Below are 111,849 nucleotides of genomic sequence, written 5' to 3' on the forward strand. Positions count from 1 at the left end.
GACCTGCTGGCCCGGGTGCCGCTGCCGGTCGGCGTGGGGCTGCTCGCCGAGCCCGCCTACCGCACCGTCGACGTCCCCGGCCCGGACGAGGCGTACGGAACGATCCTGCGCGACGGTCTGCGCCAGCACCTGCGTCCCGGCGACACCCCGGTGCTGGCGGCGGCGCTGGCCGCAACGCCGCTGGTGACACCGGATCCGCTGACCTGGTGGCGCGCGTACGTCGGCCTGCTGGTGCCGGCGGTGCTGCGCAGTTGGCTCAGTCACGGCGTCGTGCACGAGGCGCACCTGCAGAACGTGGTCGTCGTGCTCGACCGGGATCGCCGTCCGGTACGCATGCTGCTGCGCGACCTGGAGGGGGTGAAGCTGGACGCCGACCGTTGGGGCAGCTGGCCGGACGGCGTCCCGGCGCAGGTCCGCTACGGTCCCCGGGCCGCCCACCGCCGGATCGTCTACTGCCTGTTCGTCAACCATCTCGGTGGGATCAGCGGGGCCCTCGCCGACGCCCGGCCGGGAGTCGAACGGCGGCTGTGGCAGGAGCTGCGCGCCGTCGTCGAGGCGGTGGCCGCCGACCTCGGTGAGCCGGCGGAGCTGCGCGCGCTGCTGACCGGGGAACCGCTGCTGGCCAAGGCGAACCTGCTGGTCCGGTGGCGGCGTGACGCCGACCGCGCCGCACCGTTCGTGCCGGTGCCGAACCCGATGGGTGGACCACGATGACCCGACCGGTCTACGTTCACGACCTCGACGCGCTGGCCGGGCACGCCAGAGCCGTCCGGGCGGCACTGCCCCAGCCGGTTGAGCTGCTCTACGCGGTCAAGGCCAACCCGGATCCCGGTGTGCTGCGAACCCTCGCCCCGATCGTCGACGGGTTCGAGGCCGCCAGCCGGGGTGAGCTGCGCAGGCTGGCCGAGGTGCTGCCGGGACGGGCGCCGGCCGCGTACGCCGGGCCGGGCAAGACGGACGCGGACCTCGCCGCCGCTCTCGCCGCCGGGGTGCACCGCATCCACGTCGAGTCACCCAGCGAGTTGGCGCGACTCGGCGCGCTGGCCACTGCGGCGGGCCGGTCGGCCCAGGTGCTGCTGCGGGTGAACCTGCCGGTCGACGCGCCGGGCGCGAGCCTTGTCATGGGCGGTGGACCCAGCCCGTTCGGCATGGACCCGGCCGACGCGATCGCGTGCGCCCGCCGCCCGCCGGCCGGCATCGACGTACGCGGAATCCACGCCCACCTGGCCAGCGGACTGGACGCACCGCTCGCCGCGACGGTCGCCGCCGCCGTTGTCGGCTGGGCTGCGGCCGAGGTCGACGCGGCCGAGGTCGACGTCGGCGGTGGCATGACCGTCGACTACACCGACCCGGACGCGCGGTTCGACTGGGAGGGCTACGGCCAGGCCCTGGCGGACGTCCTCGGCAGGCACCCGGGCGTGCGGCTGCGCATCGAGCCGGGCCGGTCGGTCACCGCCTACTGCGGGGCGTACCTCACCGAGGTCGTCGACGTGAAGCGCTCCTACGGCGAGTGGTTCGTGGTGGTGGCCGGTGGGACGCACCACCTGCGGACTCCGGCGGCGAAGGGCCACGCGCAGCCGTTCACGGTGCATCCGCGACCGGGTGACGGCGGCCCCCGCACCGACGGCGGGTCGGTCACCGTGGTCGGGCAACTCTGCACCCCGAAGGACGTGCTGTCCCGGTCGGCCACCGCGGGGCCGATCGCCGTGGGCGACGTGCTGGCCTTCGCCATGGCCGGGGCGTACGCCTGGAACATCAGCCACCGTGACTTCCTGCTGCACGAGCCTCCACATTTCCGCACCGGTGACCTGCACGAAGTGGTCGCCGAGTGGGCGGCCCGGCCGCTCGGGACGTGAGCCCGAGAGCCTCGATCGGCTCAGCGTGTTATCGATAACATGCTATCTTTCATCCGGGAGTGAAGGGCACACTCCCGGTCACCCGAGCCAGCCGGCGAAGATCTGCCGAGGGGCACGCCCCCTCCGCCGCCTTCCCGGTCGGTGACCAGTCCGGGCCCCCGTCAATGCCAGGCGACCATGGTTGGTCGTCGAACGGCAAGGAGCCCAAGCAATGCTCAAACGTAGATTCTTCCTCCCATCCATCGCGGCTGCGGCGCTTCTCCTCGCGGCCACCACCGGCGGCGCGTTGAGCGGCGGCTTCGGTGCGACGGCGGTGGCCGCCACCAACGGCACCCTCGCGGCGACCGCCGGCTGCGGCAAGGCCCCCACACTCGCCAGCGGAACGCGGACGATTCAGAGCAGCGGCCAGAGTCGTACGTACAACCTGCGGATCCCGGACGGGTACGACCGGAACCGTCAGTACCGGCTGATCTTCGGCTTCCACTGGTTGAACGGCTCGGCCAACAACGTCACCTCGGCCGGCTACTACGGGCTCCAGCCGCTGTCGAACAACAGCGCGATCTTCGTCGCTCCACAGGGTCTCAACGCCGGCTGGGCCAACACCAACGGGCGCGACCTGACCCTCTTCGACGACATCTCCCGGCAGATCGAGAATGATCTCTGCGTGGACACCACCCAGCGCTTCGCCCTGGGCTGGAGCTACGGCGGGGCGATGAGTTACGCGGTGGCCTGTGCCCGGCCCACTGTCATCCGTGCGGTCACCGTCATATCCGGCGCCAACCTCAGCGGATGCAACGGGGGCACCCAGCCGGTCGCCTACTTCGGCATCCACGGCATCTACGACAGCGTGCTGAACATCTCCCAGGGTCGGCAGCTGCGCGACACGTTCGTGCGCAACAACGGCTGCACCGCGCAGAGCCCGCGCGAGCCGAGCCGGGGCAGCCTGACCCACATCACCACCGCCTACTCGGGTTGCCGGGCCGGCTACCCGGTGCAGTGGGCGGCCTTCGACGGGGACCACACCCCAAGCCCGGTGGACGGGTCGGGCAGCCCCAACGACTCGCGGACCTGGACCTCGGGTGAGATCTGGAGGTTCTTCAGCCAGTTCGAGTCGACCACGCCGCCGACGACCCCGCCGCCGACCGACCCGCCGCCCACCGATCCGCCGACCACCCCGCCGCCGACCGGGGAGCCCGGCGCCTGCGCTGCCACCTACCGGACGCTCAACACCTGGCCCGGCGGGTTCCAGGCTGAGGTGACAGTTGCCAACAACTCCACCGCGCCCCTGAACGGCTGGACGGTGGGCCTGACCCTGGCCAGTGGTCAGGCCATCAGCAGTCTCTGGAGCGGCACCAACACCGGCACCACCGGCAGCGTCACCGTCAGGAACGCCGCGTACAACGGCACAGTTGGCCCGAACGCGTCCACCACCTTCGGGTTCACCGCCACTGGCAACGGTGCCACCGCACCCAGCAACGTCACCTGCACCAGCCCCTGAGTTCCACAGCAGGAGGGCCCGGAGCCATTGGCTCCGGGCCCGCGGGTGACATCCGCTGGCGCCGGTTGCCGCCGGCGGTACCGGGCCACGCTGCGCTCAGGTCTCGCTCTCCAGCAGGTCGCGAAGGGTGTCGAGGGCGGCGATCTCCTCCTCGAACGTCTTGCCGACGACCGGGCCGAGGAAGCGCGACAGCCCGCTCGGCTGCCACGCCAGCTTCAGCGTGAGTCGCGTCCCACCGCCGTCGGCCGGGGTGAGCGTGTATTCGCCCTGGGTGCGTACCACGTTGCCGGTTGCCTGGAACGCCAGACGTCGACCCGGCTCGAACCCGGTCACCTCGTAATCGGCCGGGATGCGGCTCCCACCGGGGCCCTTGAGTCCCTGTTTGTAGCGAGCGCCGACCCCCTCGCCGGAGACGCGCGCGACGTCGAGCACGTTGGGACGCCAGCGCGCGTCGTTCTCGCCACGGGCGAGAAAGGCGAAGACGACCTCAGGGGTCCGTCCGATCTGCACAGTCTTCTCTGCCGAGGGCACAAGAAACCTTTCTCAGGGGTCAGGGAACGATCTTCATCTGTGCCATCATCCCACTCGCCGAATGGTCGATCATGTGGCAATGGTAGACATATCGGCCAAGGTACGGCCCAAATGTCGCCTGGAGCCGGACCGTCTCGCCCGGTCCCACCGCGATGGTGTCCTTCACCCCGGCCTCGCCCGGCGCCGGCGGCTGACCGTTGCGGGTCAGCACCCGGAACTGAACCAGGTGGGGGTGGAAGTTGTGCGGGATGCCGAAGAGCGTGTCGCCGTTCGTCACGGTCCACACCTCGGTCGTGTTGCGTTTGATCTCGGTATCAACCCGTTCGGCGTCGAACTGCTGCCCGTTGATGAGGAACTGGCCGGTCGACGGGTTGAAGTTGAGCGTGAACGCCCGCTCCTTCGTGGCCTCCGGCAGCGCGGGGATGGTGCTCAGCCGGTCGGGCACCCGGCTGGTGTCGGCGGCGGCCCGGTTGACGTCGAAGCGCAGCACCGGCCCGGCCACCGCGTCGTCGAGGAAGACCTGGCTGCCGACCGGGAACGCGCCGAAGTCGACGACGATCTCGACCCGCTCGCCGGGCGTCAGGCTCCACGAGCGGATCGGCGTCGGCCCGGCGAGCAGCCCACCGTCACTCGCGATCTGGGCGACCTCGGTGTCGTTGCCGAGCCGCAGGGTGAACGTGCGGAGGTTGGACGCGTTGACGAAGCGCAGCCGGTACTTGCGGGCGGCCACCGGGAAGTAGGGCTGCGGCTTGCCGTTGACGAGGATCGTGTTGCGGAACTGGAAGTCGTCGTGTTCGAAGACCAGGCTCGCGTCGTCGGCGAACCGCGCGTCGCGCAACATGATCGGAATGTCGTGGTTGCCGGTGGGCAACCGAAGTTCGGCCTGGGCCGGGTCGTCGATCAGGAAGAAGCCGGCGAGCCCGCGGAACACGTGCTCGGCCTCCATGTGATGGGCGTGGTCGTGGTACCAGAGCGTGGCTGCCCGTTGTTTGTTGGGGTAGTTGTAGATCCGGCTCTTCCCCGGGTCCAGCACATCGGTGGGGAACCCGTCGCTGCTCGACGGTGTGTGGCCTCCGTGCACGTGCACCGCGGTCGGCATGTCGAGGTGGTTGCTGTGGGCGATGACCGCGAGCCGGCCCGTCTTGACCCGGAACGTCGGGCCGGGAAAGAGCCCGTCATAGGTCAACACTTCGGTACGCGTCCCGGGCAGGATCTCCGCTTGAGCCTTACGGGTGGAAACGAGGTAGAAGTCGGTGTTGGCTACCGAGGCGATGGGCTGCTGCACTGGCGGTATCGGCATCCGGACAGCGAACGGGGCGGTGACGGCCGCGACGTGTGCAGTCTTACCGTGGCCGGTGTGGGTGCCGTGGGCCGGTGTCGCGGACGGGGTGGAACCGCGCGCCGCTGCCGCCGCGGTGGCCGTGACCAGCGCGGCTGCTCCCGCGGTGGCACCGGCCTTCATGACGTTGCGTCTGCTCACCATTGGTCGCTCCACTCCTGGTGGTCGAGGTCTCGGGTGAACTGTCGGGGAGGTCCCTCGACGCGCCGTCGAAAACTGGTCGCGGCCAAATATGGATTTCACCTTAAGTTTTGGTGTGACTACCAAAAGCTAAGCTTCGATGCTTCCAACGACGCGCGGTGAGACCGTAGACTCGTGCGAGTAGTCGGCCGTGACAACTCATAAGAGGCCGATCCGATCTGAGTGCTTTGTCGCCCACGCATGGGGGGTCGGCGACACGGCGGGCAGCCGGCGCTGGGGAGAGCCGCGCGAGCCCGCACCTGGGGAGCAATAGGGCACACACCGGGGGATCCGCAATGGTTGTTGGAAACAATGCGCTGCGGAGGACCGCTGCCGAGGTTCTCGAACGCAGGCATCAACCGATTCTTGCCGCCTACCGTCAGCGTCTCGCCGCTGTGAGTGACGACTTCGAAGGGGCCGCTGGCCTGATCGACAGCTACGCGGCGCAGGCCGACGTTCTGCTCCGGGAGACGACGGCCGAGATTCGCCGTGAGACCACCGACCCGCTGTCGACACCGCCGCCGACAGTGTCCACCGAGGACGTCGAGCTTCACCCAAGCGAGTGCTTTCGCGCGGTCGTCGCGCTTGCCGACATCGTGTTGGCCGACGCGCTGGAGCAGTTGACTGGCCAGCCCGACCAGGGCGCGATACTGGCGCTGGTCGCCGACGCGCTCACCCGTACGACACTGACCCGGCTGGCCGACGCGAGTTCGCGCTATGCCGCCGGCCTGATGAACGAGGTCCACCAGGCGCAGATCGCCGAGCGTTCGTTGATCGCGCGCGAGCTGCACGACCGGCTGGGCCACAGCCTCAGTGCGGCGTACCGCAACCTGGAGGCCCACGAACTCGCCCAGGAACGACGCCACGACGACGTGGACCGTCGGGTGGTCATCGCCCGGGAGTCGCTCCACGACGCGGTCGGCTATCTGCGTGTACTCATCGCCGACCTTCGGCTCTCTCAGCCGCTCGGGTCACTCGACGAGGCGCTGGCCAACTTCCTGTCGACCGTCGAAACGGGCGAGACACGTCTGCACACCGAGATCAACGGCGACGAGTCGTGGGTGCCTCCCGAGGTGCTCGACGAGGTGTTCCTGGTCGTCCGCGAAGCGTTGCGCAACGCGGTGGCGCACTCCGGCGCTCGGGTGATCCATTCGGTAATCGACATCACCCCGCACGAGCTGCGGGCGACCGTGGCGGACGACGGGGTGGGCTTCGACGTCGCGGCGGCTCGCGACGGCTCCGGCCTGCGCGCGATGGCTGAGCGCGCGGCGGTCGTCGGCGGTCGCCTCGCGGTGCGCGCGGTGAGCCACCAGGGCGCTTCGGTCGAGCTCGTCGTGCCGCTGCTGTCCGTCGAGGCGGGGGTCGGCCGGTGACCGTCACGATGATCGAGCCGACCCGCATCGTGCTGGTCGACGACCACGTCGTGGTGCGCGACGGCCTCCGGGAGATCCTCGACGCCCAGCGCGACCTCGTGGTCGTCGGCGAGGCCGGTGACAGCGGCGCAGCGATCAACGAGATCCGAATCCGTCAGCCCGACATCGTGCTGCTCGACGTGCAGATCCCCGGCGACGGGGTGACCACCACGGTCCGCCGGATCCGTGACGTCGCGCCGGCGAGCCGGGTCATCATCCTCAGCATGTTCGACGGCCCGACGCTGTTGCGCGAGTTGTTGACCCTGGGCATCTGCGGCTACCTGCTGAAGAACTCGACGCGCCAGGAGTTGGTGGCGGCGATCCGTGGCGCCTGCGCCGATGACGCGCCGGTGATGCTGGCGGTGTCGCGGGAGAGCCTGACCCAGGTGCAAGGGCCGGTGCACAGCACGCTGTCGGACCGTGAGCGCGAGGTCCTGCAGTTGGTCGGTCAGGCGATGAGCAACGCCCAGATCGCCGGCCGGCTCTGCCTGTCGGAGGCGACGGTCAAGCGCCACCTGCGCAACATCTTCGCCAAACTTGGCGCGGTGTCCCGGATCGACGCGGTCAACAGGGCCATCGCGGCCTCGCTGATCGTCCTGCCGAGGCTCTGCGATCCGACGTTTCACGGATAGCAGGCCGCTCAAGGATTGCTCTGGGTAACTTGCCCGCAAACGGGCACTCGTGTTGGACTAATGCCGTGAATAGCACTCGCCTGTTCGTACTCGGAGCGCTCGCGCGCGGGGGCCCCATGCATGGGCACCAGATCCGCCGGGCGGCCCAGGTCGACCGTACCGAGCTGTGGAGCGACGTCAAGCCGGGGTCGCTCTACGGCGCGCTGCACCGAATGCAGGTCGAGGGCGTCATCGAGGCGGTCCGGACCGAGCAGGAGGGCAACCGGCCCGCCCGCACGATCTACGCGCTCACCTCGGCCGGCGCGGCGGAGCTGATCGACCACCGCGACGAGGCGCTGCGCGACACCAAGCTCCGTCACGACCCGGTCGACCTGGCCCTGCAGAACGTGATCGACCTCGGAGAGGACGCGCTGCGCACGATCATCGTGGCGCGGCGGAAGGCCCTCGCCGAGCAGCTCGACTCGTGGCTCGCGCTCCGAGAGCTGGCGGCGCCGCACATCCGCGGTCTGGAGTGGACGACCTTCCGTCATACCGAGCTCCGGCTCCGTACCGAGCTCGCCTGGCACGACGAGCTGCTCGACCAGTTGCCCAAGCTGATGGCCAACCAACCGACCTCGATGACTACCTCGTGACGGTGCCAGCCCCGGCCGCGGTGGCACCTCCGGGGCCGGGGCTGGCGGCATGTCACTGAGCGGGCTCGGGCTGAGTGGTCACGTTCCAATCGGGCTTGCTCGCCTCGGCCCAGGGCTCTTCGGGCCGGCGGGGCAGCAGGTAGACGAGAAGGAACGTGAGGATCACACCGACCAGGACGACGCCGACGGTCCACTGGACCGCCCGGTTGAAGTTGGTCTCCAGCGCCGACGTGGCCGCGCTGTCGAAGGCCGCGCCGACCGGACCCGGCGCCGAGTCGGCGCAGCCGGGCGGCGTGGCCGTCGGATCTGACGCACGCGACTGGCGGATGAAACAGTCGGCGAAGGTGGTCGTCGCCGCGCTCGCCTCGGCCGGCGGCAGGCCCGCCGCCACGAGCGATGCCTGGAGCTCCGGGCTCGCCTTCTCGGCGGCCGTCCCCGAGTAGGAGCCGAGCGTTCCGAAGAGGACCACGCCGGCCACCGCGACACCGATCGCCTGGCCGAGACGCTGGGCGGTGCCGAGCACACCGCTGGCCGCGCCAGCGTCCTGCCAGGGCACGCCGGCCAGCACGATCTCGACGCTCGGCGCGATCACCAGGCCCGAGCCGAAGCCGGCGAAGAGCAGGGCCGGCAGTAGCTCCAGGCCGGAGCCCCACCAGTGGATCGTGGCGATGATGCCCACCATGCCGACGATCACGATGCCCGCGCCGAGCATCAGGACGCCACGACCGAGCGCCCGGGCGACGTTGTCGGAGATGGCCGCGCCGACCAGTGTGCCGAACGAGAACGGCAGCAGGATCAGGCCCGTCGTCAGGGCGGACTTCTCCAGGCCGATCTGCAGGTGCAGCGAGAGCGCGAAGAGCAGGCCGATGAAGCCCGCGAAGTAGCAGAGGCTGATGCCGACGCCGGCGGAGAACGAGCGGTGCGCGAAGAGGCGCATGCTCACCAGCGGGACCTGGGCGCGTCGGGCACGGCGCAACTCCCACACCGCGAAGACGGCCAGCGCGGGCAGCGCCGCTGCCATCGAGACGAACGTCCATGCCGGCCAACCCAGGCGCTGGCCCTCGACCAGGGGGACGGCCAGCAGCAGAACGGCGACCGAGACGAGCAGCATGCCGATCACGTCGAGACCACCGCGGCGGCCCCGCGACTCGGGCACCAGGATCAGCGCGGCGATGAACGTGGCCAGGCCGATCGGCACGTTGAGCAGGAACACCGGCCGCCAGTCCCAGCCGTTGAGGTCCCACGCGATCAGCAGGCCGCCGAGGAGGGGGCCGCTGGCCGTCGCGATGCCGCCGATCGCGCCGTAGATCCCGTACGCCTTGCCGGTCTCCTTCGCCGGGAACGTGGTCTGGATCAGCGCCAGCACCGGCGGGTTGAGGATGCCGGCCATCATGCCCTGCACCACCTGGAACGCGATCAGTTGACCGGGTGTGGCAGCGAGCGCCGACGCCGCCGACGCGAGCGTGAACCCCGCGACGCCGGTGAGGAACAGTTTGCGGTGGCCGAAGCGGTCGCCGATCCGGCCGGCGGGGATGAGCAAGAGGCCGTAGCCGAGCGCGTAGCCGGCGATGACCCACTCCATGGCCGTGTAGGTCGACCGGAGGTCGCGCTGGATCGGCGCGATGGCGACATTGACGATCGTCGTTGCCAGCAGAATCATGAATGCCCCGGCCAGGATGACGGCCAGGATCAGCCATCGGCGCGGATTGGGTGGGGCGGCGCTGCGTTCGTCGGTCCAGCTCTCCGTCATCGCGTTCCTCCTGAAGTCGGACGGGGTCGACAGCGGACCCACCCTTCGACTACACGCGTTCGCGTACGATTAGTCAAGTACGGCTATTTGCGTATGACCAGTACGGCACATGAGGAGGGCCCGGGTCAGGAGCTGACCCGGGCCCGATGGCGCAGAGGTGGTTACGACCAGTCGGAGGAACCCGAACCCCACTCGGACGAACCGGAGCCCCACGCGGACGTCGCCGGCCACGCCAGGTCGAAGGGGAAGTCGTTGGCGCGAAGCTCCAAGGTGCTCTCCAGCACGGCGTCGGTCAGCCGGTCGACGTCGGCGTCGCTGTGAGCGCCGCCGGCGAAGAGCATCGGCATGCCGAGCGTGTAGATGCCGCGCTTGCGCAGCAGCAGCGTGAGGATGAACGTCGCCGGGTTGAGTGCCCGCGAGTAGACCCGGTAGTCGGTGTAGGAGTCTTCCGGAAGGAACTGGAAGCACCCGATGTAGTCGCCGAACCCCACCATGCGCAGCGGGATCCCCTCGGCCGCCCGGAACGCGGCCAGCCGCGCCTGGACCCGGTCGACCTTGGCCCGCAGGTCGGTGTAGTAGGCGGGCCCCTTGTCGCGAAGCAACTGGAGCGTGGCCAGCGACGCCGCCACCGACAGGTAGTTGCCGGTGTGGCTGCCCTGCAGGCCGGTCTTCTGGCCGAAGTCGGTCCAGGACTGCCCACTGGTCTGCGAGATGTCGAGGATGTCGGCCCGACCGCCGATCGCCGACAGCGGCAGCCCGAGCCCGCTGATCACCTTGCCGTAGGTGACGAGGTCGGTCGGGATGTCGAACTTCTGCGCGGCGCCGCCGAGCCCCGAACGGAAGCCCGTCAGCACCTCGTCGAGGATGAACGGCACCCCGAGCCGCTGGGCGGCCACCGCCACCTCGCGGATCATCGGGATCGTCGTCTCCTCGAACGGGAACGACGAGGCGGCCGGCTCGGCCAGGATGCACGCCAACTCGCCCGCGTGGCGCTCGATCAACTCGACCGCGAGCGCTGTGTCGTTGGGCAGGATCAGCAGGTCACGCGGCTCGGCCGGGGTGACGCCGGCGAACGCCGAGACCAGCGGAATGCCGTCCTTGCCGATCTCCGGGAACGGCACCGCGGGATGCCCGTGATACCAGGGGGCGGTGTTGTGGACGGCCAGGTCGTGGGACCCGTGCAGGGTGCCCTCGAACTTGGCGACCATCCGCCGCCCGGTGTGGGCACGGCAGAGCCGGATCGCCGACTGGGTGGCGCCCGTACCCGAGTGTTGGAAGGCGAACTTCTCGTTGTGCGGGAGGAGTTCCCGCAGCAGCGTCGCCAGCTCCAGCTCCAACGCGTTGGTGTAGCCGTTGCCGGTGCCCTTGCCGAGGTGCTCGCGGACGAAGTCGACGACCGGCGCCGGGTTGTGCCCGTGCAGCGCCTGAGCGCCGTATCCCATGTGGCAGTCGAGGTAGTCGTTGCCGTCGATGTCGGTCAAGGTCGATCCGCTGGCGGTGGCCGCGATCACCGGAAACGGCGGTGCCTGGAACGGCCAGAACACGTGCGCGGCGGCGTCGACCGCCCTCAGTTGCTCGACGTGCGCGGCCGAGGCACCCTGGCGCGCGCCGATCTCGCCGAACAGCTCGTAGACCCACTTCTGCTGCATGAGGTCCTGAATGACCTCGATCGCTCCGCGCTCCTGGTGGCTGGCGCCCATCGTGTCCCCTTCGCATGGCGGCCGTGACAGGCGCAGCCTGCGCCCGCCCACTCGAACCCGGCTGGAGAACCGGTCGATCGACGCGGCTTCGAGCAGGTCTCGAGCGCCGTCGTCGAAGCTCGCCGCCATGACGGAAAATCGGGTCAATCTCTACTCGCTGACCGACACGATCACGCCGTGGGCAGTGCGGGCCGCGGCGACGCTCGGCCTCGCCGACCTGATCGCCGCGGGCACCACCACGCTCGACGAGCTCGCCGCGGCGACGAAGGCCAATCCCGACGCGCTGCACCGGCTGCTGCGCTACCTCGCGGTCCGCGGCGTCTTCAAGGAGACCGAGCCGCGGGTGTACGCCCTGACGGAAGCCGCCGAGTTCCTCAAGACCGACCACCCCGCCGCCCAACGTCCCTGGCTCGACGTCGAATCGATGGCCGGCCGGATCGAGGGCACGTTCAGCTCGCTGACCCACTCGATCCGCACCGGCGACGCGGCGTACCCAGTGCGTTACGGCATCGAGTTCTGGGACGACCTGGCCACCAACCCCGACCGGGCCACCTCGTTCGGCGCGCTGATGGCCACCCACGCGAGCTACTTCGACCAGGTCGTCCAGGGTTACGACTGGAGCACCGTCAACCACGTCATCGACGTCGGCGGCGGCACCGGCGCCCTGCTCACCGAGATCCTCAAGGCCCAGCCGCACCTGCGCGGCACAGTGGTCGACCTGCCGGGTGTCGTCGAGCAGGGCCGGGCCCGGTTCGAGGCGGCGGGCATCGCCGACCGCGCCGAGGTCGTCAGCGGGAGCATCTTCGACCCGCTCCCGACCGGCGCCGACGTCTACATCCTGTCGAACGTCCTGCACGACTGGAACGACAGCGCCGCCGAGAAGATCCTCCAGCGGGCGGCGGACGCGATCGGCACGACCGGAAAGGTGCTGATCGTCCAGATCCTCGTGAAGGACGAGAACGACAACTTCCCCGACGACCCGGCTCGGCTGATGTTCATCACCCAGATGGACCTGCGCCTCCTCTCGCTCATGGCGGGCAAGGCGAGGACCTGGCGCGAGTACGCCGAACTGGGCGAGAAGGCCGGGCTCCAGGTGGACGGCAGCACGGTGATCCCCACCGGGCAGACCCTGCTCTCGCTCCGCCGCGGCTGAGCCGACGGGCCCCTTGCTGACGGTTTCCGGTTGGGAAGGGGCCCTCGCTAACGGACCGTGCGCGCGTCGTACCGTTGCGGACATGAACCCGGCCGTCAGACGAACCGCGATCGATGCCCTCGTCGCGGTCGTCGTCGCGGCCGTCGTGGCGGTGGCGATCCGGGTCGCCGACGAGCCCGGCGCCCGGCCGCCGGACGCGCGCGCCTACGCGATCGGCGCGGTGATCGGGCTGCTGCTGGTCTTCCGGCGCCGCTGGCCGCTGCTGGTGCTGGTCGGCTCGGTCACCGCGCTGATGATCTACTACGCGCTCGAGTACCCGGGCATCCCGCCCGCACTCCCGCTGGCCGCCGCCCTCTTCTCCGTGGCGGCCGCCGGCCGGTTCACCTGGGCGCTCGTCGTCGCCGGGTTCTTCGTCGTCCTTGAGCTGATCATGCGGTACACGCTGCTCGGCGAGGGTTTCTTTCCCGCCCTCTCGGCCACCCTCGAAGAGGGCTCGCTGCTCGCGGCCGTGGTGCTGCTCGCCGAGACGATCCGCACCCGCCGGGACCGGCTGGCCGAGGCGCAGCAGCGTCTCGCCGTGATGCGCCAGGAGCGTCAACACGAGGTCGCCCAGGAGCGGCTCCGCATCGCCCGCGAGGTCCACGACGTACTCGGTCACACGATCGCCGCGATCAGTGTGCAGGCGAGCCTCGCCGACGACATCTTCGACAGCAAGCCGGCCGAGGCGCGGGCCGCGCTGCGGAGCATCCGGGGCGCGGCACGCGACGCCATGCACGAGGTGCGCTCGGCGATCGGCATGCTCCGCGACGCCGGGGAGGTGCCCGATCTGGCGCGAGTCTTCGCGGTCGCCGAACAGGCCGGCGTGAAGGTGCGGTCGGGAATCGCCGGCACCCCGCGCCCGATCCCGCCGGAGGTGGCGCTCTCGGTCTACCGGATCGTGCAGGAGTCGATCACCAACACTGTCAAACACGCCGGAGCGACGACCGTCGACGTCACCATCGCCTACGCGGGTGACGCCGTCACTGTGGAGATCGTCGACGACGGGGTCGGGCCCGGGGCGAGCCGGCGGGGGCACGGGGTGGCCGGCATGCGGGAACGGGCCACGGCGGCCGGCGGGTCGCTCGAGGCCGGGCCCCGGCCGCAGGGCGGTGGGTTCCGAGTGGCCGCGCGGCTGCCGGTCGAGGTGGAGGAGACAGCGTGACGATCCGGATGGTGCTGGCGGACGACCAGACACTCGTGCGGGCCGGCTTCCGGGGCCTGCTCGACCACAGCGACGACCTGGAGGTGGTCGGCGAGGCATCCAACGGCGCCCAGGCTGTCGAGATGGTCGCCGCGACCCGGCCGGACATCGTGTTGATGGACGTGCGAATGCCGGTGCTCGACGGCGTGCGGGCGACGGCCGCGATCGTCGAGCGGTTCCCGGCCGTGCGGGTCATCGTCCTGACCACCTTCGAGCTCGACGAGTACGTCTTCGAGGCGCTGCGCGCCGGCGCGAGCGGGTTCCTGCTCAAGGACATCGAGCCTGACGAGCTGCGTCAGGCAGTGCGGGTGGTGGCCGGCGGCGACATGTTGATCTCGCCGCGGGTGACGAGTCGGCTGGTGAGCGCGTTCGTCAGCAAGGTCGCGCCGACGCCGGTCGACGGCGGCCGGCTGGCGGTGTTGACCGACCGCGAGCGCGAGGTGATGAGCCTGGTGGCCAACGGGCTGACGAACGAGGACATCGGGCGCAGGCTGTCGATGAGCCCGGCCACGGCCCGTACCCACGTCCATCGAGCCATGGTCAAGCTCCGCGTCCGTGACCGCGCGCAACTCGTCGTTCTCGCCTACCAGACGGGGCTCGTCGCGCCCGGCAGCTGACTACGGCAGTTGTTTCGCGGGCGGTGCCGGCTACGGCGATCGCCGTACGCACCGGCCGTTCCTCAACGGATGCCGGGTGGTGCGCATCCTCCGTATGTTGGCGTCATGTTTGAGGTCGGAGAGAACGCCGACGGGATCCTGGCCGGGGTCCTGTTCCTGATCTGGCTGTCCGCGGCGATCCTCGCCACGCGGCTGGCCTGGCGCCCGACGCCCGAGGCGCTGCGCAAGAGCGCCCGTCGGCTGCTGCGTCTGCTCGTCGCCGCGCTTGTGGTGCTGGTCGTCAAGTGCGTCGCGATCGGGCTGATGCTCGCCGTCGACTGGATCTTTGCCGACAACCGCGTGATCGTGCAGATGCCGCTCCTGCTGTTGCCGATGCTGGCCGTCGCCATCTGGACCGTGCCGGGCCTGCGCGCCCTGGCCAACCGCGACGACGCACCGGTCGACGTCGAGACGCGCGCCGCCGCCGCCGATCCCCGATTCGTCGTGCCGGTCCAGGTGACGGCCGTGGCGACGGTCATTGGCGTCTACTTCGCGTACGTGTCCCGTCCGGTCCCGTCCTACCTCGACGACATCGCGACCCACGCCGCGCCGATCCTGCTGTCGGTGTTGGTGCTGTGGTTCTGGCAGGGGCGTCGCCTGCGGGTCGTCACCGCTACCGACTTCGCACGCCGTGGCCGGCGTGCCAGCGCCCTGCGCGCCACAGCGCAGGCTGCCGTCGTGGTGCTGGTCGTCGCCGCCGGCATCACCTACGTGGCGCAGAGCAGCAGGCTGCCCGACCGGATGAGCATGGCGTCCCACGACAACGTCGACTACGGCGGCGGCCCCTCGATCGGTCACGGTGGTCATGGCGGGACCTCGGTCGACGAGCTGCGCGGGCCGCGGACCGGCAAGCCCAACAAGGCATTCACCCTGACCGCGAAGAACGCCACGGTACGCCTCTCGTCCGGTGCCGAGATCAAGGCACTGACGTACAACGGACAGTCGCCCGGGCCGGAGCTGCGGGTCCGTGAGGGCGACCTCGTCGAGGTGACGCTGCACAACGAGATCCCCGACGAGAACGTGACCATCCACTGGCACGGCCTCGACGTCCCCAACGGTGAGGACGGCGTGGCCGGCGCGACGCAGAACGCTGTGGAGCCGGGCGGCACCTTCACCTACCGGTTCATCGCCGAGCAGGTCGGCACCTTCTGGTACCACACCCACCAGAACCCGCTGGAGGCGATCCGGCGGGGCCTGTTCGGCGCGCTGATCGTCGAGCCGCGCGACGGCCCCCCACCCGGCGAGCGGGACTTCGTCGTGCAGGCCCACGAGTGGCGTACGCCCGACGACAACATCGTCTCGTTCGGCACCAGTGACACCTTGCAGCGCCAGGAGGTGGCCCCGGGCACGCCGGTGCGGCTGCGTCTGATCAACACCGACAACAACCCGTCCACCGACAGTCGTCCGCGGTCCCTGACGGTCAACGGCACGCCGGTACGGGTGGCGGCGATCGACGGGGTCGACGTCAACGGTCCGACCCCGCTGACCGACCCGCGGTTCGGGTTGGCGACCGGTGGACGCTACGACGTGACGTTCACGATGCCGGCGGGCCCGGTGCGCCTGACCGACCTCGCCAACCGCGACGCCGGGCTGGTCCTGGCGCCACCGGGTGACACCTCGACGCCGAAGATCGTCGACGACGGGGACCAGTTCGACCCGCTGTCGTACGGCTCTGGCGGCTCCCGGCCCTTCGACGCGGGCTCGTCGTACGACCGCTCGTTCACCCAGCTCCTCGACGACCGGCTGTCGTTTTACAACGGGGGCCTCCACCTGGTGCCGATCATCAACGGGCACAGCTTTCCCAACACGCCGACGCTCATGGTCCGGATGGACGACGTGGTCAAGGTGCGGATCGTCAACCGCAGCCACCAGAACCACCCGATGCATCTGCACGGCCATCACGCGTTGGTGCTGTCCCGCAACGGGGTCCGCGCGACCGGGTCACCGTGGTGGATCGACAGCCTCGACGTGATCCCCGGTGAGATCTACGAAATCGGCTTCAAGGCGGACAATCCGGGGCTCTGGATGGACCACTGTCACAACCTCGACCACGCGGCCAACGGCATGGTGATGCACCTCGCCTACGAGGGCGTGACATCCCCCTATGAGCTGGGGCGGGGCACTCCCAACCAGCCGGAGTAGGCGGACCTGTCGAGCCTTCCTCCACCGGGCCTCGAGGCGACGGCGGCAGCGTCGTTCGCATCCGAACCCCGCATGCTGAGGAGAACCCATGCTCGACGCGATGCGACGAACGTTGTCGCTGGCTGTGCCGCTGGTACTGGTGGCCGGCATTGCCGCGCCCGCCACAGCGGCCACCTCGACCACTGGGCGACTGACCGTCGTCGCCCGCAACCTCGACAACCCTCGCGGTGTCGCCATCGACCGGGCCGGCATCGTCTACGTCGCCGAGGCCGGGCTCGGCGGCGACGACGTGTGCATCCCCGGCACGTTCGGCACCAACCTCTGCTATGGCTCGACCGGTGCGATCACGGCGGTCCGTCACGGCTGGCAGAAGCGAGTCGTGACGGGCCTGCCGTCGCTGCGTAGCACCGGCGGCGGCTTCTCCGTCTACGGTGCCCACGACCTGGCCTTCGATCGGCAGGGCAAGCTCCTGGTGGCGATGGGCTACAGCACCGACCCGGTCTCGCGCGACCTGCTCGGTGCGGCCGGGGCCACGATGGGAACCATCCTCCGGGTCGAGGGGAAGCGCCGCTGGTCTGTCGTCGGCGACCTCTCCGCCTTCGAGGGGCAGAACAACCCCGACGGGGTGATTCCGGAGAGCCAGCCGTACGCCGTCGTCGCCGACGGGCGTGACGTCTACGCGCTCGACGCGGCCGCCAACGACCTGCTGAAGATCGACCGTCGTGGCGTGGTCACTGCCGAACACGTGTGGCCGCAGGAGCAGGTTCCCGCGCCGCCGGAGTGGGGTCTGCCGCCCGGCTCGACGACGCCGATCCAGTTCGTGCCGGTCACCATCACCCGTGGGCCGGACGGCGCCTTCTACATCGGACAGCTGACCGGGCACCCCTTCCCGAACGGCGGCGCCCGGGTGTGGCGGCTCGTGCCCGGACAGGAGCCGACGATCTTCGCGACCGGCTTCACCAACATCATCGACATCGCGTTCGACAAGCGGGGTCGACTGGTCGTGCTGGAGATCGCGAAGAACGGGCTCAGCTCCGGGGATTCCACCGGCGCGTTGATCCGGGTGGAGCGCGACGGTAGCCGCCGGGAGTTGGCGAGTACCGGACTGGACTCCCCGATGTCGTTCGCCATCGCTTCCGACGGCAGCTTCTACATCGCCAACAAGGGCCTCGGCATCGGCGAGTTGGTCCGTCTGTCCATACGAGACTGACGGAATCGCGCGGCAATCGTGGCGTTCTTCGTGTCGGGAGGACGCCACGATAGCTGTGGTGTCACACGTCCGCGATACGGTGCCAATCGTGTGCACGCTGGCGGCGGGGATGGGGTCTGGGGGTTAGGTTGACGCGGTCCGACGGCGGGTCTCCCGCCGGCGCCACCACCATCCTCATAGTCGACGACCACGCTCTCGTCCGCGAGGGGCTGCGCTGGGTGCTCGAGGTGCACGCCGACCTCGACGTGGTCGACGAGGCGGGCGACTCGGCCACCGCGGTCGCCAAGGCGGCGTCGGAACGCCCCGACGTGGTGCTGCTCGACGTCGAGATTCCCGGCGACGACCCGGTGGTCACGGTGCGCCGCATCCGTGAGGTGTCGCCCGACAGCGCGGTCGTCATCCTCAGCATGTACGACAGCCCTGACCTGCTGCGCCGTCTGATCGCCGCCGGGGTTCGCGCCTACCTGCTCAAGAGCGTGGGCCGTGAGGAGCTGGTCGCCGCGATCCGCAAGGCCCGGGACGGCAGCGGCTCGGTGCTGCTCTCCGTCTCCGGTCAGAGCCTCGTGCAGGTGCAGAACGCGGAGTCCGCCATTCTGTCCCCCGTCGAGCTGGAGATCCTGCAACTCGCGGCCGAGGCGATGACCAACGCCCAGATCGCACGGCGACTCGACCTGACCGAGGCCACTGTGAAGAGCCACCTGCGTCGCATCTTCGCGAAGCTCGGCGCGGTCTCCCGCATCGACGCGGTCAACAAGGCGGTGGCAGCGTCACTGGTGACGCTGCCACACGACCGGTTGGTGCCACGCCCGCGCCGCCCGCCGTTCTAGGGCCTGTTTCATAAGAACTGGCTCGACCGCCCTTATGAAACAGGCCCTGGCGACCGGCGACGTTCCTCAACAAGCGGCCTTGAGGTCGGCGGCGCGGTCCGTGCGCTCCCAGGTCAGGTCCGGGAGTTCACGGCCGAAGTGGCCGTAGGCGGCCGTCTGCTGGTAGATCGGACGCAGGAGGTCCAGGTCGCGGATGATCGCCGCCGGACGCAGGTCGAAGACCTCACCGATAGCCTTCTCGATGCGGTCGAGCGGCACCGTCTCCGTGCCGAACGTCTCCACGAACAGGCTCACCGGGTGGGCCTTCCCGATCGCATAGGCCACCTGCGTCTCGCACCGTTCGGCAAGGCCCGCGGCGACCACGTTCTTCGCCACCCACCGCATCGCGTACGCCGCCGAGCGGTCGACCTTCGACGGGTCCTTGCCCGAGAACGCGCCACCACCGTGTCGGGCGTACCCGCCGTAGGTGTCGACGATGATCTTCCGCCCGGTCAGGCCGGCGTCGCCCATCGGGCCACCGATCTCGAACCGACCGGTCGGGTTGACCAGCAGCCGGTAACCCTCGGTGTCGAGGTCGAGCGCCTCCAGCTCCGGCGTGATCACGTGGTTCCGGATGTCGGGGGCGAGCAGTTCGTCGAGGGAGATGTGGGCGGCGTGCTGCGTGGAGACCACGACGGTGTCGAGCCGGACCGGGCGTAGGCCGTCGTACTCGACGGTGACCTGGGTCTTGCCGTCCGGCCGCAGGTAGGGCACCGTGCCGTCCTTGCGGACGGCGGCCAGACGACGGGCCAGCCGGTGGGCCAGCGCGATCGGCAGCGGCATCAGCTCCGGCGTCTCCGAGCAGGCGAAGCCGAACATCATGCCCTGGTCACCGGCGCCCTGGGCGTCGAGCCCACCGCCGGACGAACCGTCGCGCAGCTCGATCGCCGTGTCGACGCCCTGCGCGATGTCGGGCGACTGGGCACCGATCGAGATGCTGACGCCGCAGGAGGCGCCGTCGAAGCCCTTCTTCGACGAGTCGTACCCGATGCCCAGGACCGTTTCCCGCACGATGCGCGGGATGTCGGCGTAGGCCTGCGTGGTGACCTCGCCCGCGACGTGGACCTGGCCGGTGGTGATCAGGCTTTCGACGGCGACCCGGCTGTGCGGGTCCTGCGCCAGTAGCGCGTCGAGGATCCCGTCGCTGATCTGGTCGGCGATCTTGTCGGGATGACCTTCGGTGACCGACTCGGAGGTGAAGAGGCGGCGCGACATGTGTGACTCCTAACCCGAGGGGCGTGGGGGCCCGGCGAGTCTTCCCGCCCCTGGTGGAGGTTGCCTGGAGGAAGCATCGAGCGATCAAAGGGGTATCCGCCGTACAACTTTCGACACGCATCGATCCTCGGAAGAACCCGCGATGTCGCTACCTGCGGTCGTTCCGACACCCTCCGCCCATCCATAGCTTGAGAGCGTCTCGACGAGTGCTATGGGGAATGGGGGGACCACTGTGGTCAGGTACGAGATCCTCGGGTCGCTGGAAGTGATCCACGAGGGCCGGATCTGCACGCCGACGCCGCCGAAGGTGCGGACCGTGTTGGCGCTGCTGGTGATGCGGGCCAATCGGGTCGTTCTGGTCGACTCGATAATCCGTGAGCTGTGGGGTGACGATCCGGCGCGCAGCGCCGTCACCACAGTGCAGACCTACATCTACCACCTGCGCAAGCTCTTCGCGAAGGAGGGCATAGAGACCCCGGACCGGACGGTGCTGGAGAGCCGTGCCCGCGGCTACCTGCTCAGGGTGGAGCCGGGCCAGCTCGACGCCGAGGTGTTCGAGACGATGCTCGACCAGGGCCGTTCGCACATCGAGTCGGACCGGCCCGAGGAGGGCGCCGAGGTGCTGCGGCGGGCGCTGGCCATGTGGACGGGGCCGGTGGGCGCCAACGTGACGTTCGGGCCGGCGTTGGAGGCGCACGCGATCCACCTCCAGGAGCAGTGGATCCGGGCGTTGGAGCTGCGCATCCAGGCCGACATCACGCTCGGCCGCCACCGCGAGTTGATCGGCGAGCTGCGCTATCTCGTGGGCACGTACCCGCTCAACGAGTGGTTCCACCGCCAGCTCATCGTGGCGCTCAACCGCTCCGGGCGCCGTGGTGAGGCGTTGCAGGCGTACCACCACCTGCGCCGGGTGCTCAGTGAGGAGTTGGGCCTGGACCCTTCGCCTGACCTCCAGCGGCTCCAGCGGGAGGTGTTGGCCGCCGGCGGGCCACTGCGCCCGGGGCTCGCCAGGGCCTCGTGACAGGCCCTCGACCGACGCTCCAGCGCCGTTCGACCGGCCGTCCCTAGCTTTCACACGGACATCGCGGCCAGGAGGTCTTCCATGACGAGCACATCCGACCGTCGGGTGGTCATCACCGGGATTGGCGTCATCGCCCCCGGTGGACTGGGCACCAAGGCGTTCTGGGAACTGTTGACCGCTGGCCGCACGGCCACCCGTACCCTGTCGTTCTTCGACGCCACCCCCTTCCGGTCGCGGGTGGCCGCGGAGGCCGACTTCGACCCGGTCGCCGAGGGACTGTCGCCGCAGGAGGTCCGCCGGATGGACCGGGCGGCCCAGATGGCGGTGGTCTGCACCCGGGAGGCGCTGGCCGACAGCGGCTTCGAGGTCGCCGACCCGACCCGGGTCGGCGTGAGCGTCGGCACGGCGGTCGGGGCCACGATGAGCCTCGAAGAGGAGTACGTCGTGGTCAGCGACGGCGGCCGGAAATGGCTGACCGACCACCGGTACGCCACCCCGCACCTCTACGACTATCTGGTACCGAGCTCGTTCGCCCGCGAGGTGGCGTGGTCGGTCGGGGCGGAGGGTCCGGCGACTGTGGTCTCGACCGGCTGCACGTCGGGCCTCGACTCGGTCGGCCACGCCCGGGAGCTGATCCGGGAGGGCTCGGCCGACGTGATGATCGCCGGCGCGACCGACGCCCCGATCTCGCCGATCACCGTGGCCTGCTTCGACGCGATCAAGGCGACCACGGCCCGCAACGACGACCCGACGCACGCCTCGCGGCCGTTCGACAACAGTCGCGACGGGTTCGTTCTCGGCGAGGGTTCGGCGATGTTCGTCCTCGAAGAGCTCGAGCACGCCCGCCGGCGAGGTGCGCAGATCTACGCCGAGCTGGTCGGGTTCGCCTCGCGCTCCAACGCGTTCCACATGACCGGCCTGCGGCCCGACGGGCGGGAGATGGCCGAGGCGATCCGGGTGGCGCTCGCCGACGCCCGGCTGCCCGGCGACGCCGTCGACTACATCAACGCGCACGGTTCGGGTACGAAGCAGAACGACAGGCACGAGACTGCGGCGTTCAAGCGGAGCCTCGGTGACCACGCGTACCGCACCCCGGTCAGCTCGATCAAGTCGATGATCGGCCACTCGCTCGGCGCCATCGGCTCGATCGAGATCGCGGCTTCGGCTCTGGCGATCAAGCACGGGGCGGTGCCGCCGACGGCCAACCTGCACGAACGCGACCCGGAGTGCGACCTCGACTACGTGCCGCTCACCGCCCGTGAGCAGCAGACCGACGTGGTGTTGAGCGTGGGCAGCGGGTTCGGCGGCTTCCAGAGCGCGATGCTCCTGGCGCGTGTGGCATGACCACTGTCGTCACCGGGGTCGGGGTGGCCGCGCCCAACGGGTTGGGCCGCGACGCCTTCTGGGCGGCCACCGTCGCCGGGGTGGGTGGCATCGGGCCGATCAGCCGTTTCGACCCCTCGGGTTATCCCGCCCAGTTGGCCGGCGAGGTGCCCGGGTACGAGGCGGCCGATCACATCCCGAGCCGGCTGATGGCGCAGACGGACCACATGACCCGGCTGTCGTTGACGGCGGCGCAGTGGGCGCTGGCCGACGCGTCGGTCGACCCGTCGGCGCTGCCCGAGTTCGGCATGGGTGTCGTCACGGCCAGCGCGTCGGGCGGCTTCGAGTTCGGCCATCGTGAGCTGGAGAAGCTCTGGAGCAAGGGCTCCGAGCACGTCAGCGCCTACCAGTCGTTCGCCTGGTTCTACGCTGTCAACACCGGCCAGATCTCCATCCGCCACGGGATGCGTGGGCCGACCGGCGTGCTCGTCACCGAGCAGGCGGGCGGGCTCGACGCGGTGGCGCAGGCCCGGCGCCAGGTGCGCAAGGGCGTGCAGCTCGTGATGACCGGCGGCGTCGACGCGTCGCTCTGTCCGTGGGGCTGGACCGCCCAGCTCGCCAACGGTCTCCTCAGTACGGGGCGTGATCCGGCCACGGCTTACCTGCCGTTCGACGCCAACGCGTCGGGTTACGTGCCGGGCGAGGGCGGGGCGATCCTCGTGTTGGAGGACGAACACGCCGCTGCCCGGCGCGGGGCCGCCGTCTACGGGGTGATCGCCGGTTACGGCGCCACGTTCGACCCCCGGCCCGGCTCCGGCCGTCCGCCGGGTCTGCGTCGGGCGGCCGAGATGGCAGTGTCCGACGCCGGTCTCACACCGGCCGACATCGACGTCGTCTTCGCCGACGGCGCCGGTGTCGCGGAGCTCGACCGCGTCGAGGCCGAGGCGATCACCGCGGTCTTCGGCCCACGTGGGGTGCCGGTGACCGCGCCCAAGACGATGACCGGCCGGCTCTACTCGGGCGGGGCGGCGCTCGACCTCGTCTCCGCGCTGCTGTCGATCCGGCACTGTGTCATCCCGCCCACCACAAACATCCGCCAGCCGGCCGAGGGCCTGCACCTCGACCTGGTGCGCGACGTCGCGCGGGAGACACCCGTACGCGCGGCGCTCGTCCTCGCCAGGGGCTACGGCGGGTTCAACGCGGCCATGGTCGTGACCGACGAAAGGAATGGACGATGACCGACGCCAGCCTCGCCGCCGTCGCGAACTTCGACGAGCAGCAGGCACTCGACCTGCGTGAACGGCAGATCGCGGTGCTGGGAAGCGCCAAACAGATCGCCAACGTGATCTACGTGGTCACCGAACTCGGCGTCGCCGACCTGCTCGTCGACGGACCGGTGCCGGTCGCCCAACTGGCGGCGGCGACCGAGTCGCACGAGGACGCGCTGCGGCGGATCCTGCGCGCGGCCTGCGCGGTCGGCATCTTCGACGAGCAGGAGGACGGGTCGTTCGCGCTGACCCCGCTCGGCGAAGGGCTGACGTCGGCCCGGATCGGCGGGCTGCGGCCGATGGTGCAGTTCAGCGGCGCCGACTTCAACCGCCTCCCGTACGCGGAGATCCTGCACAGCGTCCGCACCGGCGAGCCGGCCTTCAACAAGGTCTTCGGCATGGGCTTCTACGACTACCTCCAGGCCCACCCGGAGGCCAACCGGTTCTTCGAGGGCTTCATGGCCCACTGGAGCCGGCGGCTCGCCGACCGGTTCGCGGCGGAGTTGGCGCCCGAGCGGTTCGGCCGGATCGCCGACATCGGCGGCAGCAACGGCTACTTCCTGGCAAAGATGCTCCAGCGTCATCCCGAGGGCACCGGTGTCCTCTTCGACCTGCCCGAGGTCGTGGCCGATGCCGAACCGCTGCTCAAGGAGCACGGTGTCACCGAGCGGGTCGAGGTGCGGGGCGGCGACTTCTTCACCGACGAACTGCCGGCCGGCGCGGATGCGTACATCCTGAAGTCGATCGTCCACAACTGGCCGGACGACACCTGCGTCACGCTGCTACGTCGGATCCGCGCGGCGATCGGCGACGCCGACTCCCGCCTCATCGCGATCGACCAGATCGTGCCGCCGCGCAACCAGTGGGACCACGCCAAGATCATCGACATCGACATGCTGGTGCTTTTCGGCGGCAAGGAGCGCGACCTCCGCGAATGGCAGGCGCTGTTCACCGCGTCCGGTTTCGAGCTGGTCAACACCCCCGCATCCCGCGGCTGGGCCCTGCTCGAAGCGCGTCCGATCTAGGAAAGGAAGCCCGCAATGGCACACATCGGCATCGACCAGCCGGTCGTGACGATGGTCAACGTCTTCACCGTCGAGCCGGCCAACCAGCAGAAGCTCGTCGACATCCTGATCGAGGCGACCGACGCGGTGATGTCCAAGGTCGACGGGTTCGTGTCGGCGAACATCCACGCCAGCCTCGACGGGACCCGGGTCGTCAACTACGCGCAGTGGAAGAGCGAAGAGCACTTCACGGCGATGCTCCAGAACCCCGAGGTCCACCCCCACTTCGGCGAGGTACGCGCGATCGCCACGCCGGAACGCCACCTCTACAAAGTCGTCTACACGGAGGACGCTCATGTCTGACGGAAGCACCGACGTCCTGATCGTCGGCGGCGGCCCGGTCGGTTTGTCGACCGCGCTCTTCCTGGCCCGCAAGGGGATCCGGCCGATCCTTGTCGAACGTCGGCCTCGGCTGTCGACGATCCCCCGCGCGACCGGCCTGCACGCCCGCACTGTGGAGATCTTCCGCACCGTCGGCCTGGAGCCGGCCGTGCAGCAGGCCGGCATGAAGATCGTCGGGCCGGGCGCCGAACTCGACCTCGTCCGCGCCGGCCGCGCCACGCCACTGGTCATGCTCGGCGCCCAGTCCCTGGCCGACCTCCACAAGTCGTTCGTCATGGAGGCGCACGACGTCGACTACGACAAGTTCACGCCGAGCTGGCCGATCTGGTGCGGCCAGGACCACTACGAGCCGCTGCTCTACGACGCCGCCGTCGAGGCGGGCGCGGAGATCCGCTTCCAGAACGAGCTGATCGGGCTGACCCAGGACCCTGACGGGGTGACCGCGACAGTCAACGACAACGGTACGACGCGCACGATCCGGGCGCGCTACGTCGTCGCTGCCGACGGCGTGAAGAGCCCGGTCCGCGAACTGCTCCAGATCGGAAACCGCAGCAACGGTGTCGCCGGGAACTTCGTCAGCATCATCTTCCGCGCCAAGGTCGACCTGCCCGAGTCGGCACCACGCTTCACGCTGATCTACCTGATGAACCAGCTGGCCCAGGGTTTGCTGCTCTTCATCGAGCCGGGGCGGTGGATGTTCGGCGTCAACTACTACCCCGAGCGGGGACAGTCGCCGGCCGACTTCACCCCGGAACGGTGCGTCGAGCTGGCCCGGATCGCGGCCGGTGACCCCGAGCTGGAGGTCGAGGTCGAGTCGGCCCAGCCCTGGGACGCGCGGCACATGGTCGCCGACGCGTACCAGGCGGGGCGGGTCTTCCTCGCCGGCGACGCCTGCCACGCCCACCCGCCGGCCGGCGGCTTCGGTGTCAACGCCGGCATCCAGGACGCGCACAACCTGGCGTGGAAGCTCGCCGACGTCCTTCAGGGGCGAGCCGACGAGAGCCTGCTCGACTCCTACGAAGCCGAGCGTCGTCCGGTCGGCGCGGCGACCGCCGACCAGGCGTGGATGCTCTTCCGCACCCGGGGTCAGCTCGCCGACGAGGACAAGGCCGCCTACCGGGACTTCGTCATCGTGACGATGGGCTACCGGTACACCTCCAACGCGATCGTCGGCGCGCCCGCCGACACCGAGCTGCTGCCCCGCGAGCTGACCTTCACCGGCCAACCCGGATCGCGTGCCCCGCACGGCTGGGTCGACCACGACGGCGCTCGGGTCTCCACGATCGACGTGCTGACCGAGGGCTGGACGTTGGCCACTGCTCCGGGCGACGACGCCTGGCTCGCGGCGGCCGAGGCGGTCTCGGCGGAGACCGGGCTTCCGATCAAGGCGCTGACCGCCGGCCCCGACGGTGACCTCGCCGACGACGGCTCGTGGCTCGCGAGCTGTGGGGTCGGCCCCGGCGGGGCGCTGTTGGTACGCCCCGATGGCATCGTCGCCTGGCGCAGCGCCGGCCCGGTCGACGACCGGGCGCAGACCCTTGCCGCCGCCCTGGCCACGATCCTGCGGGGAGCGTGAGCACATGTCCTACCGCGCCCTCATGGTCATGCGGATGGCCCCCGGTCACGCCGACGCGGTCGCCGAGCTCTTCGCCGAGCACGACAAGGGCGACATGCCGTACGTCGTCGGCATCTCGCGGCGCACGCTCTTCCAGTACCAGGACCTCTACATGCACCTGCTCGAGGCCGACACCGACGTCTTCGACAAGCTCCTCGCGGCCCGAGCCCGAGCGGACTTCCAGGAGGTCAACCGCCGACTCTCGGCCTACCTGCAGCGCTACGCGCCGGACAGCATGACCGAGTTGCAGGACTCGAAGGCCACGCCCTTCTACACCTGGAGCCCCGAGACAGGGAGCATCACGTGACGCTGACCCGCCGCGACATCAACGACATGATGCAGGCATACAAGAAGACGAGCCTGCTGCGTACCGCTGTCGAGCTGGGTGTGTTCGACGCGCTCGCCGCGGGCCCGGCCACGGCCAGCGGGCTCGCTCCGAAGCTCGGCATCCACCCGCGGGGCGCGCGCATCCTGCTCGACGCGCTCACCGCGATCCGTCTCACCGACCGGACCGGCGAGCACTTCTCGCTCACCCCGGCGGCCGCCGACCACCTGGTCAGCACCCGTCCGGACTACCTGGGCGGCATGGTCAAGGTGATGTCGAGCGACTGGGAGTGGGACGCGTTGCGCGACCTCAGCGCCGCCGTACGGGCCGGCGGCACAGTGCTCGACGTGCACGCCGAGACCCCGGAGTACACCTACTGGGAGGACTTCGCCGCGTACGCGACGAAGGTCGCCCAGCCGACCGCCGAGGTGATGGCCGAGGCGCTCGCGCCGTGGACGAAGGAGCGCGCCGAACTCGACATCCTCGACGTCGCCTGCGGCCACGGCGTCTACGGCTACACCCTCGCGCAGCACAACCCACAGGCGGCGGTGACCTCGCTGGACTGGCCCAACGTGCTCGCCGTGACGGAGAAGCACGCCGAGCGGCTCGGTGTGCGCGACAGGGCGTCGTTCCTGCCGGGTGACATGTTCACCACCGATCTCGGCGGCCCGTACGACGTCGTGCTGCTCACCAACGTCACCCACCACTTCTCCGAGGAGCGGGTGCACGAACTGGTGAACCGCCTCGGTTCCGTGGTCAAGCCGGGTGGCCGGCTGGTCATCGTCGGGTTCACCACTGGCGACGAGTCGCCGGCACTGGACCCGGCGCCGTACCTCTTCTCGGTGTTGATGTTGGTCTGGACCTTCGAGGGGGAGTCGCACTCCGTCGCCGCCTACAACCGGGCGCTCGCCGCGGCGGGCTTCGGCCCGGCCACCGTCCACCCGACGGACCTGCCGTTCCGAGTGCTCGTCGCAGAGAAGGGATGATCATGCATCGGCAACCGATCGTGAAGGTCGCCGCCACCGACGTGCCCGGCATCAACCGGATCGGCGGCGAGGTGCGGATCCTGCTCAGCCCGAAGACCGTCGACGCGACGGAGGGCTTCATGGGCACGGTCCGCCTGGAGCCGGGCGAGTTCCTGGCGGAGCAGTACAACCCGTACTCGGACAAGTTCTGTTATCTGGTGCGCGGCGAGGTCGTGATCCGCGTCGACGGCGCGGAGGTCAAGCTCGCGCCCGACGAGGCTCTCATGGTCCGTCGCGGCCAGCGGCACCGCATCGTCAACGCCGGTGGCGAGACCGCGCTGATCGTGTTCCAGATCAGCCCGCTCGCGCCGCGCCCCGAGCTGGGCCACGTCGACACCGAGGAGGTCCCGCACCCCGAGTCGCCGGTGCCACAGGTCGGCGGCGTGCGCGACGGGTGGCAGCGACCGACGGGAGGAAACTCATGAGCCAGCTGACCCTCGACGACCTGCGTCGGATCCTGGAGACCAGTTCCGGCGTGGTCGAGCAGACCGACTGGGCCGATCCGGCGACGCTCGACGCGCCGTTCGACGACCTCGGCTACGACTCGCTCGCGCTGCTGGAGCTGGCGGCGCGGGTGCAGCAGGAGTACGAGGTCCGCATCCCCGACGACGCCGTGTCGATCATGAAGACGCCGCGGCTCGCCGTCGACTACATCAACCAACGACTCGCGGATCGGTGACCCCATGGCCGGACACACGGACAACGCGGTCGTCATCAACGCACCGTTCGACCTCGTCTGGGACCTGACCAACGACATCCCCAACTGGCCCTCCCTGTTCAGCGAGTACGCCAGCACCGAAGTGCTCTCGACGTCCGCCGACGGGGCCGTCGTCTTCCGGCTGACCATGCACCCCGACCCGGCCGGCCGGGTCTGGAGCTGGGTCTCCGAGCGGGTGCCCGACCGCAGCGACCGGGTGGTCCGGGCACGGCGGCTGGAGACGGGCGCCTTCAAGTACATGAACCTGTTCTGGGAATACACCGAGATCCCGGACGGCGGCGTGCGGATGCGGTGGGTACAGGACTTCGAGATGCGGCCGGGCGGGCACGCCGACGACGAGGGCATGACCGCCCACCTCAACCGGACCACACGTGAGCAGCAGGCACGCATCCGGGAGATCGTGGAGAAGGCCGCGGCCGAACGCGGGCAGTCATGACCGCCACCGTCAACACGCCCGTCGGCAAGAGCTGGCTGATCTGCCCGGGCTGCCGGGCGTTGCTCTACCAGCGCCGGGTCGAGCGCAACCTGGGCGTCTGCCCGGAGTGCGACCACCACGACCAGGTCACCGCGCACCAGCGGATCGAGCAGCTCTTCGATCTCGACTCGGTCGAGGAGCTGCCACCGGTCGGCGCCTTCGGTGATCCGCTCGGGTTCGTCGACACCCTGCCCTACCCGCAACGGATCGAGGCCGCCCGCCGGCGCACCGGGCTCGACGAGGCGGTCGTCTGCGTCAGGGGCACTGTCGAGGGGCAGCCGTTGATAGCGGCGGTCATGGACTTCCGGTTCCTCGGCGGCAGCCTCGGCTCCGGCGTCGGTGAGCGGATCACCCGGACGGCCGAGTTGGCGCTCGAAACCCGTACGCCGCTGCTGATCGTCAGCGCCTCCGGCGGCGCCCGGATGCAGGAGGGCGTGCTGTCGCTCATGCAGATGGCCAAGACGAGCGCGGCGCTCGGAGCCCTCGACGAGGCCGGGGTACTGACGATCTCGCTGGTCAGCGACCCGACCTACGGTGGCGTCGCGGCGTCGTTCGCGACGCTCTGCGACGTCATTCTCGCCGAGCCGGGAGCGCGCCTCGGCTTCGCCGGGCCGAGGGTCATCCAGCAGACGCTACGTCAGCCACTGCCGGCCGGCTTCCAGACCGCCGAGTACCTCTTCGCCCGCGGCATGCTCGACGACCTGGTGCCCCGCTCGAACCTGCGGCCGACCATCGGCCGGCTGCTGGCCTTCGCGGGGGCCGACCGGTCCGCGCCGGATCCTCACCCGGTACGGGCGACCGCGCCTTCCGAGTCGGCGGACCCGTGGGCGGTCGTGGCGCTGTCCCGCGATCTCGGTCGACCGTCCACACTCGACTACATCGGCCACTTCGTGGACGGTTTCGTGGAGCTGCACGGCGACCGCCTGGCGAGTGACTGCCCGGCGATCGTCGGCGGCGTCGGCCTGATCGACGGCCGACCCACAGTGGTGATCGGCCACCAGAAGGGCCACACGGTCGCCGAGGTGGCCAGCCGCAACTTCGGCATGGCCACACCGGCCGGCTATCGCAAGGCGGCCCGGCTGATGCGCCTGGCCGAGAAGCTGGGCACGCCGATCGTGACGCTGATCGACACGCCCGGCGCCTACCACGGCATCTCGGCGGAGGAGAACGGGCAGGCCCTCGCCATCGCCGACAGCATCCGGCTGATGGCCGGGCTGACGGTTCCGGTCGTCGCGATCGTGACCGGCGAGGGCGGCAGCGGAGGTGCCCTCGCCCTCGGCGTCGGCAACCGGGTGCTGATGCTCGCCAACGCGACGTACTCGGTGATCAGCCCGGAAGGCTGCGCGGCGATCCTCTGGAACGACTCCGGTCGGGCCGACGAGGCCGCCGCGCAGCTCAAGCTCCAGGCCGGCGACCTGCTGGCGCTCGGCATCGTCGACGGGGTGGTTCCCGAACCACCCGGCGGGGCACCGGCCGATCCCGGGGCGACCGCCTCGGCCGTGCACCGGGCGGTTGTCGACGCGTTCGCGGAGTTGGCCGGTCTCAGCCGCGAGGAGGTGCGGGCCCAGCGCCGGGCCCGCTTCCGACAGATCGGAGGTTTGACGAATGCCGGAGGGTAACGCCGACCCGCTGGATGCCGCGGTCCGCAGTCTCGCGCGGCTGATCGGGTCGACGCCAGGTCCGGTCCGCCGTGCGCGGCTCCAGCACGGCGACCTGGTGGTCGAGGTGGAGTGGCCGGACGGCGCACCCGGGGTGGCGGCGGTCCCGGCGGTCCCGCCGGTGGAGGCCGACGCCGGTCTGCACTACGTGTGCGCACCGATGGTCGCGACGCTCTACCTCGCGCCGTCGCCAGGCGCTGACCCGTTCGTCAGTGAGGGCGACCAGGTCGTGCCCGGCCAGCAGGTCGCGATCCTCGAAGCGATGAAGATGATGATCCCGGTCGAAGCCGACCGCGCGGGCGAGGTCGTGAAGGTGCTGGTGCCCAACGCGACCCCGGTCGAGTACGGCGAACGGTTGATCGCCTTAGCTGTGTCGGAGGGCTGACCCAGTGTTCGAGTCGGTGCTGATCGCCAACCGGGGCGAGATCGCGGTCCGGATCGCCCGGACCTGCCGGGAGATGGGGCTGCGTACCGTGGCGGTCTACTCGACCGTCGACCGGGACTCGGCGGTGGTGCGGCTGGCCGACGAAGCCGTCCAGATCGGGCCCGGTCCCAGCCGGCGCAGCTACCTGAGCGCCCCGGCCATCATCGAGGCGGCCCGCCGCACGGGAGCCGACGCCATCCACCCGGGCTACGGATTCCTCTCCGAGGACCCGGACTTCGCCGAGATCTGCGAGGCCGACGGGATCACGTTCATCGGGCCGCCGCCCGCCGTGATGGCCGCGCTGGGCGACAAGGCCCGGACGCGGGGCATCATGGCGGGCCTCGGCCTACCCGTGCTCCCCGGCACTACCGACGCCGTCGAGTCGGCGGCCCACGCCCGCGCGGTCGCCGACGAGATCGGCTTCCCGCTGATCATCAAGGCGGTCGCCGGTGGCGGCGGTCGGGGCGTACGGGTGGTCCGCGACCCGGCCTCGTTCCTGGGCGAGTTCGCGTCCGCGCGGGCCGAGGCACAGCTGCTCTTCGGCGACAACCGGGTCTACATCGAGCGCTACCTGGAGTCGGCCCGCCACGTCGAGGTGCAGGTGCTCACCGACCGCTACGGCAACGGAATCCACCTCGGCGAGCGCGACTGTTCGGTGCAGCGGCGTCACCAGAAGCTGATCGAGGAGTCGCCCGCGCCCGGGTTGCCGCAACACATGGTCGACCGGATGACCGCCGCCGCGGTCACCGGCGCGCTCGGTGTCGGCTACGTGGGCGCGGGCACCTTCGAGTTCCTGGTCGGCGGTGGGGACGACTTCCACCTCATGGAGGTCAACTGCAGGCTCCAGGTCGAACACCCGGTCTCCGAGCTGGTGACCGGCGTCGACCTGGTGCGGCAACAGATCCTCGTCGCGGCCGGCGAGCGGCTGGCGCTGACCCAGGCCGACGTGACGCCGCGCGGTACCGCGATCGAGTGTCGCCTCAACGTCGAGGATCCGGCGCGCGGCTTCGTACCGACGCCGGGTGAGCTGACCCGCTTCGACCTGCCCGCCGGCCCGTTCGTCCGGGTCGACACGCACGGGTACGCCGGCTACCGGGTCCCGGCCGACTACGACTCCCTCCTCGCGAAGGTGGTCGTCTGGGCGCCGGACCGCACCCAGGCCCTGGCCCGGATGGCCCGGGCGCTCGACGAGTGCGCCATCGAAGGGCCTGGTGTGGCGACCACCCGGGACTTCCTCCGATCGACGCTCGACCACCCGCTGTTCCGCGCCGCGAAACACGACACCTCGCTTGTCGACACCATGCTCACCGGCCTCCAGCCGGACACCACCGAAGCTCCAGGGCGCCACTAACCGAAGGGTTCACACTGCTGCCGGTTCGCGGGTTTGCGGCCCGTGCGTCCACGCGGGCGCCCGCGGACGGAAGGTGGCCGACATGGCAATTGACAACGCTTCTCGAGGTGTCAGCCGACGGCGATTATTGGCCGGAGTCGGCGCGGGGGCGCTCGTGGCCGGCACCGGGGGAGTCCTGCTCGACGCGACGCCGGCGGCGGCCGCGTTCTCCAACCGGTTCGGCCGAATGTTCCCGTCGCTGCCGGCATTCGGGTCCGCGACGACCCAGATGCGGAACGCGCTGATCGACCTGTCGCGCGTCGGCGGCCCGATGGACGCCCGCGACCCGCTCAGCGTCGGCGCGGAGGCGCTCGCCGACCAGCAGCAGCACAGCATCAACAACCCCGACAACTTCTCGATCCCGCAGGGCATGACGTACTTCGGGCAGTTCGTCGACCACGACCTGGCCTTCGAGACGACGGCGCCGCTGGGCACGCCGGTCGACCCGACCACTGTGCCGAACCCCCGGACGCCGGCCCTCGACCTCGACTCGCTCTACGGTGGTGGGCCGACCGGAAACCCGGAGTTGTACAACTCCGCCGATCCCGCCAAACTCAAGATCGAGTCGGGCGGGCGCTTCGAGGACCTGCCGCGTAACTCCAGTGGCAGGGCGATCGTCTTCGACGTCCGCAACGACGAGAACCTGCCGATCGCGCAGATCACGGCCGCGTTCATCCTCTTCCACAACCGGGTGGTCGACCTGGTGCGCGCACAGGGCACCCCGGCGGCGCAGGTCTTCGGCGCCGCCCGGCAACTCGTCACCTGGCACTACCAGTGGATCGTGCTCAACGAGTTCCTCCCGCTGATCGCCGGCCCGGGCACTGTCTTCACAGTGCTCAACGGCGGTCGCCGCTTCTACAAGCCGGAGCCGAACGCGACGTTCATCCCGGTCGAGTTCACCGCGGCGGCGTTCCGCTTCGGCCACAGCCAGCCACGACCGGCCTACCTGGTCAACCGGACCGGCAACGGTGGCGACGAGTTCTACGCCATGCTCTTCGACCCGGCGCTGAGCGGCGCCGACCCGGCCGACCTGCGCGGTGGGAAGCGGGCCGCCCGCCGCTACCTCGACCACCAGTTCTGGTTCCAGTTCTTCGACGGCCAGGTGCGCTGGAGCAAGTGGGTCGACGTCCGCAACTCGACGCCTTTGTTCGGCTTCCCGCTGCCACCGCCGCCGTCCGGCTCCCCGTCGGCCAACCTGCTCGGACGTGACCTGCTCCGTCAGCTCACCTTCGGCATCCCGTCGGGCCAGCGGATCGCCGCACACATCGGGGCACCGGCACTCGGCAGCTTCAACTTCCCGGAGCTCAGTGGGTACGGCCTCGGCCTGGACTCCAACACCCCGCTCTTCTACTACCTCCTCAAGGAGGCACAGCTCCAGGCCGGCGGCGGTTCACTGGGCGCGGTAGGTGGGCGAATCGTGGCGGAGGTGCTCATCGGCATCGCCCAGCTCGACCCGGCCAGCTACCTGAAGGTGCAGCCCAACTGGCGTCCGACCCTGCCGGCCCGCTTCTCGGGCCAGTTCACGATGGCCGACCTGCTCACGTACGCCCGGGTCGACCCGGCCAGTCGCAACTCCTGACGGCGCGTGCTCCGCACCCGGGCCCGGGGCGGCCCGGTGTGTGGAGCACGGGCGCGGTTGAACGGGACTCCAACGGTCCTCGACACTGGTGCGGGAGGGTGCGGACATGACTGGCGACTTCAGCGATTTCAAGGTGGCGGATCTTTCGTTGGCGGCCTTCGGGCGTAAGGAGATCGAACTGGCCGAGCATGAGATGCCGGGTCTGATGTCGATCCGGAGGGAGTTCGCCTCGCGGCAGCCGTTGAAGGGTGCGCGGATCACCGGCTCGCTGCACATGACGATCCAGACGGCGGTGTTGATCGAGACGCTGGTGGCGCTCGGCGCGCAGGTCCGGTGGGCGTCCTGCAACATTTTCTCCACCCAGGACCACGCGGCGGCGGCGATCGTGGTCGGCCCGACCGGCACCCCGGACGCCCCGGCGGGTGTGCCGGTCTACGCCTGGAAGGGCGAGTCCCTCGACGAGTACTGGTGGTGCACCCAGCAGGTGCTGCTCTGGCCGGACGGGCAGGGCCCGAACATGATCCTCGACGATGGTGGTGACGCCACACTGCTGGTGCACAAGGGCGCCGAGTTCGAGGCCATCGGGGCGGTCCCGTCGCCGGAGAGCGCCGACTCGGAGGAGTACGAGGTCATCCTCGGTGTGTTGACGCGGTCGCTGCGGGAGGACAACCGCCGCTGGACGCGGGTCGCCGCCGGGATCAAGGGGGTGACCGAGGAGACCACGACCGGCGTGCACCGGCTGTACGAGATGCAGCAGGCGGGAAACCTGCTGTTCCCGGCGATCAATGTGAACGACTCGGTGACCAAGAGCAAGTTCGACAACAAGTACGGCTGCCGGCACTCGTTGATCGACGGGATCAACCGGGCCACCGATGTGCTGATCGGTGGCAAGGTCGCCGTGGTGTTCGGCTACGGCGACGTCGGTAAGGGCTGTGCCGAGAGTCTGCGTGGTCAGGGAGCGCGGGTCATCGTGACCGAGGTGGACCCGATCTGTGCCCTGCAGGCGGCGATGGACGGCTACCAGGTCGCGACCATCGACGACGTGGTCGAGACCGCCGACATCTTCGTGACCGCGACGGGCTGCTTCAGCGTCATCACCAACGAGCACATGGCGCGGATGAAGCACCAGGCGATCGTGGGGAACATCGGCCACTTCGACAATGAGATCGACATGGCCGGTCTCGCGAAGCGCGGGGACGTCGAGCGGGTCACTGTGAAGCCGCAGGTGGACGAGTGGCGGTTCGCGGACGGCCACTCGATCATCGTGTTGTCGGAGGGTCGGCTGTTGAACCTTGGCAACGCCACCGGGCATCCGAGCTTCGTGATGTCGAACAGCTTCGCCAACCAGACCATCGCGCAGATCGAGCTGTTCACCAGCACCGACCAGTACCCGATCGGTGTCCACACCCTTCCGAAGCACCTGGACGAGAAGGTGGCCCGACTCCACCTCTCCGCGCTGGGTGTCCGCCTCACCGAACTGACCAAGGAACAAGCCAACTACCTCGGCGTCCCGGTCGAGGGGCCGTACAAGCCCGACCACTACCGCTACTGAGAGGGCCCGCCCCGCATGATCGCCGTATCCGGCTCGATCGCGACCGACCATCTGATGCGCTTCCCGGGGCGGTTCGCCGAGCAGCTCATCGCCGGCAGCCTCGACACCGTCTCGCTCTCGTTCCTCGTCGACGACCTGGTCGTCCGTCGCGGCGGGGTCGCTGCCAACATCGCCTTCGGGCTCGCTCAACTCGGGCACCGGTCGGTGCTGCTCGGTGCGGTCGGCGGCGACTTCGGCGACTACCGCAGCTGGCTGGAGCGGCACGGGGTCGACTGCTCGGAGGTGCAGGTCAGCTCCGTCGCACACACCGCCCGGTTCATCTGCACCACCGACACCGACCTCTGCCAGATCGCGTCGTTCTATCCCGGCGCGATGGGTGAGCCCGACCGGATCAGCCTCGACGGTGTCGCCGCGCGGGCCGGCGGGCTCGGGCTCGTCATCGTCGCCGCGGAGAACCCGGAAACGATGCTCGCCCGCGCCGCCGCCTGCCGCCGGCTGGGCCTGCCCTTCGCGGCCGACCCGTCACAGCAGCTGGCCCGGATGCCGTCGGCCGACATCGAGGCGATGATCAACGGCGCTCGCTACCTGTTGACGAACGAGTACGAGGCGGCGCTGCTGGAGTCGAAGACCGGGCTGAGCGAGGACGACATCCTGCGCCGCGTGGGCGTGCGGGTCGTGACCCTCGGCGCCAACGGGGTACGCGTCACCGGGCAGGAGGGTGACTTCCTGGTCCCGGCGGCGCGGGTGGGCCGCATCGTCGACCCGACCGGCGTCGGCGACGGCTTCCGGGCCGGCTTCTTCGCCGCGCTCGCCGCCGACCTGCCCATCGAGCGCGCGGCACAGGTGGGCTGCGTACTGGCGGCGCACGTGCTGGAGGTCGAGGGCCCGCAGGAATACACGGTCGACGCCGACGCTTTCGAGCGCCGCATCGCCGACTCCTACGGCCCGGACGTCGCTGTCGACGTGCGGGCGCTGGGGCTGGCTCGGGTCTGACCGGGCCAGCCGGCCGAGGCGGACGCGGCGCGCGAGGTTCGGTGCCGCGTCGGAACGAGCCGGAGCGGACTCTCCGGGATGATCGGATAGCCTGCACGTGTGCGTACACCGCTTCCGGCTCCGAGTTCCACTCGCCGGGGACTGTTCGCGGCGGCGACGCTGGCACTGCTCGGGGCGGGGGCGTGCGCCGACGCCGAGCCGAAGTCCGAACAGCAGCGAGGGCCCGATCCTGAGCTTCTGATCGACGAGCTGACCGCGGGCCTCTCCCGGGACAATCCCTACCGTGACCCGGACGCGGGGGAGCGGGCGGCGGCCCAGCGGGCAGCGCGATCGCTGGTCACCGAGCCGGACGCCGGCGCCGACCTGGATCGGGTCTTCGACGACCTCGGCTTCCGGGCTTACCACGGGGCGGACCCGGTCACCGGCCGGCCGTTCAGCCTCTACCTCGCCGACGGGTCCGACGACCGTTCCTGGGGTGCCGTGTTGGTGGACCGGAGCACGACCCCGCGCACGGTGATCGAGGTGCCGCACCCCGGCTTCGACATCAACACGGAGAAGCTGGGGCTGGTGTTGTACCGCAAGGCACCGGCCAGCGTGCTGCTGGTCGCTGGGGCCCACCGGCAGGCCGCCGACGGCGACGCGGACGTTGCCCACAATGACCGGTCGCTGTTCCACGCCCTGGCGACCGAGTTCGCCGACAACGGCCTCGACCAGATTCAACTGCACGGCTTCGCCGACCGGAACCTGCCCACGTCCGACGCGGTGGTGTCGACCGGTTCGGCTCCGGTGACCCCGGTGGCCCGCCGGATCGCGGACGGCCTCTCCGGGGCCGGGCTGAACACCTGCCGGGCATGGGTGAAGAAGTGCGGCCAACTTGAGGGCAAGACCAACGAGCAGGGCCGGGCGGCGGCGGCACTGGACGCCGTCTTCATTCACCTGGAGCTGAGCTGGTCGGTCCGGCGGGACACCGAGGCCCGTAGCCGCGTCGCGACGGTGCTCGCGGAGCAGCTCACCGTGACCTGACCCGACGGTCGGTTGCTGTCGAGGTCAGATCCGGCGGGCCGTCCGCCAGCGCAGTGCCCAGTAGCCGGTGCCGTCCAGGATGGACTCGCCACCCAGGTCACCCATCGTGGGGCCGTTGGCGGTGGTGCGGCTGGAGATGAACCGGTGGTGTCCCCGGTCGTCAACGCCGAGGTACATGCCGGAATGCTCGATGTTCGCGCCCTGCACCGGCCCGGCGTTGAAGAAGAGAAGGTCGCCGGGGAGCAGCCGATCCAACTCCCGGGCCCGCTTGCCGGTGTTCGGCATGAGCAGGGCCCCTGGCCCCACCGAGGCCATCGCGGTCGCCCGCCGCGGCAGACCGGGGCCGGCGTTGTTGGTACCGAGCAGCGGATAGCCCATCCGGTAGCCGTAGACCATGCGCAGGAAGCCAGAGCAGTCCAGGCTGCGGATGTGCGACGGTGCCGGCTTCTCCTTCTTGTCGGGGAACTCCCACGGCACCCCGAGGTAGTCGTAGAAGTCGGAGTTCTCCGCGCGACCGTCCGGGTCGATGTCGGAGAGCGGCCCGAAGGCGGCGTCGCCGGAGTACTGCCGGCCCTTCGAATCCTTCTTCGGTACGGCGACGTAGGTGTATTCCCGGGCCACCGCCAGCACGTCCGGGGAGCGGTCCGTGCGAGCTTTCCGGAACCAGTCGGTAAACCACTTCTCTTTCTCGGCGCCCGCCCGCCACTCTCGGGGGGCGAGTCGTACCCAGAGATCGGCGGGCACCTTGGCCTTCGTGAACCGTGCCTCGGCGAACGTTCGCTGCGGGCCGCTGATGTGCACGGTGCGAGCACCGTCGGTCATGATCGCGACGGTCTTCCCCTTGGCGTCGAGCATCTGCGTCCGGTCCGGCGCGGTCAGCCGTCGGTAGCTGTAGCCGGCGCCGCTGGGCGGGGCGGCCTGCGCGGCCTGCGCGCCGAGGCTCAGCTCGATCGGATCCGCCGCGGTGTGCCGGACGACGACATAGGTGAAGGTGCTGCCAGCTGTCAGCAACGCGAAGGCGGCGACGGTCATCAGCACGGCGCGGCCCCGGGAGTAAGTCCGGTAGTTCATGCCTGTCCCTTGTCGGTGTCCGGTTTCAGGTGACCGGCACGAAGCCGGCCACGACGCCGCTGAACGCCACGCCGTAGGTGATGGCGGTGACCATGACGGTGGCCAGCACGGTTGCTTTCGGTGGCTGCCGCACGAGCTGGTAGGCGATCAGCCCTGGCGCCACGAAGCCCAGGGTCTGATGCGCGAAGAGCAGCGGCAGGTCGCGTTGGACGATCACGAACAGCGTCATCTGGAGGAGGACGCTGAGCAGGACGATCGCGGCGAAGAGGCGCTTGCCGTAGAGGATCACCATGCGCTGCATCACCCGGGTGAGAACGTACGTGACGACCGTCATCACCACGATCACCGCGGCTTGGAGCGGGTCCTCGATCAGCGCGAGCGCGATCCAGCCCGGCGTGATCATCCCGCCGGGCGAGAGGTTGGTGGTCAGATAGCAGAGCAGCGCGAAGACCAGGCCGATGCCGAGGCAGGCGGTGGCGAGCTGCGCGCTGAGTTCTCCTCCGAATGTCACCGGTAGGTCCTTCCGAGAAACACGGTCTCGCCGTCCACGTCCGAAGTGCGCGCGGTCGGCGGACGGAGCATCGATTCGGCGCTGGTGTGGTCGTTCGGTTCCCAGCTCGGCAGCGCGGCCAGCTCGTGCAGCAGCACCTCACCCTGCCCGTGGATGTTCCCGACGGCGACGATGGAGGCGTCTTCCGCGGTCACCGCCATGACCTCGCTGATCAGCCGCTCCGACGGGAGTTTGCCGCCCAGGTCGACCACCCGGCTCTGCAAATCGGCGGGCACGTTGACCCGGGCGCTGCGGGTCATCTCTCCGATCAGGACGATGCGTTGCGGCTGGACCCGGCCGGCGAGCGTACCCATCTGACCGTTCCGCTCCACCCGGTCCGGTCGGCAGTTGATCACCATGGTCAACGGCTGGCTGATCAGCCGTTGCTTCTCGAGTTGCTCGATGTTCATGAACGTCGACTCCGGGTCGTTGGCGGCGAAGATGTTGGCGAACCTGACCCGCTTGTTGCCGTAGAGGACCCGGGCCACCGAGAGCACACCCGGATCGGGTGGTGCCGACCACATGCCGGCGAGGGCGCTTCGCCGGTCGACGCCGAGCTGTTCGGCAACGGCGAGCGCGATGGCCACGTTCTCCTTGAAGGTGATCCAGCCGAACCCCGACATCTCCTGATCGGTCACCGACTCGGGGTCGACAGCGATCAGCTGGCAGTTCCGGTTGGCTGCCTCCTTCTCCAGGATCGCCAGCCGGTCCTTTTCCGCGGTGATGCAGATGCCGTCCTCGGGCATCGACCGGCTCAGCGACCGAGCCACGTCGTCGAGAGTCGGCCCCATCTCCGCGAGGTGGTCCTCGCGAACGTTGCAGAGCACCCCGATGGTGGACCGGATGAGCTTGCTCTGGTTGATCTCCTGCAACGCCGGCATGACCGCCATGCACTCGATGACCAGCGCATCCGGGTGATAGACAGCCGCCCGTCGAACGATGCCGATCTGCTCGACCACATTGGCGATCCCGAACTTGCGGTGTACCGGCTCCTCGCTGGCATCCGGGAAGATGAACCGGGCGGCGGTACCGGTGGTCTTGGCCACCACGACCTTGTCGCCGCCGCGCAGCGCGCCCGCGCAGAGCCGTGTGATCGAACTCTTGCCACGGATGCCGTTGACCAGCACGCGGTGCGGGATGGTGTTGAGGTTGCGGTTGTGGTTCCGCTGTTCGATCACGCCGGCCACCAGGAGCGCGAGGCAGCAGAGGGCGTAGACGGTGTACAGGTAGAACATGCTCAGCCCCTCGTCGCCCGGTTGCGCGTGCCGGCCGCGTGCCGGACGCGGGCGAGGACGCTGGTCCGGTCGGCTCCCGCGCCACGCAGCCGCAGCGCACCACCGAACCGGGCGGACCCGGTGTGCCGGACCTGGCGACAGATTTCCAGGCACATCGCGATCGCGCCGATGTCGTCGTGGCGCTGTGGCGGAACGGGCAGTTCCACAGTCCCGTCGCTCATCCGCTCAGCGAAGGCACTCAACCTCCGCAACGGCCGGACGAAGATGTAGAGCTGCCACACGTGGGTGAGCAGGGCGATGCCGACCACTGCGCCAGCCAGCAGCAAGGTCCAGCGCCGCTCCACCATCGTCGGTAGGCGCAGCCCGGCGACGTCCTGCTCCAGCACGACCGCCCACTCGAGGTGGGCGACGGTCGTCGGCGCGGTCAGACCGGAGGCGGCGATCATCGCCGGGGCGCCGTCCTCGGTGATCGACCGGCCAACCGTGCTGCCCGGCAGCACCTCGACCGCAATGCTGCGGGCCAACTCGCCCTGCAGCGGCTGGAATGCCTGGAAGCCCTCCGAATCCAGGATCGTCCGCAGCTCCGCGTCGACGACCCGGACCCGACCGTCGACCCGACGGACCAGCCCGAGAAGACGGTCCGGGTCGAACTCACCAACCACCGCGTAGCCGTCGGCGCGCTGGTTGAAGGCGTACACCAGCGGCAATCGATCGGCCGTGTCGTCGAGGTGAATGCCGACCTCGCCGGGCAGCGGCGCGACGGCCCGCAGCGGTTTCCGACCCGCCCCCGCCACCTTTTTTCCGTCGCGATCGATCAGGTACAACGCCCGGAGCCGCTGCTCGTCGGCGAGTTCCCGGTCGAGTTCCCGGTCCGCCTGGGCGAGGTCCTTCGAGGTCACCCCCTGCGACACCCGGGAGACGGTGGTCAGGCCGTCGTCGAGCAGGTGTCCCAGCGCGTTGCTGGCCTCCTCGGCTCGGCTCTCCTCGTCCCGCACCAACTGCACGGGAATCGCCGGATCGGAGGCCTGCAGCGCGAGCACCGTGGCTGCCACTGGCCAGAGCATCGCGATCACCACGGCGACGGTCAGGCCCTGGAGAACGGTCGGCCGCCACCGCCGGTCCGGCGGGTACTGGTCGCCTGAGGTCAGGGCCAGTGCCCGCGCGATCCGGTGCGCTTCGCGGATGCGCATCGGCGCGCGGTGCCGCGTCATCGCGCCGCAGGCGTCGGCCTTCGCCTGATCCAGCAGCGCCCGGACCGGCCGGACCAGGGACATGCGCATGAGTACGAAGCTGAGCAGGGCCACGACCAGCAGACTGAGCCCGAGCAACGCCCCCTTGGTGCCCGAGGTCCCCCCACTCACCTCGGAGGCGAGCAGGGAGACGACAACGAGTCCGGTCTCACCCACCGGCGCGGACGACACCACCAATCTGCGGTCCTTCCACTCCTTGACGACCACCTCACGGCTTTGCGGCGAGTCGGACCCGGCCTGGCCGGCGAAGACCGCCGGCAGGTGCACGGCGTCGACCGCATTGGCCCCCTGCATCAGGCTGCTCTTGCCGTCGGGGGTGATCATGTGGATGCCATGTCCCGCATCGGGGTTGAGTCGTAGGTTGCGCATGGTGACCGGCTGGATCGCGAGCACCGACCGGGTGTCGTCCAGCGCGACGGAGTAGACCAGCATGGGGCCATCCGGCGTGGTGACGGCGATGGTCCTGTCGACGTCAAGCACCGGCGGCAGCAGGTCGATCGGCAGCGCCGCGCCCTTGGCGGCGAGAGGTCGCCGGGAGGCGGTCTCGACGATCGCCGCGCCGGTGAAGCCGCTGCCCTCTTCGACCAGCCGGTTCAGCAGGTCGGCCTCACTCGCGGCGCCGCGATCCAGCATCGTCCGGCTGAGATCGGTCGCCAGGCCGCGGGCTTCGACCTGCATGCTCGACGCCAGCTTGGTCACGACGTCACGCTGCGAGTCGACGACGGCCGGGAGTACCCCGGGCTGGGCGCTGACCGCGAACCCGAGGATCGCCACGGCAACCACGAACATTGTGGTCCAGAGGTAGACCAGTGAGGGCGCGCTCGCACCGGCAGGGAAGGCCGCTGCTGGCAACTGCTGGTCGAGCGCCCGTCGCCGCCACGCCAGCAACTGTTCCTGGTCGTCTGTGGGGCCAGCCGCCGACTGCCATGGCGCATACTGCGCCGACCTGCCTGACACGAAACGACAACCTTCCCCGTGGAACTGCCCCCTGGACCGCTACTCGTCCAGCCCGTCAGCCGGGGACAGCCGCCGGCCGTCGCGAATGCTAGCAAGGTGCACCACCACGAGATCCGTGATGATTTCGCTTTCGTTACCGGCTGTTTCGGGTTCGTTATCGGCGCGGTACGCCGCGTACCACCAGGCCCGCCGTGTCAGCGGCCCTGGTTAGGAGGTTGCCCTCGATCCGCTCGACCGCGGCCTCGTAGATGCGGCGTCGACCGGGGGACAGGGTGGGATCAGCCAACGCCCGCTCAAGATCGACCATACGGATGTCCGGGTTCAGATCAACGAAGGTGGGAATCGCCTCGATGGCCACCACCTTCCACCTCTTCGTCTCGCCGGCCGGACCGAACGTCACCCGGGTCATCGCGCCGTCACGGTTGGCGTTGACCGGCTCGGCATGCCGGGCGATCTGGTTGCCCATCCCGTAGACGATCCAGGTGTCGCCGATTCGCTCCACCGGCTGAACCACGTGCGCGTGGTGCCCGAAGACGACGTCCACGTCGTCGATGGCGGCGATCTGACGGGCCCAGGTCTGCTGGTCAACGTCCGGCTCGTGCTCGTACTCGGTGCCCCAGTGCAGGCTGACCACCACGATCTCCGCGCCCGCATCCCGAGCCGCCACGGCGTCCCGCCGGATCACCTTCGCGTCGATCAGTTTCGCCACCCACTCCTTGTCGGCGGGCGGGCGCAGGCCGTTGAAGCTCTTGGTGTAGCTGAGGTGCCCGATCTTCACGCCCTTGGCCTGATAGATCTTGGCGATGCGGGAATCGCGCTTGGTCCGGTAGCTGCCGGTGTGCCCCAGGTTCGACTTGTCCAACGCGTCGAGGGTCCGCTTGACGCCGTCGTACCCCTGGTCGATGGTGTGGTTCGAGGCGGTGGAGCAACCGTCGTACCCGACGCCCTTGATGCCCTTGACCACCTCCTGCGGCACACTGAACTTCGGGAAGCCGATGTACGGGCCTCCCGGCGGTGCCAGCGCGGTCTCCAGGTGGCACAGGGCCAGATCTGCGCTGGAAACGGTCTCGCGCACCGGGGCCAGCATCGGGCCGAAGTCCAACTCGCCGCCGCCGTCGCGCCGGGCCTGGTCCCACAACTCGGGGTGCACCAGGATGTCCCCCGCGCCGAGCACGGAGACGGTGCGTCCGGCGACCTTCACCGATGCGCCCAACGGGCGGGGCGGGTCGGCCGGCGCGGGCGATTCAACCGACCAGGGTCCGAGGGCGTAGATCGCGCCTACCCCGACCGCTAGTGCGATCACACAACTGAGGATCGTCCGTAGCGTGCCGGAGAACCCGCCGCTCGGCTGAGAATTGCTCGCCACCGCGACAGGCTAGTACGCCCCGGACCGCGCCCTCCTGGCGGCGTCTGGGCCAGCGACCCGGCGACGGCAGGATTGACCACTTTTCGAACGGAGAAGACGGCAGCCCCTCGCACCGGCCTCGCGCGAACCATGGCTTCACACCTTGGCAGCGGCGCGCGCCTCCGCTAACGTCCATGGGAACGCTCCCATGAACTTAGATACATCTATGTGATCTGGAGGCAACACGTCGTGGCTATCCTCTCCTCGCTCCGCCGCAGATCGGCGGCCATCAGCGTGGCAGCTGTCGCGGGCGCTACCGCCGTCGGCGTCTGCCTCGCCGTCAGCAGCGCCTCCGCCGGCACGCTGTCCGGGTCGCTCTACCGTGACCCGAGTTCGGCCGTCGTCCGCTGGGTCGCCGCCAACCCCGGTGACTCGCGTACGGCCGTCATCCGCGACAAGATCGCGAGTCAGCCGCAGGCGCGCTGGTTCGCCAACTTCAACCCCTCGACCGTGCAGTCCGAGGTCTCCGGGTTCATCGGCGCCGCCAACGCGGCGCAGCAGATCCCGGTCCTGGCCGTCTACGAGATCACCAACCGGGACTGCGGCGGGGCCAGCGCCGGTGGGGCGCCGGACCTCAACCAGTACCAGACGTGGGTGTCCAACTTCGCCAGGGGACTGGGCAACCAGACCGTCATCATCATCCTGGAAACCGACTCGCTCGCTCTCCTGACGTGCCTGAGCGGCGCCGAGATCAACGCGCGCAACGAGGCGATCTCGACGGCCACCCGGACCATCAAGTCGGGCAACCCCAACGCCAAGGTGTACCTCGACGGCGGCCACTCCACCTGGAACAGCGCCGGTGAGACGGCCAACCGGCTCCGGGCCGCCGGCGTGCAGTACGCCGACGGCTTCTTCACCAACGTGTCGAACTACAACTCCACCTCCAGCGAGGCGAACTTCGGTCGGGCGGTCATCTCCGCCCTCAACGGCATGGGGGTCTCGGGCAAGCGCCAGGTCATCGACACCAGCCGCAACGGGGGCGCCAGCGGGGACTGGTGCGGCGACGACAACACCGACCGGCGCATCGGGCAGTACCCGACGACCAACACGGGTGACGGCAACATCGACGCGTACCTGTGGGTGAAGCCGCCGGGGGAGGCGGACGGCTGCCGCTTCACGGCCGGTTCGTTCCAGCCCGACCTGGCTTTCAGCCTGGCCAACGGCGCGCCCAACCCGCCCACCACCGCCCCGCCGACGACCACTCCCCCGACCACGACCCCGCCGACGACCACGCCGCCAACCACCCCTCCGCCGGCCGGTGACGGCTGCTCCGCGTCGATAGCGGTCAACCAGTGGGCTGGCGGTTTCACCGCGAGCGTGACTGTCACCGCCGGCCAGTCCGACATCAACGGCTGGAACGTGACCGTCGCGCTGCCCGGCGGCTCGGTCACCAGCGCCTGGAACGCGCAGGTCAGCGGCACCAGCGGAACCGTCGGGTTCACCAACGTGAGCTACAACGGACGGGTCCTCGGCCGGCAGTCGACCAACTTCGGCTTCCAGGGCACCGGCACCGGCCCGGGCGTGTTGGCCGACTGCGTGACCAGCTGACCCACCCGATGCGGCGGCCCGGCGCGGAGGACCACTCTCCGCTCCGGGCCGCTCTGTGCCACCCCGGTGAACGCTCAGGTCGCGCTCGCGCCCCCGTAGCTCAGGGGATGCCGCACCGTCTATGTCCGTACGCTGGTCGCCTGCGGCTTCTCGGCATCGCGGCCGTGGATCGGGCGTGCCGACCAACTGCTGTGGTCGGGCTTGTGGCTCTTCCCTCTCCTGCGGGACATTTCGTGGCCGGCGAGCAACGCCATCGCCACGGCTGTCAGCAGGCCACCGAACAGTGGGATGACGCGCACACCGGCCGTCGCCAGCAGACCCGCGCCTATCAACGAGCCGGCCGCGAGGCCGAAGTTGAACGCGACGCTGAGGCTGGCCGACGCCATGTCGGTGGTCGACGGGGCCACCTGCATGACGCGGTGCTGAACTCCCGCGATCAGCGAACTGAACGACATCCCCGCCACGGCGAGCAACGGGATCGTCAATACCTTGCTCGCGCCAACTCCATGGAGGCCGAGCATCGCGGCGGTGAGGAGCCCCAGGAGAACCAGCACGACACCGAGCGGAAACCGGTCCAGGACCCGACCGACCGCCCAGGTGCCGGCGACGCCGAACGAGCCCTGGACGAAGAGCAGCAGGCCGAGAGACGCTGCGGCGAACCCGCTGACGTCGAGGAGAAACACGGTCATGTAGGTGAACGCGCCCATGGCACCGGTGACCGCGAGGACGGTGGCGAGGAGAAGTACGACGAAGCGTGGCCGGTCCGGCATCGGCCCGATGTCGCCCGCACTCTGCTGCGGTGTGACGCTCGGTAGGAGCAGGGCGACCGCGACGCAGGTGACGAAGCCGAAGACGGCCATCGCGACGAAGGCGGCCCGCCACCCGGCCTGCCCGCCCAACCAGGTGCTCAGCGGCACCCCGAGAACCGGGCCGAGCGCGTTGCCGATCGACAGTCGAGCCACGATGCGGCCTCGGATGTTCGCGGGGAACATCGAGATCGCTACCGGGAACACCACCGCCCAGAAGACGCCATTCGTGGTGGCGGACACCAGCCGCGCGGCGAGTAACACCTCGTAGGAGGTTGCGAAGGCCGACACCGCCGTCGCCGCGGCGAACACACCGAGGGCACCGGCGAGCAGCGGGCGCCGGGGCACACGCCTGGTGACCCGGGTCAGCGGGAGCGCCACAACCATGACCACCACTGCGTACCCGGTCACCAGCAGACCGGCCTCGGACCTGGAGCGTCCCAGGTCTGGCGCGATCAGCGTGAGCAACCCGATCGGAAGCACCTCGGTGGTGACGTAACAGAAAGTGGCTGCGGACAACGCGGCGAGGGCATAGACCGCGCGTCGTTGGTGCACCATTGGCTACCTCCCAGATCCTGGACGAGGTGTAGCGATCAGCCGCCCGGGATGAGGCATCGTGATCCCGGCTAACTTGGTTTTGACGGTAGCATAGCTAACCGTGGATCCCCGTTTTTCTCACGTGCGTAGCAAGCAGACGTGAGGTGCAGGCGCGGTGCGTAACTGTCTTAAACGGTTTAGGTGGTAGCGTCGGCGGTATGCCACTCGACGTGTGCCAGCTACCGTTGGTCGGCGGCCACCCGGCACTCGATCTGGTCAACACGCTGGAGCGAGGGGGGGAGTCGCCGCACGATTTCCTGTCCGACAGTTCCGCTCTGCTGCGGTGGTCGGTCCCGGTGGGCGTGATCAGCGACGCGGAGGCCGACCAGGTGGGCCGGGCGTGGCGCGACGAGCCCGCCGCGGCGCATGCGGGACTGGCCGCCGTGCGGGACATCCGTGAGGGGTTGTACGTCGTGATGCTCGCGGCGATCACCGACGCGGACGGTGGCACGGCGGGCGACCCCATCGCCGCCGGTGCCGCGCTGGTCGCCCTACATCAGCGCTGGTCCGGCGCGGCCGCCCGAGCGAGACTCGTGCTCGACTCGTCGCAGGTGCGACTGGTCTACGGCACGGTGCCGGCCATGTTGGTGCCCGACCGGATCGCGGAGGCCGCCCTCGACGTCATGCTGACGGCCGACCTGGCCCGGGTGCGCCGCTGTCCGGTGCCCGAAGGGGGCTGTGGCTGGCTGTTCCTCGATCAGAGCCGCAACGGTTCCCGCCGCTGGTGCCGCATGGCCGACTGCGGCAACGCGGTGAAGGCGCGACGGCTCACCGAGCGTCGCCGCGCGGCCCGGCCCGCCAGCTCGTAGCCGGTCGACGATGGTGATCGATGGTGTGCGTGGTGAGTTGCCGCCGGCGGCGGACCGGTCCTGACCTCATGTCGGTTCCACTGGCGTCCCGTCGGGTTGTCGCCCTGTGCTGGGACAACAGGCGTCCGGGTGGCGGGGCGAGCGCCTGCCGCTCCCTGCCACCCCAGCTGGAGGCCCGGGTCGCTAGACTGGGCCCTCGCGCCCCCGTAGCTCAGGGGATAGAGCATCGGTTTCCTAAACCGTGTGTCGCAGGTTCGAATCCTGCCGGGGGCACCTCGAAGACCAGCGGTCAGTCAGGCGGCGTAGATGAGCTTGACGCCGTCCAGGCCGAGTGCCGCTGCCCGTGTGCCGCGGATCCGCTGTTGAGGTTGCGCCAACTGTTGTTGCTGGCGGCCTCGTGCACCCACCCGTCGACGACGTTGTAGATGTGCTTCACCCCGTTGACGTTGAGCGCGGCCAGCGAGGTGCCCTGGGCGCCGTGGATGCCGGTCCACAGGTTGGCCCAGCCCGCGTTGCTGGCGGCCTCGTAGACCCGGCCGCCGTCCAGTGTGTAGAGGATCTTCGTGCTGCCCACTGTGATCGCCGCTACCGCCGAGGCCGGGATGCCCGTGTTCAGGTTCCGCCAGGCGTTGGCGCTGTGCGCCTCGTGTACGTAGCCGCCGACGATGCTGTAGACGTACTTGACGCCGTTCAGCGCGATCACCGAGATCGAGGATGAGCTGGCACCACCGACGCCGGTGTTGAGGTTGCGCCAGCCGTTGTTGCTGGCGGCCTCGTGCACGTACCCGTCGACGACGTTGTAGACCAGCTTCACCCCGTCGAGGTTGATCGCGGCCAGTGCGGTGCCCTGGGCGCCGTGGATGCCGGTCCACAGGTTGGCCCAGCCGGTGTTGCTGGCGGCCTCGTGGATCCGGCCGCCGTTGAGGGTGTAGAGGATCTTCGTGGATCCGAGGGTGATCGCGGTCGTCGCCGTGCCGGTCACCGCGCCCGCGCTGCCGGAGACCGGCAGGGCACGCCAGCCGGCGTTGCTGGCCGCCTCGAACACCTGACGGGGCTGGTCGGCTGGGTTCTGCTGGATGAAGACCAGCGGGTTGATCCGGGTGCCGGACGGGTCGATCATGTGCCAGTGCAGGTGTGGGCCCGTCGAGCTGCCCGAGCCGGGTGCGCCGGCAGCGCCGCCGGAGCGGCCCACGATCGTGCCCGCGCCCACGCTGGCACCATTGCCGAGCAGGAACTGCGACAGGTGCAGGTACTGGCTGCGGTACCCGTCCGCGTGGTGGATCGGGACGGTGTGCCCGCCCGTGCCGTTGTTGGGAATGTTCTGGATGGTGCCGGCGCCGCAGGCCGGCAACGCCGTGCCCACCCCCATCCCGAAGTCGATGCCGCCGAGTGACCCGCGGCGGAGGTGACCCTCCCAGGTGTCGGTGATCGGGTAGGCGCTGAACGGGTTGTAGATCGACGGTGCGGCCCGCGCGGCCTCGGGAATCAGCAGGCCACCGGTGCTGATGGCGCCCGCACCCAGCACCGCCGCGCGTAACATCGTGCGGCGACTCACGGCGGAGGTGGTCGTGTCGTCGCCGCAGCAGCTACCTTCGCGACCGTCAGCCATTCCCACTCCTTCTGCACCCGCCGAAATATCTACGGAGGCTAATGGGTGGGGTGGTCTGGCGGTACCGCGGCCACCAGACGTTGATCAGAGCGTTGGCAGCTGTTCGGCTCGGGTGACCACCTGGTCGATGAGACCGTATTCCCGGGCCTGCTCGGCGGTGAACCAGCGGTCCCGGTCCCAGTCTCGCTGGATCTCGTCGAGGGTCCGTCCACTGTGCTGGGCGATCAGCTCCTGCATCGTCCGCTTCACGTGCAGCATGTTCTCCGCCTGGATGGTGATGTCGGCGGCGGTTCCGCCCATCCCGCCGGACGGCTGGTGCATCATGATCCGCGAGTGCGGCAGCGCGTACCGCTTGCCGGCCGCACCCGCGCAGAGCAGGAACTGCCCCATCGAGCCGGCGAACCCGAGCGCCAGCGTCGCCACGTCGTTGCGGACGTAGCGCATCGTGTCGTAGACAGCCATTCCCGCGCTCACCGAACCGCCCGGCGAGTTGATGTAGAGGTAGATGTCGCGGTTGTCGTCCTCGGCGGCGAGCAGCAGGATCTGCGCGCAGATCTGGTTGGCCGACTCCTCCGTCACCTCGGTGCCGAGGAAGACGATCCGCTCCCGCAGCAGCCGCTCGAACACATGGTCACCGAAGGACGGCTGCCCGCCCTCCAGCATTCGCACGTCGTACCCGATCATGTGCCGCCGCCTTCCGCCGTGCCGGCGGGCGGTGGGGACCACCCGGTGGACCGGCCCCTTCAGCGTGCGGGCGACGGCAGTGGCTGGCCCAGTGATTCTGCCGCCGGCAGATCCGCCGACGGCAGAACCCACGCGGCCTACGCGACGGTCACCCGCCGCAGGCCCAGCCGGGCCTGTGCACAGTCAGCCAGGGCGGCGGTACGCGGACCGGGGCGCGAGCCACCAGCGGAGGCTCTTCCGTCGACGCTGAGGGTCGGCTCGCTCGCCACCGGCCCGCGGTGCAGGACGAACCCGCCGACACGTGGACCCACCAGCAGTGTGGCGTTGCCGATCTCCCGCCGAGTCGCATCGACCCGCTCCAGGTGGGTGAGCGCGGCGCGCGGCGCGGCCGGGAGGCGGGGTTCGACCCGGCGCATGTCGTCGCGGGCCTCGCCGAGCAGGTCGGCGAGGCTGATGCCGAGCGCTCGGCAGATCGCCGCCAGCACCTCCGACGAGGCCTCCTTCCGGCCCCGCTCGACCTCCGAGAGGTAGGGCACGGAGACGTCGGCCGACGCGGCCACCTCGCGCAGCGTGCGGCCCTGACGCTGGCGGTGGCGGCGCAGCACCCCGCCGATGACTCGTCGCAGTAACGACATGCCGGCCTCACTTTCGCGGTCGTCGTCGGGAACACCCTCATCATGCCCGTCCGCGGCCGTCCGGACCGACCCGTCCGGGCCCGCGCCGCTCCGTCGGCGGGCCCCGGGGCTCTCACCGGTGGGCGCCGCCGGTTGTCCGCCGCGACCCGGACGTGCGGTCGACGGTGTACCCGCTATGTTGTGGGCGTGCAGGCGACGGCGGGGGAGCAGGTTCGACGGTGATCCATTTTCCCGCGCAGCGCCGGGGCCCACTGAGCGCGCTGAGCCTTCGGCTCGCCGCCGCCCTGGGCCTGGTCTTCGCCGTGGTCGCCGCGGTCTACCTGGGCCGGGACGGCTACCGCGACGTCAACGAGGATGGCCTCACCCTCCTCGACTGCTTCTACTACGCGGTCGTGTCGCTCTCGACCACCGGCTACGGGGACATCACCCCGGCCGCGCCGTCGGCTCGGCTGGTCAACGTCCTCTTCATCACCCCGGCCCGAGTGATCTTCCTTATCATCCTGGTCGGCACCACCCTGGAAGTTCTGACCGAGCAGTACCGGACCGGCCGTCGCCTGTCGCGGTGGAGGAGAGCCGTGAAGGACCACGTCATCATCTGCGGCTACGGCACCAAGGGGCGCAGCGCTGTGTCCGCCCTGATGGAGAATGGTCTGGACCGCTCGCGGATCGTGGTGGTGGAGCGCAGTGCCGCCGCCCTGCGGCAGGCCACCTCCGCCGGGCTGGTGGCGATCGAGGGCTCGGCGACCCGGTCGTCGGTGCTGAACGAGGCGCACGTCAAGAGCGCGAAGGCCGTGATCATCGCGACCGACAGTGACGACGCGTCGGTGCTGGTCGCGCTGACGGTACGGCAGCTCACCGCTGGACAGGTCCGCATCATCGCGGCGGCGCGGGAGGCGGAGAACGCTCCGCTGCTCAAGCAGAGTGGCGCGCACCATGTGATCGTCTCGTCGGCCACGGCGGGCCGGCTGCTCGGCCTGTCCACCTCGGCGCCGCCGCTGATCGACGTGGTGGAGGACCTGCTCACCCCCGGTCAGGGCATGGCGCTGGCGATGCGTTCCGCCGAGCGGGACGAGGTGGGTCGCTCGCCGCGCGAGCTGGAGTCGTTGGTGATCGCCCTGGTGCGGCGGGGCAAGGTGGTCACCCTGGCCGACCGGGCCGGCGCGGTGATCGAGACCGGCGACATGCTCGTGCACGTACGCGACGACCGCCCCCAGTCGGCCACCACCGCCTGATCGTCCCACCGCGATCGGTCGGTGTGACCGCCGGCATGACGGCACCGCTGTCGCCGCTGTGGTGAGCCGGCGTCAGCAGGTGTCGTCGGCGACGCAGATCGCCTCGGTGCAGCTGACCGCCGTGCCGGTGGAGGCCCGGCTGAGCAGTTCGTAGAGCGTCTCCCGTTCGGCGGGATCAAGCGCGCCCAGCACCTCGTCCTCGGCGCCGGCCAGGGCGCATTCGGCCTCGCTGAGGCGTTTTGCCCCATCTTCGGTGAGTTCGACGACGTGTCGGCGGCGATCCTCGGGTGAGCGCCGACGCTCGATCAGCTGCTTCGCCTCCAGGTCGTTGAGCAGCCCGACGATGTTGGTGCTGTCCATTTCGAGGATGGTGGCGAGCGCCTGTTGCCCGGTGCCGCCGCCGGCACGCAGCACTGTGAGTGCGACCAGATGCCGGGGGCGTAGCCCCAGCGGCGCCAGCACCGACTCCGACCGCAGCCGCATCCGTCGGGCCAGATGGTCCAGGAGTGCGCCCGAGCGGTGCTCGGAGGAGTCGAGCGGCTGCGCGGACATGTGACCCAGTCTACCGACTCAGCGGAACATCGGCCTGCTATAAATAGTTGGTGCCTCACGAACGATCCCTGAAGGAGGAATGATGCATCTGCTGCATATCGATTCGAGCATCCGCGGTGACTGGTCGGTCAGCCGGCGGCTCACCGCCCGTGCGGTCGACGCATGGCGTGCGGCCCACCCGGACGGCACCGTGGCATACCGGGACCTGGGCGCCGAGCCGCTGCCGCACCTGGACGCGGACGGCGGGCTGGCGCGAATGACCCCTCCGGACCAGCACACGCCGGCCCAGCGCGAGTCCTGGCAGCTCAGCGAGCGGCTCGTCGACGAGGTGAAGCAGGCCGACGTGGTGCTGCTCGGCCTGCCGCTCTACAACTACGGCGCGCCGAGCAGCGTCAAGTCCTGGGTCGACCACCTGATCGTTCCCGGGCTGGCGTACGACCCGACGACCCAGGAGGGCCTGCTCGGCGGGCGCGATTTCGTGGTGCTGGCCACCCGGGGCGGCGGCTACGGCGAGGGCGCTCCTCGCAACGGCTGGGACCACGCCGAGCCGTGGCTCCCGCACGGCCTGTCGATGACCGGCATGGAGCCGCGCTTCATCAGCGCCGAACTGACCCTGGCGCCGTCGGTGCCGGCGATGGCCGAGCTGATCCCGCTGCACGAGGCGAGCCTCGCGGCGGCCGAGAAGGAGATCGACAACCTCTGGATGCCGGCCACCGCCCAGCGCTGAGAAAGCGCCGGTACGACGAGAGCGGCCGCCCCCGATCGGGGACGGCCGCTCTCGTCGGTACGGAGGGGTCAGATGATCGTCCAGGTGTCGCCGCTGCCCAGCAGGCCGGCGAGCTGCTGCTCGGGGGTCTCGGTGACCTTGGCCTTGGCGGCCGCGAGCTGAGCCTGCACCACGCTGTCGTAGGACGGTCGGTCCACCGAGCGGAACACCCCGATCGGAGTGTTGCGCAGGTCCAGGCCGGGCAGCCGGGACAGCGCGAAGGCGTAAGCAGGGTCGGTCACCGTCGCGTCGTGCACGACGATCTCCTCCGGGCGGACCGAGTTGGTGTCCCGGACCTCCAGGCCGAAGCCGCCCGGCGGGTGCACCACGCAGAACTGCCCGTCGGCCCCGAAGGTGATCGGCTGGCCGTGCTCCAGGCGGATCAGGTAGTCGTCCCGCGTGGACGGGTCCTTGAGCTGCTCGAACGCCCCATCGTTGAAGATGTTGCAGTTCTGGTAGATCTCCACGAACGCCGAACCCTCGTGCTCCGCGGCGGCCCGCAGCACCGACTGGAGGTGCTTGCGGTCCGAGTCGATGGTGCGGCCCACGAAGCTGGCCTCCGCCCCGAGCGCGAGCGAGAGCGGGTTGAACGGGGCGTCCGCCGAGCCGGCCGGTGTCGACTTGGTGACCTTGCCGACCTCGGACGTCGGAGAATACTGGCCCTTGGTCAGACCGTAGATCCGGTTGTTGAACAGCAGGATCTTGAGGTTGACGTTGCGCCGCAGCGCGTGGATCAGGTGGTTGCCACCGATGGAGAGCGCGTCGCCGTCGCCGGTGACCACCCAGACCGACAGGTCCGGCCGGGACACCGACAGGCCGGTTGCGATGGCCGGGGCCCGACCGTGGATCGAGTGCATCCCGTACGTGTTCATGTAGTACGGGAAGCGGGACGAGCAACCGATCCCGGAGACGAAGACGGTGCGCTCCCGGGGGATGTTCAGCTCCGGCATGAACTGCTGGATGGCTGCCAGGATCGCGTAGTCACCGCAGCCGGGGCACCAGCGCACCTCCTGGTCGGACTTGAAGTCCTTCGCGGTGAGCTTGACGGCGACGGGCTCAGACATTCTTCAGCACCTCTTCCAGCGTCGTCTCCAGCTCGGCGGCCGTGAACGGAAGACCGCGGACCTGGTTGTAGCTGATCGCGTCGACCAGGTAGCGGGCCCGGATGACGTGGGCCAGCTGGCCCAGGTTCATCTCCGGGATGACCACCTTGTCGTACGAGCGGAGCACCTCACCGAGGTTGGCCGGCATCGGTGCCAGGTGCCGCAGGTGCGCCTGAGCGATGGAGAGACCACGCTGGCGGACCCCGCGGCACGCCGCGCCGATCGGCCCGTACGTCGAGCCCCAGCCGAGGACCAGCACCCGGGCGTCGCCGTCCGGGTCCTCCACCTCGATATCCGGCACCGGGATCGTCTCGATCCGGGCGGCCCGGGTGCGCACCATGAAGTCGTGGTTGGCCGGGTCGTAGGAGATGTCGCCGGTCTTGTCGGCCTTCTCCAGACCGCCGATCCGGTGCTCCAGGCCCGCGGTGCCGGGAATCGCCCACGGCCGGGCCAGGGTCTCCGGGTCACGCAGGTAGGGCAGGAAGGTGGTGCCGTCCTCGCCGTTGGGCTTGGTGGCGAACTCGACCCGCAGGTCGGGCAGCGACTCCACGTCCGGCAGCAGCCACGGCTCGGAGCCGTTGGCGACGTAGTTGTCGGACAGCAGGATCACCGGGGTGCGGTAGGTGAGCGCGATCCGGGCCGCCTCCAGCGCCGCGAAGAAGCAGTCCGACGGTGACCGGGGCGCGATCACCGCGACCGGCGCCTCACCGTGCCGACCGTAGAGCGCCATGTTGAGGTCGGCCTGCTCGGTCTTGGTCGGCATGCCGGTGGACGGGCCGGCGCGCTGCACGTCCACGATCACCAGCGGCAGCTCCAGCGCCACCGCGAGCGAGATCGTCTCGCTCTTGAGCGCCACGCCGGGACCGCTGGTGGTGGTCACGCCGAGCGACCCGCCGTAGGAGGCGCCCAGTGCGGCGCCGACGGCCGCGATCTCGTCCTCGGCCTGCACTGTGAGAACGCCGAAGCGCTTGTGCTTGCTCAGCTCGTGCAGGATGTCCGACGCGGGCGTGATCGGGTACGCGCCGAGGAAGACAGGCAGCCCGGAGCGGACCCCGGCGGCGACCAACCCCAGCGAGAGCGCCGCGTTGCCGGTGATGTTGCGGTACGTGCCCGGCTTCATCTTGGCCGGCTTGACCTCGTAGCGGACCCCGAAGTCCTCGGTGGTCTCGCCGAAGTTCCAGCCGGCCTTGAAGGCGGCGACGTTCGCGGCGACCAGCTCCGGACGGGCCGCGAACTTGCGCTCCAGGAAGCGCAGCGTCGACTCGTAGGGCCGGGAGTACATCCAGGAGAGCAGCCCGAGCGCGAACATGTTCTTCGACCGCTCGGCGTCCTTCTTGGACACCTGGTGGGCGGCGAGCGCGCCGACCGTCATCGAGGTCAGCGCCACCGGGTGCACCACGTAACCGGCCAGCGAGTCGTCGTCCAGCGGGCTGGCCTGGTAACCGACCTTGGCAAGGTTGCGCTTGGTGAACTCGTCGGTGTTGACGATGATGTCCGCGCCGCGCGGCAGATCGGCCAGGTTGGCCTTGAGCGCCGCCGGGTTCATCGCCACCAGCACGTTGGGCGCGTCGCCCGGCGTGAGGATGTCGTAGTCGGCGAAGTGCACCTGGAAGCTCGACACGCCGGGCAGGGTGCCGGCGGGGGCCCGGATCTCGGCGGGGAAGTTTGGCAGCGTAGAGATGTCGTTGCCGAGCTGCGCCGTCTCCGAGGTGAACCGGTCGCCGGTCAGCTGCATGCCGTCGCCGGAGTCACCGGCGAACCGGATGACCACCCGGTCGAGTTGACGGATCTGCTTGGTCACTGTGCCACCTTCGTTCGCGACTGCGGGGCTTGCCCGGCCACGGAACCTCCTTGACGCAACGCTTCACCGCACCGCCCAGGGCTGGTCCGGCCGCTGTCGTTCCTCACCTGAGAGCCTACGTCTAAGGGAGCCCTAACCATCCCCGGAGGTCCGCCGACTGGGACCGGATCGGGATGCGAAATGCCCACTTCTGTGGGGTTACGCACCGCCCGCCGTAATTCAGATCACCACCGGGTCGCGCCGACGACCCCGGCCGCGCGCTGCCGGGGTCGTCAGTCGATCAGTCGACCGGGTTGGGCGCGGGCTCGGGCGGCGGACCGCCGAGCCCGCGGCGCAGCGAGGTCGTGGCCAGCGTGAGAGCCAGCACCATCAGCAGCGTGGAGACCGCGATCAGGATGACCGCGGTGCGCTGCACCGAGGTCAACCCGCCGTCCCCGGTCGTGGCGCCGGCGGGCAGTACGCCCTGCGAGCCGGTCGGCGCGGGCGGGGAGACCACCGGCGTGGCCAGTGCGGCCGCCGCGGTGATCCGGAAGCTCATCTGCACCCGACGGGTCGGGCCGCTGCGTGGATCGAGTTGACCGATCACGGCCCCGGACAGCGGCGCCTCCCGCTGCGCCTGCGGCGTCGCCTCCACCGGTAGCTGCACCTCGGCGGTCGTGCCCGCCAGCACCAGGCCGGCGTCGCAGCGGGTACGCGTCGGGTCGACCGCCACGCAGCCGAGCGGTGGGGTCGGCACGGTCACCCCGGCCGGCAGGACGACCTCGACCCGGCCGGCGGCGTCCACAGCGCCGGTGTTGCCCAGCCGGAGGGTGAGGGTGCTGGGGCCGCCGCTGATGTCGAAGGGCTCCTCGTCGGCGGCGAGCGCGATCCCGGGCACCGGCGGGCCCGCTGGGAAGAGCACCGCGAAGCCCTGGTCGTCGGTCGCCTCCCCGACCGCTCCCGGCGCGTCCGCGATGACCTGGACGGAGCCGCTGAGCGGCATCTGCTTCCACGCCGTGCCAGCGACCCGCAGCCGGAGCACGGTGCTGAACCGGACGCCCGCTCCGGCGGTCCAGGCACCGCATCGGTACGTCCCACCACCGTCGGCGACGCAGCCCTTCGTGCCGGCGTCGGTCAGCCCGGCGGGCAGCGTGTACGAGAGTCGGATCTGTTCCGTGGTGGTACCGGTGTTGTGCACCGTGACCTGGAGGGTGGCTGCCGTGCTCGGCGTGTTCCAGTACGCCTCGGTGAGGGTGACGTCGCCGGTGGTGACCTGCACGCCCAGCGGGCTCTGCGGCGGCGGCGCCGAACCCGGGGCGGGCGGGCGGACCGTCGGCGCCGGCGGCGTTGGCGGGGCCGGGGGTGTCGTCGGTGGCACCGGGGGAGTTGAGCTGGGCGGTCGGGTGGTGCCACCTGGTGCGGGCGCGCTGGTGGTCGGCGCTGGCGGGATCTCCGGGGCGGTGGTCACCGGCGCCGGTGGCGTCGACTCCGGTGGTGGTGCGGTGGTCTCCGGTGCCGGGTCGGTCGGCTCCGGTTCACCGCCCGGGTCTTCGGTCGGGGTGGGCTCCTCCGCCGGTGTGGTCGGCGGCCCCTCGCCTCCCGGTTCGTTGACCGGCTCGGCCGAGGTCGCGACCGGGTCCGCGTCCGGTGCGGCCGCGCTGGCCCACGCCGGCCCCACGGCGAGCGCCGTGAGCAGGCCGAGCGCGAGCGCGGTCGCCAGCAGGGGCGTGGAACGCCGCCCCTCCGCCCGGTTACCGGGCGATGCCTTCACGCGGGCCATCTGTCCTCCGGTGACATGGGTGGGTGTCCAATATTCGGTAACAGTTGCCCCGGTGCACTAGTCCCATCTGGAAACAAATCCGTAACGTGTTTGGGACGACCCCTCCGGGCGGACGGTAGGCTCCCGACTGTGAACGGATACCTGGGCTCGTACGCGACGCTCGGGCTCCTGCTGCTCGCCAGCGTTGTCTTCTTCGTTACGGCGTTCTCGGCCAACCGGGTGTTACGCCCGGCGCGTCCGGCCGACCCGCCGGGCAAGCGGGCCAGCTACGAGTGCGGGCTCGACCCGGTCGGCGCCGACTGGGCGCAGATGCAGATCCGCTACTACGTGTACGCCTACCTCTACGTCCTGTTCGCGGTCGAGGCGGTGTTCCTCTTTCCCTGGGCGGTGGTCTTCGACCGGCCGGGCTTCGGTCTGGTGACGGTGGTGGAGATGGCGGTGTTCGTGGCCGTGCTCGCGCTCGGCATCCTCTACGCCTGGCGTAGGAACATCCTCCGCTGGACCTGAGCGCCACTGCCTCCGGCGATCGTGTCGGTCCGTCCGGCCGTTCGCGGTCGGTTACGGCGACGACCGGTCAGGCGAGCCCTCGGCGGGTGGCAGTGGGCGGGCGGTCGCCTCGGATCGAGGCCACCATGTCCAGCACCCGGCGGGTCGGGCCGACCTGGTGGGCCCGGAAGACCCGGGCGCCCGACCAGGCCGAGACGGCCGTCGCGGCGAGCGTCCCCTCCAGCCGTTCGGCCACCGGCAGGCCCAACGTCTCACCGATGAAGTCCTTGTTGGAGAGCGCCACCAGCACCGGCCAGCCGGTCGCGGTCAGCTCGTCCAGTCGGCGGGTGATCTCCAGCGAGTGCCGGGTGTTCTTGCCGAAGTCGTGCGCCGGGTCGATGAGGATGCCGTCGGGGCGTACCCCTGCCGCCACCGCGCCCTCGGCGAGCCCGGTCACCGTCGCGACCACGTCGGCGACCACGTCGGTGAAGGCTGCCCGGTGCGGCCTGGTCCGCGGCGTCAGCCCGCCGGCGTGCGAACAGACCAGGCCGGCGCCGGTCCGGGCGGCCACCCGGACCAACGCCGGGTCGACGCCCGACCAGGTGTCGTTGAGGAGGTCGGCCCCGGCCGCCACGGCCTCCGTCGCCACCTCGGCCCGCCAGGTGTCGATGGAGATCACCACCTCCGGAAACGCGGCTCGGACGGCGGCGATGGTGTCCACCGTGCGCCGGATCTCCTCGGCGACGTCCACGTCCGCGCCGGGGCCGGCCTTGACGCCGCCGATGTCGATGATGGCCGCGCCCTCGTCCACCGCCCGCTCCACAGCGCGAAGAGCGCTGTCCGCGGCGTAGGTGGCCCCGCGGTCGAAGAACGAGTCCGGCGTGCGGTTGATGATCGCCATCACCACCAGCTCGCCGGGGGCGAACGTGTGCCCACCCAGCCGAAGCGCCCCGGCCATGCCCGCCTCCTGGAAGTTCACGCCGTCGCCGCCGCGTCGGCCGGTCCCGACGCTAGTCGGTCGCCCGTCCACGATTCCGGCCGGGCGTCGGCACCGATCGTGATCGAGGCGGGTGGCGGGGTCGCTCCCGGCCGGCTGCCATGCCACGATCAGTACATGGGTCAGCTTCTGCTCCTCCTGGTTGTGGCGTTGACCGTCGCGGCGGTGATATTCGGCGTGACGGTGCTGGTCAGCGGGCGTGATCCCGGCCTGGTGCCGGCCGAGCCGGATTCGCAGGCCGTGGCGTTGCCGGGCACCCGCCCGTTGCGCGAATCCGACGTGGGGGCGGTCCGTTTCGACACCGGGTTGCGCGGGTACCGGATGGACCAGGTCGATCAGGCGTTGCGCCGTGCCGCCTACGACATCGGTTACAAGTCCGAGCTGATCGGCGTACTGGAGTCGGAGGTCATCGCCTTGCGTGAGGGGCGCACCGACGATGCGGACGTGCTGCGGCAGGCCCGCGAGCAGTCCGCCAGCAAGGTGGCTCCCGCGGAAGCGGCTGAGCCGGGCGAGGCGGCCGAGCCGGGCGAGGCAGTGGATTCGGGTAAAGACGTGCCGCTGACCGGCGAGGCGGGCTCGGCCCCGGTCGGCTCGACGACTCCCGGCCCGTTGCCCGCCGCCAGCTCGTCCCCGGCGGATTCCGACGGGGTGGCTCCCGCCGCCGCGCCCGCCGACGACGAGTCGGCCGATCGCGAGCAGACCGCCGGCACCGAGCAGCGCGACGCGGTGGTTCGGTCGGAGTCGGCGTGACCGAGCCGGAGGGCGCTGACGATCTTCGCGACGCGGCCCGACCCGGCGCCGGTGAGGTGACCGCCACGGTGATCGTCGAGGCCCCGGCGGCGCGGGTGTTCGCCGCGCTGCTCGCCTGGGAACGTCAGTCCGACTGGATCCCGTTCACCCGCGTCCGGGTGGTCGAGGGCGACGGGCGCGAGGGCAGCCGGATCGAGGCGGTGACCGCGCTCGGCCGGGCGACGCTGCGCGACGAGATGCGGGTGGTCCGGGTCGACGAGCCGTACGAGATCGGCGTCGTGCACCACGGCCAGCTGCTGCGTGGCCCGGGGGTGCTGCGCTGCACCCAGCTGGACCGGGACCGCACCCAGGTCGTCTGGCACGAGTGGTTCCACCTGCCGGGCGGTCGGGCCGGTCGGCTGGCCTGGCCGGTGCTCTGGCCCGGCTCCAAGCTCGGCCTCACCCAGGCGCTGAAGAGGTTTGCCCGTCTGGTCGAGCAGGGCCGGCTGCCCTGACCGGCGAGCCCGGTGCCGGCTGCCAGCCGGGTGCGCGGAAGAGATGCCCGACCCGGTGCCGCCAGGTCACCGCGGCGCGCACGTCCCGGGCGATCGAGGCGTACTCGTGGAAGGCCACCCGGACCGGGTTGTAGCTGCCGAGGTTCTTGGTCAGGCCGTACACGCAACGTTCCCGTTCCGGCGCGAACGACTTGAAGAGCCGGTCCCAGACGATCAGGATGCCGCCGAAGTTGCGGTCCAGGTAGCTGCCCTGCGACGCGTGGTGCACCCGGTGGTGCGACGGGGTGTTGAACACCGCCTCGTACCAGCGCGGCATCTTCTCGATCCGCTCGGTGTGGATCCAGAACTGGTAGAGCAGGTTGACCGAGCCGCAGAACGCGACCACGGCCGGGTGGACGCCGGCCACGATCAGCGGAATGTAGAACACCCAACTGGTAAGGCCGGTCCATGGCTGGCGCAGCGCTGTGGAGAGGTTGAACCGCTGCGACGAGTGGTGCACCACGTGCGAGGCCCAGAGGATGCGGATCACGTGGTGGCCGCGGTGCGACCAGTAGTAGCAGAAGTCCTGCGCGAGCAGGATCAGCGGCCAGGTCCACCAGAGTTCGGCGACCCGCAGCGGGGTGAGCGCGTAGAGCAGCGCGTACGCGGCGGCGATCGGCACCTTCCAGAGCAGGTCGGCGAAGATGCTGCCCAGCCCCATCGTCAGGCTGGTCGCTGTGTCGGCGCCGCCGTAGCCGACCTCGTCGTCGTCGCGGTGCAGCAGGTAGGAGACCCGCTCCAGCACGATGAGCAGCACGAAGGCCGGGATCGACCAGGCGATGACGTCCGGGAACTCCTTCACCGCGTGGCCTCCGCTCGCCGTCACCGGTCGGGGCGCACCGTCGGGTGACCTCGACCTACCGGTCGGTAACAAGCACCATAGGCAGCCGGGCGGCCGGTGGCAATGGGCTGTCGGACGGATGCCCTAGCGTGTACGAGGTGACTGACCTGGTGATCGGCGCGGATGGGCTGGCTCGCTGCGCCTGGGGGTCGAGCACCCCCGACTACGCCATCTACCACGACACGGAGTGGGGGCGGCCGCTGCGCGGCGACGACGCGCTCTACGAGCGGATGACGCTGGAGGCGTTCCAGTCCGGGTTGTCCTGGCTGACCATCCTGCGCAAGCGTCCGGCGTTCCGGCTGGCCTTCGACGAGTTCCACATCCCGACCGTCGCCCGCTACGACGACGCCGACGTCACCCGGCTGCTCGCCGACGCCGGCATCGTCCGCAACCGGGCCAAGATCGAGGCGGCGATCGCCAACGCCCGCGCCGCACTGGAGCTGCCGGAGGGTCTGTCCGCCCTGCTCTGGTCCTTCGCGCCGGAGCCCCGGCCAACTCGCCCCGCCTCGTTCGCCGAGCTGGCACCGATCACCCCGGAGTCCACGGCGATGGCCAAGGCACTCAAGAAACGCGGCTTCCGGTTCGTCGGCCCGACCACCGCCTACGCGCTGATGCAGGCCACCGGGATGGTCGACGATCACATCGTCGGCTGTCACGTCACCCTCCCACCGGCGACGTGATGAGATGGCAGGCATGACGACCGAGACCGCGCACCGGGCCGGTGCGGCCGGCAACGCCGACGGGGTGGGCACCTGGGCGGTGCTGCTGCCCGCCGAACGGTACGAGGCCGAGCGGCTCGTGCACCACGACACGCTGGAGCTGACCGGGCTGACCGACGTCGCCCGGCCAGGGCTGGGCGACCAGGTGGCCGTGCTTGTCGACGCGCCGCCACGGCTGGTGGCCCTCGGCCGGGTCACCGCACCGGGACGACGCCACCGCGAAGACCCGGACGACCCGCAGTCCCCGGTCGAGCCGGGCACGCTCGTCGTCGCGTACACCCGGCGGGCCTTCGACGAGCCGGTGCCGGCCGACCTGCTGACGCTCGACGGGCCGGTCACCGCGGTGGAGCCGGCGGCCTTCCGGGCGCTGGCCGACCAGCTCGGCCCGCCTCCGGCGCGGCGCACCTGGCTGGTCAGCCTCGACCTGCCGATCGAGGCCGGCACACCGGCCGAGGCGGTACGGCTGTTCTGGTCCTACGTGCAGGAGCTGGGCCCGCGTGAGCTGCCCGCCTTCGTCTCGCCGGCCGGCGACGAGCTGGCCATGCAGGCGTTCGTGCTGGGCGAGCAGGCCAACCAGGACCCGGAAGAGGACGACTAGAAGAGCTTGTCCACTCGTCCCCGCCAGTCGGCGAGGATGGGGCCCGGGTCGGTGTCCAGCACCCGCTCCAGCAGCGTGGCGTAGACGTCCCGGAAGTCGGTGGTGTATTTCAGGTCGCCGTCGTCGAGGTCGGTGAGGCTCGGTGGTGCGCCGTGCCAGCCGCCCCGGACGCCCGCGCCGAGCAGCAGCACGTCCGAGGCGGTGCCGTGGTCGGTGCCGTCCGAGGCGTTGGCCCGTACCCGACGGCCGAACTCGGAGTAGACCGCCACCACCACCTTTCGGCCCGCCTCGGTGCGACTCATCCGGTCGGCGAACCCGGTCAACGCCCGGTCCAGCTGACCCAGCAGGACGGCCTGCAACTGCTTCTCGTCGGCGTGCGTGTCGAAGCCACCCAACGACACCGAGAAGACCCGGGTGGACACTCCCGCCTCGACGCACTGCGCCACCAGGTCGAGCTGCGCGTCCAGTGGGGTGCGGGCCCCGCCGGTGGCCGTCGCGGGCGCCTGTTCGCCGTCCGGGTCCGTCGTGTCCGGGTCGGCGGAGTCGCGTACCTGGCGGATCATCTCGTCCACCGACCGCAGGTCGGCGAAGCAGGCGGCGGCCCGACCCCGGGCCGCCGACTCGCCCGCCTCGGCGGCGGCGAACGCGGTCAGTGTTGCCGCGGGCAGCCCCTTTGCGGCCTTCCGGTCGGTCACCGGCACGGCCGCGCCGGCGCTCTGGGCCCCGGCCAGCAGCGGTGGCAGCGCCGGCTCGAAGGAGACCGCCAGCCGGGGATCACCGCCGGCGCGGTCCAGCCACCGCCCGAGCCAGCCGGTGTTGCCGGGCCGGTCCGGTTGCGCGGTGTGCCAGATGTCCATCGAACGGAAGTGGCTGCGGTCCGGCTTCGGGTAGCCGACTCCGCGCACGATCGCCAGCCCACCGCCGGACCAGCGCTGGTGCAGGCCGGCCAGCGCCGGGTTGAGGCCGAAGCCGTCGTCCAACCGCCGCACCTCCCCGTCCGGGTACGCCAGCTCCGGGCGTGCCGCCCGGTAGGCCGGGTCGCCGTACGGAATGACGGTGTTGAGCCCGTCATTGCCGCCGTAGAGGGTCACCAGCACCAGGGTGCGGGACTGCGGGTCGCGGTCCCCGCTGGTGTCCAGCAGGTCCCGCAGGCTGTACGCGCCGGCCCCGGCGGCCAACGCGCCCGCGCCGACCACCCCGCTGGTCAGCAGGAACCTGCGTCGGGTCAGGGTGTCCATGTCGACTCCTCCGCTCAGCTGACTGTGTATTCGGGGCTGACCAGGCCGGCGGCCAGCAGTTTGCGGGGCTCACCGGCCAGCGGGGTGAGAGCGGCGCGGGTGCGCGCGCCCCAACCGTCCACCACCAGCAGTCGGGCCAGCGCGTCCGGTCGGCCGGCGGTGGGCGCGGCGGTCAGGCGGGCCAGCACCGCTGGTGCCGTGGCGGCGGCGAGCACCCCGGCCGTCCGCAGCCGGGCCTGTAACGACGAGGTGGTCAGCCACGCGGACCCGGCCGGCCAACCGCCCACGCTCGGTGGGCGCAACGGCACCTGGTCGAGCGCGTTCAGACCGGCCAACAGTTGTTTACGTTGCTGCTCGGGCAGCGCGGACGGTCGGATGCCGAGCTGCCGCAGCGCACCGACCAACCACTCCACCGGCTGCTTCACCAGCGTCCCCCGGGTCTGCGCGAAGGCCGGTGCGGAGAAGAGCGCGCGCACTGTCGCGATGGTGTCCTCGCCGGCCAGGCCATCCGGTGCCGGGGTCTCGGTGCCGGCGTAGCGGAACCAGAGCCGACCGGCCACGAAGGTCGCCGCCGCCGGTTGGGCAGCCAGCAGGCCGGCGTACGCCTCGGCGTCGAACCGGCCACTCTGCCCGAGGATGCGCTTCTCGCCGGGGTCGTGCCGGCGGGCCTCGAAGCGGGCCGCACCGGTACGCCGGTCGACCACCCAGCCGGTCAGGGCCCGCGCGCCGGCCTTCACGTCGGCCTCGCTGTAGGCGCCGATGCCGAGGGTGAACAACTCCATCAGCTCGCGGGCCAGATTCTCGTTCGGTGCCTTGCGGGTGTTCTTCTGCCCGTCCAGCCAGACGATCAGGGCGGGGTCGCGCACCATCGCGGCGACCAGCGGGCCCAGCGGCCCACGACCGTGCCGGCGCAGCGTCTCCAACTGGCCCACCATCAGCCGCGCCGACTTGACCTTCTGCGCGCTGGTGGCCCAGTGCCCGTGCCAGAAGAAGAGCAACTTCTCGGTCAGCCCGTCCTCGGCGGCCACCATCCGGTCCAGCCACCACTCGGTGACCTGCTGGAGTTGCTTGCGGCGCTCCGCGTTGGCCTGCTGCCGTTGCTCACGGGTCGAGTCCTTGGTCAGCCCGGCGTACGGGTCCGGGGGCAGCGTCGGGACCGGTGTGGCCGCCGCACCCCGGTCCGTCCCTGTCGGGGTGAGCAGCCGGTCCAGTGTCGCCGCCGGCCCGGCCCGCTCGGCCGCGTCCACCTCGTCGGCGGTCGGGCCGAAGGTGGCCCGGCGCAGCAGGTGCGCCACCGATTCACGATCGCTCATACCGGCCGACGCTAGGCGTCCCGTGTTCGAGGACGGTAAGGGCGGCGTCCGGATCGCGTTCAGCGTCCCTCGAAGACCGGTTTCTGCTTGCCGACGAAGGCGAGGGTGGCCGCCCGGTGGTCGGCGGTGGCGCCGCAGATCGACTGGGCCTGCGCCTCGGCGGCGAGGGCGTCGGCGAGGGTGCCGGCGTCGGCGATGGAGAGCTGTCGCTTGATCGCCCCGTACGCGACGGTCGGGCCGGCGGCGAGGCGGGCGGCCAACTCCTGGGCGACGGGCAACACCTGCTCGTCGTCGTCCGTCAGCCGGTTGAGCAGGCCCAACCGGCAGGCCTCCTCGGCGCGGACCGGCTCGGCCAGCATCAGCAGCTCCACGGCCTTGGCGTGGCCGACCAGTCTGGGCAACGTCCAGGAGGCGCCGGTGTCGGCGGCGAGACCGACCTTGGCGAAGGCCATCAGGAAATTGGTGGTCGGACCGCCGATGCGGATGTCGGCCAGGAACGCCAGCGACGCGCCCGCCCCGGCGGCCATCCCGCGAACCGCGGCGATCACCGGCTTGGGCAGGTTGGCGAGCCGGGCGGCGATCGGGTTGTAGTGCGCCCGCACGGTGCCCAACGGGTCACTGGCGGAGTTTTCCAGGATGGCCACGTGCTCGCGAAGGTCCTGCCCGGCGCTGAACGACCCGCCGGCCCCGGCCAGGACTACCGCGCGGCAGGACCTGTCGGTCTCCAGTTCCGCGAGGGCGTCCCGCAGCGCCTCCTTGAGCGCCACGTCGAGCGCGTTCATCGCGTTCGGCCGGTTCAGCGTGAGGGTGACGACGGCATCGGTCCGGTCGACCAGCAGCGGCTCGGTCACGTGTCTAACGACCCTTCTGTCGGACGATGCGGTTGCCGGCGTCGAGGCACTGTTCGACGTACCGGTCGGCGGCCGGACGCAGGCGGGCTGCGTGCCGGTCGAAGAAACTGGCCGCGGCGGTGCCGGGCCACCGCTCGGGCAGCAGCGCCGGGGGCAGCTGCGGATCCTGGAAGAGGAACGTACGCCACGCGTGCACGAGGCGGAATCGCGCCGCGTACGCCTCCTCGTCGCTGCTGCGCACGGTGACCGCGGCGAGCAGCGGGCGCTGGTCCGCGACGAACCGCTCGTAGGCGCGACCGATCTCGGCCAGGTTCCAGGCGCGTCGGACCACTCCCATCGCGCCGGGGGTGCCGGAGAAGTGCGAGGCGGTGAACCGCTCGAACCGGATGCCGGTCTCGGCGAGGAGCAGGTCGACATCCTCGGCGGGGCGGGTGGCGACCCAGGTCTGCTCGTCGAGCGTCCCGTAGCCGAGGAAACTCAGGTTGGCGGCGAGCCGCTGGCGGTCCCGCCGGGCGCCCGGGGCCTCCAACACCAGCAGATCGAACCGGCCGTCCCAGGTGACCCGGCCGGTCCGGTAGATCCGGGCCGCTGCCTCGTCGAGTCGGCGGGCAGCTTTAGGTGTGATCGAATATCCCGGTCCGGAGACCAACCGGAGGGGCTCGAGCCAGCCTTGACGCACCATCCGGGAGACGGCGGTGCGAACTGCTGGCGGTGCGATTCCCAGCGGCGCCAGTAGCTTGACCAGGGCAGCAACCGGTGCCCGGCCACCCCTCGGACGGAGGTGGTCGCCGTACAGGTCGAAGAGTGCCGACCGTGCCTGCATGACCGCACATTGTGACAGGCCTTCTCAAGATAAGCTAGATGCTGTTACATCAATGCTGCTCCGGTTTGGGTCCGGCGGTGTTCATCAGGGAAAATCGTTGGTCGACACCCCCGTGACCGTTGCGGGTGGTCGTGACGAAGTGGCTGTGGGGCAACCCACCGACCCTGGTGTAGGTCTGAGGGGAGACAACATGGCGGCGATGAAGCCGCGGACGGGCGACGGTCCGCTGGAAGTCACCAAGGAGGGGCGGGGCATCGTCATGCGGGTCCCGCTGGAGGGCGGTGGCCGGCTCGTCGTCGAGATGACTCCCGACGAGGCCAACGCGCTCGGTGACGCACTGAAGGCAGCGGCCGGCTGAGTAAGGAGTGCTCCGGGCGGCTCACGCCGCCCGGAACGTTCTTCAGGCCCTGAGCCACCGGAATCACCGGTGGCTCAGGGTCTTCAACGCTGTGGGCAGGTGGGTTCGCTGCCGGCCCGCGACACTTTCCTGGAGGTACGGTTCCGCGTGCTCGCCATCCGTCTGATCGCTGAGCCGGACCGGCTCGACGTCCTCGTCCTGCCCGTCCGCTCCGCCGATTCGACGGCGGAAGGTGACACCTCGGCCGAGCCGGTATCGACCGCCGTGGCGGGCCCGGACGGCACGGCCGACGAGGCGGGCGCGCTGGCGTCAGCGGCCCGGCTGACGGGCCGAGCCGGCGAGATCCACACCCAGCTGCGCCCCGGACGCACCCCCGGCCGGCTGCTGCTGCTCGGCATCGGCGACGGCGGCGAGGCGGCCTGGCGGACGGCCGGCGCGACCCTGGCCCGCTCAGCTTCGGCTGAGACGCATATCACCATCGCGTTGCCGGCCGAGGTGGCCCCGGCCGCGGTGCGCGGCTTGACCGAGGGGCTGCTGCTCGCCCCGTACCGGTTCCGACTCACCGAGGCAGGCGACCGACCGGCACTCACCGGCGTCGACCTGCTGCTCGACGACCCCACCGGGTACGAGGACACCGTCGCCACGGCCCGCACCACGGCCGCGATGACCCATCTCGCCCGGGACCTGACCAACACCCCCTCCTCGGTGAAGACCCCGCAGTGGTTCGCCGACCAGGTGGCCTCCGCCGCAGCCGACGTTGCGGACCTTCGGCTGCGGGTCCGTGGCCCGGCCGAGCTGACCACCGAGGGCTTCGGTGGGATCCTCGCCGTGGGCGGTGGCTCCGCCAGCGGACCCCGGCTGGTCGAACTGGACTGGCACCCCGCCAACGCGCGCACCCACGTGGCGCTGATCGGCAAGGGCATCACCTTCGACACCGGCGGCATCTCGATCAAGCCGGTGGCGTCGATGAAGTTGATGCGCAAGGACATGGCCGGCGCGGCCGCGGTCGTCGCCGCCACCCTGGGCGCCGCCGCGCTGCGGCTGCCGGTCCGGATCACCACGCTGGCCCCGCTGGCCGAGAACATGGTCAGCGGCTCGGCGTTCCGCCCCGGCGACGTCATCCGGCACTACGGCGGTACGACCAGCGAGACGACCAACTCCGACGCCGAGGGTCGGCTGGTCCTCGCCGACGCGCTGGCGTACGCGGTGCAGCAGCTCAAGCCGGATCTGCTGCTCGACCTGGCCACGCTCACCGGCGCGAACTCGGTGGCGCTGGGCAAGCGCACCGCCGCCCTCTACAGCGAGAACGACGAGTTGGCCGCCAGCGTGCTGGCCGCGGCCGAGGCGGCCGGCGAGTCGGCGTGGCGGATGCCGCTGCACACCGACTACGTCGAGTACCTGGGCAGCGAGATCGCCGACCTCTACAGCGCACCCGCGCAGGGTGCCGGCTCGGTGCTGGCCGCGCTCTACCTGCGCGAGTTCACCGGCGAACTACGGGACCGCTGGCTGCACCTGGACATGTCCGCCCCGTCCTGGGCCGACGGCGACCAGGCCGAGGTCAGCCGCGGCGCCACCGGTTGGGGCGTCCGCTCGTTGCTGCGCTGGCTCGCCGACGTCAACTAGCGCCTGTCTCAGAGCCTCGGCTTGATCGAGGCGCTGACCCACCCTGGGGTCGGATCAGCACTTCACCGCGGCGAGTAGTCCGTGCCCGACCGGAAGCAGCGCGGGGATCCAGTGCTCCGACTCCCGGACCGCCTTGATCGTTTCGCGAACCGTCACCGTCTCCGCGTCGCGGGCGGACGGGTCGCCGATCCGGTCGCTGGCCAGCACACCGTTGAGCGCCAGCACTCCCCCCGGGCGCAACAGCCGCAGCGCCGCCTCCACACAGGCGTGGAAGCCGGTCGCCTCCGCGTCCACGAAGACCAGGTCGTACGCACCGTCGGCGAGCCGGGGCAGCACGTCGAGCGCCCGACCGGTGATGATCCGGGTACGCCCGGCCGCGAAACCGGCCTCGGCGAAGATCCGCCGGGCGATCCGCTGGTGCTCCACCTCCACGTCGATGGTGGTGAGCACGCCGTCGACGCGCATGCCGCGCAGCAACCAGACGCCGCTGACCCCGGTGCCGGTGCCGATCTCCACCACCGCACGGGCGTTGCCGGCGGCGGCCAGCAGTCGCAGCGCCGCCCCCGCGCCGGGGGTGACCGCGTCGAGGCCCACCTCCCGGGCCAGGCTGCGGGCGGTGCGCAGAACGAGATCCTCGGTGACGTACGACTCGGCGAAGTGCTGGGCCTGTGTCGTCGAACTGCCGGAACCGGCGACCGTGGCGATGGGGCACCTCCGGGGGCGGTGCGTGGTGCGGGGGCGGGTTGGCACTGTGAGCGTAGAGGCGACCGTCGTGGGGCGCAGCCGCGCCTCCGTCGGAAGCGATCACCGGGGGCAACCGCTGACTGCACCGCGTCCATCCGTGCAATCCTGGAGGCGGTATCCCGTCAGCCGCGACCAGACCGGCCCGTGGCCGGGCGACGCGGCGCGGGATCCGGGGACGGACTGGGAGGCACCGACGTGACCGACGGCTGGGACTGGCGCCGGGGCGGTGAGACTCCGGCTCCGGCGCGACCGCCCGGGGCAGGAGCCCCGTCGGTGGGGCCGCCGACCATGCCGGGGGCTGACCGCTCGCCCCTCGCCCCGCCAGGCAACGGACCGGCAGCGGGCTGGCCGGCGTCTTCCGGCGGGCCGACTCCGGGCTGGCCGGGGTCTTCCGGCGGAACGGCACCGGGCTGGCCGGCGCCGGCCGCGGGCGGGCCCAACTCGGCCGACGCGTCGGCCTGGTGGTCGGACGCGCTCGCCGACCCCTGGCGCGACCCGGCGGCCCCGACCGCGGTGGTGGTGCCCGGGGTGGTGGCCCCTGGCACCGAGCCCGAGCCGGTCACCGATCCCGACGCACCGGGCCGGCCGACGCTGCGCCACCTGTTGCTCATTCCCGTGATCACCGCGCTGTTGGCCGGCACCCTCGGTGGTGCGTTGGGCTACGCGTTCGCGGTGCGCGGCGGCGCTGGTGCGGCGGTCCTCGGCGGTGCGCCCGCAGAGGTGCCGGCACTGGCGCAGCGCAAACCGGAGTCGCTGGCCGGGGTCGCCGAACGGGTCCTGCCCAGCGTGGTCACCGTACGGGTGAGCAGCCTCGGCGGGACCAGTGAGGGCTCCGGCTTCGTCGCCACCGCCGACGGCCATGTGATCACCAATGACCATGTGGTGGCCGGCGGCACCGGCAAGGCCTCGGTGGTCTTCAACGACGGCAGCACCGCGCCGGCGACCATCGTCGGCCAGGACGCCGAGTCGGACATCGCGGTGATCAAGGTGAGTCGTCCCGGGTTGCGGCCTGTGGAGTTCGGCGACTCCGACGGGCTGGCGGTCGGCGACCCCGTGCTCGCCATCGGTTCGCCGCTGTCGCTCGCCAACACGGTCACCGCCGGCATCGTGAGCGCGCTGGACCGGACGATGCAGGCCGGCGAGCCGGGCGGCCCGGTGCGTTACTACGCGGCCATCCAGACCGACGCCGCGGTCAACCACGGCAACTCGGGCGGCCCACTCGTCGACGGCGCCGGCCGGGTGGTCGGAGTGAACTCCACCATCAAGTCACTCGTCGCCGAGGGACAGGAGGCGGGCAACATCGGGCTCGCCTTCGCCATCCCGATCAACCAGGCCAAGCGGGTGACCCAGGACATCATCGGCACCGGCAAGGCCCGACGTACGGTGATCGGCGCCCGGGCGGACGGCCCGACCGGGGTGGTCGGGGGCGGCCTGCGGCTGGCAGAGGTCGAGCCGTCCGGTCCCGCGGACGGCGCCGGGCTGAAGGTCGGCGACGTCATCCTCAAGATCAACGGACGGCCGATGACCGAGCCGACGGATCTGACCGCGTTGGTCCGCAAGTACGCGCCGGGCTCGGTCGTGACCGTCGAGTATCGGCGGGGCTCCGCCCGGCAGAACACCTCGGTAACTCTCGCCGCGGACGCGAAGTGACTCACCGCGGAGGCGAAGTGAACAGCGGCGCACCCCTTGCCCGAAAGCCGTCCGCCGTGCGTAGTCTTGCTGCTGACGCCGAGAGGAGGCCCGCGGGATGCTCGACAACCTGAACTGGTGGGAGATCGGTGCGCTGCTGCTCCTGGCGCTGCTGATCTTCGGCGACCGGCTCCCCGCCGTGATCACCGACGGCCTGCGGTTGGTGCGCAACCTGCGCAACATGGCCCGCAACGCGACCGGCGACCTGAGCCGTGAGCTGGGCACCGACATCCAGCTGGAAGACCTGCACCCGAAGGCGTTCATCCGCAAGCACCTCCTCAGCGAGGAGGACGAGGCGGCGATCCGCAAGCCGTTGCAGGGCGTCTACGACAACCTGCGCGCGGACGTCAGCGGCGTGCACAACGACCTGAAGGACGTGGCGAACGCCGCCGACCTGCGGTCGAACGAGACTCGGTCCGGCACGGCCACCAGCAGCCCTTCGGCTCCGGCCCCCCGCGCCAGCTACGACGACGCCACCTGACCGACCCGTACCCCGACCGGCTGGTCCGGCCCTGCCCGCCCACGCCGGCCCTGCCCGCCCACGCCGGCCCTGCCCGCCCACGCCGGCCCTGCCCGCCCACGCCGGCCCTGCCCGCCCACGCCGGCCCTGCCCGCCCACGCCGGCCCTGCCCGCCCACGCCGGCCACGCCGGTCAGCGGCCCGGCTGGACCATCCACCGACACGATTCAGCCCGCCGGCCAACAGTGGCCGACGGGCTGACGGTGTTCCGGGTGGTCAGCGCCCAGCGGGCTTGAGACCGAGTGGCTTGCCGAGCAGTGACTCGCGGCGCAGGGCGAGCCGGTCGGCGATCGTGCCGAGCGCCTGAGCGGCCGGGGACTCCGGCTCGGCCAGCACGATCGGGTTGCCGGCGTCGCCGGCCTCGCGGACCCGGGTGTCCAGGGGGATCTGACCGAGCAGCGGCACCTGGGCGCCGATGGTCCGGCTCAGCGACGCGGCCACCGCCTCACCACCGCCGGTGCCGAAGATCTCCATCCGGGAGCCGTCCGGCAGCTCCAGCCAGGACATGTTCTCGATGACGCCGACCACCCGCTGGTGGGTCTGCAGGGCGATCGCCCCGGCCCGCTCGGCCACCTCGGCGGCGGCGGTCTGTGGGGTGGTGACGATCAGGATCTCCGAGTTGGGCAGCAACTGGGCCAGCGAGATGGCCACGTCGCCGGTGCCCGGCGGCAGGTCGAGCAGGAGCACGTCCAGGTCGCCCCAGTAGACGTCGGCCAGGAACTGCTGCAACGCCCGGTGCAGCATCGGGCCGCGCCACACCACCGCGGCGTTGCCGGAGGTGAACATGCCGATGGAGATCACCTTCACGCCGTGCGACTGCGGCGGCATGATCATGTCCTCGACGCGGGTGGGCCGCGCTTCCGTGCCGAGCATCCGCGGAACCGAGTGGCCGTAGATGTCGGCGTCGACCACGCCGACGGAGAGTCCACGGGCGGCGAGCGCCGCCGCCAGGTTGACAGTGACGCTGGACTTGCCGACGCCACCCTTGCCGCTGGCCACCGCGTACACGCGGGTGCGCGAGCCGGGCTGGGCGAACGGGATGACGGGCTCCTCGGTGGCGCCGCCGCCACGCAGCTGCGACTGCAACGACTGTCGCTGCTCGGGGGTCATCACCCCAAAGTCGATCTCCACGCCGGTGACGCCGGGCACCGCGGCGACGGCGGCGGTGATGTCCGTACGCAGCTTGTCCTTCAGCGGGCAGCCGGCGACGGTGAGCAGCAGCTCGACGCGGACGACACCGCTGGCACCGATCGTGGCGGAGCGGACCATGCCCAGCTCGGTGATGGGCCGGCGGATCTCCGGGTCGTTGACGGTGGCCAGGGCGGCCTGGATCGCGTCCTCGACGGTGCTCACGGGTGCTGACATGCCCGCAATGCTACGTCGCGGGGCATCCGTTGCCGCCGCTGCCCGGGGCGGTGTGAGCCAATCGATGACCCGCCGGTCAGCTCTCTGACCGGCGCGGGCCGGTGCCGTCCGGCCGGGCGTCCCGGGTGAAGTCGCCGTCCAGGTCGTCGCGGGGTTCTTCCAGGCCGACCCCGTCGGTCGGCCGCTGGCCCCGTCGCTCCTGCCGGCTGTCCTTCTCCTGCTGGCGGCGCTCCAGTCGCTGCCGGCGTTGCCCCACCTCGTCCAGTTCCTCGGCCAGCCGGGCCAGCTCGGAGCGGAGGAAGTCGCGGGTGGCGACCTCACCGAGCGCGATCCGCAGGGCTGCGATCTCCCGGGCCAGGTACTCGGTGTCCGCCTTCTGCGCGGTGGCTCGCCGCCGGTCCTCCTCCAGGGCCACCCGGTCCCGGTCGGCCTGCCGGTTCTGGGCCAGCAGGATCAGCGGGGCCGCGTAGCTGGCCTGCAACGACAGCACCAGGGTCAGGAACGTGAAGGTGTACGGGTCGAAGCGCAGGTTCGCCGGGGCCAGGGTGTTCCAGACGAACCAGATCGCGATCACCACCGTCATGACGACGATGAAGTTCGCGGTGCCCATGCCCCGGGCGATGCCCTCGGACCACCGACCGAACGCCTCCGCGTCGAACCGGGGCAACTTCACGCCCCGGGGCTCGCGTGGCTGGTCGAGACGCTCCGTCCGACGCCGGTCAGCCATCTGCGCCGTCCAGCGCGGGGTCGGTGGTACCCGGGGCGGCCAGGGCGTCGCGGTCCCGCCAGTCCCGGGGCAGCGAGTGGTCCAGCACGTCGTCGACCGTCACGGCGCCGACCAGCCGGTTGTTGCGGTCGATCACCGGCATGGCGACCAGGTCGTAGGTGGCCATCCGGCGGGTGATCTCCGGCAGCGGCGTGGTGGGGCGCAGCGGGTCGATGTCGTTGACCACCACCTTGCCCAGCAGGTCGGCCGGGGGTTCGCGCAGCAGCGCCTGGAAGTGCACCATGCCCAGGTAGCGGCCGGTCGGTGTGTTCTGCGGTGCCCGGGTCACGAAGACCTGCGCGGCGACGGCGGGAGAGAGCTGCGGCTCCCGGATCCGGGCCAGCGCCTCGGCGACTGTGGCGTCCGGCGGCAGGATGACCGGCTCCGAGGTCATCACACTGCCCGCCGTGCCGGGGGTGTACTTCAGCAGTTGGCGTACCGGGTCGGCCTCGTCCGGCTCCATCAGGTCCAGCAGCACGTCCTGCTCGGGTGGGGGCAGTTCGTTGAGCAGGTCCGCGGCGTCGTCCGGGTCCATCTCCTCCAGGACGTCGGCGGCCCGCTCCCGGTCGAGGGCGGCGAGGATCTCCACCTGGTCGTGCTCCGGCAGCTCGCTGAGCACGTCGGCCAGGCGCTCGTCGTCCAGGGCGGCGGCGACCTCGTTGCGTCGCGCGTCGGGCAGATCCTGCAACGCGTTGGCCAGGTCGGCGGGGCGCATGTCCTCCAGGACGGCGAGCAGGTTCGCCGTACCCCGGTTGTCGGCGATGCCGCTGAGCCCGCGCACCCGGTCCCACTCGACCTGGTGCAGGTGGCCGCGGCGGCTGAGCCGACCGGTCTGCTCGCGTACGGCGACCCGGGTCAGCGACCACTCGCCACCGCGGCTGCACTCCATCGCGACGTCCACGACGGCGCCGGGCTGGCCGCCCGGGTCGAGTTGCACCCGCCGGTCGAGCAGTTCCTGGAGCACCAGCAGTTCGTTCGGGCGCTTCTCGAACCGGCGCAGGTTGAGGGTGCCGGAGCCGAGCACGACGGCGTCCGCGTCGATGGAGGTGATCCGGTTGATGGACAGGAAGATCCGGCGACGCATCGGCATCTCGGCGACGAGGCCCACCACCTCCGGCGGACGCTTCGTCGCCCGCAGCCGTGCCACGGCGTCACGAACCCGGCCCACCTGATCGCCGTTCGGGTCGAAGACGGCGACTCCGGCGAGACGGGCGATGTAGACCCGGGTCGGCGTACTCACGGGCACCAGCCTAAGCGCCTAGTGTTTATCAACATGTCGACCTTGGCCTACGAGATCGTGGACGTCTTCACCGATCGCCCCTTCGCCGGCAACCCGCTGGCGGTGGTGTTCGGCGCGGAGGCGCTGGCCACCGAGCAGATGCAGGCGCTCGCGTTGGAGTTCAACCTGTCCGAGACGGTGTTCGTGCTGCCTGCGACCCAGGTCGGCGTCACCTACCGGGCCAGGATCTTCACCCCGGTGGAGGAGCTGCCGTTCGCCGGGCATCCCAGCGTCGGCGCGGCGGTCACCGCCTGCCGACGGGGCATGTTCGGTGTGGGGCAGGTCACCCAGGAGTGTCGAGCCGGTGTGCTGCCGATCGAGGTGACCGCGTCCGGGGCGACGCTGACCGGTGGCGCCCCGACGCTCGGGCCGGAGCTGGACCCGGAGCCGTTGCTGGAGATCGCCGGGCTGCTCGCCGAGGACCACATCGGGCCCGCCCCACGGGTCGCCGGCTGCGGGCTGGAGTTCCCGTACCTGCCGGTGCGTCCGGAGTCGGTGGCCCGCGCCCGGGTGGACCCGGCGGCGGCGCAGCGGTACGGGGTGTCGCACGTCAGCGTCTTCTCCTGGGACGCGGCCGCGCAAACCGCGCACGCCCGGGTCTTCGTGCCGGGGATCGGCGTTCCGGAGGACCCGGCGACCGGTTCGGCGGCGCTCGGCCTCGGTGTCTGGCTGGTGGCGAGTGGTCTGCTGCCCGGTGAGGGGCGGTCGGAGTACGCGGTCCGTCAGGGCGTGGAGATGAACCGTCCGTCCGCGTTGGCCTGCACTGTCACCGCGGCGAACGGGGTGGCGGTAGGCGCTACGGTCGCCGGCCAGGTGGTGCCGGTGGCTCGGGGCGAGATCGCCGTGCCGCCGTTCGTGGGCTGAGCGGAGGAGCCGATGCGGGAGGATGCGGGTGTGACGGACGAGGACGCCCCCGGGGGCACCCCACTGGTCGACGAGGCGATGAAGAAGGCCGCCGTGGCCTGGGTCAGCGTTGCGGGTGGGCCGGCGCTCGCGCTCTGGTGCGCCCCGCGGGAGGGCGCGCTGCTGGTGGTCAGCGGGCCGGGCGAGCAGGCCGCACCGGGTCTGGCCGACGCGACCGAGGCCCAGGTCACCCTGCGCGGCGACCACGGCGGTCGGATCGTCACCTGGCCGGCCCGGGTGAGCCGGTTGCTGCCGGGCACCGAGGCGTGGGACGTCACCGCGCCGCTGGTGGCGGCGAAGCGCCTCAACGCGCCCGGTCCGACCATTGACCTGGTGGCCCGATGGGCCGCCGACGGATGCGCTGTGAATCGCCTCGCCCCGGCCGGTACGCCGCTGGCCGGAGCGGAGTTGCCGGCCGACGCGCAGGCCGAGCCACCCCGGGCGACTCCGGCGGTCCGGGCCACCCGCAAGCCGTTCCGCCTGCACCGGGTCCGCCGCCGCTGATCGGTTGATCAGCCGGCCCGACCGCCGACGCCCGCCACTGCGGCGTCGGCGTCGACGAGGGCGAGCACCTCGCCCAGGGTGCCGAGTGTGGGGCCGCGCCAGTCCCGGTCGGCGTTGAAGACCATGTGCGTGGCCAGATCCGGTGCGGCGAGCCGGACAGCGGTCATTCCGGCCCGCTCGGCGCCGGTCAACTCCTGGCTGCCGCCGTCACCGACGTAGAGGCAGTCGACCGGCGCGAGCCCGAGCCGCTGGCAGGCCGTCAGGTAGAGGGTCGGATCCGGTTTGCACCGCCCGACCTGCACCGAGAAGACCCGTACGTCGAGCAGGGGGGCGATTGCGAGCTGCGGCAGGAAGGCCGGCAGTTCGTGCGTACAGTCGCTGATCACGCCGGTGTGCAGCCCGCGCTGGCGCAGAGCCGCCAGCACCGGCACCGCGTCGGCCCGCAGCCAGGTGTCGGCGCGGACCGCCCGGTGCCGGGACGCCACCGCTGCCCGTACCGCATGGTCGCTGGGGTGTACGCCGGCCTGGGCGCACACCCAGCGCAGTGTCGCCTCCGCGTCGCCGAGTCGGCCGCTGGCCCGCTCGTAGTAGGTGCGGTTCAGCACCTCGGTCAAGATCTCGGTGGGACACCCGAGCAGTTCGGCGGTGCCGACGTGCGCGACACCGCGTTGTACCGAACGGGTCAGGGTGCCGAAGAAGTCGAACAGCACCGCCTGGTAGCTGGGCATGGGGGAGCGCCTCCGGGCGGTCGAGGGTCGCCGGCGCGAACCCGCGTGATCGTAACGGAGTGATGACCCTCCGTGCTGACCGTCATACGTGTGAGGATTACGTCCCGTGCCCCCACCTTCACCCCGGCCGTCCCTGGACCCGCTGACCACCGGCGCGGTCGGGCTGGCCGTGGTCGCCGTGTCGTCGTCCGCGCCGCTGATCGCGTACGCCGCCGCCCCCGCGCTGGCCATCGCGTTCTGGCGAAACCTGCTCGCGGTGGCCGTGCTGAGCCCCTTCGCCCTGGTCCGACGCCGCGCGGAGTTCCGCAGACTGACAGTGGGCGCGGGCCGGCGGGAGGGCCTGTTCTGCGTTCTGTCCGGGGTCGCCCTGGCCGGGCACTTCGCGACCTGGGTGCCGAGCGCCCAGCTCACCTCGGTCGCCACGTCCACCGCCCTGGTCGCCACCCAGCCGGTCTGGCAGGGGCTGATCGCCCGCGCCCAGGGGCGTCCGCTGCCCCGGGTGGTGTGGATCGGCATCGCGGTGGCGGTCGGCGGCGCGGCGGTCGCCACCGGAGTGGACGTGGGGGTCTCCGGCCGGGCCGTCCTCGGTGACGTGCTGGCGCTGATCGGCGCCGTGTTCGCCGCCGTCTACACCGCCTTCGGGGAACGGGCCCGGGTCAGCATCAGCACCACCACCTACACCACCATCTGCTACGGGATCTGCGCGCTGATCCTGCTGGCCCTGTGCCTGGTCGGCGGCGTACGGCTGACCGGCTTCGACGGGCGTACCTGGCTGGCCATCCTGGCCCTGGTGGCCGGCGCCCAACTGCTCGGGCACTCGATGTTCAACTACGCCCTGCAAAAGATTCCGGCGACCACGGTGAGCGTGCTGATCCTGCTGGAGGCACCCGGCGCGGCAGTGCTCGGCTGGGCCTGGCTGGGTCAGCTGCCCCGCCCGTACGCGCTGCTCGGCATGGCGTTGCTGCTGGCCGGTGTGGCGGTGGTGGTGCTCGGCGGCCGGCGGACCGAACCCACCGCACTGCCGGCCGACCCGACCCCGCTGGCCGACTGATCGCCCCACCCGGGCGGGCCGAGGCCCCCACCCGCCTACCGGTTCAGCCCTCGTGCACCTCGACGACCCGGGTCGTCGGCGCGGCTGCACCGAGGGCGGTACGCAGGGCCGCCCGGTCCGGGTCGGCGAGGAACGACTCGTAGCCGACCCGACCGTCGAACCGGATCACGTGCACCTCGGTCTGCCCGTCGGTGCCGCGCAGACGCCGCTCCAACCGGCCGCCGTGCCGATCGAGCAGGGCCAGGACGGCGTCCTCGTAGCGCCGCCCGGCGGCCTCCGCCCCGACGGTGAACTCGACGATCGCGACGAGTGTCAGCGCACCGTCCCGGTCAGCCATCGAGACCGACCGCCTTGGCGCTCGCCGTCCACAGCCGGGCGGCGAGCTGCGGATCGGCCGCCTTCCGTAGCGGTCGACGCGGCCGGCGGTCGACGTAGTAACCCCCGTTGATCAGCCGGGAGCGCTCCTGGTTGGCCAACCACACCAGGGTCTCGGCACCCTTCTCGGGGCTGCGGAACGGCATGAACCGCATGCCGAACGCGACAAGCCTGCTGTCGTTGGCGAACCGGGTACGGACCACCCCGGGGTGGAAGCTGTACGCGGCAACGTCCGGCCAGCGTCGGGCGGCCTCGGCGGTGAAGAGGACGTTCGCCTGCTTGCTGGTGCCGTACGCGCCCATCGGCCGGTAGTCACGCAGTGGCTTGTTCAGGTCGTCCGGGTCGAGTGCGCCGAAGCGGTGCGCGCCGGAGGCGGTCACCACGACCCGGCCCACCCGGTCGGCGAGCAGGTTGGTCAGCAGAAACGGGGCCAGGTGGTTGGCCTGGATCGACATCTCGAAACCGTCGACAGTCCTCAGTGGTTGCAGCGCGATCGCTCCGGCGTTGTTGGCGAGCACGTCGATCCGGTCGTACGTGGCCCGGAGCTGCTCGGCCAGTCGGCGTACGTCGTCGAGGATCGCGAAGTCGGCCCGGAACAGTTCCGGACGTTCACCGGAGTTCTCCCGTACCCGAACGGCTGCCGCCTGCAGGCGGGCCGGGTCCCGCCCGACCAGCACCACCTGGTCTCCCCGGCAGGCCAGGTCCACGGCGGCTGCCAACCCGATGCCGGAGCTGGCCCCGGTCACCACCACCAGTCGGCGCCCAGTGAGATCTTCCACAGGTCCATTCACCCCGGTCATGGCGCGAGGTTACCGTGGCGTCACAACGCCCTTTGGGATCGTTAAGGTCCCGGATCTGTCGTCAGGTGGCGTCGGCATGCCCGCCGGACGCTGGAAGGAGCGCATCCATGGCCGCAGTCGGTCGCCCCCGCAGGTCCTGCCTCGCCGTGCCGGGCTCCAGCGTGAAAATGCTCGGCAAGGCCCAGGGTCTCCCGGCCGACCAGGTCTTCCTCGACCTGGAGGACGCCGTCGCCCCACTGGCCAAGCCGGACGCGCGCAAGAACATCGTGGCCGCCCTCAACGAGGGCGACTGGGCCGGCAAGACCCGCGTGGTCCGGGTCAACGACCTGACCACCCCGTGGACCTACCGGGATGTCATCGAGGTCGTCGAGGGCGCCGGCGCCAACCTGGACTGCATCATGCTGCCGAAGGTGCAGACCGCCGCCCAGGTGCAGTGGCTGGACCTGACGCTCACCCAGATCGAGAAGACGATCGGCCTGGAGGTCGGTCGGATCGGCATCGAGGCGCAGATCGAGAACGCCGCCGGCCTGGTCAACGTGGACGCTATCGCCGCCGCCTCGCCGCGCGTGGAGACCATCATCTTCGGCCCGGCCGACTTCATGGCGTCGATCAACATGAAGTCGATGGTGGTCGGCGGCCTTATCCCGGACTACCCGGGCGACCCGTACCACTACATCCTGATGCGGATCCTGATGGCCGCGCGGATGCACGACAAGCAGGCCATCGACGGCCCGTTCCTGCAGATCCGCGACGTCGACGCGTTCCGCGAGGTGGCCAGGCGCTCGGCCGCGCTGGGCTTCGACGGCAAGTGGGTGCTGCACCCGGGCCAGATCGACGCCGCCAACGAGGTCTACCAGCCGGCGCAGGCCGACTACGACCACGCCGAGCTGATCCTCGACGCGTACGAGCACTACACCTCGGAGGCCGGCGGCCGGCTCGGCGCCGTGATGCTCGGCGACGAGATGATCGACGAAGCGTCTCGCAAGATGGCGCTGGTGGTCGCGGCCAAGGGCCGGGCCGCCGGGATGAGTCGTACCTCGTCGTTCACCCCACCGGCGCAGTGACCGGCCGGGCCGGGACGACCGCCGCCGGCTGTCGGTCCGGCCCGACAATCGGCGGTACGCCGGCCCGCCCGCCGGTCAGTAGCTGCTGCTGTTGTCGCTCGTCGCGATCGCGTAGATGATCGCGGCGGCGTAGATGGCGATCACCAGCACCAGGAACCCGGTGAGAATCCAGCCGACGATGATGGCGGCCTTCGCCATCCCCGCCCCACCCTCGCCGCTGAGCCGGATCTGCTTCTGCGCCACGTGGCCGAGGATCGCGCCGATCGGCGCGGTGATGCAGGACGTGAAACCGAGCAGGGCCAGCACGAACGCCGCGATGGCCAGCCCGTTGGTCTTCGGCGCCTGCGGGTAGCCGTAGCCGGGGTACTGCGGCGGGTATCCGGGCGGGGCGTATCCGGGCGGAGCGTAACCGGGCATCGGCTGGGCCGCCGGCTGCTTCGCGCCGGCGTACGGGTCGACCGGGGCGTACGGGTCCGGGGCGTATGCGGTCGGGGCGTACGGGTCGGGGGTGTACGGGTCGACCGGGCCAGGTTGCGCGGGCACCGGCTGACCGGCCACCACTGTCGGGTCCGGTGCGGGGCTCGACGGCTGGGCCGACCACGTGGGGTCGCTCCAGTTGCCGGGCGGCGGGGGATTGGTCATACGAACTCTCCGTCAGGTTGGGGTGCGGAGACAGGGTAGCCAGCGCCGCCCAAACCCGACGCCCCTGCTTCCGGGTGCCGCGTTGCTCGGGCCGGTCGTAACGGGCAGGATCCCTGACATGGCATACGACGCGCGCGCCGCGGACCGCTCCGGCAGCCGACCCCGACGGGACGTCAGCCGCCCGGGTGCGGCCCGACGCGCCCGGACGGCCGCCCCGGCGGGCAGCCCCGGCCCCGACGAGCCGGTCGCGCTCACCGACCCGGTCACCATGCGCCTCGACGGGCGGGTCGCCCTGGTCACCGGGGCGGGCAGCCCGGACGGCATCGGGTACGCCACCGCCCGGCGACTCGCCGACCTGGGCGCGCGGGTGGCGATCGTCTCGACCACCCGACGTATTCACGAGCGGGCAACCGAGCTGGGGGTGACCGGCTTCGTCGCGGACCTGACCGACGAGTCCGAGGTCGGCGCGTTGGCCGATGCGGTCGCCGAGCAGTTGGGCGACGTCGAGGTGCTGGTCAACAACGCCGGCCTGGCCAGTCGCGCCAGCCAGGGGGTGCTGCGGCCGGTGGCGCAGCTGACCTACGACGAGTGGCGCGGCGAGATCGACCGCAACCTCTCCACCGCGTTCCTGTGCAGCCGGGCGTTCATCGGGGGGATGGCCGAGCGGGGTTGGGGTCGGATCGTCAACCTGTCGGCCACGGCCGGCCCGGTCAACGCCCTGCCCACCGAGGCCGCGTACGCAGCGGCGAAGGCCGGGGTCGTCGGGCTGACCCGGGCCCTGGCCATGGAGATGATCGCCGACGGGGTGACGGTCAACGCGGTGGCGCCCGGCACCATCTACACCGCGGCGTCCACCATGGCCGAGATCAAGCAGGGGTTGGGCACCCCGGTGGGGCGACCGGGCACGCCGGACGAGGTCGCCGCGGCGATCAGCTTCCTCTGCTCGCCGGCCGCCTCGTACATCACCGGGCAGATGCTGGTGGTGGACGGCGGCAACAGCGTCCGCGAGGCCCGCTTCCGCTGACGGCGCCGGTCGGCACCGGCCCGTTCGTCAGTAGCCGCCACCGTCACCGGTGTTGCTGCCGAAGGCCACCAGCGCCAGCCAGCCACAGCAGGCCAGCACGGTGAGCCCGGTGAAGACGTAGCCAAGGATCAGCCCCCAGGTGGCGAGCTGGTCGCCCTCCTCGCCGCTGGTGCGGATCTGCCGCTTGGCCAGGTGGCCGAGGACGGCGCCGGCCGGCGGAAAGACGAAGGCGAACACCAGCGACAGGATCGCCAGCACGTTGGTGCCCCGACCCGGCCCGGACGGCGGTGGGCCGTACTGACCGTAGGGACCCTGCGGTGGGTACGGCGGTTGCTGGCTCCAGTGCGCCGACTGCTGCGGCCCCTGGTGGCCGTACGGTGACGGTTCGCCCGCCGGTGGCCCGTACGGTGACCGTTCCGTCGGCAGTTCGTACGCCGGCTGGTCCGGCTGTGGCGCGTACGGCGACTGGCCGGCCGGCGGTGGCGCGTACGGCGACTGGTCTTTCGGTGGCTCGTAGGGTGACGGCGGCGGCTCGTCCTCGGGCGGTCCCGACGGCGGCGGGTAGCTCACAGCTGTCCTCCTCCTGCCGGTGCCGGAAAAGTCCCTCTTGCCGGACGCTACCCGCAGCGGTGAACCTTTTCACAGCGGTTGTGTGGACTGGTCACCTTGGCCTCGTCGACCCGAGGGGCCGATACTGACCCAGCGTTCAGTTACCCATGAGTAGTGCGCGGATCCCCGGAGGCTGAGATGGCCCGACTCGCCCAGACGCCCGGCCTGACCGATGTGCAACAGTCGATCCTGGAGACCGTTCGGGACTTCGCCGACAAGGAGATCATCCCGCACGCGCAGCGACTGGAGCACGCCGACGAGTACCCCACCGACATCCTCGACGGCATGCGCGAGATGGGGCTGTTCGGTCTCACCATCGACGAGGAGTACGGCGGCCTCGGCGAATCGCTGCTCACCTACGCGCTGGTGGTGGAGCAACTGTCCCGAGGCTGGATGTCGATCTCCGGCATCGTCAACACCCACTTCATCGTGGCGTACCTGATCTCTCAGCACGGCTCCGCCGAGCAGAAGACCCGCCTGCTGCCGAAGATGGCCACCGGCGAGGTTCGCGGCGCGTTCTCCATGTCCGAGCCCGAGACCGGCTCCGACGTCTCGGCGATCAAGTCCCGGGCCGTCCGCGACGGCGACCGCTACGTGCTCAACGGGCAGAAGATGTGGCTCACCAACGGGGCCTACTCCTCGGTGGTGGCCACCCTGGTCAAGACCGACACCGGCGCGGAGTCCGTCTACGGCAACATGAGCACCTTCCTGCTGGAGAAGGAGCCGGGCTTCGGCGAGACCGCCCCCGGCCTCACCATCCCCGGCAAGATCGAGAAGATGGGTTACAAGGGTGTCGAGACAACCGAGATGGTGCTCGACGGCGTGACCGTGCCCGACTCCGCGATCCTCGGCGGCGCCGACCAGGTGGGCCGCGGCTTCTACCAGATGATGGACGGCATCGAGGTGGGCCGGGTCAACGTGGCCGCCCGTGCCTGCGGCATCTCCATCCGAGCCTTCGAGCTGGCGGTGAGCTACGCCCAGCAGCGCAAGACCTTCGGTCAGCCCCTCGCCAAGCACCAGGCGATCGCCTTCAAGCTCGCCGAGATGGGCACGAAGATCGAGGCCGCGCACGCCCTCATGGTCAACGCCGCCCGGCTCAAGGACGCCGGCCAGCGCAACGACGTGGAGGCCGGGATGGCCAAGCTGCTCGCCTCGGAATACTGCGCCGAGGTCGTCCAGGAGGCGTTCCGCATCCACGGCGGCTACGGCTACTCCAAGGAGTACGAGATCGAGCGGCTGATGCGGGAGGCCCCGTTCCTGCTCATCGGCGAGGGCACTTCGGAGATCCAGAAGACCATCATCTCCCGCGGCCTCCTCAAGGAATACAAGCTCTAACCCGCCCCGCCCCGCCCCGCCCCGCCCCGCCCGTCGCGATCTTGCACTTTCGGTTGCCCGGTCGACCCTTATGTCAGGTATGCCGGGACAGTAAGTGCAAGATCGCGGGGGATGGGGAGGGTGGGTCAGGTCAGGCGGGTCAGGTTGGCGGCGGCTCGTTCGACGATGAGGCAGCGGTCTTCCACGTAGTCCATGCCGGCCTCCTCGGCGATCCGCCGCGCCTCGGGCGAGACGATGCCCAGTTGGAGCCAGACCGCGGGCGCGCCGATCGCCGCCGCGTCCCGGACCACCTGCACGGCGTCGGCCGCCGGCCGGAACACGTCCACCAGGTCAACGGGGTGCGGAATGTCGGCGAGGCTCTTGTAGGCCCGTTCCCCGAACAGTTCGTCGACCGTCGGGTTGACTGGGATGATGCGCCAGCCGTACTGCTGCATCTGCAACGGCACGCCGTGCGCGGCCTTGAACGGGTCGCGGGACGCACCCACGACGGCGATCACGGCGGAGTCGGCGAGGATCTGCTGAGCGGTACGCACCCGCCGACTGTAGCTCCGACTACAACAGCGTCAGCTGCTCGGCCGCCGACGGTGGCGGTGGCTCGGGCAGGCTGCGGTTGTCGCCCCGCTCCCCGCGGTGCAGCCCGTGCCGGCGGGCGGCGATCCGCACCCGCGCGGTCAACTCCCGCTGGTACGCCTGCGGGGCGTACGCACCGGCCCGGTAGAGCTCGCGGTAGCGGGGCACGAGGTGCGGGTGCTCACGGGCGAGCCAGTGCGCGTACCACTCCCGGGCGCCGGGACGCAGGTGCAGGGGCAGGGCGGTCACGCTCGTCGCACCGGCGGCGGCGATCGCCGAGACGGTGGCGTCGATCGACTCGTCGCCGTCGCTGAGACCGGGCAGGATCGGTGCCATCAACACGCCGACGGAGAAGCCGGCGTCGGCGAGTGCCCGGACGGCGTCGAGCCGGCGGCGTGGGTGCGGTGTGCCCGGCTCGACGGTGCGCCAGAGGTGCTCGTCGACGAACCCCACCGAGAAGGAGATGCCCACCGTGGTCACCTCGGCGGCCTCGCGCAGCAGCGGCAGGTCGCGCAGGATCAGCGTGCCCTTGGTGAGGATCGAGAACGGGTTGGCGAAGTCTCGCAGGGCACCGATGATCTGCGGCATCAGCCGGTAACGACCCTCGGCACGCTGGTAGCAGTCCACGTTGGTGCCCATCGCCACGTGCGCGCCCCGCCAGCGCGGCGCGGCCAGCTCACGCCGGACCAGCTCGCCGGCGTTGACCTTGACGATCACCTTCCGGTCGAAGTCCGCGCCGGCATCGAGATCGAGATAGGTGTGAGTATTTCTCGCGAAACAGTAAGTGCAGGCATGAGAGCAGCCCCTATATGGGTTGATCGTCCACTCGAACGGGACGCGGGACTGCCCGGGCACCCGGTTGAGGATGGACTTGGCCTGCACCTCGTAGAAGGTCATCCCGGCGAACTCGGGGGTGTCGAAGGTGCGGGCGACGGCGCCGGGCAGCGCCAGCGGCAGGGGTGGCGTCGCTGGCGCTGCCCGCTCGGGGTCTCCCTCGACCGGGGGAGCGGTGAGGTTGTCCCAGCGCATGGCCATCATTCGAACACGTGTACGAGGCGAGCGCAAGTGACCCGCCGTACACCGGTGGGCGTTCGGGTGGTCGGAGAGGGGAGGATGGGCGTCATGGAGACGTCGACCTTCGTCTACGACGGGGACTGCGCGTTCTGCACGAGCTGTGCGGAGTTCATCGAGCGCCGCATCCCCACCGCCGCACGGGTGGTGCCCTGGCAGTTCGCCGACCTGGACGCGCTCGGCCTCACAGTGGCCGAGTGCGAGGAGGCCGTGCAGTGGGTCGGCGCGGACGGCTCGCGCGCGGCCGGCCCGGACGCCATCGCGAAGCTGCTCGCCGCGAGTGGCCCGCTCTGGCGGGTCGCCGGCGCCGGCCTGCGGATTCCTCCGGTACGCGTCGCGGCCTGGCCGTTGTACCGCTGGGTGGCGCGTAACCGGCACCGACTTCCCGGTGGCACGGCGGCCTGCTCCCTGCCGCAGGAGGCCCGGGAGCGGCTCTACGGGCCGGCCGGTCGCCCGACCACCGGCGCCTGATCGTCGAGCGCCGGCCCCGCGCCGGCTGTCACCGGGCCCTGGTCGCCCGGCGCCGGGTCGACGTCGGCCGGGCGCGGTTCCGGGGCATCCGTCGTCGGCTCGGGAGAGCCACGGCCGAGCAGCCGGCGTGCCCAGACCAGCGGGCGCACCCGCTCCAGCGGTAGGAAGCTGGTCATCGCGGCCAGGTGCGGTGCGAACGAGATCGTGATTGTCGCGATGGTGACCGCGTGGAACGAGTAGAAGAAGCCGACCATGGCGAGTCGCCAGCGGGGTGGCAGGAAGAAGACCATCGGGCTCAGCAGCTCGAACGCCACGATGCCGAACTGGGCGACGATCAGCAGGTACGGCACCTGGGCGATGAGGTCCGCCAGGTCGGTGCCGCGCCGGATGATCGCGCGGGCCAGGACCGAGCCGGTCAGCCAGTCCAGACCGCCGAAGCGCAGCTTGGCGAAGGCCGCCAGGAAGTACGTGCAGATCACCGCGATCTGGGTGACGCGTAGCGCCCAGCCGCCGGCCTCGGTGCGGGTGGTGTCGCCGTGTCGGGCGCGACCGGCGGTGGGCAGCACGGCCAGTGCGACGAGCAGCCCGAACCGGTCGTGGTCGACCTTCCCGTAGCTCATCGCGATGATCATCCACTCCAGGTACAGCGCGCACACCGCCCAGCCGAGCAGCCGGGGCGCTCGTCCGGTGGCGGCGAGGAGGGCGAGCAGCAGCAACGCCCAGAAGATCACCGTCACCAGCGTCTCGGTTGGCGTCGGCAGTGGGAGCAGGCGGCCGATCAGGAGTGGCTGGTACAGGTCGCCGGGCACGCTGACCCGGGTGCGTACCCAGGGGGTGAAGATCACCAGGTCGGCGGCGACGAACAGGTAGATCAGGGTGCGGAAGGCGGCTACCCGGCCCCGGGGTACGGCCTCGGTCAGCCAGCGGTTCATCGGGTGGCCTGCCAGCGGACGACGGTCTCATCGGTGTGTTGGCCGGTCGGCCGGCCGGCGCGGATGCCGTGCCAGCGGATGACGATGCGGACCTCGACCAGCGCGGGGGCGTCCGGGTGGCGTTCGGCGTACGCGTCGGCGACCTCGGTGAGCAGTGTCGGGTCGGCGGCGTACCGGGCCTGCTGACCCTCGATCTCGGCGCGGCGGATCCCTGTCGCGTTCTGGTCGAGGTCGATCACCGCCCCGGAGCTGTTCACCCCCTCGACACGGGTGTCGGGTGCGGGTGCGTTCGGCGGGTTGGAGGTGGAGTACATCCGGAACGGGCCGAACGGGAAGTCGTCGTCGCTGCCCCAGAAGGTGCCGACGACGAGCAGGACGAGGCCCAGTGCTGTCGCGCCCAGCCGGGTCACGCGCCCGCGGGTGGTCAGGTTCTCCATCGGGTCGTGACGATACGGGATGTACCGACGGCCTCGGGTCCCTCCGACGGCCAGTTCGGCCTGACCAGGCAGGTGATCATGCGGGAGTTGGTGGGGGTACGACGAAGGCCGGGCCCGCATCGGGCCCGGCCTCGCGTGTCGTCGTGGGGACGACTCAGTGGTTGTGCTCGGCCAGCTGCTTGCGGACGTCGTCCATGTCCAGCGCCTCGACCTGCTCGATCAGGTTCTCGAGCGCGGACTCGGGAAGCGCGCCCGGCTGGGCGAAGACGATGACGCCGTCACGGATCGCCATGATCGTCGGGATCGAGCGGATGTCGAACTTGGCGCCCAGCTCCTGCTGAGCCTCCGTGTCGACCTTGCCGAAGACGATGTTCTGGTGCTTCTCCGAGGAGCGCTCGTAGACCGGGGCGAACCGCTTGCACGGACCACACCAGTCGGCCCAGAAGTCGACCAGGACGATGCCGTCGTTGCCGGTCACCTCGTCGAAGTTCGTCGAGGTCAGCTCAACGGTTGCCATTGCACTCTCCGATCACCGCGGTTTATCTACGTCCCGTAGAACCAGGGCTGACCGTATCGAATTCCCGTGCGGTGGGGCACGAAACGTGCCCAGGGCTGCCGGGGGGTGCCGCAGGTCATCGACGAGCATCTGTTCACACCCGACCTGCGGAACGCAAGTGCATGACGCACTTGCGTGACCTGCGGTAATGGGAGCGTTTCCAGGGAGATCCACGCGATTGAGCACTACGAATCGGTAACTTGGGCCTTGACAAGGAGGTATCCGGCCTGCGGAGATCGCTGATCAACCTCCGCGTCGTCACTGACAGTAGTGTTACAAAAAGATAAATGTGACCGCGATCTCTGTTGAACCTACGCAGGCGTAGGGCAGAATTCCTCACATCAGAGCGTGGGCGGCGGGTGCCGGGGAGGGCCCCGCCGCTCATTGCGTCTCCCCCCAGGCGAGTGACCGGTGTGACATTTCCGCCGCCGTCGCGCCCCGCCGGTTGCCTTAACCATCGGTAAGGCATGCTGTGCCGAACTCCATCGCCGCCCGTCGAAGGGACCAGCATGCAGTTCGGTCGCTACTACGAGGAGTTCGAGGTCGGCGCGGTCTACCGGCACTGGCCGGGCAAGACCGTCACCGAGTACGACGACCACCTCTTCTGCCTGCTCACCATGAACCACCACCCGCTGCACATGGACGCGCACTACGCCGCGACGGCCAGCCAGTTCAAGCGCAACGTCGTGGTCGGCAACTACATCTACTCGCTGCTGCTCGGCATGTCCGTGCCCGATGTGAGTGGCATGGCGATCGCCAACCTGGAGGTCGAGTCGCTGCGACACGTCGCGCCGACCTTCCACGGCGACACCATCTACGGCGAGACCACGGTGCTGGACAAGCGTGAGTCCGGCTCGAAACCCGACCGGGGCGTGGTGTCGGTGGAGACCCGCGGCTACAACCAGGACGGCACCATGGTCTGCGTCTTCCGGCGCAAGGTCATGGTCCCCAAGCGGGAGTACGCGGCCGCTGCGGTGCCCGACGGAGTGGATCCGGAGCGGCCCAGCTTCCCCGAGCCGCGCTGACAGCCGCGCGGCAGGCTCGACCGTCGACGAACACCGGGCTCCTTCCCCGCCGCGGGTCTGCTGGGGAAGGGGCCCGGTGCCCGTCGCGGGGCATATGCTGACGCCGGAGGTTCCGATGAGCCACTCCGTAGCGGGAGAGCCGTCCTCTGCCGGCCGCCGAGCCGCACCCTTGACCACAGCTGTCTACTCCGCCGCCGAGTGGGACCTGCTCACCAGCCTGCCCGGTCGGGTTCTCGTGGCCGCCGCGGCACCCGGCCCTGGCCGGACGGAGCGTGGAGTCATGGCCGGCCTGGCCGGTCTGGATGCCGTGGCCGCGGGCCGAGCCTCCGACAGCGACCTGGTCCGCGCGGTGGTCGCCACGATCTACGCCCGCCACGACGGCACCCCGCAACCCGCCGAGCGGCTCACCGACCTGGTGGACCTGCTGGCCGCCTGCCGTGCGGCGAGCCGGGTGCTCCGGCGGCGGGCCGACCCCGCCGACTCGGCCGCGTACCGCCAGTGGGTGCAGTCGGTCGCGGCCCGGGTCTGTCGCGCGGTGCCCGGCACCGTCGCGCGCCGGGTGGACCCACCGGCCAGCCCGGCGGACCGGCGCTTCCTGGACCGGCTCGGTGCCGCCCTCGACCTGGGCTGACCGGCAGGTCGTCGCGGCCGACGCCGACGCGGTCCGTACCCTCTGATGACCGTGACCGACGACCAGCTTGAGGTGGGCGTGGGCCCCTGGCCGGGGGACCCACCGGACGACCCCCGTTACGACAGACAACTGCTCGCGGAGGGGGACCGGCGCAACGTCGTCGACCGCTACCGCTACTGGCGGCACGAGGCGATCGTCGCCGACCTGGACCGACACCGGCACGGCTTCCACGTCGCGATCGAGAACTGGCAGCACGACTTCAACATCGGCACCGTGGTGCGCAACGCCAACGCGTTCAACGCCGCAGAGGTGCACATCGTCGGACGGCGACGGTGGAACCGGCGCGGCGCGATGGTGACCGATCGGTACCAGCACGTACGGCACCACGAGACGATCGAGGAGTTCGTCGTCTGGGCGGCCGAGCGGCAACTGCCGGTGTTCGGCATCGACAACCTGCCCGGGTCGCGTCCGCTGGAGACCGGCACCCTGCCGCGGGACTGCGTGCTGCTGTTCGGCCAGGAGGGGCCCGGCCTCTCCGCGCCGGCCCGTGCCGCCTGCGACCAGCTCTACTCCATCGCCCAGTACGGCTCGACGAGGTCGATCAACGCCGGCGTGGCCAGCGGAATCGCCATGCACGCCTGGATCCGCGCGCACGCCGGTACGCCGCCGGACTGACCCACGTACGGTGCCGAATCGGACGTTCCGGCTTGACGTGCCGGCGGTCCGGGGGAACGGTGGGGATGTGAGTGTCGCGGTGAGTTGTCCGAGATGCGGGGGCCCGGTACGGGCGCCGGATCTGATGAACACCGACTCGAGGTGTGTGCGCTGCGGCCCGGTTCCGCCGTTGCACGTGCCCGAGCACATCGGAGCGGACATCGTGGCGAGCGTGGTGGAACGGATCACCGCGACCGGCGATCCGCCGGTGACGCCGTTGTGGTGCCCGTGGCCGCTGCCGCCCGGTTGGACACTCACCGGCGTGGCGTACGCCGGGGACGACCGGACGGGCGTGCGGGCGACGGTGGTGGCCTGCGCGGGCCCGGCGCCGCTCGGTGGCGGCCCGGCCGATCTGGTCTTCGTGGCCGAGGAACCCGGTGTCGGCCTGGGCACCCGGCTCGCCGGTCTGACCGGCCCGGATCCGGGACCGGAGTTGGTGGACGCGTTGACCGACCCGGGGTCGGGTCACCCCGACCACGTCGGACAGGCGAAGATCAAGGTCGGCGGGCACCCTACTCCACTGTGGTTGGTGAATTCACCGACGGATCGAAGCGCGTACGCCGGCGAAGCTCGGGGAATGTGGCTCCATGCGATAGCCTGGCCGGCGAGTGCGGGTCACCTGCTCGCGGAAGATGTCGTGCTTCACGACCTGACCGAGTGGACTCCGCCCGAGCTCGTGTACGGCGCACCGTCCCCGTATCTACCCGGTAGAGCTTGACAACTCTTCCGGATTGACGGAGAACGGACGCAGATATTCACTGTACGACACCACACTGATACTCTGGGTGCCGCTGCGGTAATGGGACCCGGCGCCGCGCGAGAGGATGGCCCGCCATGGTCAAGAAGGTCCTCACCTGGGCCGGAATCGCATTCTTGATCTTCTTCGTCGCCTACCGGCCAAACTCTGCGGCAGACGTGTTCAAGTCGCTCGGCGGCGGGATCATGGATATCGCCCAGGGGTTTGGCGACTTCTTCACCAGCCTCGTCGCCTAGCCGCCGATGGGCAGCCCCTCCGGTCCACCCTTCGACCCGGACGACCCCGACCGGGAACGTCGCGAGCGCGACACCGAGCCGATCCCGCGGATCGGGCCTGATGACGGCCCGGGCTACGGGGCCGGTCCCGGCCTGTCCGACGGTCCGTCCCTTTCGGACGACGTCGGCTATGGCGACGGGCCCGGCTATGCCGGCCAGGGCCGTTCCGGTCGGGGGTGGGTCCGTGATCCGGAGGCCAGTTACCAGCCGCCGCAGATCTCCGAGGACGAGCTGGCCGGGTTGCGCGCCGACGCGACCGGCTCGACCCCCCGGCGGGTGCTGCCCCTGGAAGACGAGCCCAGTTCGCTGGTGGCTCGCTACCTCTTCCCCACCGAGCGCTACCGGGGCGAGTGGAAGCGACACTGGATCCACCTCACCAACCCGCTGTTGATCGGCGTCGCGGCGACCTTCGTGCTCGGCTACCTCTCCGGCTTCCTCGCCGGCCAGGACGTCGGCGCGTTGACCACCATCGCCGTACTGCTGTGGTTCGCGGTGATGGGCTGGGTGGCGTGGAAGGTCGCCGACTGGTGGTATGACCGGTTCATCCTGACCAACAAGCGGGTCATGGTGGTCAACGGCATCGTCACCCGCAAGGTGGCGATGATGCCGCTGGTCCGGGTCACCGACATGAAGTACGAGCAGACCCCGACCGGTCGAGCGCTCAACTACGGCACCTTCGTGCTGGAGTCCGCCGGCCAGGAGCAGGCGCTTCGCGAGATCAAGAACCTGCCCAACCCGAACGAGCTCTACCTACGCGTCGTCGAGGAGATGTACGAGCCTCAGGCCGTCGAGGCGCGGCTCGGCAAGGAGGCCGACGAGGCCAAGGCCGACGACGGGGCGTGAAGGTTTTCGACCGAACATCGGAGCAAGTGCGCACCTTTCGTCATGGACCAGAGCGCCCCTGACGTGGCACTCTGCCAGGACGGCGGGGGTGTGGAGGTGGGCGGTGGCGAGCAAGGACTCGTTGGAGGAGCAGTTCCGCGAGTTCGTCGCGGCCCGCTCCGCCGCGCTCCTACGCACCGCTTATCTGCTCACCGGCGACTGGGCCACGGCCGAGGACCTGCTCCAGACGGCGCTGACCAAGACCTACCTGGCGTGGAAGCGGCTCGGCGGGATCGAGGCGGTCGAGCCGTACGCCCGGCGTGTGATGGTCAACACGTCGACCAGTTGGTGGCGGCGGCGCTGGCACGGCGAACGCCCGACCGAGGTCCTGCCCGAGCGGGCCGGTGTCGACGAGATCGAGCAGCAACTTGACCGTGACCTGCTCTGGCGGCATCTCCGGGAGTTGCCCAACCGGCAACGGGCAGTGCTGGTGCTGCGCTACTACGAGGACATGTCGGAGGCGCAGACCGCCGCGATGCTGGACATTTCACCGGGCACTGTGAAGAGCCAGGCGTCCCGGGCGCTCGCCACGCTGCGTCGGCGACTGGGCGCGGACGCACCGGAGCTGGCAGCCGCCGCCGGCATCGCCGGCCGGTCTGCGGGTGCAGGGGCCGCGACCGGTGCCGCCGGCCGGACGGCGGGCTCGGGTTCCCGAATCGGGCGAGTTCCGGCCACCGGTGCCGCTGCCACACCCCGTCCCGCAGGGGCGGCTGGCCGACCCGTGCCCCGCCCGACCGCTCCGTGCCCAGCCGAGCCGCGTGCGATCACCCCGCAGGTCGTCCTGCCCACCGCCCCGGCGGCCGTGCCCGTCGGCACGGGCTCCGGGGAACAGCAGTGAGTCACTTCCCAGGCCGGCGCGACAACCTGACGGACGGCCCGCAGCGTTCATACCAGGTGCGGCCTGACGAGATGGAAGGTGCGGTGCGGGAGACACTCTCGCACCAGGTCGCCCTTGCCCGCCCACTGAGCGTCGATCCGGCCGGCCAGGCCATCCGTCGCGCGAACCGGATCCGGCGTCGACGCACCGCCGCCGGCCTCGCCCTCGCGGCGGTCACCACAGTGCTGCTCAGCGCCGGCATGGCCCAGCTCGGTGCCGAGACCAGGCGGGACGGCTCACCCATCGTCGTGATCGGCGACCCGGACCCGACCAACCGACCGCTCCCGACGGCCAGCGTCCCCGGCCCCGCCCCCTCGCCCACGACGTCGACCTCTCTCCTCGTCAGCGAGACGCTGGTCAGCGCCGACGGGCGGCGGCTGGTGCTGCCCGACGTCGGGCCGGCCGAACGCGTCCAGCCGCTGCCCAGCGGCGGCGGTTGGCTGGTGGTCGGCGCGCAGAGCACCGCAGGACGCTCCCTGTGGGTGGTGCAGGACGACGGCCTGGTGCAGGTGCTGCTGGCTGGTGCCGGCGCGATCGTCCTGGCCCCGGACAGCCACCAGGTCGCCTGGCGCGACGGAGACGATCTCCTGATGGCGGGCGTGGTCGGCACCCAACTCATCGGGTCGGTGCGCACCCCGGTGCCGGCGGCGGCGGAGCCCGTCCGGTTCGTCGGTGACAGCGTGCTGGTCCGACTCGACAGGGCCAGCGCCGGTCACACGCTCTGGCGGCCCGGTGCGGGGCCGTTGCCCGACGCCCTCGACCGGGAGAGCCTCAACGTCTACGGGCGGCTGCCCGACGGGCGACTCGTCGGCCAGGTCACCACTACCGATCCCGGCCGGACCTGCCTCGCCATCCTCACCCCGACACGTCACCTGGACCCGGTACGCACCGGCTGCGGTCCAGACCTGAGCCAGGACGGCGTCGGCGGGGTTTCGCCGGACGGGCGGTGGCTGCTGGTCAACGAGGGGAGCGGCACGGCCGGCCGGTCCCTCCTGGTCGACCTCCAGCGGCTCGGGCCGGGCGTGACCGCCGTTGCGGCCGGGCCGCCGATGACCGGGGCGATCGTGTGGAGCGACGAGACCCAGGCCTCCTACCTCGACGGCACCGGCGAGCTGGTCCGGGTCGACGTCGGCCAGGTGCGGGCGGGAAAGCCCGCCAGCCCCGCGGCGGTGCCCGGCGTGCCAGCCGGAGAGCGGCCGATCCTGGTGAACGGCCTCTGACCCCCGGGTGACCCAGGTGAGCCAGGCTCACCGTTTCCTCGGTAGCGTCGGGCGGTGACCTCGCGTACCGGCTCCGTCCCCCGGATCGACCTGCACGCCCACTCGACGGCCAGCGACGGCACGCTGACCCCGGCCGAGCTGGTCGGCGCGGCGTTCGACGCCGGGCTGGACGTGCTGGCGATCACCGACCACGACACCACGGCCGGCTGGGCGCCGGCCGTGGGCGCGCTGCCGCCAGGTCTGCGTCTGATCCGGGGTGCGGAGTTGTCGTGTCGCTGGTCCGGTGCGCAGCCGGCGGTGCCGCTGCACCTGCTCGCGTACCTGTTCGATCCGGACCACCCGGAGCTGGTGGCCGAGCTGGCGCGGGTCCGGGCCGCCCGGGAAGAGCGCGGCGAACTGATGGTCGACCTCCTGCGGGCCGACGGCATCGACGTGAACTGGCCGGACATCCTGACCGGCGCGGGTGGTGGCACCGTGGGACGCCCGCACATCGCGCAGGCACTCATCCGCGCCGGCCTGGTCGGCAGCGTCCGGGAGGCGTTCGGCCCGGACTGGCTGGGCGAGCGGTACCGGCTGCCCAAGGAGGACATCGACGTGTTCCGCGCCGTCCGGCTGGTCCGGGCGGCCGGAGGCGTGCCGGTCTTCGCCCACCCGCGAGCCACCCGACGCGGCCGGGTGGTGCCCGACGAGCTGATCGCCGAGCTGGCCGCCGCCGGGCTCGCCGGGCTCGAAGCCGACCACGAGGACCACAGCCCGGCCGAGCGGGAACACGTGCGGGCGCTCGCCGCCGAGTTGGGTCTGCTCGTCACCGGCTCCTCGGATTTTCACGGCACCCACAAGACCGTTCAACTCGGCGCGTTCGGCACCAGCGTCGAGGCGTACGAGCGGATCGTCGCCGAGGGGGTGACCGAGGTCGCTTCGGGCTGATCCGGGTATTTCGCCCATCGCGACGCGGCTAGGTTGATCACGTGGATCTGAAGCTGTTCGGCGAGGTTTTCGTGACCCTGCTGGTGATCACCGATCCGCCGGGCATGATGCCGATCTTCCTGGCGCTGACCGGTCCGCTGCCCGCCCGCGACCGCAACCGGGCAGCCTGGCAGGCCGTCGCGTTGGCGCTCGGCGTCATCGTGATCTTCGCGGTGGCGGGGCAGACCCTGCTCGACTACCTGCACGTGGACCTGCCGGCGTTGCAGGCTGCCGGTGGGCTGCTGCTCGTGCTCGTCGCCCTTGAGCTGCTGACCGGCAAGGCCGACGACCCGAGCCAGCAGGTCACCTCCAACATCGCGCTGGTGCCGCTGGGCACGCCGTTGCTGGCCGGCCCGGGCGCCATCGTGGCCACCATGCTCTTCGTCCAGCAGGCCGACGGGCTGGGAGAGTTCAGCGCCATCGCCGTGGCGATCCTCGCCGTGATGGTCGCCGTCTGGATCGTCCTGCGCTTCTCCGGCGGCATCGTGAAGATCCTCCGGCCGGGCGGGATCGAGGTGCTGACCCGGATCGCCGGCCTGCTGCTGGCCGCGATCGCCGTGCAGCTCATCGCCGACGCGGTGGCCGCCTTCGTCACGCAGTACGTGAACATGGCCTGACGGCACGCGCGCGATGTCGGAGGTGGGTGGCAGGATCTCAGGCGTGCGACGATCCTCATCAGCGGGGCGGCCGGCCGCCGGCGGCCGGGCCCCTCGGCAGCGCGCCGGCGACGCCGAGCAGCTCGGCTTCGAGGGAATGCCGGAGCGGCTGTTCGTCTGCACCCCGAGCAAGCTCGGCGCGTACGCGGACTGCCCGCGTCGCTACCGCTACTCCTACGTCGACCGGCCCGCCCCGCCCAAGGGCCCGCCGTGGGCGCACAACTCGCTCGGCGCCAGCGTGCACACCGCCCTGAAGAACTGGTATGCGTTGCCCGCCGACCGGCGGCGTCCCGAGGCGCTGGCCACGCTGCTCAAGGGCACCTGGGTCCGCGAGGGCTACCGCGACGACGAGCAGGAACGGGCCGCCTACCGGCGGGCGTTGGGATGGCTGGAGGCGTACGTCGAGACGCTGGAGCCGGATTCCGACCCGCTCGGCGTGGAGCGGGTGGTGGCGGTCAAGACAGCGGTGTTGGCGTTCAACGGTCGTACCGACCGGATCGACTCGCGGCCCGGCCCGGAGGGGCCGGAGCTGGTCATCGTCGACTACAAGACCGGCCGCACCGGGCTGGACACCGACGACGCCCGGGGCTCGCAGGCGCTGGCGCTCTACGCGTACGCCGCCGAGCGGGTGTTCCGTCGGCCGTGCCGCCGGGTGGAGCTGCACCACCTGCCGACCGGCACGGTCGCTGGCCACGACCACACAGTCGAATCGCTGGCCCGACAACTGACCCGCGCGGAAGAGACAGCCCGCGACATCATGGCCGCCGAGCGGGCAGTTGCCGACGGCGCCGACGCGGACGAGGCTTTCCCGGTGGCGCCCGGCCCGCGCTGCGGCTGGTGCGACTTTCGGCGGCACTGCCCGACGGGCGCGCAGGTCCCGGGCAAGGAGCCGTGGGCGGCCATGGACCGGCCCGCCGACGGCTGATCCGCCTGCCGTGGGCCGGTCAGCCGGCCAACGAGGCGGCCGCGTGCCGCGCGGCCCGCTCCTTTGCTGCCTGTATCAACGGCCCCTCCAGGTAGCGGCGGGGGACGGCGGCGAACGCGAGCCGCAGCGCGCGCACAGTCAGGTCCGCCGACAGGGCGGTGGTCGGTAGACCGAGACCTCCGTACATCCGGTGTGCCCACGTCGGCAGCAGGGCGAACGCGGTACCGGCGATCCCCAGGTACGCCCAGCGCGGCGGGCCCAGCGTGAGGCCCAACCGGACCGGCAGGCTGAGCTTCCACGGCAGCGGCGGGGCGGTGAGGAACACCGCCGTCTCGGCGGCCTCCCGGGTCATCCGCAACTGTGGCCGTACGGCCTCGTAGTAGTCCGCGACCTCGGCTGCGGTCCCCGGGACGGTGGCCGGGTCCAGGCCGACAAGGGCGGCGGCGCGGCGCTGCTCGGTGTAGTAGCCGTCCACCTCGTCGTCGCTCAGCGGCAGCCCGGCGCGTCGGGCCGTGCTCAGGAACGACTCGACCTCGGTCACGTGTACCCAACGCAGCAGGTCCGGTTCGTCGATCCGGAACTGCTCACCGGTGAGCGTGTCGGTGGCCCGCAGCCGGTCGTGCAGGCGGCGTAGCCGGGCCCCGGCGGCCTCCGCCTCGGCGGTGGTCCCGTAGACCGTGGTCGCCACGTAGGTAGCGGTGCGGACCAGTCGGCCCCAGGCGTCGGTGCGGTAGTTGCTGTTCTGCGCGACCCCGGCCATGGCCCGGGGGTGCAACGCCTGGAGGTAGAGCGAGCGCAGGCCGGCGACGATCAGGATCGGCTCCTCGTGCACCTTCCACGTGACCGAACCCGGACCGAACAGGCCGAGGTCATCGGAGTCCACCGCACAAGAGTGCCACGGTCGGGCAGACCTCGCCGGTCACGTGCCGCCGGCGCCGCTGATCAGACGTCGGCGGAGCGGCGGGCCCGGCAGTCCGGGCAGAGGCCCCAGAAGGTCACTTCGGCCTCGTCCACCTCGAACCCGTGCGCGCTGTTCGGCTCCAGGCACGGCGCGCTGCCCACCGCGCAGTCGATGTCGGCGATCTCGCCGCAGCCCCGGCAGACCACGTGGTGGTGGTTGTCGCCCACCCGCGCCTCATAGCGGGCGGGACTGCCCGCCGGCTCGATCCGACGTGACAGCCCGGCCCGGGACAGCGCGCCCAGCACGTCGTAGACAGCCTGGGTGGACACCGAGTCGAGGCGTTCGCGAACCCGCCGGGTGATCTCGTCGACCTCCAGGTGGCCGCCGTCGGCCAGCACGTCGAGCACCGCGAGGCGGGGGCGCGTGACGCGCAGGCCCCTCGACCGCAGCAACTCCTCGGCACCCGACATTGGCCAATGACAACACGCCCGACCCGCATCGACAACCGTCGCCCGCTCCGGGTGGCCACCGACACAGCCAGGCAAGATCGGGAGTACGGCCCAGAGGATGAACCCGATCGACGCGGCGCGCGTGTCACCGGTCGAGGGCCTGGGGACGATCGGCGGACCATAGGCTGACCACCCCTGACCATGATCCACCTGGAGGGTTCGATGTTCGAGGAGATCCTGGGTCTACCGGTGCACGTCCTGGTAATCCACGCGGTCGTCGTGTTCGTGCCGCTGCTGGCGGTGCTGGCCATCGCGTACGTGGGGCTACCGCGGTGGCGGCACCGGCTGGACTGGGCCCTGGGCCTCCTCGCCGTGGCCGCGCCGGTGACCGCCTACGTCGCCGTCAAGTCGGGTGAGGCACTCACCGACGCGCTGGTGGCCAGGGGCTTCCAGGGGCCGATCCTCGATCAGATCTTCGAGCACTCCCGCTACGGTGACATCCTGTTACGCGTCGTGGTGCCGCTCGGGATCGTGGCCATCCTGCTGCTCGTGGCGACAAGTGGCCACCCCCGGGTGCCGCAGTTGCCCGCGCTGGTCATCCCGGTGCTGGCGGTAGCGGCCGTGGGGCTCTCCATTGCCGCTTTGGTCTACGTCTACCTGACCGGCCACTCCGGTGCCGAGACGGTTTGGGGCACCACCCTCTGAGCTGCTGCTCGCTGCCGCTGCCCGTGGGCGGGCATCAGAAGATGACTCGCGAGCAGAGCAGACAGAGCAGTACCAGCAGCACCACGCCGGCCGCTGCGCCGAAACCGTAGGTGACCCGCTGCGATCGCTGCTCGGCCGCGTCCAGTTCGGCCATGTCCTGCGGCGGCAGCTGTCGCGGCGGCGCCGCCTGCAGATGTACGGGTGGACGCCAACCCGCCGGCGGCGGCACGCTCGGCGGCGGGCCGGAGTACCCGCTGGCAGTGCCCCCAGCCGGCGCTGGTCCGGCCGGCGGCGGGCCGGCGTTCCCGCTGGGAGGGCGCCCCGTCGATGCTGGGCTGGCCTGCTCGTTCCGCGGTGGATCGCTGGGCCCGCTTGTCGGTGGATTGGTGGGCCCGGTCGGTGCTGTGGTCGCGGGCGCGGCGGGAGGTTGGTCCGCCACCGCGTCGTCACCGGTGTCGGGCCGTCGCCAGTAGTCGTCCGGGTTGCTGCCACCGCTGGGGGTCGTCACGCCGTCCGACGCTACCAACGCCACCGGCGGCCCGGTCGCTTCTGGCCGGCGCGCCCACTGTCGGCGGTCCGGCCGGCTCTGCCTGGCGTGCCCACCGCCGATGGCCCGGTCCACCGCCTTCGGCTGGGCTAGTCTTGCCGCTCGTGAGCACCGAGGACCCTGGCACGCACGGCGCACGTGGAGACGATGACCGCGCCGTCGACCTGAGCGAAGACTTCGTGGTGCTGCCCGAGCAGACCACTGACGACACCGACCGTGGTTGGGGCGAGCGGTCGGGCGGCAACGACGACTGGCTGCTCGCCGAACGCCCCCCGCACTGGGACTGAACCCCCAGTGGTGCGGCCAGACCCCCACGACCTCGATCTGACAGCCGACCGTGGGATGAACGGACCGGACGGTCTCGCAGCGGAACCTGCCCCGGCGTGGTCGTACCCGTCGGCGGGCGGGTCAGCCCCCTCCGGTGCCGGCCCCCGCTGACGGCGGTGGAGTCCGTGGTGGCGGGGTTCGGTCTGCCACCGACGGCGCGTCGGAGGGCACGGGGGTCGGCGGGCACCCGGTCGGGGTGTGCAGGACCGCGGCGGCCAGGCCGAGCAGCGCGGCGACCAGACCGGCCCGGAGCAGGGTGCGCCCGCCGGGCAGAGTGAGCTGGCGCAGCGGGCGCAACGCCCGCGCGGAATCCGGATCGAGCATCGCCTCTGCCGCCTCCCGTCCCCGAGCGCCGCAGTGGCACCCGTGTACGGGGAGGCTAGGCAGTTTCCGCCGCTTCGGCCGACCCACTGCCGACGCCTGTGGACAACCGCCCGGCCTGTGGAAAACGCGCATCCGACGGCGCGATCTGCTATGGCAGCCGCCTTGATCGACTCGGGATCAAGGAACCCGGGCGGTCAGAGCGGCGGGGACAGGCCGACTTCCTGAAACCGAGTGGGTCGAGGCCCGACCCGTGGTGGGGTCGGGCCTTCGGCGATCAGGACGTGGAGCTGGCCGCTGCCGTCTTGCCGCCGCCCGATCCACCCGAGGACGACCCGGAGGAGGACGACGAGCCCGAGGACGAACCGGACGAGGACGACCCGGACGAGGACGAGGACCCCGAAGAGGACGAGGAGCTGTCACCGGAGGACGACTCGGACTTCGCCGGCTTGGTGGCCGTGCCGCCGGCGGTCGTCTCGGAACCGGCCGCCCGGGAGTCGGTGCGGTAGAAGCCCGAACCCTTGAAGACGATGCCGACCGAGTTGAAGACCTTGCGCAGCCGCCCCTGACACGCCGGGCACTCGGTCAGCGGCTCGTCAGAGAAGGACTGCACCGCCTCGAGCTGCTCACCGCACGTGGTGCAGGCGTACTGGTACGTGGGCACGTTCTCCTCCGGATCTGGGCTCAGCCAGTTGGCACTCGACGTATTCGAGTGCCAATGGTGCGTCATTCGGCCCGGGTTCGTCCAGCAGACGTGTGGGGCGCGACACCGTGCGCCGCACCCGGGCCGCCGTCAAGCGTACGCACCCCGTCGGCGGGAGTGACGACCGCGCGCACCCGGCGGTCGTGGGGCTCCGCCGGCAGCGCCTCGACCAGCTCACCGTCGTGCAACGGCACCACCGTCAGGGTCGCCTCGGGTACCCGGGCGAGTGCGCGATCGTACGAGCCGCCGCCGCGCCCGAGCCGCCGACCGTCGCCGTCGACAGCGAGAGCCGGTACGACCACCAGCTCCGCGTGCGCCACGGCGGTCACCCCGAGGCGGGCACCCACTGGTTCTCGGATACCCCGCCCCGCCGCGATCAAGGCACCGGGCCCGGTATACGCCGCCCAGTCCAGATCCAGGTCGGCGAGGAGCACCGGCAGCAGCAACTCGGCTTCCGCCGGCAGCGCCGCCCGCAGCACCTCGGGCAGGTCGGCGCCGCCGGGTTCGGAGCCGACCGGCACGTACGCCGTCATCCGGTGCGGGCGCAGCCGGCGTACCAGGGCGACCAGCTCGGCCTGCACGCGCCCGGCGGCGGCTGCCCGGGTCTCGGCGGGCAGCGACCGGCGGCGAGCGAGCAGCTCGACGCGGGTGTCCCGCTTCGCCATCCGGGTCACTTCCGCTTCATCAGAAAATTCCGGCACGCAACACTCCTGACGCAACGCCTCTCCCACGGTTGCACTGTGTCAGCATCGCAAGCAACGGAGGCGGAACTTCCGGGGGGACCGAGTGACGCTACGCGGGCGGTTGACGGCAGCCTTCCTCGTGGTGGTGCTCGGGCCGGTCCTGCTCGGCGCGCTCTTCGTCGCCTCCACCGTCGCGGCGGGCGACCGCAGCCGCTCCACCGAGCGCCTGGCGGTGGCGGCGTCCACCGTTCGTACCTCGGTCGACGCGCTCTGCCAGCAGCTACGCGCCACCGCCGACGCGGTGGCGCTCACCGCCGATCCGGCCGTCGCCGCCGCGCAACTGGTCGGCCGGGGTCTGGCCGCCGCGGTGCTGGTCACCGACATGGCCGGCCAGATCACCTACATATCGCCCGGTGCTCCGTCGACCCCGTGGCAGGACTGCGCCGGCTCGACCGAAGAAACGAACGGGGGCACGAACGGGGGCTCGGCCGGCCCGGTCCGTGCGTTGGCCGCCCAGGTCGACCTGCACGATCGTGCCGGCACCCGGCTGGGCACTGTGACCGCCGCACAACTGCTCGACCCGGCCTTCGTGGCCCGACTGGCGGCGGTGACCGGGGTGGCGGTCACCCTGCTCGACAGCGGGGCGAGCGCCGCGCGGGTCACCCACACGACCGAGTCCCGTGACGTCCGCGACGCGGTGCTGGCCGCCGCCGTCGGCGTACGGGGCGAGCAGGTCACCGAGACCAACGAGGGCCGGTATGTGCGCAGGCTCGGGCCCTCCGACGCGCAGCCACTGCCACTGGTGCTCTCCGTGCCCAGTGAACGGCCACCGGGGCTGCACGCCACGCTGGTCGGGGTGGTGGTGCTGGCCGGGCTGCTCGCGGTGCTGACCGCCTGGCGGCTGGCCCGGTTGACCACCCGGCCGCTGGCGGAACTGGCCGGCGCGGTCGACCGGGTGGCCCAGGGCGACCTGACCGCCCGGGTGCCGGTACGCAGCCGCGACGAGTTGGGACGGTTGGCCGCCGCCTTCAACCGGATGACCCGGGAGACCGGCTCCTACGTCGCGGCGTTGACCAGCAACCGGGATCAGCTGCGCGGGCACCTCGCGGTGCTCGGCGACACCCTGGCCAGCACGCACGACCTGCAACGCATCCTGCGGGTGATCCTGCGCAGTGCCATCGGGGCCACCGGCGCACGGGCGGGTGCCGTGCTGCTGGTGGAGACCGGCGGGGTGCTCGTCGCGCAGTGCACCGAGGGGTTGGACGGGCGCTGGCCGGCCGAGGAGGCGGACGGGTCGCAGACGCTCCGGGTGCCGGTCGGCGTCGGTGTGGTCGGTGAGGTCGCCGCCACCGGGGAACCGCAGCGGGGCAGGGCGGAGCCGACCGGGGCGCCAACGGGTGAGCCACGCTGTCGCACCTACGTCGCGGTTCCGTTCGCCGCCCCGGCCGGCGGTGCCACGGCCACCCTCGGCGGGCCCTCGGGGCCGGTCGACGAGGCGGGCGCGGCGGCCGCGCTCGGCGTACTGGCCCTCTACGACCGGCTGGGCGCCGACGAGTTCGACGACGACGACCTGGCCACCCTGCGCACCTTCGCCGGCCACGCGGCAGTGGCGGTGGACAACGTCCGGGTGCACGAGGAGGCGCAGCGGCTCTCCCTCACCGACCCGCTCACCGGGCTGTGGAACTACCGCTACCTGCGCGAGTCGATCCGGCGGGAGGTGGAACGGGCCAGCCGCTTCGGGCGGATGCTCAGCGTCCTCGCGTTGGACCTGGACCGGTTCAAGGACGTCAACGACACCTACGGGCACGCCGCGGGGGACACCGTCCTGGCCGAGTTCGCCCGCCGGGTGCGCGGAGAGATCCGTGAGGTCGACCTGGCCTTCCGCCAGGGTGGTGAGGAGTTCGTGCTGCTGCTGCCGGAGACCGACGCGCGGGGCGCGGCGATCGTGGCCGAGCGGCTCGGCGCGGCGGTGCGCGACACGCCCATCGCCGTCGAGGCGTACGCCGGGCCGGTCCTGGTGACCGTGTCGGTGGGCATCGCCGTCTTCCCGGACCACGGCAGCACCGGGCGGGAGGTGCTGGAGGCCGCCGACGACGCGCTCTACGCGGCCAAGGCGGCGGGCCGCGACACGTACCGGGTCGCCGAGGTGCGCTCGGAGCTGCCGACCCGGGAGATTCCGGTGCTCGCGTGTGCGGTGAGCCCACCCGACGGGCTGCCGCGCGCCGGCCAGCCGGTGCAGGTCAGCCGGGAGCCGGGCGGGCCCGCCCGGTCCGACCCGGCGGCGGGCGTACCGGAATCATCGCTGGCGGGTCCGGCGGACGCCCGACCGGATTCGGTCGACGACACGCCGGACAGCGCGACGGGCGCGGCGCGGGCCGGCCCGGACGCGGCGCGGCCGGGGCCGGGTGGCGGCGCGTCTTCTGGGCCACACCCGCCGCGGCAGAGCCGTGGCCGATAGTCTCGCGGCATGTCGGAGCACTCAGCGAACCCCTCATCGACGGTCGCCGCAAACGGCCGTCCCCTGGCGGTCAAGGCCGTCATCCCGGCCGCCGGACTGGCTACCCGGTTCCTGCCGGCCACCAAGGCGGTGCCCAAGGAACTGCTGCCGGTGGTGGATCGGCCGGTGTTGCAGTACATCGTCGAGGAGGCCACGCAGGCTGGCATCGGTGACGTGTTGCTGATCACCGGTCGGGGTAAGACGTCGATGGTGGACCACTTCGACCGTCGCCCGGACCTGGAGACCAGGTTGGAGGAGAAGGGTGACTCCGAGCGGCTGGCTGCCGTACGTCGGCCCAGCGAGCTGGCCGAGATCTACACAGTGCGGCAGCCCGAACAGCTCGGGCTCGGCCACGCCATCGGGTACGCCGAGTCGCACGTCGGCGACCAGCCCTTCGCGGTGCTGCTCGGCGACGAGTTCGTCAAGCCGTCGGAGCCGCTGCTGCCGGCCATGCTGGAGTTGCAGGCCCGCACCGGCGGTGTGGTGCTCGCCTTCTTCGAGGTCGACCCGTCCGAGACCAAGCGGTACGGGATCGCCTCCGTCGAGCCGGCCGAGTCGGAGCTGACCGACATCGGCGAGGTCGTCAAGGTGACCGGGATGGTGGAGAAGCCGCAGCCCGAGGACGCCCCGAGCAACCTCGCCGTGCTCGGCCGCTACGTGTTGCCGGGCAAGATCTTCGACGCGATCCGGCGGACCAAGCCGGGCAGCGGCGGCGAGATCCAGCTGACCGACGCGATGGAGCTGCTGCGTACCGAGGGCGTCCCGGTGCACGCGATCGTCTACCGCGGCACCCGCTACGACACCGGCATGCCGCTGGGCTACCTCCAGACGGTGGTGCAGATCGCCGCCGAGCGCGAGGACCTGGGCACCGAGTTCCGGTCGTGGCTGGCCGACTTCGTCAAGGCCGACGCGGCAGGCGGATCTGGTACATGACCGCGACGGCCGACGCCGAGGCGGCCGCGAACGAGTTGACGCCGCTCGCCGACTACCTGGGCAGCGTGCTGCGCAGGTTGCGCGCGCTGCCGCCACTCGACCTCGACCTCACCCAGGCGCACGGCAACGTCCTCGCCGAGGACGTCGTCGCGCCGCACGCCTTCCCGGCCTTCGACCAGGCGGCCGTGGACGGCTACGCCGCGCGCTGGGAGGACATTTCCGGAGGGGGCCGGGGGCCGAGCTACGTCCCGGCCCCCTCCGGCACGCCAGGCGGCCGCACCATCCGGCTCAACGTGGTCGGCGATCTCGGCGCCGCGAGCTGGCGGCCGGTCCGGCTCACCCCCGGCTCGTGCTTCTCGGTGGCCGCCGGGGCCCCGCTGCCGGTCGCCGCCGACGTCGTGGTCCCGGTGGAGTGGACCGACCAGGGCATGGCCGCGGTGGAGATCTTCCGCACCCCCAAACGGGGGTACGGGGTACGCCGAGCGGGTGAGGAACTGCCCGCCGGCACCCTGCTCGCTCGGGCCGGCACCTACGTGTCCCCGGCCCTGGTCGCCGTCTTCGCGGCGACCGGCATCGGGCATGTGGTGGTCCGGCCCAGCCCACGGGTGGTCATCGTGGCCACCGGTGACGAACTCGTCGACGTGGGCCGGGGCAGTCAGCCCGGTCAGGTGGTAGATGCGAACTCGCACGCGCTGACCGCCGCGGCGGCCGAGGTGGGCGCGCTGGCGTACCGGGTGGGGATCTGCGACGACGACCCGGAAGGGCTGCGCGGGCTGTTGGAGGATCAGACGCTGCGCGCCGACCTGATCATCACCACCGGCGGCACCGGCACCGGCCCCGGAGACATGGTGCGTCGGATCCTCTCCCGCCGTGAGGGCGGTCGCGCCGGGCCGGTCACCTTCACCGACGTGGCGCTCTATCCCGGCACCGCGCTCGGGTTCGGCACTGTCGGCGCCGAGGAGGTGCCGGTGGTCTGCCTGCCCGGCGACCCGGGCGCCGCGCTGATCGGCTTCGAGGTGCTGGCCCGCCCCGCCATCCAACTGCTCGCCGGCGCCGAGCCGGTGTTCCGACCCAGTGTGCGGGCACACCTGCTGGAGACCGTGTCGTCGCCGACGGGGCTGCGCGAGTTCCGGCCGGCGCACGTCGCCGAGCGACGCGGCGGCGGGTACACGGTCCAGCCGCTCAGCGGCGGACCGTTCACCCTCTCCGGGTTGGCCGAGGCCAACGGGCTGCTGGTGCTCGGCGAGCGGGTCACCACGGCCGCGGCCGGCTCCACGGTGGACGTCCTGCTGCTGGACCGCCGCCGGTGACGCGTCCCGGCCGGTCCGCTCGCGGCCCGCGTCGGATGACCGTCGGATCTTCGCGGTGAACGCGGTGGGGCCACTTGTGCGCGACACGGTCCCGCGCGGGAGACTGTGCGGGTGAGTCTCTTCGGACCCGCGCGGGCACCGGGCTGGCCGGTGGAGTTGGCCGACGGCCCAGTGCTGCTGCGGCCCTACCGGCGCTCCGACGCGGCGGCGTGGTCGGAGGTGCGGCGGGCCAACCGGGCCTGGCTGGCACCCTGGGAGTCGTCACTGCCCGGCGGTTGGGACGAGTTGAACTCGCCGGCAGCGTTCCGCTGGGTGCACCGTGACCAGCGGCGTTCGGCCCGCGAGGGTGAGGGCATGCCCTTCGCGGTCTGCCTGCGTGAGTCCGACCGGGACCGGCTGGTCGGGCACATCAACGTGGGCAGCATCGTGCGGAGGGCCCTCTGCTCCGGGTACGTCGGCTACTGGGTGGACGCGCGGGTCGCCGGCCGGGGCGTGATCCCGACGGCGCTGGCGCTCGCCGTGGACCACGCGTTCGGCCCGGGCGGGCTGCACCGGGTGGAGGTGAACATCCGTCCGGAGAACCGGCCGTCCCGGCGGGTCGTGGAGAAGTTGGGCTTCCGCGAAGAGTCGTACCACGTGCGCTACATGCACATCGACGGCGCCTGGCGGGACCACGTCGGGTACGCGATGACGAGTGAGGAGATCGCCGCCGAGGGTGGCCTGCTGGCCCGCTGGCACCGGGTTCGCGCCAACGCGCGGTAGGAGGATTTCCCGACATCCGCCCACTCGTCCCACGGACGGGATCGGCGCGGCGCGGTGGCATCCCGGTCGGTGCGCCGTAACCTCAAGTAACTGCAAGCTGCGGCAAGCGCTCCCCGGCCGGACGATCCACGCGCCCAGGCGTGATCGATGGAAGATCCTGCGGTCGGATGGCGGTTGCTTCGAATTCGGTGACGGGAGGGGTGAGGGTGCCGACCTCGGTGCTCCTCGCCGTCCTCGCCGCCGCCGGCCTGCTCGCCCTGGCCCCGGCGTTGGTTCGCCGGTACGACGCCACCGAGCGGTTGGTGGCGGAGCGGGCGCAGTCGACGGCGCGGGTGCTCCAGCGCCGTCGGCGGCGCCGCACTGTGCCGGGACGGCGACCCGTCCATCCTCCGCGCTCACTGATCGTCACCCTCAGTGAAGACGCGACTACCGGCGCGTTGAGCGCGCCGGTCTCCGCGCCACCGGCCGGCCGCCGCTCCGGTCGACTGCGCGCCGTGCCCGCCGCGCCGAAGCGGCCCCGTCGCCGCCCGCCGCCGCGCCGACAGCACACCCCCGCCGTGTACCGGCGTCGCCGGGTGCTCGCCGCCCTGCTCCTCCTCAACGTCGTCGAGCTGGTCGGCGTGCTGTTCGTCAGCCCCGGCTTCTGGGTCGGCTTCGGGGTCACCTTCCTGCTCCTGGCCCTGTACGTCGTGCACCTGCGGGGTCAGGCTCTCGCCGGGCGTCGCCGCCGCCGCGCCCGAGCCCGGGAGGCCGCCTGGTTGGCCGCCCGGCAGGCCGAGGTGCGCCGGGAGCAGGCCCGCCGGGCCGCAGCCCGCCGGGAGGCGCAGCGCCGCCTCGCCGCCCAGCGCGAAGGGGTACGCCGAGCCGCCATGGGCCTGGACCGGCCGGGAGACCTGCCGGCTGCGGTCAACGGTGGATCGGTCTCGTACCGGCGGTCGGGCGGCCTGCGCGGCCGCCCCTACGAGGCCGGCCGAGGCGCCTGACGCGGTCCCGGCCGCGCCTGGCCGGGGGCGGATTCGCGGTGGAGGCCGACGACCTGTTAGCCTTGCTGCCGGCCCGCCCGGTGTAAGCCGGGTGGGACCGAAGCCGGTTCGCCGGCGGGGGGCTGTGGCGCAGACTGGTAGCGCACCTCGTTCGCATCGAGGGGGTCAGGGGTTCAAATCCCCTCAGCTCCACCCCAGGTCAAAGGCCGTTTCCGCAAGTCGGAGACGGCCTTTTCGATCTTCCGGGTGACAAGCCGTGCCCATCACGTACGCCCCATCGACACGTCGCGTGGCCACCCGCCGAGATTCGCGAACTGGCGAAGGTAGCGCTCGCATCTCTGGGTGAACTCGCCCGGCTCAGGTGGCAGTCGAGTCGCCGTGATCATGTGGCGCGGGTGGGTGTGGCCCGGCTGTAGGAGCTGGATCTGGTCGTCGGTGAACTGGCCGCCAGTGCGGTCGGCGACGGCAAGTGCCATGGCCAGCGCTACCACGACACTCACGCAGGTGCGGTAAGGGCTGAAGACGGCCTCTGGGACACAGCCGGTCTCCGGCTCGTGGTCGATGACCAGGAGCCAGGCACCGTCCTCGAACCCCGAGACGTCGATCTCAAGGTGGATCGAGCCTGGCATTCCGTTGGGCTGGCGTTCAATGCGGTCGCCGATGGTGGTGGACAGGAGTTCCGCCGCGTCGAGGCGGCGACCGGAAGTGACGCGGCGTCCCCGCTCGTAACGTCGGTCGGTGAACAGGCTCAGCTCGGGTGTCGTGTCCAGGCCGAGGAGTTCGGCCAGGGTGGCCCGTGTGGCGATCACCATCTCGGCGAGCGAGATGGGCCGGGCCAGCGTTGCCTCAAGATCGACTGACACTCGAGCCTCCGGTCTCGTCGGGTGGTCCGGTGGCCAGTGCCATGCCCTAGGAGAAGCGTTCGGTCGTCACGGGTATCAAGCCGTGCTGGCGCAGGACGTTCGTCAGCTCGGACAGGGCCGAGCCGAGCAGCATGGTGGCGTCGGTCCTCAGTAGTGCGGTCACGTCGAGACACCAGGCGAGCGAGTGCCCGACGCGGCGCAGATCCCAGGTGATCTGGTCGCCGTGCATGTCGAGACGACCGGTCGCGGCGGATGCGCCCGTGCCGCCCGCTGGTGTCCGCCAGGCCGTCCGGAGGCTCGCCACCTGCTCGGCGCCGAGATCCTTGGCGAAGAGGACCCGGTACACCCGTCGCTCGTGGAAGCCGGCCGGTGGCTGCGCCGGGCCGAGCCGCAGCGGCGGGGCGGTGGCGATCGGTTGACGGTCGAGGAAGTGCGTCCGAAGCACCGGCTCGTTCGGCAGTTGCCCGCCACCGAGCGCGCGGTAGACGTCCTCGGCCTCCCGGCGGGAGGTGGGGAGCACCCGCCCCAGCACCTCGGGGTCGGCGCGCATGCCGCGGCTCAATGTGGCGGAACTCCACCAGCCGGCCTCCGGCGTCCAGCCGGCGCTGTCCAGCCCGGTCGTCGTGTAGTCGTGGTGGCGAGCGAACTCCTCGACGACGATCCCTTCCACAGTGGTGGCCGGGCTGCGGTCGTCGAGTCGAGATAGGACCAGGTAGTAGTCCAGGGGCGGTCCCGCGTCGGGCACCAGCACGGGTACGGCCCGCAGCGGCTCGGTGGTCATCAGCACAACCTAGCGAAGGAGAACGGTTAGCATCCGGACCTCTACGTGAGGAGCCCAGATGACTTCGGTGGCCCAGACCCGGTTCGGCATCGTCGGCAGCGGCTGGCGAGGTGAGTTCTTCCTTCGCCTGGCCCGGTTGCTCCCCGAGCGGTTCCGGGTGACCGGGGTGGTGACGCGTACCGAATCGCGGGGAGCCGCCGTGACGGCCGACTGGGGCGTGCCGACCTTCCGCACGACGGCGGAGTTGCTCGCCCACGAGCGGCCGGACTTCGTCATCGTGTCGGTGCCGTGGCCGGTGACACCAGAGGCGACCCGGGAGTTGGTGGCGGCCGGCGTACCGGTGCTCGCCGAGACGCCGCCCGCCCCCGACCTGGCGGGTCTGCGCTCGCTCTGGGCCGACGTCGGAGGCAGCGGCCTGGTGCAGGTCGCCGAGCAGTATCTGCTGATGCCCGGGCACGCGGCGCGGCTGGCGTTGGTCCGCGCCGGGGTGCTCGGTGAGCCGACCTCGGTCCAGATCTCCTCGACCCACCTGTACCACGCGGTCTCACTGATCCGGGGTCTGCTCGGCGTCGGTCATGAGAGCGCCGAGGTGAGCGCGCGCGCCTTCGTCGCGCCGCTGGCCAATCCACTCTCGCCGGCCGGCTGGAGCGGCGACGACACCCCGCAGCAGCTCTCCACCACCCTCGCGACCATCGACTTCGGCGGGCGGATGGGGCTGTACGACTTCACCGACAACCAGTGGTGGAACCCGCTGCGGACCCGCCGGTTGGTGGTCCGGGGCTCGCTCGGTGAGCTGGTGGACGACCGGGTGGTCCGCCTGGTCGACCCGAGCACACCGGTGGAGTCGCTCCTGACCCGGCGGCAGACCGGTCTCGACCTCAACCTGGAAGGGCTCGACCTCAAGCACATCAGCTTCGACGGCGACGTGGTCTACCGCAATCCGTTCGTCGGCAGCGGACTGTCCGACGACGACATCGCGGTCGCCGACATCGTCGCCCGCGCGGGGGCATGGGCGCGGGAGGAGGGCCCGGCTCCGTACCCGCTTGCCGAAGCCTGCCAGGACCACCTGATCAGCCTCGCCATCGAAGAATCGGTACGCACCGGCCGGCCGGTCGTCACCGCCACCGAGGCATGGGGGCGGTAGCTCCGGCGGATCCACTTCTGTCCCTTGGCCGACAGTTCGCAACCGTGAAGCCAGCTCACCTGTGAAGCCGGGTATCAACCGAATGCCCGGGAGCACCCGGGCCCCACACGGGGAGCAAGGATGAACCGAAGCACTCGACGCCGGATGCTCGCAGCCACCGCCACCGGTCTGTTGGCCACCTCACTCGGCGTCGCTGTTTCCGCGACCGCGACCGCCGCGCCCGCCGGGGCCGCCCTCCGCACCTGCAAGATCAGTACGCTGCCGTACCCGAC

116 protein-coding genes, 2 tRNA genes and 1 pseudogene (1 of these 119 only partly in view) are annotated in these 111,849 nt (G+C 71.0%); 73 read left to right on the forward strand and 46 right to left on the reverse strand.

What is annotated here, in order from left to right:
• The 3 genes from KBX08_RS07010 to KBX08_RS07020 form a co-directional block, all read left to right on the forward strand.
• Window positions 1–714, forward strand: a 714-nt coding sequence (locus KBX08_RS07010) for a ferric iron reductase (RefSeq protein WP_247669012.1), incomplete at its 5' end; no start/stop codon positions are given.
• Window positions 711–1,856 (forward strand): alanine racemase, encoded by a 1,146-nt coding sequence (locus KBX08_RS07015; RefSeq protein WP_210781768.1) that lies wholly within the window; start codon window positions 711–713, stop codon window positions 1,854–1,856. The genes KBX08_RS07010 and KBX08_RS07015, both read left to right, overlap by 4 nt.
• A gap of 211 nt (window positions 1,857–2,067) precedes the next feature.
• Window positions 2,068–3,354 carry a cellulose binding domain-containing protein gene (locus KBX08_RS07020; RefSeq protein WP_210781769.1) on the forward strand — a complete coding sequence of 429 codons (1,287 nt, stop codon included), beginning with the start codon at window positions 2,068–2,070 and terminating at the stop codon, window positions 3,352–3,354.
• Window positions 3,355–3,450: 96 nt separating this feature from the next.
• Here KBX08_RS07020 and KBX08_RS07025 read toward each other — a convergent pair whose 3' ends face one another.
• Both KBX08_RS07025 and KBX08_RS07030 read right to left on the reverse strand, forming a co-directional pair.
• Window positions 3,451–3,885 (reverse strand): SRPBCC family protein, encoded by a 435-nt coding sequence (locus KBX08_RS07025; RefSeq protein ID WP_307850464.1) that lies wholly within the window; start codon window positions 3,883–3,885, stop codon window positions 3,451–3,453.
• Window positions 3,886–3,904: 19 nt separating this feature from the next.
• Window positions 3,905–5,368 carry a multicopper oxidase family protein gene (locus tag KBX08_RS07030; RefSeq protein WP_210781771.1) on the reverse strand — a complete coding sequence of 488 codons (1,464 nt, stop codon included), beginning with the start codon at window positions 5,366–5,368 and terminating at the stop codon, window positions 3,905–3,907.
• Window positions 5,369–5,799: 431 nt separating this feature from the next.
• Here KBX08_RS07030 and KBX08_RS07035 point away from each other — a divergent pair, with 431 nt between their 5' ends.
• From KBX08_RS07035 to KBX08_RS07045, 3 genes are all read left to right on the forward strand, one after another.
• Window positions 5,800–6,777: a sensor histidine kinase gene (locus tag KBX08_RS07035; RefSeq protein WP_210781772.1), complete on the forward strand. Its 978-nt coding sequence runs from the start codon at window positions 5,800–5,802 to the stop codon at window positions 6,775–6,777.
• Window positions 6,774–7,448, forward strand: a complete 675-nt coding sequence (locus tag KBX08_RS07040) for a response regulator transcription factor (RefSeq protein WP_238690772.1) — start codon at window positions 6,774–6,776, stop codon at window positions 7,446–7,448. Before KBX08_RS07035 ends, KBX08_RS07040 begins: the two co-directional genes overlap by 4 nt.
• 65 nt (window positions 7,449–7,513) lie before the next feature.
• Window positions 7,514–8,080, forward strand: coding sequence for a PadR family transcriptional regulator (locus KBX08_RS07045; RefSeq protein WP_307850466.1), 567 nt, complete (start codon window positions 7,514–7,516; stop codon window positions 8,078–8,080).
• Between the two features lie 52 nt (window positions 8,081–8,132).
• Here KBX08_RS07045 and KBX08_RS07050 read toward each other — a convergent pair whose 3' ends face one another.
• Both KBX08_RS07050 and KBX08_RS07055 read right to left on the reverse strand, forming a co-directional pair.
• On the reverse strand, window positions 8,133–9,830 hold the full coding sequence (locus KBX08_RS07050) for an MFS transporter (RefSeq protein WP_210781774.1): 1,698 nt from the start codon (window positions 9,828–9,830) through the stop codon (window positions 8,133–8,135).
• Window positions 9,831–9,991: 161 nt separating this feature from the next.
• Window positions 9,992–11,530, reverse strand: a complete 1,539-nt coding sequence (locus KBX08_RS07055; protein WP_210781775.1) for an aminotransferase class III-fold pyridoxal phosphate-dependent enzyme — start codon at window positions 11,528–11,530, stop codon at window positions 9,992–9,994.
• Window positions 11,531–11,657: 127 nt separating this feature from the next.
• On the opposite strand from KBX08_RS07055, the gene KBX08_RS07060 reads away from it, so the two are divergent.
• The 6 genes from KBX08_RS07060 to KBX08_RS07085 all read left to right on the forward strand — a co-directional run bounded on the left by KBX08_RS07060 (window position 11,658) and on the right by KBX08_RS07085 (window position 18,758).
• Window positions 11,658–12,683, forward strand: a complete 1,026-nt coding sequence (locus tag KBX08_RS07060; RefSeq protein WP_210781776.1) for a methyltransferase — start codon at window positions 11,658–11,660, stop codon at window positions 12,681–12,683.
• Window positions 12,684–12,765: 82 nt separating this feature from the next.
• A complete protein-coding gene (locus KBX08_RS07065; protein WP_210781777.1) occupies window positions 12,766–13,884 on the forward strand; it encodes a sensor histidine kinase in 1,119 nt (372 codons plus the stop codon).
• Window positions 13,881–14,540 (forward strand): response regulator transcription factor, encoded by a 660-nt coding sequence (locus KBX08_RS07070; RefSeq protein WP_238690774.1) that lies wholly within the window; start codon window positions 13,881–13,883, stop codon window positions 14,538–14,540. Before KBX08_RS07065 ends, KBX08_RS07070 begins: the two co-directional genes overlap by 4 nt.
• Before the next feature lie 105 nt (window positions 14,541–14,645).
• A complete protein-coding gene (locus KBX08_RS07075; protein ID WP_210781778.1) occupies window positions 14,646–16,721 on the forward strand; it encodes a multicopper oxidase family protein in 2,076 nt (691 codons plus the stop codon).
• Window positions 16,722–16,809: 88 nt separating this feature from the next.
• On the forward strand, window positions 16,810–17,931 hold the full coding sequence (locus KBX08_RS07080; RefSeq protein WP_210781779.1) for a ScyD/ScyE family protein: 1,122 nt from the start codon (window positions 16,810–16,812) through the stop codon (window positions 17,929–17,931).
• A gap of 128 nt (window positions 17,932–18,059) precedes the next feature.
• Entirely contained in the window at window positions 18,060–18,758 is a 699-nt protein-coding gene (locus tag KBX08_RS07085; protein WP_181539555.1) for a response regulator transcription factor, read from the forward strand.
• A 66-nt stretch (window positions 18,759–18,824) separates the two neighbouring features.
• Here KBX08_RS07085 and metK read toward each other — a convergent pair whose 3' ends face one another.
• Entirely contained in the window at window positions 18,825–20,012 is a 1,188-nt protein-coding gene (gene metK, locus KBX08_RS07090) for a methionine adenosyltransferase (RefSeq protein ID WP_210781780.1), read from the reverse strand.
• 232 nt (window positions 20,013–20,244) lie between these two features.
• On the opposite strand from metK, the gene KBX08_RS07095 reads away from it, so the two are divergent.
• From KBX08_RS07095 to KBX08_RS07180, 18 genes are all read left to right on the forward strand, one after another.
• On the forward strand, window positions 20,245–21,033 hold the full coding sequence (locus KBX08_RS07095) for an AfsR/SARP family transcriptional regulator (RefSeq protein WP_307850467.1): 789 nt from the start codon (window positions 20,245–20,247) through the stop codon (window positions 21,031–21,033).
• Window positions 21,034–21,114: 81 nt separating this feature from the next.
• Window positions 21,115–22,377 (forward strand): beta-ketoacyl synthase, encoded by a 1,263-nt coding sequence (locus tag KBX08_RS07100; protein WP_091394937.1) that lies wholly within the window; start codon window positions 21,115–21,117, stop codon window positions 22,375–22,377.
• A complete protein-coding gene (locus KBX08_RS07105; protein ID WP_210781782.1) occupies window positions 22,374–23,594 on the forward strand; it encodes a ketosynthase chain-length factor in 1,221 nt (406 codons plus the stop codon). Before KBX08_RS07100 ends, KBX08_RS07105 begins: the two co-directional genes overlap by 4 nt.
• Window positions 23,591–24,649, forward strand: coding sequence for a methyltransferase (locus KBX08_RS07110; protein ID WP_210781783.1), 1,059 nt, complete (start codon window positions 23,591–23,593; stop codon window positions 24,647–24,649). The genes KBX08_RS07105 and KBX08_RS07110 overlap by 4 nt, the downstream gene beginning before the upstream one ends.
• Window positions 24,650–24,664: 15 nt before the next feature.
• Window positions 24,665–24,991, forward strand: a complete 327-nt coding sequence (locus KBX08_RS07115) for an antibiotic biosynthesis monooxygenase (protein WP_210781784.1) — start codon at window positions 24,665–24,667, stop codon at window positions 24,989–24,991.
• Entirely contained in the window at window positions 24,984–26,606 is a 1,623-nt protein-coding gene (locus KBX08_RS07120; protein WP_210781785.1) for an FAD-dependent oxidoreductase, read from the forward strand. Before KBX08_RS07115 ends, KBX08_RS07120 begins: the two co-directional genes overlap by 8 nt.
• 4 nt (window positions 26,607–26,610) lie before the next feature.
• Window positions 26,611–26,952, forward strand: a complete 342-nt coding sequence (locus tag KBX08_RS07125; RefSeq protein ID WP_112581708.1) for a TcmI family type II polyketide cyclase — start codon at window positions 26,611–26,613, stop codon at window positions 26,950–26,952.
• Window positions 26,949–27,956: a methyltransferase gene (locus KBX08_RS07130; RefSeq protein WP_238690777.1), complete on the forward strand. Its 1,008-nt coding sequence runs from the start codon at window positions 26,949–26,951 to the stop codon at window positions 27,954–27,956. The genes KBX08_RS07125 and KBX08_RS07130 overlap by 4 nt, the downstream gene beginning before the upstream one ends.
• Window positions 27,956–28,420, forward strand: a complete 465-nt coding sequence (locus KBX08_RS07135; RefSeq protein ID WP_210781862.1) for a cupin domain-containing protein — start codon at window positions 27,956–27,958, stop codon at window positions 28,418–28,420. Before KBX08_RS07130 ends, KBX08_RS07135 begins: the two co-directional genes overlap by 1 nt.
• The gene (locus KBX08_RS07140) at window positions 28,417–28,674 is read left to right on the forward strand and encodes an acyl carrier protein (protein ID WP_210781786.1); all 258 of its coding nucleotides are present in this window, start codon (window positions 28,417–28,419) and stop codon (window positions 28,672–28,674) included. The genes KBX08_RS07135 and KBX08_RS07140 overlap by 4 nt, the downstream gene beginning before the upstream one ends.
• Window positions 28,675–28,678: 4 nt before the next feature.
• Window positions 28,679–29,149 carry an SRPBCC family protein gene (locus KBX08_RS07145; protein ID WP_112626174.1) on the forward strand — a complete coding sequence of 157 codons (471 nt, stop codon included), beginning with the start codon at window positions 28,679–28,681 and terminating at the stop codon, window positions 29,147–29,149.
• On the forward strand, window positions 29,146–30,807 hold the full coding sequence (locus KBX08_RS07150) for an acetyl-CoA carboxylase carboxyltransferase subunit alpha (RefSeq protein ID WP_210781787.1): 1,662 nt from the start codon (window positions 29,146–29,148) through the stop codon (window positions 30,805–30,807). The genes KBX08_RS07145 and KBX08_RS07150 overlap by 4 nt, the downstream gene beginning before the upstream one ends.
• Window positions 30,794–31,231, forward strand: a complete 438-nt coding sequence (locus KBX08_RS34370; protein ID WP_151496891.1) for a biotin/lipoyl-containing protein — start codon at window positions 30,794–30,796, stop codon at window positions 31,229–31,231. Before KBX08_RS07150 ends, KBX08_RS34370 begins: the two co-directional genes overlap by 14 nt.
• Before the next feature lie 4 nt (window positions 31,232–31,235).
• Window positions 31,236–32,621 carry an acetyl/propionyl/methylcrotonyl-CoA carboxylase subunit alpha gene (locus KBX08_RS07160; RefSeq protein WP_210781788.1) on the forward strand — a complete coding sequence of 462 codons (1,386 nt, stop codon included), beginning with the start codon at window positions 31,236–31,238 and terminating at the stop codon, window positions 32,619–32,621.
• A gap of 154 nt (window positions 32,622–32,775) precedes the next feature.
• Window positions 32,776–34,239, forward strand: a complete 1,464-nt coding sequence (locus tag KBX08_RS07165) for a peroxidase family protein (protein WP_210781789.1) — start codon at window positions 32,776–32,778, stop codon at window positions 34,237–34,239.
• Window positions 34,240–34,345: 106 nt separating this feature from the next.
• Complete coding sequence (gene ahcY / locus KBX08_RS07170) at window positions 34,346–35,791, forward strand: adenosylhomocysteinase (RefSeq protein ID WP_210781790.1); 1,446 nt, start codon at window positions 34,346–34,348, stop codon at window positions 35,789–35,791.
• A gap of 15 nt (window positions 35,792–35,806) precedes the next feature.
• Window positions 35,807–36,784 carry a carbohydrate kinase family protein gene (locus KBX08_RS07175; protein WP_210781791.1) on the forward strand — a complete coding sequence of 326 codons (978 nt, stop codon included), beginning with the start codon at window positions 35,807–35,809 and terminating at the stop codon, window positions 36,782–36,784.
• Window positions 36,785–36,883: 99 nt separating this feature from the next.
• Window positions 36,884–37,807 (forward strand): hypothetical protein, encoded by a 924-nt coding sequence (locus KBX08_RS07180; protein WP_210781792.1) that lies wholly within the window; start codon window positions 36,884–36,886, stop codon window positions 37,805–37,807.
• 24 nt (window positions 37,808–37,831) lie between these two features.
• Here KBX08_RS07180 and KBX08_RS07185 read toward each other — a convergent pair whose 3' ends face one another.
• From KBX08_RS07185 to KBX08_RS07205, 5 genes are all read right to left on the reverse strand, one after another.
• Complete coding sequence (locus KBX08_RS07185) at window positions 37,832–38,878, reverse strand: NlpC/P60 family protein (RefSeq protein WP_210781793.1); 1,047 nt, start codon at window positions 38,876–38,878, stop codon at window positions 37,832–37,834.
• Window positions 38,879–38,903: 25 nt separating this feature from the next.
• Entirely contained in the window at window positions 38,904–39,389 is a 486-nt protein-coding gene (locus KBX08_RS07190) for a poly-gamma-glutamate biosynthesis protein PgsC/CapC (protein WP_210781794.1), read from the reverse strand.
• On the reverse strand, window positions 39,386–40,663 hold the full coding sequence (pgsB, locus tag KBX08_RS07195; protein ID WP_210781795.1) for a poly-gamma-glutamate synthase PgsB: 1,278 nt from the start codon (window positions 40,661–40,663) through the stop codon (window positions 39,386–39,388). The genes KBX08_RS07190 and pgsB overlap by 4 nt, the downstream gene beginning before the upstream one ends.
• Before the next feature lie 2 nt (window positions 40,664–40,665).
• On the reverse strand, window positions 40,666–42,870 hold the full coding sequence (locus KBX08_RS07200) for a HAMP domain-containing protein (RefSeq protein WP_210781796.1): 2,205 nt from the start codon (window positions 42,868–42,870) through the stop codon (window positions 40,666–40,668).
• A gap of 154 nt (window positions 42,871–43,024) precedes the next feature.
• Window positions 43,025–44,236, reverse strand: coding sequence for a CapA family protein (locus KBX08_RS07205; RefSeq protein ID WP_238690780.1), 1,212 nt, complete (start codon window positions 44,234–44,236; stop codon window positions 43,025–43,027).
• 228 nt (window positions 44,237–44,464) lie between these two features.
• On the opposite strand from KBX08_RS07205, the gene KBX08_RS07210 reads away from it, so the two are divergent.
• Complete coding sequence (locus KBX08_RS07210; protein ID WP_210781797.1) at window positions 44,465–45,823, forward strand: glycoside hydrolase family 6 protein; 1,359 nt, start codon at window positions 44,465–44,467, stop codon at window positions 45,821–45,823.
• A gap of 119 nt (window positions 45,824–45,942) precedes the next feature.
• On the opposite strand, the gene KBX08_RS07215 is transcribed toward KBX08_RS07210, so the two are convergent.
• Entirely contained in the window at window positions 45,943–47,187 is a 1,245-nt protein-coding gene (locus tag KBX08_RS07215) for an MFS transporter (RefSeq protein ID WP_210781798.1), read from the reverse strand.
• 197 nt (window positions 47,188–47,384) lie between these two features.
• Here KBX08_RS07215 and KBX08_RS07220 point away from each other — a divergent pair, with 197 nt between their 5' ends.
• The gene (locus tag KBX08_RS07220) at window positions 47,385–48,035 is read left to right on the forward strand and encodes a CGNR zinc finger domain-containing protein (RefSeq protein ID WP_210781799.1); all 651 of its coding nucleotides are present in this window, start codon (window positions 47,385–47,387) and stop codon (window positions 48,033–48,035) included.
• 200 nt (window positions 48,036–48,235) lie between these two features.
• Window positions 48,236–48,308, forward strand: a tRNA-Arg gene (locus KBX08_RS07225).
• Between the two features lie 16 nt (window positions 48,309–48,324).
• Here KBX08_RS07225 and KBX08_RS07230 read toward each other — a convergent pair.
• From KBX08_RS07230 to KBX08_RS34630, 3 genes are all read right to left on the reverse strand, one after another.
• Window positions 48,325–49,644: a M23 family metallopeptidase gene (locus tag KBX08_RS07230; protein ID WP_210781800.1), complete on the reverse strand. Its 1,320-nt coding sequence runs from the start codon at window positions 49,642–49,644 to the stop codon at window positions 48,325–48,327.
• Window positions 49,645–49,728: 84 nt separating this feature from the next.
• A complete protein-coding gene (locus tag KBX08_RS07235) occupies window positions 49,729–50,328 on the reverse strand; it encodes a ClpP family protease (protein WP_210781801.1) in 600 nt (199 codons plus the stop codon).
• Window positions 50,329–50,465: 137 nt separating this feature from the next.
• Entirely contained in the window at window positions 50,466–50,963 is a 498-nt protein-coding gene (locus KBX08_RS34630; protein ID WP_210781802.1) for a helix-turn-helix domain-containing protein, read from the reverse strand.
• 218 nt (window positions 50,964–51,181) lie between these two features.
• On the opposite strand from KBX08_RS34630, the gene KBX08_RS07245 reads away from it, so the two are divergent.
• Entirely contained in the window at window positions 51,182–52,195 is a 1,014-nt protein-coding gene (locus KBX08_RS07245; RefSeq protein ID WP_030329269.1) for a TrkA family potassium uptake protein, read from the forward strand.
• Between the two features lie 72 nt (window positions 52,196–52,267).
• Here the strand turns inward: KBX08_RS07245 and KBX08_RS07250 are convergent, their stop codons facing one another.
• Complete coding sequence (locus KBX08_RS07250; RefSeq protein WP_210781803.1) at window positions 52,268–52,747, reverse strand: MarR family winged helix-turn-helix transcriptional regulator; 480 nt, start codon at window positions 52,745–52,747, stop codon at window positions 52,268–52,270.
• Window positions 52,748–52,829: 82 nt separating this feature from the next.
• On the opposite strand from KBX08_RS07250, the gene KBX08_RS07255 reads away from it, so the two are divergent.
• Complete coding sequence (locus KBX08_RS07255; RefSeq protein WP_238690784.1) at window positions 52,830–53,474, forward strand: FMN-dependent NADH-azoreductase; 645 nt, start codon at window positions 52,830–52,832, stop codon at window positions 53,472–53,474.
• Between the two features lie 68 nt (window positions 53,475–53,542).
• Here KBX08_RS07255 and KBX08_RS07260 read toward each other — a convergent pair whose 3' ends face one another.
• The 3 genes from KBX08_RS07260 to KBX08_RS07270 all read right to left on the reverse strand — a co-directional run bounded on the left by KBX08_RS07260 (window position 53,543) and on the right by KBX08_RS07270 (window position 58,176).
• A complete protein-coding gene (locus KBX08_RS07260; RefSeq protein WP_210781805.1) occupies window positions 53,543–54,577 on the reverse strand; it encodes a 2-oxoacid:ferredoxin oxidoreductase subunit beta in 1,035 nt (344 codons plus the stop codon).
• Entirely contained in the window at window positions 54,570–56,417 is a 1,848-nt protein-coding gene (locus KBX08_RS07265) for a 2-oxoacid:acceptor oxidoreductase subunit alpha (RefSeq protein WP_210781806.1), read from the reverse strand. The genes KBX08_RS07260 and KBX08_RS07265 overlap by 8 nt, the downstream gene beginning before the upstream one ends.
• 280 nt (window positions 56,418–56,697) lie before the next feature.
• The gene (locus KBX08_RS07270) at window positions 56,698–58,176 is read right to left on the reverse strand and encodes a hypothetical protein (protein WP_210781807.1); all 1,479 of its coding nucleotides are present in this window, start codon (window positions 58,174–58,176) and stop codon (window positions 56,698–56,700) included.
• 129 nt (window positions 58,177–58,305) lie between these two features.
• Here KBX08_RS07270 and ndhC point away from each other — a divergent pair, with 129 nt between their 5' ends.
• The gene (gene ndhC / locus KBX08_RS07275) at window positions 58,306–58,683 is read left to right on the forward strand and encodes an NADH-quinone oxidoreductase subunit A (RefSeq protein WP_210781808.1); all 378 of its coding nucleotides are present in this window, start codon (window positions 58,306–58,308) and stop codon (window positions 58,681–58,683) included.
• 67 nt (window positions 58,684–58,750) lie between these two features.
• Here the strand turns inward: ndhC and folP are convergent, their stop codons facing one another.
• A complete protein-coding gene (folP, locus tag KBX08_RS07280) occupies window positions 58,751–59,620 on the reverse strand; it encodes a dihydropteroate synthase (protein ID WP_210781809.1) in 870 nt (289 codons plus the stop codon).
• A 156-nt stretch (window positions 59,621–59,776) separates the two neighbouring features.
• Between folP and KBX08_RS07285 the strand changes: the two genes are divergently transcribed.
• Together KBX08_RS07285 and KBX08_RS07290 are read left to right on the forward strand one after the other, a co-directional pair.
• On the forward strand, window positions 59,777–60,409 hold the full coding sequence (locus tag KBX08_RS07285; protein WP_210781810.1) for a DivIVA domain-containing protein: 633 nt from the start codon (window positions 59,777–59,779) through the stop codon (window positions 60,407–60,409).
• The gene (locus KBX08_RS07290; protein WP_210781811.1) at window positions 60,406–60,903 is read left to right on the forward strand and encodes an SRPBCC family protein; all 498 of its coding nucleotides are present in this window, start codon (window positions 60,406–60,408) and stop codon (window positions 60,901–60,903) included. Before KBX08_RS07285 ends, KBX08_RS07290 begins: the two co-directional genes overlap by 4 nt.
• Here KBX08_RS07290 and KBX08_RS07295 read toward each other — a convergent pair.
• Complete coding sequence (locus KBX08_RS07295; protein WP_307850469.1) at window positions 60,848–61,768, reverse strand: sterol desaturase family protein; 921 nt, start codon at window positions 61,766–61,768, stop codon at window positions 60,848–60,850. The two genes, KBX08_RS07290 and KBX08_RS07295, sit on opposite strands and share 56 nt — an antisense overlap.
• A gap of 113 nt (window positions 61,769–61,881) precedes the next feature.
• Between KBX08_RS07295 and KBX08_RS07300 the strand changes: the two genes are divergently transcribed.
• Together KBX08_RS07300 and KBX08_RS07305 are read left to right on the forward strand one after the other, a co-directional pair.
• Window positions 61,882–62,463, forward strand: coding sequence for a DNA-3-methyladenine glycosylase I (locus KBX08_RS07300; RefSeq protein ID WP_210781812.1), 582 nt, complete (start codon window positions 61,882–61,884; stop codon window positions 62,461–62,463).
• Between the two features lie 13 nt (window positions 62,464–62,476).
• Window positions 62,477–63,100 carry a hypothetical protein gene (locus KBX08_RS07305; RefSeq protein ID WP_210781813.1) on the forward strand — a complete coding sequence of 208 codons (624 nt, stop codon included), beginning with the start codon at window positions 62,477–62,479 and terminating at the stop codon, window positions 63,098–63,100.
• Here the strand turns inward: KBX08_RS07305 and KBX08_RS07310 are convergent.
• Genes KBX08_RS07310 through KBX08_RS07325 form a run of 4 tightly spaced genes read right to left on the reverse strand, consistent with a single transcriptional unit; the run spans window position 63,097 to window position 67,325 of the window.
• Window positions 63,097–64,338, reverse strand: coding sequence for a DUF1501 domain-containing protein (locus tag KBX08_RS07310; protein WP_210781814.1), 1,242 nt, complete (start codon window positions 64,336–64,338; stop codon window positions 63,097–63,099). The two genes, KBX08_RS07305 and KBX08_RS07310, sit on opposite strands and share 4 nt — an antisense overlap.
• A gap of 14 nt (window positions 64,339–64,352) precedes the next feature.
• Entirely contained in the window at window positions 64,353–65,651 is a 1,299-nt protein-coding gene (locus KBX08_RS07315) for a DUF1800 family protein (RefSeq protein WP_210781815.1), read from the reverse strand.
• A 59-nt stretch (window positions 65,652–65,710) separates the two neighbouring features.
• A complete protein-coding gene (locus KBX08_RS07320; RefSeq protein ID WP_210781816.1) occupies window positions 65,711–66,502 on the reverse strand; it encodes an enoyl-CoA hydratase-related protein in 792 nt (263 codons plus the stop codon).
• Window positions 66,503–66,506: 4 nt separating this feature from the next.
• Window positions 66,507–67,325 carry a PaaX family transcriptional regulator C-terminal domain-containing protein gene (locus KBX08_RS07325; protein ID WP_210781817.1) on the reverse strand — a complete coding sequence of 273 codons (819 nt, stop codon included), beginning with the start codon at window positions 67,323–67,325 and terminating at the stop codon, window positions 66,507–66,509.
• Window positions 67,326–67,515: 190 nt separating this feature from the next.
• Between KBX08_RS07325 and KBX08_RS07330 the strand changes: the two genes are divergently transcribed.
• Window positions 67,516–67,683 carry a DUF3117 domain-containing protein gene (locus KBX08_RS07330; RefSeq protein WP_007455245.1) on the forward strand — a complete coding sequence of 56 codons (168 nt, stop codon included), beginning with the start codon at window positions 67,516–67,518 and terminating at the stop codon, window positions 67,681–67,683.
• 147 nt (window positions 67,684–67,830) lie between these two features.
• Window positions 67,831–69,306, forward strand: coding sequence for a M17 family metallopeptidase (locus tag KBX08_RS07335; protein ID WP_210781865.1), 1,476 nt, complete (start codon window positions 67,831–67,833; stop codon window positions 69,304–69,306).
• Between the two features lie 54 nt (window positions 69,307–69,360).
• On the opposite strand, the gene KBX08_RS07340 is transcribed toward KBX08_RS07335, so the two are convergent.
• Complete coding sequence (locus tag KBX08_RS07340) at window positions 69,361–69,930, reverse strand: O-methyltransferase (RefSeq protein ID WP_112581855.1); 570 nt, start codon at window positions 69,928–69,930, stop codon at window positions 69,361–69,363.
• 300 nt (window positions 69,931–70,230) lie between these two features.
• Here KBX08_RS07340 and KBX08_RS07345 point away from each other — a divergent pair, with 300 nt between their 5' ends.
• Window positions 70,231–71,700, forward strand: coding sequence for a trypsin-like peptidase domain-containing protein (locus KBX08_RS07345; RefSeq protein ID WP_374101930.1), 1,470 nt, complete (start codon window positions 70,231–70,233; stop codon window positions 71,698–71,700).
• 97 nt (window positions 71,701–71,797) lie between these two features.
• Window positions 71,798–72,220 (forward strand): preprotein translocase subunit TatB, encoded by a 423-nt coding sequence (locus KBX08_RS07350; RefSeq protein ID WP_210781819.1) that lies wholly within the window; start codon window positions 71,798–71,800, stop codon window positions 72,218–72,220.
• Between the two features lie 254 nt (window positions 72,221–72,474).
• Here the strand turns inward: KBX08_RS07350 and KBX08_RS07355 are convergent, their stop codons facing one another.
• From KBX08_RS07355 to KBX08_RS07365, 3 genes are all read right to left on the reverse strand, one after another.
• Window positions 72,475–73,623: an Mrp/NBP35 family ATP-binding protein gene (locus KBX08_RS07355; RefSeq protein WP_210781820.1), complete on the reverse strand. Its 1,149-nt coding sequence runs from the start codon at window positions 73,621–73,623 to the stop codon at window positions 72,475–72,477.
• A gap of 76 nt (window positions 73,624–73,699) precedes the next feature.
• Window positions 73,700–74,350: a DUF1003 domain-containing protein gene (locus KBX08_RS07360; RefSeq protein WP_210781821.1), complete on the reverse strand. Its 651-nt coding sequence runs from the start codon at window positions 74,348–74,350 to the stop codon at window positions 73,700–73,702.
• A complete protein-coding gene (locus KBX08_RS07365) occupies window positions 74,343–75,629 on the reverse strand; it encodes a magnesium transporter MgtE N-terminal domain-containing protein (protein ID WP_210781822.1) in 1,287 nt (428 codons plus the stop codon). Before KBX08_RS07365 ends, KBX08_RS07360 begins: the two co-directional genes overlap by 8 nt.
• A gap of 33 nt (window positions 75,630–75,662) precedes the next feature.
• Between KBX08_RS07365 and KBX08_RS07370 the strand changes: the two genes are divergently transcribed.
• Together KBX08_RS07370 and KBX08_RS07375 are read left to right on the forward strand one after the other, a co-directional pair.
• Window positions 75,663–76,532 (forward strand): PhzF family phenazine biosynthesis protein, encoded by an 870-nt coding sequence (locus KBX08_RS07370; RefSeq protein WP_210781823.1) that lies wholly within the window; start codon window positions 75,663–75,665, stop codon window positions 76,530–76,532.
• A 12-nt stretch (window positions 76,533–76,544) separates the two neighbouring features.
• A complete protein-coding gene (locus tag KBX08_RS07375; protein ID WP_210781824.1) occupies window positions 76,545–77,075 on the forward strand; it encodes a hypothetical protein in 531 nt (176 codons plus the stop codon).
• An 8-nt stretch (window positions 77,076–77,083) separates the two neighbouring features.
• On the opposite strand, the gene KBX08_RS07380 is transcribed toward KBX08_RS07375, so the two are convergent.
• The gene (locus KBX08_RS07380; RefSeq protein WP_210781825.1) at window positions 77,084–77,803 is read right to left on the reverse strand and encodes an HAD family hydrolase; all 720 of its coding nucleotides are present in this window, start codon (window positions 77,801–77,803) and stop codon (window positions 77,084–77,086) included.
• A 106-nt stretch (window positions 77,804–77,909) separates the two neighbouring features.
• On the opposite strand from KBX08_RS07380, the gene KBX08_RS07385 reads away from it, so the two are divergent.
• Window positions 77,910–78,854 (forward strand): DMT family transporter, encoded by a 945-nt coding sequence (locus tag KBX08_RS07385; RefSeq protein ID WP_210781826.1) that lies wholly within the window; start codon window positions 77,910–77,912, stop codon window positions 78,852–78,854.
• Between the two features lie 43 nt (window positions 78,855–78,897).
• Here KBX08_RS07385 and KBX08_RS07390 read toward each other — a convergent pair whose 3' ends face one another.
• Entirely contained in the window at window positions 78,898–79,191 is a 294-nt protein-coding gene (locus KBX08_RS07390; protein ID WP_210781827.1) for a hypothetical protein, read from the reverse strand.
• The gene (locus tag KBX08_RS07395) at window positions 79,184–80,008 is read right to left on the reverse strand and encodes an SDR family NAD(P)-dependent oxidoreductase (RefSeq protein WP_210781866.1); all 825 of its coding nucleotides are present in this window, start codon (window positions 80,006–80,008) and stop codon (window positions 79,184–79,186) included. Before KBX08_RS07395 ends, KBX08_RS07390 begins: the two co-directional genes overlap by 8 nt.
• Window positions 80,009–80,136: 128 nt before the next feature.
• Here KBX08_RS07395 and KBX08_RS07400 point away from each other — a divergent pair, with 128 nt between their 5' ends.
• The gene (locus tag KBX08_RS07400; RefSeq protein WP_210781828.1) at window positions 80,137–81,093 is read left to right on the forward strand and encodes a CoA ester lyase; all 957 of its coding nucleotides are present in this window, start codon (window positions 80,137–80,139) and stop codon (window positions 81,091–81,093) included.
• 75 nt (window positions 81,094–81,168) lie between these two features.
• Here KBX08_RS07400 and KBX08_RS07405 read toward each other — a convergent pair whose 3' ends face one another.
• Complete coding sequence (locus KBX08_RS07405) at window positions 81,169–81,735, reverse strand: DUF4190 domain-containing protein (protein WP_210781829.1); 567 nt, start codon at window positions 81,733–81,735, stop codon at window positions 81,169–81,171.
• A gap of 118 nt (window positions 81,736–81,853) precedes the next feature.
• Between KBX08_RS07405 and KBX08_RS07410 the strand changes: the two genes are divergently transcribed.
• Window positions 81,854–82,759 (forward strand): SDR family NAD(P)-dependent oxidoreductase, encoded by a 906-nt coding sequence (locus KBX08_RS07410; RefSeq protein ID WP_210781830.1) that lies wholly within the window; start codon window positions 81,854–81,856, stop codon window positions 82,757–82,759.
• Window positions 82,760–82,786: 27 nt separating this feature from the next.
• Here KBX08_RS07410 and KBX08_RS07415 read toward each other — a convergent pair whose 3' ends face one another.
• Window positions 82,787–83,329 carry a DUF4190 domain-containing protein gene (locus tag KBX08_RS07415; protein ID WP_210781831.1) on the reverse strand — a complete coding sequence of 181 codons (543 nt, stop codon included), beginning with the start codon at window positions 83,327–83,329 and terminating at the stop codon, window positions 82,787–82,789.
• Window positions 83,330–83,506: 177 nt separating this feature from the next.
• Between KBX08_RS07415 and KBX08_RS07420 the strand changes: the two genes are divergently transcribed.
• Window positions 83,507–84,703 carry an acyl-CoA dehydrogenase family protein gene (locus KBX08_RS07420; RefSeq protein ID WP_210781867.1) on the forward strand — a complete coding sequence of 399 codons (1,197 nt, stop codon included), beginning with the start codon at window positions 83,507–83,509 and terminating at the stop codon, window positions 84,701–84,703.
• Window positions 84,704–84,828: 125 nt separating this feature from the next.
• On the opposite strand, the gene KBX08_RS07425 is transcribed toward KBX08_RS07420, so the two are convergent.
• Window positions 84,829–85,236, reverse strand: a complete 408-nt coding sequence (locus tag KBX08_RS07425; RefSeq protein ID WP_210781832.1) for a CoA-binding protein — start codon at window positions 85,234–85,236, stop codon at window positions 84,829–84,831.
• A gap of 19 nt (window positions 85,237–85,255) precedes the next feature.
• A complete protein-coding gene (locus tag KBX08_RS07430) occupies window positions 85,256–86,302 on the reverse strand; it encodes an Rv2578c family radical SAM protein (RefSeq protein ID WP_210781833.1) in 1,047 nt (348 codons plus the stop codon).
• 93 nt (window positions 86,303–86,395) lie between these two features.
• Between KBX08_RS07430 and KBX08_RS07435 the strand changes: the two genes are divergently transcribed.
• The gene (locus KBX08_RS07435; RefSeq protein ID WP_109819716.1) at window positions 86,396–86,815 is read left to right on the forward strand and encodes a thiol-disulfide oxidoreductase DCC family protein; all 420 of its coding nucleotides are present in this window, start codon (window positions 86,396–86,398) and stop codon (window positions 86,813–86,815) included.
• On the opposite strand, the gene KBX08_RS07440 is transcribed toward KBX08_RS07435, so the two are convergent.
• The 3 genes from KBX08_RS07440 to trxA form a co-directional block, all read right to left on the reverse strand.
• The gene (locus KBX08_RS07440) at window positions 86,779–87,747 is read right to left on the reverse strand and encodes an HTTM domain-containing protein (RefSeq protein WP_210781834.1); all 969 of its coding nucleotides are present in this window, start codon (window positions 87,745–87,747) and stop codon (window positions 86,779–86,781) included. The genes KBX08_RS07435 and KBX08_RS07440 overlap by 37 nt on opposite strands.
• Window positions 87,744–88,184, reverse strand: coding sequence for a hypothetical protein (locus KBX08_RS07445; protein WP_210781835.1), 441 nt, complete (start codon window positions 88,182–88,184; stop codon window positions 87,744–87,746). Before KBX08_RS07445 ends, KBX08_RS07440 begins: the two co-directional genes overlap by 4 nt.
• Before the next feature lie 154 nt (window positions 88,185–88,338).
• Window positions 88,339–88,701, reverse strand: coding sequence for a thioredoxin (gene trxA, locus KBX08_RS07450; RefSeq protein ID WP_007455291.1), 363 nt, complete (start codon window positions 88,699–88,701; stop codon window positions 88,339–88,341).
• A gap of 548 nt (window positions 88,702–89,249) precedes the next feature.
• On the opposite strand from trxA, the gene KBX08_RS07455 reads away from it, so the two are divergent.
• The 11 genes from KBX08_RS07455 to KBX08_RS07505 all read left to right on the forward strand — a co-directional run bounded on the left by KBX08_RS07455 (window position 89,250) and on the right by KBX08_RS07505 (window position 97,668).
• A complete protein-coding gene (locus KBX08_RS07455; protein WP_210781836.1) occupies window positions 89,250–89,765 on the forward strand; it encodes a MaoC family dehydratase in 516 nt (171 codons plus the stop codon).
• A 94-nt stretch (window positions 89,766–89,859) separates the two neighbouring features.
• A complete protein-coding gene (locus tag KBX08_RS07460; RefSeq protein ID WP_210781837.1) occupies window positions 89,860–90,396 on the forward strand; it encodes a hypothetical protein in 537 nt (178 codons plus the stop codon).
• A 51-nt stretch (window positions 90,397–90,447) separates the two neighbouring features.
• A complete protein-coding gene (locus KBX08_RS07465) occupies window positions 90,448–91,071 on the forward strand; it encodes an RNA methyltransferase (protein ID WP_210781868.1) in 624 nt (207 codons plus the stop codon).
• 79 nt (window positions 91,072–91,150) lie between these two features.
• Window positions 91,151–91,828, forward strand: coding sequence for a DUF6758 family protein (locus tag KBX08_RS07470; protein ID WP_341866340.1), 678 nt, complete (start codon window positions 91,151–91,153; stop codon window positions 91,826–91,828).
• A 116-nt stretch (window positions 91,829–91,944) separates the two neighbouring features.
• A complete protein-coding gene (locus KBX08_RS07475) occupies window positions 91,945–92,103 on the forward strand; it encodes a hypothetical protein (RefSeq protein ID WP_007455302.1) in 159 nt (52 codons plus the stop codon).
• A 6-nt stretch (window positions 92,104–92,109) separates the two neighbouring features.
• Complete coding sequence (locus KBX08_RS07480) at window positions 92,110–92,985, forward strand: PH domain-containing protein (protein WP_210781838.1); 876 nt, start codon at window positions 92,110–92,112, stop codon at window positions 92,983–92,985.
• A gap of 103 nt (window positions 92,986–93,088) precedes the next feature.
• A complete protein-coding gene (locus KBX08_RS07485; RefSeq protein WP_210781839.1) occupies window positions 93,089–93,862 on the forward strand; it encodes a SigE family RNA polymerase sigma factor in 774 nt (257 codons plus the stop codon).
• Window positions 93,863–93,945: 83 nt separating this feature from the next.
• Window positions 93,946–95,121, forward strand: a complete 1,176-nt coding sequence (locus KBX08_RS07490; RefSeq protein WP_210781840.1) for a hypothetical protein — start codon at window positions 93,946–93,948, stop codon at window positions 95,119–95,121.
• 54 nt (window positions 95,122–95,175) lie between these two features.
• On the forward strand, window positions 95,176–96,048 hold the full coding sequence (locus KBX08_RS07495; RefSeq protein WP_210781841.1) for a PHP domain-containing protein: 873 nt from the start codon (window positions 95,176–95,178) through the stop codon (window positions 96,046–96,048).
• Between the two features lie 41 nt (window positions 96,049–96,089).
• A complete protein-coding gene (locus KBX08_RS07500) occupies window positions 96,090–96,704 on the forward strand; it encodes a MarC family protein (RefSeq protein ID WP_091394729.1) in 615 nt (204 codons plus the stop codon).
• Between the two features lie 13 nt (window positions 96,705–96,717).
• Entirely contained in the window at window positions 96,718–97,668 is a 951-nt protein-coding gene (locus KBX08_RS07505) for a PD-(D/E)XK nuclease family protein (protein WP_247669017.1), read from the forward strand.
• A 19-nt stretch (window positions 97,669–97,687) separates the two neighbouring features.
• Here the strand turns inward: KBX08_RS07505 and KBX08_RS07510 are convergent, their stop codons facing one another.
• On the reverse strand, window positions 97,688–98,551 hold the full coding sequence (locus KBX08_RS07510; protein ID WP_210781843.1) for an oxygenase MpaB family protein: 864 nt from the start codon (window positions 98,549–98,551) through the stop codon (window positions 97,688–97,690).
• A 59-nt stretch (window positions 98,552–98,610) separates the two neighbouring features.
• Window positions 98,611–99,039: a Fur family transcriptional regulator gene (locus tag KBX08_RS07515; RefSeq protein WP_210781844.1), complete on the reverse strand. Its 429-nt coding sequence runs from the start codon at window positions 99,037–99,039 to the stop codon at window positions 98,611–98,613.
• A 201-nt stretch (window positions 99,040–99,240) separates the two neighbouring features.
• On the opposite strand from KBX08_RS07515, the gene KBX08_RS07520 reads away from it, so the two are divergent.
• Entirely contained in the window at window positions 99,241–99,723 is a 483-nt protein-coding gene (locus tag KBX08_RS07520) for a DUF2231 domain-containing protein (protein ID WP_091397283.1), read from the forward strand.
• 34 nt (window positions 99,724–99,757) lie between these two features.
• On the opposite strand, the gene KBX08_RS07525 is transcribed toward KBX08_RS07520, so the two are convergent.
• Window positions 99,758–100,231 carry a hypothetical protein gene (locus KBX08_RS07525; RefSeq protein ID WP_238690800.1) on the reverse strand — a complete coding sequence of 158 codons (474 nt, stop codon included), beginning with the start codon at window positions 100,229–100,231 and terminating at the stop codon, window positions 99,758–99,760.
• 143 nt (window positions 100,232–100,374) lie between these two features.
• Here KBX08_RS07525 and KBX08_RS07530 point away from each other — a divergent pair, with 143 nt between their 5' ends.
• Window positions 100,375–100,557, forward strand: a complete 183-nt coding sequence (locus KBX08_RS07530; RefSeq protein WP_210781845.1) for a hypothetical protein — start codon at window positions 100,375–100,377, stop codon at window positions 100,555–100,557.
• A 121-nt stretch (window positions 100,558–100,678) separates the two neighbouring features.
• Here KBX08_RS07530 and KBX08_RS33645 read toward each other — a convergent pair whose 3' ends face one another.
• Window positions 100,679–100,921, reverse strand: coding sequence for a hypothetical protein (locus tag KBX08_RS33645; RefSeq protein WP_238690801.1), 243 nt, complete (start codon window positions 100,919–100,921; stop codon window positions 100,679–100,681).
• Window positions 100,922–101,202: 281 nt separating this feature from the next.
• Between KBX08_RS33645 and KBX08_RS33650 the strand changes: the two genes are divergently transcribed.
• Window positions 101,203–101,427 carry a hypothetical protein gene (locus KBX08_RS33650; RefSeq protein ID WP_238690847.1) on the forward strand — a complete coding sequence of 75 codons (225 nt, stop codon included), beginning with the start codon at window positions 101,203–101,205 and terminating at the stop codon, window positions 101,425–101,427.
• A gap of 62 nt (window positions 101,428–101,489) precedes the next feature.
• Here the strand turns inward: KBX08_RS33650 and KBX08_RS33655 are convergent.
• Window positions 101,490–101,648: pseudogene (locus KBX08_RS33655) on the reverse strand (FmdB family zinc ribbon protein); the annotation flags it as partial.
• Complete coding sequence (locus KBX08_RS07545) at window positions 101,645–102,322, reverse strand: 5-formyltetrahydrofolate cyclo-ligase (protein WP_210781847.1); 678 nt, start codon at window positions 102,320–102,322, stop codon at window positions 101,645–101,647. The gene KBX08_RS07545 and the pseudogene KBX08_RS33655, both read right to left, overlap by 4 nt.
• Before the next feature lie 85 nt (window positions 102,323–102,407).
• Between KBX08_RS07545 and KBX08_RS07550 the strand changes: the two genes are divergently transcribed.
• The 6 genes from KBX08_RS07550 (at window position 102,408) to KBX08_RS07575 (ending at window position 108,981) form a co-directional block, all read left to right on the forward strand.
• Window positions 102,408–104,762, forward strand: coding sequence for a diguanylate cyclase (locus tag KBX08_RS07550; RefSeq protein ID WP_210781848.1), 2,355 nt, complete (start codon window positions 102,408–102,410; stop codon window positions 104,760–104,762).
• Between the two features lie 9 nt (window positions 104,763–104,771).
• Window positions 104,772–105,734 carry a UTP--glucose-1-phosphate uridylyltransferase gene (locus KBX08_RS07555; RefSeq protein ID WP_124863014.1) on the forward strand — a complete coding sequence of 321 codons (963 nt, stop codon included), beginning with the start codon at window positions 104,772–104,774 and terminating at the stop codon, window positions 105,732–105,734.
• Window positions 105,731–107,044 (forward strand): gephyrin-like molybdotransferase Glp, encoded by a 1,314-nt coding sequence (gene glp, locus KBX08_RS07560; protein WP_091394702.1) that lies wholly within the window; start codon window positions 105,731–105,733, stop codon window positions 107,042–107,044. The genes KBX08_RS07555 and glp overlap by 4 nt, the downstream gene beginning before the upstream one ends.
• 111 nt (window positions 107,045–107,155) lie before the next feature.
• On the forward strand, window positions 107,156–107,806 hold the full coding sequence (locus KBX08_RS07565; protein ID WP_210781849.1) for a GNAT family N-acetyltransferase: 651 nt from the start codon (window positions 107,156–107,158) through the stop codon (window positions 107,804–107,806).
• A gap of 200 nt (window positions 107,807–108,006) precedes the next feature.
• Complete coding sequence (locus KBX08_RS07570; protein ID WP_210781850.1) at window positions 108,007–108,789, forward strand: hypothetical protein; 783 nt, start codon at window positions 108,007–108,009, stop codon at window positions 108,787–108,789.
• A 118-nt stretch (window positions 108,790–108,907) separates the two neighbouring features.
• Window positions 108,908–108,981: transfer RNA gene (locus KBX08_RS07575), tRNA-Ala, on the forward strand.
• Window positions 108,982–109,052: 71 nt separating this feature from the next.
• Here KBX08_RS07575 and KBX08_RS07580 read toward each other — a convergent pair.
• Window positions 109,053–109,652, reverse strand: coding sequence for a hypothetical protein (locus KBX08_RS07580; RefSeq protein WP_210781851.1), 600 nt, complete (start codon window positions 109,650–109,652; stop codon window positions 109,053–109,055).
• Between the two features lie 46 nt (window positions 109,653–109,698).
• Window positions 109,699–110,433, reverse strand: a complete 735-nt coding sequence (locus KBX08_RS07585) for a hypothetical protein (protein ID WP_210781852.1) — start codon at window positions 110,431–110,433, stop codon at window positions 109,699–109,701.
• A gap of 58 nt (window positions 110,434–110,491) precedes the next feature.
• Between KBX08_RS07585 and KBX08_RS07590 the strand changes: the two genes are divergently transcribed.
• The gene (locus KBX08_RS07590) at window positions 110,492–111,577 is read left to right on the forward strand and encodes a Gfo/Idh/MocA family protein (RefSeq protein WP_210781853.1); all 1,086 of its coding nucleotides are present in this window, start codon (window positions 110,492–110,494) and stop codon (window positions 111,575–111,577) included.
• A 120-nt stretch (window positions 111,578–111,697) separates the two neighbouring features.
• On the forward strand, window positions 111,698–111,849 hold the 5' end (the start) of the coding sequence (locus tag KBX08_RS07595) for a hypothetical protein (RefSeq protein ID WP_210781854.1). The gene runs 865 nt beyond the window's last position; 152 of the gene's 1,017 nt are visible here — the first part of the coding sequence; it begins with the start codon at window positions 111,698–111,700; the stop codon falls past the right edge of the window.

It is taken from the genome of Micromonospora sp. H61, assembly GCF_018070325.1.
Lineage (GTDB): Bacteria > Actinomycetota > Actinomycetes > Mycobacteriales > Micromonosporaceae > Micromonospora > Micromonospora salmantinae.

Coding starts and splice junctions, on each gene's coding strand:
- KBX08_RS07405 (WP_210781829.1), bottom strand. CDS start 81,735: ATGACCAATCCCCCGCCGCCCGGCAACTGGAGCGACCCCACGTGGTCG.
- KBX08_RS07360 (WP_210781821.1), bottom strand. CDS start 74,350: ATGGCTGACCGGCGTCGGACGGAGCGTCTCGACCAGCCACGCGAGCCC.
- KBX08_RS07460 (WP_210781837.1), top strand. CDS start 89,860: ATGCTGACGCCGGAGGTTCCGATGAGCCACTCCGTAGCGGGAGAGCCG.
- KBX08_RS07235 (WP_210781801.1), bottom strand. CDS start 50,328: ATGATCGGGTACGACGTGCGAATGCTGGAGGGCGGGCAGCCGTCCTTC.
- KBX08_RS07215 (WP_210781798.1), bottom strand. CDS start 47,187: ATGGTGCACCAACGACGCGCGGTCTATGCCCTCGCCGCGTTGTCCGCA.
- KBX08_RS07515 (WP_210781844.1), bottom strand. CDS start 99,039: ATGTCGGGTGCCGAGGAGTTGCTGCGGTCGAGGGGCCTGCGCGTCACG.
- KBX08_RS07220 (WP_210781799.1), top strand. CDS start 47,385: ATGCCACTCGACGTGTGCCAGCTACCGTTGGTCGGCGGCCACCCGGCA.
- KBX08_RS07390 (WP_210781827.1), bottom strand. CDS start 79,191: ATGGCTGACCGGGACGGTGCGCTGACACTCGTCGCGATCGTCGAGTTC.
- KBX08_RS07285 (WP_210781810.1), top strand. CDS start 59,777: ATGGGTCAGCTTCTGCTCCTCCTGGTTGTGGCGTTGACCGTCGCGGCG.
- KBX08_RS07230 (WP_210781800.1), bottom strand. CDS start 49,644: ATGGCTGACGGTCGCGAAGGTAGCTGCTGCGGCGACGACACGACCACC.
- KBX08_RS07455 (WP_210781836.1), top strand. CDS start 89,250: ATGCAGTTCGGTCGCTACTACGAGGAGTTCGAGGTCGGCGCGGTCTAC.
- KBX08_RS07330 (WP_007455245.1), top strand. CDS start 67,516: ATGGCGGCGATGAAGCCGCGGACGGGCGACGGTCCGCTGGAAGTCACC.
- glp (WP_091394702.1), top strand. CDS start 105,731: ATGACCGCGACGGCCGACGCCGAGGCGGCCGCGAACGAGTTGACGCCG.
- KBX08_RS07115 (WP_210781784.1), top strand. CDS start 24,665: ATGGCACACATCGGCATCGACCAGCCGGTCGTGACGATGGTCAACGTC.
- KBX08_RS07555 (WP_124863014.1), top strand. CDS start 104,772: ATGTCGGAGCACTCAGCGAACCCCTCATCGACGGTCGCCGCAAACGGC.
- KBX08_RS07350 (WP_210781819.1), top strand. CDS start 71,798: ATGCTCGACAACCTGAACTGGTGGGAGATCGGTGCGCTGCTGCTCCTG.
- KBX08_RS07060 (WP_210781776.1), top strand. CDS start 11,658: ATGACGGAAAATCGGGTCAATCTCTACTCGCTGACCGACACGATCACG.
- KBX08_RS07435 (WP_109819716.1), top strand. CDS start 86,396: ATGGAGACGTCGACCTTCGTCTACGACGGGGACTGCGCGTTCTGCACG.
- KBX08_RS07050 (WP_210781774.1), bottom strand. CDS start 9,830: ATGACGGAGAGCTGGACCGACGAACGCAGCGCCGCCCCACCCAATCCG.
- KBX08_RS34370 (WP_151496891.1), top strand. CDS start 30,794: ATGCCGGAGGGTAACGCCGACCCGCTGGATGCCGCGGTCCGCAGTCTC.
- KBX08_RS07080 (WP_210781779.1), top strand. CDS start 16,810: ATGCTCGACGCGATGCGACGAACGTTGTCGCTGGCTGTGCCGCTGGTA.
- KBX08_RS07440 (WP_210781834.1), bottom strand. CDS start 87,747: ATGAACCGCTGGCTGACCGAGGCCGTACCCCGGGGCCGGGTAGCCGCC.
- KBX08_RS07270 (WP_210781807.1), bottom strand. CDS start 58,176: ATGGCCCGCGTGAAGGCATCGCCCGGTAACCGGGCGGAGGGGCGGCGT.
- KBX08_RS07120 (WP_210781785.1), top strand. CDS start 24,984: ATGTCTGACGGAAGCACCGACGTCCTGATCGTCGGCGGCGGCCCGGTC.
- KBX08_RS07255 (WP_238690784.1), top strand. CDS start 52,830: ATGCATCTGCTGCATATCGATTCGAGCATCCGCGGTGACTGGTCGGTC.
- KBX08_RS07175 (WP_210781791.1), top strand. CDS start 35,807: ATGATCGCCGTATCCGGCTCGATCGCGACCGACCATCTGATGCGCTTC.
- KBX08_RS07430 (WP_210781833.1), bottom strand. CDS start 86,302: ATGCGCTGGGACAACCTCACCGCTCCCCCGGTCGAGGGAGACCCCGAG.
- KBX08_RS07310 (WP_210781814.1), bottom strand. CDS start 64,338: ATGGACACCCTGACCCGACGCAGGTTCCTGCTGACCAGCGGGGTGGTC.
- KBX08_RS07380 (WP_210781825.1), bottom strand. CDS start 77,803: ATGCCCAGCTACCAGGCGGTGCTGTTCGACTTCTTCGGCACCCTGACC.
- KBX08_RS07585 (WP_210781852.1), bottom strand. CDS start 110,433: ATGACCACCGAGCCGCTGCGGGCCGTACCCGTGCTGGTGCCCGACGCG.
- KBX08_RS07375 (WP_210781824.1), top strand. CDS start 76,545: ATGCGGGAGGATGCGGGTGTGACGGACGAGGACGCCCCCGGGGGCACC.
- KBX08_RS07400 (WP_210781828.1), top strand. CDS start 80,137: ATGGCCGCAGTCGGTCGCCCCCGCAGGTCCTGCCTCGCCGTGCCGGGC.
- KBX08_RS07420 (WP_210781867.1), top strand. CDS start 83,507: ATGGCCCGACTCGCCCAGACGCCCGGCCTGACCGATGTGCAACAGTCG.
- KBX08_RS07445 (WP_210781835.1), bottom strand. CDS start 88,184: ATGGAGAACCTGACCACCCGCGGGCGCGTGACCCGGCTGGGCGCGACA.
- KBX08_RS07590 (WP_210781853.1), top strand. CDS start 110,492: ATGACTTCGGTGGCCCAGACCCGGTTCGGCATCGTCGGCAGCGGCTGG.
- folP (WP_210781809.1), bottom strand. CDS start 59,620: ATGGCCGGGGCGCTTCGGCTGGGTGGGCACACGTTCGCCCCCGGCGAG.
- trxA (WP_007455291.1), bottom strand. CDS start 88,701: ATGGCAACCGTTGAGCTGACCTCGACGAACTTCGACGAGGTGACCGGC.
- pgsB (WP_210781795.1), bottom strand. CDS start 40,663: ATGTTCTACCTGTACACCGTCTACGCCCTCTGCTGCCTCGCGCTCCTG.
- metK (WP_210781780.1), bottom strand. CDS start 20,012: ATGTCGCGCCGCCTCTTCACCTCCGAGTCGGTCACCGAAGGTCATCCC.
- KBX08_RS34630 (WP_210781802.1), bottom strand. CDS start 50,963: ATGTCGTTACTGCGACGAGTCATCGGCGGGGTGCTGCGCCGCCACCGC.
- ahcY (WP_210781790.1), top strand. CDS start 34,346: ATGACTGGCGACTTCAGCGATTTCAAGGTGGCGGATCTTTCGTTGGCG.
- KBX08_RS07325 (WP_210781817.1), bottom strand. CDS start 67,325: ATGCAGGCACGGTCGGCACTCTTCGACCTGTACGGCGACCACCTCCGT.
- KBX08_RS07505 (WP_247669017.1), top strand. CDS start 96,718: ATGTCGGAGGTGGGTGGCAGGATCTCAGGCGTGCGACGATCCTCATCA.
- KBX08_RS07110 (WP_210781783.1), top strand. CDS start 23,591: ATGACCGACGCCAGCCTCGCCGCCGTCGCGAACTTCGACGAGCAGCAG.
- KBX08_RS07370 (WP_210781823.1), top strand. CDS start 75,663: ATGTCGACCTTGGCCTACGAGATCGTGGACGTCTTCACCGATCGCCCC.
- KBX08_RS07480 (WP_210781838.1), top strand. CDS start 92,110: ATGGGCAGCCCCTCCGGTCCACCCTTCGACCCGGACGACCCCGACCGG.
- KBX08_RS07030 (WP_210781771.1), bottom strand. CDS start 5,368: ATGGTGAGCAGACGCAACGTCATGAAGGCCGGTGCCACCGCGGGAGCA.
- KBX08_RS07250 (WP_210781803.1), bottom strand. CDS start 52,747: ATGTCCGCGCAGCCGCTCGACTCCTCCGAGCACCGCTCGGGCGCACTC.
- KBX08_RS07410 (WP_210781830.1), top strand. CDS start 81,854: ATGGCATACGACGCGCGCGCCGCGGACCGCTCCGGCAGCCGACCCCGA.
- KBX08_RS33645 (WP_238690801.1), bottom strand. CDS start 100,921: ATGCTCGATCCGGATTCCGCGCGGGCGTTGCGCCCGCTGCGCCAGCTC.
- KBX08_RS07100 (WP_091394937.1), top strand. CDS start 21,115: ATGACGAGCACATCCGACCGTCGGGTGGTCATCACCGGGATTGGCGTC.
- KBX08_RS07260 (WP_210781805.1), bottom strand. CDS start 54,577: ATGTCTGAGCCCGTCGCCGTCAAGCTCACCGCGAAGGACTTCAAGTCC.
- KBX08_RS07105 (WP_210781782.1), top strand. CDS start 22,374: ATGACCACTGTCGTCACCGGGGTCGGGGTGGCCGCGCCCAACGGGTTG.
- KBX08_RS07145 (WP_112626174.1), top strand. CDS start 28,679: ATGGCCGGACACACGGACAACGCGGTCGTCATCAACGCACCGTTCGAC.
- KBX08_RS07185 (WP_210781793.1), bottom strand. CDS start 38,878: ATGAACTACCGGACTTACTCCCGGGGCCGCGCCGTGCTGATGACCGTC.
- KBX08_RS07315 (WP_210781815.1), bottom strand. CDS start 65,651: ATGAGCGATCGTGAATCGGTGGCGCACCTGCTGCGCCGGGCCACCTTC.
- KBX08_RS07065 (WP_210781777.1), top strand. CDS start 12,766: ATGAACCCGGCCGTCAGACGAACCGCGATCGATGCCCTCGTCGCGGTC.
- KBX08_RS07520 (WP_091397283.1), top strand. CDS start 99,241: ATGTTCGAGGAGATCCTGGGTCTACCGGTGCACGTCCTGGTAATCCAC.
- KBX08_RS07015 (WP_210781768.1), top strand. CDS start 711: ATGACCCGACCGGTCTACGTTCACGACCTCGACGCGCTGGCCGGGCAC.
- KBX08_RS07140 (WP_210781786.1), top strand. CDS start 28,417: ATGAGCCAGCTGACCCTCGACGACCTGCGTCGGATCCTGGAGACCAGT.
- KBX08_RS07355 (WP_210781820.1), bottom strand. CDS start 73,623: ATGTCAGCACCCGTGAGCACCGTCGAGGACGCGATCCAGGCCGCCCTG.
- KBX08_RS07475 (WP_007455302.1), top strand. CDS start 91,945: ATGGTCAAGAAGGTCCTCACCTGGGCCGGAATCGCATTCTTGATCTTC.
- KBX08_RS07075 (WP_210781778.1), top strand. CDS start 14,646: ATGTTTGAGGTCGGAGAGAACGCCGACGGGATCCTGGCCGGGGTCCTG.
- KBX08_RS07125 (WP_112581708.1), top strand. CDS start 26,611: ATGTCCTACCGCGCCCTCATGGTCATGCGGATGGCCCCCGGTCACGCC.
- KBX08_RS07020 (WP_210781769.1), top strand. CDS start 2,068: ATGCTCAAACGTAGATTCTTCCTCCCATCCATCGCGGCTGCGGCGCTT.
- KBX08_RS07055 (WP_210781775.1), bottom strand. CDS start 11,530: ATGGGCGCCAGCCACCAGGAGCGCGGAGCGATCGAGGTCATTCAGGAC.
- KBX08_RS07305 (WP_210781813.1), top strand. CDS start 62,477: ATGACGACCGAGACCGCGCACCGGGCCGGTGCGGCCGGCAACGCCGAC.
- KBX08_RS07150 (WP_210781787.1), top strand. CDS start 29,146: ATGACCGCCACCGTCAACACGCCCGTCGGCAAGAGCTGGCTGATCTGC.